This window comes from Caulobacter sp. GW821-FHT10E02, assembly GCF_059415225.1.
Window position 1 is genome coordinate 1,885,827 of record NZ_JBWKMV010000001.1, and the last position, 115,343, is coordinate 2,001,169.

Consider the following 115,343-nt stretch of genomic DNA (forward strand, 5'->3'; position numbering starts at 1 on the left):
GAACAGGTCGCTCTTTTGAAGAAGCCGGGTGATAGCCGCCTCCCCGCATCGATGCAAGCACCGAATTTCAAAAAAGCAGCCCGGCTTGTGGCCGGGCTGTTGAAAGTCAGTGATGTGGGTCGCCCTCAAAAAGAAGACGCCGTGAACCTCGGACCTTATGGTTAATCAGGCCTTAATTCTTAACGTCCTGGCCATTTGGTCGCAGGCGCCGCACCCGGTCAGCCGGGGCGCTTGGGGATTTCCAGACCGCGCTGCACGGCCGGACGGGCTAGGCCCGCTTCCAGCCAGCGCGGCACGTGCTTCAGCGACGCCCAGTCGACCAGTTCGCCCGCCCCGTAGAAGCCGATGAGGTTGCGCACCCAGCCCAGGGTGGCGATGTCGGCGATGGTGTACTCGTCGCCCATGATCCAGGCGCGGGTGGCCAGGCGATCTTCCAGCACGCCCAGCAGGCGCTTGCTCTCGGCGACGTAGCGGTCGCGCGGACGCTTGTCCTCGTAGTCCTTGCCGGCGAAACGGTGGAAGAAGCCCAGCTGGCCGAACATCGGGCCGATGGCGGCCATCTGGAACATCACCCACTGCAGGGTCTGGTAGCGGGCGGCCGGATCGGCGGGCAGGAACTTGCCGGTCTTCTCGGCCAGATAGACCAGGATCGCGCCGCTCTCGAACAGGCCCAGCGGCTGGCCGCCCGGACCGTCGGGATCGATGATCGCCGGGATCTTGCCGTTCGGGTTCAGCGACAGATATTCCGGACCCCAGGTCTCGTTGGCGCCGATGTCGATGGTGTGCGGCTCGTAGGCCAGGCCGGTTTCCTCCAGCATGATCGAGACCTTCACCCCGTTGGGCGTCGGCAGCGAATAGAGCTGGATCCGGTCGGGATGCTGGGCCGGCCAGCGCTGGGTGATCGGGAAGGCGGATAGATCCGACATCGGAAACCTCGTTGATCGCGCTCGTAACGGCGCCGGTTGCATTTGGGAAACCACCCTCCTGTTTTCCAGGGTCGGGGGTTTTCCAAAGCAGACCCAAAACGAGGCCGCGACGGTTCGGCCCATTTGATCCGGACGCGAACATCGCTATCCGAGAGGATGAGAAACGCTCGGGGGGGCGACACCTTCATGACCACCGCAGACGATCACTGGCCCACGACCCTGGAACGCGTGGTCGGCGCGCTCGAATTCGAACGCGCCCCCACCGGCGCGACGGTCGCCAAGCCGCGTGGCGACATCAGCCAGCTGCCGGCCCTGGTGAACCTGGCTGTCCATGCGGCCATCCAGCTGGACAAGCGCGTCGCCGCCTCGGACCCCGCCGCTCCGGTCGACCGCAAGGCTATCCTGGCGCGCAAGGACATGGCCCGCGCCGTCATGGACGGTCAGTCGTCGATGTTCGTCACCGGCTACGCCACGGCCTATCGCCTGGAGCTGGCCCGGATCCTGTGGGCGGGCATCGCCGACGCCCCGCGCCGGCGATTGGAAGAGATGGCGCGCCCCTGGGCGCCCTAAGAGCTTACCAGGCGCCGATGTTCGGCATCGAGACCCAAGGCTCGGCCGGCGGCAGGTGGCCTTCCTGCAGCAGCTCGATCGAGATGCCGTCGGGCGAGCGGACAAAGGCCATGTGGCCGTCGCGCGGCGGACGGTTGATCGTCACGCCCATGTCCATCAGGCGCTGGCAGGCGGCGTAGATGTCGTCGACGCGATAGGCCAGGTGGCCGAAATTGCGGGCGCCGCCGTAGTCCTCGTCATCCCAGTTATAGGTCAGCTCGACCATCGGGCCGTCGCGGTCCTCGGCCAGCTCGACATCGCCGGGAGCCGCCAGGAAGACCAGGGTGAAACGCCCCTTCTCGCTCTCCTTGCGGCGCATTTCGCGCAAGCCGAGACCCTCGCAGAAGAACCGCAGCGAAGCGTCCAGATCGCGGACGCGGACCATGCTGTGCTGATAGCGCAAGATGAAGCTCCTCAGATAAATCCCGCTCGGTATAGACACCGGTCCCAGACGGGGAAATCCACTAAACGGGCTCGCGCTCGCGGGTCTGGCGACGCCACAGGGCGGCATACTCGCCGCCGGCCTCCAGCAGCACCTCGTGGCGGCCGCGCTCGACGATCTTGCCCCGGCGCAGGACCAAGATCTCGTCGGCGTCGGCGATGGTCGACAGGCGGTGGGCCACGACCAGGGTCGTACGCCCCGCCCTGGCCTTGCGCAGGGTCGCCTGGATCGCCGCCTCGGTGCGGCTGTCCAGCGCGCTGGTGGCCTCGTCCAGGATCAGCACGCGCGGCTCGGCCAGCAGCGCCCGGGCGATGCCGACCCGTTGGCGCTCGCCGCCGGAGAGCTTCAGGCCGCGCTCGCCGACCTTGGTGTCCATGCCCTCGGGCAGGTTGCGGATGAACTCGCCCAGCTCGGCGGCCTCGGCGGCGGCCCAGACCTCGGCCTCGCTGGCGCCGGGACGGGCGAAGGCGATGTTGGCGGCCAGGGTGTCGTTGAACAAGGCGACGTCCTGCGGGACCAGCGCCACCGCGCGGCGCAGCGAGGCCTGCTTGAGGTCGCGCAGGTCATGGCCGTCCAGGGTCACGCGGCCCTCCTGCGGGTCGATCATCCGCAAGGCCAGGCGCACCAGGGTGGTCTTGCCCGCGCCCGAGGGACCGACGATAGCCACGGTGGTCCCTGGCGCGACCGTCAGGGAGACGTCCGACAGGCCTTCCGATCGCGCGCCATGCCGGAACGAGACGCCTTCGAAGGCCACCGCCCCGCCGCGCTGGTCGGCGCAAGGCGGCAGGTCGCGGGCGTCCGGGGCGTCGGCGACATCGGCGGTCTGGCGGCGCAGCTCCAGCATCGCCTCCATGTCGATCAGCGACTGGCGGATCTCGCGATAGGCGAAGCCCAGGATGTTCAACGGGGCATAGAGGTTGATCAGGATCAGCACGGCGGCGGTGACGTCGCCGGGCCCGATCTTGCCGGACGCGGCCTGCGCGCCGGCCAGAACGGCCATGCCGCCCAGGCCCAGGCTCATCACCGCCGACTGGACGATGTTGAGCAGGTTGAGCGAGTTGGTGGCCTTGATCTGGGCCTCGCCATAGACGTCCAGCGCCTTGCCATAGCCGGCCACGGCCCGCGTCTCGCCGCCGAACGACTTGACGGTCTCGTAGTTCAGCAAGGCGTCGACGGCCCGGCCCGCGGCCTCGGCGTCGGCCTCGTTCAGCACCCGGCGATGGCCGATCCGCCAGTCCGAGATGGCGAAAGTGGCGTAGCCGTAGACGCCGACCGTCAGCAGGGCCACGGCGGCGAACCGCCAGTCATAGGCCTTGGCCAGGACGATGGCGGCCATGACCAGCTCGATGGCGGTCGGGGCGACGTTGAAGACCAGGCCCCGCAGCAGGAAGTCCATCGACCGCGCGCCACGATCGATGGTCCGCGACAGGGCGCCGGTCCGCTTGGACTGGTGGAAGTCGATCGACAGCGACAGGGCGTGGGAGAAGGTCTCGACCGCCGCCCGGTTCTGGGCGGCCTGGGCCACCGGCGTGAACACCGCGTCGCGCGCCTGGGGCGCGGCGGCGGAGATGAAGCGGATCAAGGCCCAGCCCGCCGCCAGGCCGGCGAAGGCCCAGGTCACGGCGGTGACAGCGCTCTGCCCCGCCGACAGCTGGTTGACCGCCTTGCCCAGCATCAGCGGGGCCAGCACGCCCAGCGCCTTGCCGGCCAGGGTCAGCAGCAGGGCGACGGTGACCCGCCACTTCAGGCCGGGAGCCTCCGAGCGCAGCACCAGACTCACGAGGTCGCCCATGGCCCGCCAGAAGCGGACCGGCTGGTCGGCCTGCGCGATCGCGCCCGAGACAGCTGTGCGACCGGCCGAGGGCGGCCCGCCCATGCCCCTCACTGCGCGCTCCCGATCAGGTAGGTCGTCTGGATGCCGCCGCCGGGGGTCAGCCAGTCCACGCGCCAGCCGGCGGCCGTGCGGTCGGCGCGGACGGGACCGTAGACCAGAGGCGCGGCTCGCGAGACGGCCACGGCGATGGCGGTTTCGCCGCCCTCCCCGGCCGCCTGGATGTCGTGGACGCCCGGCGCCAACGCGTCGGTCAGCGAGATGTTGAATCGGCCCTCGTCATCGGTGCGGCCGCCGCCCCGGGTGACGCGGTCGACGCGGACATTCAGGCCCGCGCCGGGCGTCGCCACGCCGGAGACCACCGCTCCGCCCTCGCGGTCGACATCGATGGTCAGGATGCGCGGCGCGCTGGACTCGGGCGCCAGGCGACGCGCGCCCGCCCCGGCCCGCAGCAGCGCGACCTCGCCGCCGTCGGCGACCATCACATAGCCCTCGGCCTGGACGGTGCGGCCGTCCAGCGTCGACGACAGGCCGAACAGCCGCACGCCGGGCGCGTTGGGCACGGTGACGTTCCACTGACCCAGGCCATCGACCTTGGCCATCATCACCTCGCCCGTGGGCGAGCCCAGGCGCAGGTCGGCGTCCGGAGAGGCCTGACCCGAGATGACGATGCCGTTGGCGGCGTGGCGAGCGCTCAACAGGGTCGGCGGCCCCAGATAGCCGGCCTCGGCGCTGTCGGGCTTGGCGGCCGCCGAGGCGTTGGGCGTCGGCGCGCCGGGCTCGCAGGCGGCCAGCAGCACGGCGGCGAAGCCCATCGCGAGGACCGGCGGCTTGAAAGCCCTGGAGCGAATCCTGATCATTAGGCCTCAAATAGGAACGGGCGCGCGAAACCGCGCGCCTTTTTTGTGGAGTGGACGACGATGCCCAACGAGTCTAGCCGCCTGGGGTCCGTCTGCGTCTACTGCGGATCCTCCAACGACGCCGATCCCCGCTACATCGCCGACGCCTTCACGATCGGCGAGAGCTTCGCCCGCGCGAACCTGAAGCTGATCTATGGCGGCGGCGGCGTGGGCCTGATGGGCGCCACCGCGCGCGGCGCGCACTCGGCCGGCGGCGCGGTGCTGGGCATCATCCCGACCTTCCTGCGCGGCCGCGAGCAGCCGTTCGACGACGTCGAGACCGTGGTCGTCGACAACATGCACGAGCGCAAGATGATGATGTACGAGCGGGCGGATTCGTTCGTCGTGCTGCCCGGCGGCATAGGCACGCTGGAAGAGATCGTGGAATTGTTATCTTGGCGCCGTTTAGATCTTCACCAGAAGCCGATTGTGTTCCATAACCCCGGCGGTTTCTGGGACCCGTTCTTCGCGCTGATCCATCACACGATCGAAGCGCGCCTGACCCCGCCCACCCTGGTCGACGCCTGGCGCTCGGTCGAGCGGGCCGAGGACGTCACCCCCGCCCTGCTCGGCTGGGACGAAGAAATCTACCAATCGGGCGCGCCGGCCACGCTTCGGCCATTGACTTAGTTTTCAAAAGCAACGCACTATGCCCCTGAGTTCACCGTTCGTCGAACGGCGCGTGCTCATGCGTCGGAACTCCCATCCGGCGCGGGGATAGGAGACCAAGGATATGCGTACCGCTGTTTTCGCGGGCCTGACGGCTTGCGCCCTGATGTTCGCCGGTTCGGCCAACGCCGCCGACACCCAAAGCGCTTCCCTGAAGCTGAAGTCCGCCGCGACCACCGAGCAGTTCATCCACGAAGGCTCGGTCTGGCGCTGCAAGGACGACGCCTGCACGTCGCTGACCGTGCCGTCGCTGCCGATCGCCCGCGCCTGCCGCCGGATCGCGGGTCAGGTGGGCGAGTTGACCGCCTTCAACTACCGCGGCAAGTCGCTGGACGAAGCCGGCCTCGCCGACTGCAACACGGCCGCCAAGAAGAGCTGAGGCTCTTTCGGGGCTTAAAAAGCAAAGGCCTCCGCCAGCAGTGGCGGAGGCCTTTTTCTTGAGGGTGTGGGACCCTGACGCGGTTACTTCCGTCCGGACTTCGTGGACGGCGACTTGGGCGGCTTCGAGCTTGGCCGACCTCCCACCAGCATGCCGCCCATCAGGGCGAACGAGAACATGGCGTGGTTCATCTTCGATACATTCATGGCGGCGTCTCCCAGACATAGCCGTTAGGACCAGGAGACGCGCGCGGCTTACAGGGGCTCTCACCCTCCTAGTCGTCAGCGCGTCGACACCTAAGATGGCCCCAATAGCCGCGTTCGCAAGCGATTTTTGTCCGTATAAGGAGCATATCAGCCTGCGGACAAATCCGATCCGCGCACTTTCAATTCAATCCGTACACGCCTCTATTTTCGACCTCTGCCTTATGCGCAAAGCCTTTGCGGACAAGGGTTAACGCCAGACGGCGCTTCCAGCACGAGTCGAGGGTCACGATGGTCGCCGAACAAAAAAATCGCCCGCGTCGGCATGACGCAGGCGATTTCCTCTGGGTTCGGTCGATATTCCGTGGGCGTCACCGCCCCGGAGGTTACGCCGCAGCGTCGAACGACAGCGACTCGTAGCGCTTCAGGTGGTGATCGACCGAGCCGAACAGGCCCTCGATCAGGCTGGCGCGCTTGAAATAGTGGCCGATGGCCAGCTCGTCGGTCATGCCCATGCCGCCGTGGATCTGGATGGCGTTCTGGCCCACGAACTTGCAGGCCCGGCCGATGCGGACCTTCATGGCCGAGGCGGCCTTGGCGCGCTCGGCGGCGGCCTCGTCGACCTTGATGGTGGCCATGTAGGTCATCGACACCGACTGCTCGACCTCGATGAACATGTCGACCATCCGGTGCTGCAGCACCTGGAAGTTGGCGATCGAGGTGCCGAACTGCTTGCGCTGCTTGGCGTAGTCCAGCGTGCCTTCGTGCAGCTTGCGCAGCACGCCCACGGCCTCGGCGCCGACGGCCACGGTGGCCTCGTCGATCACCTGGTTCACGAGATTCAGGCCGTCTTCCGAGATCAGGGCGTCAGCCGGGACCGAGACGTTCTCGAAATAGACTTCCGAGGCGCGTCCGCCGTCGACGGTCGGGTAGTCGCGGGTGACGACGCCCGGCAGGCTCTTGTCGATCAGGAACACGCCCACGCCGCCGGCGTCGCGCTGGGCGCCGCCCGTGCGGGCCGTGACGATCAGGTGCGAGGCGAACGGCGCGCCGACCACCACGGCCTTGTGACCGTTCAGGACCCAGCCCGAGCCATCCTTCTTGGCCGTCGTCTTCAGATCCTGCCAGGTGTAGCGGCCCTGCGGTTCGGCATAGGCGAAGGCGACCGTGGTCGTGCCACCGACGATGCCCTCGATCACCGAGGCCGCGCCCGCATAACCCGAGTGCTTCATGAAGCCGCCGCCGATGACGACCGTGCCCAGATAGGGCTCGATGACCAGCGCCTTACCGAACTCCTCCATGATGATCATGTTGTCGATGGCGCCGCCGCCCAGGCCGCCCAGCTCCTCGCTGAACGAGGCGCCCAGGATGCCCAGCTCCTCGGCGAAGGCCTTCCAGTAGTCGGCGCGCCAGCCGGCGTCCGAGCTGACGATCTTGCGGCGGGTCTCGAAGTCGTACTTGTCCTGCAGGAAGCTCGCGACCGTGTCGCGGACCATCGACTGCTCTTCGGTGAAGTTGAAATCCATCCCTGGGTTTCCGTTCTTCTGTCGCCCAGCATCAAGGCTAGGTCGTTGAAATCATGAGAGAGCGAAGGTCCGGGCCGTTCGACGGCCCGGACAGAAGTCGCAAGTGCTAGAGCCCCAGCACCATCTTGGCGATGATGTTGCGCTGGATCTCGTTGGAGCCGCCGTAGATCGACGTCTTGCGGACGTTGAAATAGGTCGGCGCGGCGCGGTGGGCGAAGTCGGGGCCAATCGGATGGGCATTGTCGCCGTCCTTCGGGAAGCCGCGGAAGTACGGCGCGCCGTAGTGGCCAGCCGCTTCCAGCACGAGTTCGGTGATCCGTTGCTGGATCTCGGTGCCCTTGATCTTCAGGACGCTGGATTCCGGACCGGGACCCTTGCCGGCGGCTTCACCCGCCAGGGTGCGCAGCTCGGTATATTCCAGGGCGGTCAGGTCGATCTCCAGTTCGGCGACCTTGCGCTTGAACATCGGATCCTTGATCAGCGCGTCACCGTCGTCCGACAGCTCGACCGCGGCGATCTGGCGGATGCGCTCGATGCCGCGCTTGGAGCGCGCCACGCCGGCAATGCCGCTACGCTCGTGGGCCAGCAGGAACTTGGCGCAGGTCCAGCCCTTGTTCTCATCGTAGATGCGGTTCTCGACCGGCACCTTGACGTTCTCGAGCCAGACCTCGTTGACCTCGTGCTCACCGCCCAGGGTGATGATCGGACGCACGGTAACGCCCGGCGACTTCATGTCGATCAGCAGGAACGAGATGCCTTCCTGGATCTTGGCGGTCGGGTCGGTGCGGACCAGACAGAAGATCCAGTCGCCGTGCTGAGCCAGGGTGGTCCAGGTCTTCTGGCCGTTGACCAGGTAGTATTCCTTGCCGTCGTCGCCGGTGAAGCGCTCGGCCTTGGTCTTCAGGCTGGCCAGGTCGGACCCCGCGCCAGGCTCGCTGTAACCCTGCGACCACCAGATGTCGCCCGACAGGGTCGGCGGCAGGAAGCGTTCCTTCTGCTCGGGAGTCCCGAAGGTGTAGATCACCGGGCCGACCATGTTGATGCCGAACGGCAGGATCGGCACGCAGTCGGCGCGCGCGGTCTCTTCCGACCAGATGTAGCGCTGCACCGAGGTCCAGCCCGGACCGCCGAACTTCTCCGGCCAGGCGGGGGCGACCCAGCCCTTCTTGGCGAGGGTGCGGTGCCAGGAGAGGAAATCCTCCTTGGCCATCTCCTCGCCCTCTTCCTGCTTCTCCCGCAGGCCCGCCGGATAGTTCTCGGCGATGAAGGCGCGAACCTCGTCGCGGAAGGCGAGGTCCTCGGGCGAGAAGTCCAGATTCATGGCGGGCTCCCGTTCAATCGGCCCCTCTAAGGGAGGCCCTTATTGCGTTTCAGGCGCCACGATAGATGTCGAACGAACGTTTGGAAAGATGACGTTAGCGTCAACGGAAGCGAATGTTATCCGCGTTCACTTACACCACCCGAAATCCGCCTAGCGGACCTCGCAGGCCAGCTTGACGAGCGCCAGGGCCGAGGCGCCGCCAACCCCTTCCTCGTCCAGGGTATCGAGCGCCAGAAGCGGACGCTTGTCGAGGATTTCGAGCAGCCGAGCGTGGCCCTTGGCCGGGCTGACATGGGCGGCCAGGCAATGGTCGATGGCGGACGGCTCGACGGCGCGCAGCACGGCGGCGGCGGCGCAGGCGGCGTAGCCGTCCAGCAGCACCGGCACCTTCTGGACGCGGGCGGCCAGCAGCGCGCCGACCACAGCGGCGGTCTCGCGGCCGCCCAGCTGGCGCAGGATCTCCAGCGGGTCGTCGCCCATGCCCTCGGCCTTGGCGCGGGCGACGGCGGCGGCCACCGGCTCGGGATCATCGGACCAGTCCGAGGCCTCGCCGCCGAACAGGGCCAGACACACGGCGGCGGCCGTGCGGGCAGCCTCGGCGACGATGACGCCGGGAATCAGCAAGTCGGGCTGCTTGGCCAGGGCCTCCATGCCGAAGGCCATGGTGGCGGCGGCTTCCTTCTCGCTCATCGACGGCTTGTCGAAAGCGGGCGACGGCCGGTCGATGGCTAGGTCGAAGGCCTCCAGCCCCGCGCCCTGCACGCCTGCCAGGCGCGAGACGGTGGCCCCGCCCGAGGCGATGGCCTCCAGGCGGTCACGGGCATAGCCGCGCGGCCCGACTCCCTGGCGCGCGCCGGCATAGAGCGCCACCACCGGGCGATTGACGGTCGGCGGGGTCTTGCCGCTCCACGCGGTCAGCCAGGCGGAGATCTCGGCCAGGCGTCCGCCCTGCTCCAGCGTCGGAGACGGTCCCGGCGCGGGCGGCGAGACGGCGAGCTGGCGGATGTCGGCGAAGGGAGAAGCGGTCATGGGCGGGGACTTAAACCCGTCCGCGCTCAAAGCAACCCCTAGAGCCCACGCTTGCGCGCCGCCGCGCGAGCTACGATGTTCGGAACAATGAGCACGCCCACCGCCCCGCCCCGCCCGATCGTCACGCCCTGCGTGAAGGTCTGCGCGGTCGACGGCGCCAGCGGCTATTGCCTGGGCTGCCGCCGGACCCTGCCGGAGATCGCCGGCTGGGCGAAGCTCTCGGACGCAGAAAGGGCGGCCATCATGACCGCCCTCCCCGACCGTCCGGATCCGATGATCGCCCTGATGGCGGCCACCCAGACCCGGTCTTGAAGTCTTAGCGCGCGGCTTGAGCCGAGCCGATGTACGGCGCGCAGATCTGGTCGCGCTCGGCGATCAGCTTCAGCTTGCTGTTGCCGTCAGCCGAGTCCGCCTTCTTGCGAGCGTTGTTCATCTTGGTGACGGCCTCGATGCGGGTCGATTGCTTCTGCTCGGCGGCCGCGCCGCGCAGGAAGGCGTCGACGGCCGTGGTGTCCAGCTTGCCCAGGTTTTCCGAGGCGGCCAGGGCGCTGCAGCGCGAGGCTTCGACGAATTGCTTGTCGGACGCGCCGGCGTGAGCAACGCCAGCGATGGAGCCTGCGGCGACGAGCGCGATAAGGACGGTTTTCATGGCGTGATCCCTCTAAAGCCACTTGTTCTATGGCCGAGAGAGATACCGCTGAGCGAAAGCTTTCCGAAGTTAATTCCAAGACATGAAAAGCATTACGCAGACGTAATGTTTAATATTAAACTCCTGTAATGCGAACAACGTTCAGTACAGATCTATACTTGTTATGATATTGGTAACCATGACGTGAAAATCGCCTTGCCGATTCACGCCTTGAAAACGCCTGCCCGCTAATGATTTAGGCAACGGACGCAGAAGCGGCCGAGATGGCAGGGTGTCTTTATGTTGAGGTTCGCGGCGATAGCCTTCGTGGGGGCCCTCTCGGCGGTGGGCGCGGCCAAGGCCGTCGTCTCCCTCGACGATCTGCGCCGTCCGGAGCTGCGCGCCCCCTCGGCCGCGGCGGCCACGCTCGGCGGCGAAGGCGGCGCGGCCCAACTGACCAAGGACCGCGACGGCCACTTCTGGGCCCAGGGCAATGTCGACGGCAAGGCGGTGCGCTTCCTGGTCGACACCGGCGCCACCGCTGTCTCGCTCAGCATGGCCGACGCCCAGCGCCTGGGCATCGACACCAGCAAGCTGAACTACGACTACAACGTCATCACCGCCGACGGCCGCACCCGCGCCGCCTCGGTCAAGCTGGCCAGCGTCGCCATCGCCGGCGCCCGCGTGCGTGACGTCGACGCCTTGGTCATCGAGAAGGGCCTCGAGAACTCGCTGCTGGGCATGAGCTATCTGGGCCGCCTGTCGCGCTTCGAAGCGACGCCGACCTCACTGATCCTGCACCCATAAGAACTAGGCGGCCGGAACTTCCGACCGCTCTTCGCGCGCCGCCAAGGCCGCGCGCACGGCGTCCAGCGCCCGATCCACCACATCCAGGCCCGCGCCGGCCTTGACGCCCTCGACCGTCAGGATGCGCCGCCACGCCCGCGCGCCCGGCAGGCCGTGGAACAGACCCAGCATGTGCCGGCTCATGGCCGCCAGGTGCACGCCCGCCGCCAGCTCGCGCGCCAGATAGGGCTTGTAGCGCTCGACCGCCTCGAAGCTGTCGACATCGGCCACGTCCAGGCCGAACACCCGCCGGTCGACCTCTCCCAGCAGCCCGGCCTCGTGATAAGCCGCGCGGCCGAGCATCACTCCGTCGACACCCTGGGCCAGATGCTCCAGCGCCGCATCGATGCCGGGCACGCCGCCATTGATGGCGATGATCAGGTTCGGCCGCTCGCGCTTCAGCCGATAGACCAGTTCATAGTCCAGCGGCGGGATGTCCCGGTTCTCCTTGGGCGACAGGCCCTTCAGCCAGGCCTTGCGGGCGTGGACGACGAAGCTCTCGATCCCCGCCGCGGCGCTTCGATCGACCAGGGCGAACAGCGCCTCTTCCGGATCCTGGTCGTCGACCCCGATCCGGCACTTCACCGTCGCGGGAACCTTCACCGCATCCTTGATGGCGGCCATGCACTCGGCCACTAGGTCCGGCTCGCGCATCAGACAGGCCCCGAACCGGCCGCTCTGCACCCGATCCGACGGGCAGCCGACGTTCAGATTGACCTCGTCATAGCCATAGTCCTCGGCGATCCGCGCCGCCTGCGCCAGCTCCGCCGGATCCGACCCGCCCAGTTGCAGCGCCACCGGATGCTGCCCCGGGTCATAGCCCAGCAGCTTCTCCCGATCGCCATGCACCACCGCCCCGCTGGTCACCATCTCGGTATAGAGCAGCGCGCGAGACGACAGCACCCGATGCAGCGACCGGCAATGCCGATCGGTCCAGTCCATCATGGGGGCGATGGAAAATCTATGTGGTTGGAATTGTTTCATTTTTAGACTGAATTCAAAATCTTAGAACGTGTCCAATTTCGTCCTTTGCACGCCCTAGCACGACACTTTTCGCCGCCCTACGACTTTGTCACTGAACACGGCGAGCTTGTCGCCAGTTGCGGGCGTTGCCCCCTACCGGAATCCTGTGCTCGGCGGCGCCGATGATGGGGCAGATCAAATAAGTCCTATAGCACAGCTTGTGCTTCACCATCACGTCGCGCCAAAGTCATTGGTGGTCGCTCGCCTCGCCACACCTAAGGCTGTCGACAAAACGAGCCTCCGCCAGAGATCTAAGATTACGTGGAAAGCTTAGCCTTGCGAACTCTTCATATCTCGAAGCGCGGATCCCCCTCGTCAGTGACGAAATCTTTCTAGTCGGTCATTTCAGCCCCGAACGCGGGTAGCCCACCTTTGCGCCCCAGGGTATAGGGGCTTCACATCGCACCAATAGGACGCAAAAAGTGTATCGGATCGCCGAAGGATCTCTAACACTGGCCTCCGAGTGGCAGGATCAGAGCGTCAACGTGCTTTTGCCCATGGGCGCCAAGGCGCATGGCGCAAATCTTGTCATCGCGAGGGACCGCCTCCCGCTTGGCATGACCTTCCACGATTATGTCGCTCAGATGCGCCAGAACTTCATGGCGCAGTTGGCCGGATGCGAGATCTTCGCCGACACGACGGGTCAGGTCGACGGTCGCGAGGCCCAGCTCATGGAGCTCAGCTGGCGTAGCGACGGCAAGCCTATCCACCAGGTCATGGCGATGGTGCTGCATGAAGCCAACGCCGTACTCACCTTCACCGGATCGATCCCGGGCGGGCGCGATGAGGAAACGCGAAACGCGCTGATCTCGGCGATCATGTCGTTCACCTTCGCGCCGTGACCGACGCGTCCCCTATCGCCCACGACAAGCTACGCGAGCTTGGTGAGCGCACCGCCGCCACGAGCAACGCGAGCACCGTGTCGGCGATCGCGACGACGGGGCACGTCGCCTCCGCCGGCATCGTGGCCGCGGGGGCCTATTCGGCCTACAGTTCGGGCGGATTGACCGCGCTGAAATGCTTTGGCGGCCGGGTCGCCGCGCCGATCGCGGGGGCCATGGCGGGCGCATGGATCGCAGAGCAGGTCCACGCCGACGAAGGGGCGTTCTGGGTCGCGCAGCAATTTGGCGCCCAGCGCCTCGCGGGGCCCGGGAAGCAGGCCGCGCACGTCACGCACCAGATCGCGCATAGCAACGCCTTCGCGGGGCTGCTCGCCGGCATAGCCGCCGGTATCGTCGTCGGGGCCCTCGTCGCGGTGAGCGCCGCCGCGATCATCGGTACGGCCGGGATGGCCGCGCCGCTCGTGGGGGCGGCGGTCGCCTTCGGGGCCGGCGCGGCGGGCGGATTCGTCACCGCCGCGATCGCCGGGGCCGGCGCCAAGATGGCCACCCTGTCCGGCCCGATCGCCACCGGCTCTCTCAATGTGTTCTTCGAAGGCAAGCCCGCGGCGCGCGTCACCGACATAGCCGCCTGCACCAAGCATCCGTCGGTCCCCTCGCTGATCATCGAGGGCAGCAAGACCATCTACATCAACGGCCTGCCGATGGCGCGCATCGGCCACAAGCTGTCGTGCGATGCGGTCGTCCAACAAGGCTGCGACACCGTGCTCGGCGACGATACGACCGGCAGCTACGGAACCCCCGACGCCGAGCTGTCGATCGCGGAACAGCTGTTGCTCTCGGTGGCCGAGGTCGTGGGTATGCGGTCGGCCGTGCGCCAGGGCGGGTTGCTGGACGGCGGGCTGCGGCGGCTGTTCGGCGAGCCGGTCGATATCGTCACGGGCGACTATGCCGACCAGCGGACCGACTTCCACTATCCCGGCATCCTGCCCTTGCGATTGGAGCGGACCTATCCTGGGCGAATGCAAGTGGAGGGCATGCTCGGCCCGCGCTGGATCTGCAATTGGTCGCAGCGCGTGCTGCTCGACCAGAAGGCGGGCACGGCGCTGCTCGAGGATGCGGAAGGCCAGCGGCTGTTGTTCGCGATCGGAAACGGATTCCAGATCGACGCCCGCCACCTCAAGGCGCCCTACTATTGGCTGACCGGCACGCGCGCCCGGCTTCGCCTGTTCGACAGCCGCACCCAGCAGTTCCTGCTCTTCGCGCCCGCTGGCGACGCGGCGACCCTCGAACTGGAGGGGATCGAGGATCGCAACGGCAACCGCATCCTGTTCCATCGCGACGCCCAGGGGCGCCTGACGAAGATCCGGCATGCGGACGGCACGACGTTCAGCGTGCAAACGACGCCGCAGGGCTGGCTGAGGACGCTGTCGATGGAAGGCGAGCGCGAGCCGCTCGTCCGCTACGACTATGATGCGGATGGGCGCCTGCTGCGTGTGGCGGGCGCGTTCACCGGCGAATTCCACTATCGCTACACGCCCGAAGGGTGGCTGAACGGGTGGCGTGACAGCGGCCTGACCGAGGTGGAGATCGCCTACGATCTGGCGGGCCGGGTCGTCGGCACGCACACCGGCGAAGGGATGTTCAACGACCGCTTCCTCTATTTCCCGGAGGAGCGGCGCTCGCGCTATGTCGACGCCACCGGAGCGGTCACGAGCTTCCGCTACGACGACAACGGCCTGGTCGTCGAGGAGGAGGATCCGCTCGGCGCGCGCACGATCAGCGAATGGGACTCGCTCGAGCGATTGCAGCGCCGGATCGATCCCGCCGGCCGCGAGACGCGCTTCGCCTACGACGGCGACGGGCGCCTGATCGACGATACCGACTGGGCCGGACGCAGCACCCGCTGGGCCTACGACCGCTGGGGCGCGCTGGTAGGGTTCGAGGGGCCCGACGGCGCCGCCAGCTGGACCCGCGATGCGCGCGGCAACATCGTCGCGTGGAAGGAAGCGAGCGGCGCCTCTGGCCATGCGGAATATGACGAGCGCGGCGCGGTGGTCCATGAGCACCTTGCCGGCTTTGGCGCCACGCACTGGGAAAACGATGCGGCCGGCCGGCCCCTCGCCCGCCATGAACCTGGCGACCGGGTCACGCGCTACGAGTGGGATCGGATGGGCCGCCTGCTAGCGCTCACCGACCCTGCGGGACGGATCAGCAGTTGGGCGTATCAGCATTCGCCCGAGAATCCGCGCGGTTTGGTCAGTCACGCGCACACGCCGGATGCCGGGGAGACTCGCTTCGCCTATGATAGCGAAGGGCTGATCAAGGCTCGCATCCGCGGCGACGGGCAAACGGTCCGCTTCGTCCACGGCGCGTTCGACACGCTGCGCGAGATCATCGACCCGCTCGGGGCCACGACGCAGTTCGCCTATGACGGCGCCGGCCGCCTGGCGGCGATCACCGACGCTGTCGGACAGCAATGGCGGTTCCGATACGATCCCGCCGGGCGGCTCTCCGCCCAGCTCGACTGGGCGGGCCGCGAGACGCTCTATCACCGCGACGTCCTCGGCCGCATCCAGAGCAAGCGGATGCCGGACGGGGCGGAACAGCGTTTTGAGTGGGACTCGCGCGACCGCATCATGCGGGTGACCGCAGGCGAAGACGCCATCTCCTATCGGTATGACGATCAGGACAGGCTGGTCGGCGCCAGCACCTGGATCATGGCCGATGGTGCGCCGAGGCGGATCGCCGATGTCTCGCTCGCCTACGACGGCAAGGGCCGGCTCGCCCGCGAGGAGCAGAACGGGATCGCGGTCGCCTATCGCTATGACGAGGCGGGGCGTTGCGTGGGCCGCTCCAGCCCTAGCGGCGAGACGGCGCTGGCGTTCGACGAGGCAGGGCTGCTCACGCGCTACGAAAGCAACGGTCATGCGCTGCGCTTCGCCCACGATGCGAGCGGGTTCGAGACGCTGCGCGAGCTGGCCGCGATCGGTACGCCGACCGCCTTCCAGCTTCGCCAGCGCTACGATCTGGGCGGACGGTTGGCGGAGCAGCGCGCGGGCGGCGTCACCGTCTTCGCGGCTGGGCGGAAAGAGCCTGACGCCCTGGCGCGCCGCTACGAGTGGGATCGTCTCGGCCGCCTGGCGGGCGTCGCCGAGACCGGCTCGGCGGTGGGCGAAGGCGTGACACGCTATCATTACGACCTGCGCGACCAGGCCGTGGCGGTGGAGCGCGCTGGCGGCCGCGAGACCTATCGCTACGACGCCTTGATGAATCTCGCCGAGGGCCTGGCGGGCGAGCACCGCTATTGGCGCGACTGCGTGGTCGAGGCGGGCCCCAATCGGTTCCGCTACGACGCGCGTGGGCGCATGACCGAGCGTGTGCTCACGCAAGCCGGTTTCCGCCCGCGTCGCTGGCGCTACCGTTGGGACGGGTTCGACCGCCTCGTGGGGCTGGAGACGCCCGACGGCGCGCGCTGGCGCTACACTTACGACGCGTTCGGGCGGCGGGTGGGCAAGGCGCTGCTCGACGAGCCCAATCGGCGGGTCGACTATGTGTGGCAGGGTCAGGCCATCGCCGAGGCGTGGCATCGTGGCGGCGACGGACCTGCCCGCTCCAACGCGCTGCACATCGAACGCTGGCATTTCGAGCCGGATGGGGTGCGCCCGCTCGCCAAGGAACTGGTCGGCGCCGGAGACGACGGCGCACCCGCATGCGGCGATACGGAACTTCTGCCGATCGTCGCCGACCAGATCGGCTCCCCCCACGCGCTGTTCGATGCGGAAGGCGAACGCCTTTGGCGCGCCGAGCCGGAGCTATGGGGCCGCACGCGCACAGCCCGCACCCTGATGCGTGAACGGCGTGGCGAAGCCGGGCGCGAGACGGACGAAACGCCGTGCGCGCTGCGCTTCCCAGGCCAGTGGGAAGATGCCGAGAGCGGCCTGCACTACAATCTCAACCGCTACTACGACCCCGAAACCGGACAATATCTGTCGCCCGACCCGATCGGGGTGTTCGGTGGCCTGAGAACCCACGCCTACGTCAACGACCCGCTGACCCGCATCGATCCGTACGGGCTGGCCGACTTGCCGGGAACTGTCACCTATCCCCTTCATCCGACGCTGACGCCTCAGCCAGGCGCCCGGGGCACCGCCATCGACCGCGCCTGGAAACAGGAGCGCGCCCTTGTCCAGGAATCAGGGCGCGGTACGGTGAACTGGACCCCCGCTCAGCGGGCCGAATTGATTGAATCCGGCCAAGTGAAAGGCTTTACCGGTCACCACATCAACAATGTGGCGACAACGCCAGCCTGGAAAGGCGACCCTCGAAATATCCGCTTCCTAGCCAATGGGAAGGAGGGCTTGCCAAACGATCACTACTACGCTGACCAAGGGCATCGCGGTGATTGGCAAAACAATACCAAAGGACGCCTTATCGATCGTGTCGAAATGCTCCGGCGCTTCCGCGCCGGATGTCTCTAGGAAGAAGAAACAATGTCGTATGCTGACGCCCTCGACGCCTTTGTCCGCGCCGCCGGCGAAAATGATATCGCCGTCACCTTGGAAAGGCCTGAAGGCGACGTGGCGCGGTTTTGCGAAACAGTCTTCGGCCAGCACCTGGCTGCCGAGATTGCGCGACTGGGTTACCCGAAAAGGGTCGAGATGCCCTGGATCGTCGAGACTTTCTATCTTTACGGACTCGACGAACTGTCCGAGCGCCAGGGCGGATATCGGTTCAACGGGCGCACCGGCGCCCCGTCCACGGGCTGGGATCCTGATCGCTTTGTCATTGCTGATTGGGCGGCCGACCCCATCACGGTCGGGCCGGACGGTTCGGTCTGCTATTCCGTTCATGGCGTAGGGTCGTGGACCTACACCCGGATCGCCGCGGACCTCCCCGCCTTTCTCCATCTCCTGGCGACATGGATCCGCTATTTCGTGGCAGAGCACGGCGCTAGTCTCTACGATGAGAATAGTGAGGTGCCGGAAGAGATCCGCGCCGAAATCCGTCGCGACGTCCTTGGCGCCGTGCCAGAAGCCGATAAGGACGCCGTGCTCAGCTTCCTGCTTGCGGATTAGAGCATGATATCGATACGTCCGGTCTCGCCAGCCGCTTCTTGAACCGCTTCGGTTGAGCTTGATGTGGCTCCATGCGGCGACAATCGCAGCGGCTGACGCCTTGACCGCATCCCTCGAAGGGCAGCGCCTCTATGCGATCTGCCTTCAGACGGCGGATGACGGCATGAGCGTTGGCTTCTGCGCCAATACCGAAGAAGGGTATGCCGAGAAACGCGCCTCCGAGGCCGATATTGAGGACATGACTCCGGAGTACCTGGCGTATCTGCGCTGGACCCCTGCGGAGTGGCGGTACGAAATATTCGGCGACGACCATTTCGCGGACGTCAATAGCGACATGATCGCGGCGAGCCTCAATGGAGGCGAGGATTTCAGCGCCTATTTCGACCGCCTCATCGACGCGATGATCGATGCGCTCGACCATCTGCGGGCCGAGCGGGCGCAGGCGCTCGACGGCGTCACCCTATTCGTGACGATCTCCGACAGCGAAAAGGCCGAAGCGGTCGAGCAGCGGTCCGCCAATCGCCTGAATTCGCCAACGCTCGCCAGTCAATTCAAGCAACCGCTGGACCAGAACTAGGTCGTTCAGCCCCAACATACCTCCCGCCGCCCTACACTGCTCTAGGCCGCCAGATAACGGTCGGCGGCCGTGACCAGCTTGTCGCTGGCGACCGGACCCGAGATCAATGACGTCAGCCATGGATCGGCATTGCGGCCGGTGTCGCTGACCGGGATGATCAACTGGATGGAGCCGCCGGCGTAGGATCGCCGCGTGACGCGCCCGCCGCGATCCTGTTCGGCGGCCGACACCTTGGGCTGGAACTTGGTCGCGCCCCAACAGGCCGGAACGGCCTGACCGCGCGGCACGTCCATGAACCAGACCAGGCCCTTGTCGCCCCAGTCGTCGCAGACGGCCCATCTCTGGCTCACCTCCTTGACCAGGTGCTTGCCTGACGGGCCGGCGGACAGGATTTCCGCGACCTCGCTGCCGTAGAGCCAGAACCGGCCGAGGCGGCCGTTCGCGCCCCGGCTTGAGTCACTGAACCTGACCAGGCGGATGGGCCCGGCGATCGTGGTGAAACGGAAGAGCCCGCCTTCGAAGGACTGGGCTTCCTGGACGCTGATGTCGAAGGGACTCAAGGAGCACCTCTCTGAAGAAGCGACTTTGACGGATCAGGCCTTCAGGGTGACGTTGACCCCCTGGGACTTCAGTTGGCCGTTCATCCACTCCGCGACGGCGAGCGCGCAGGCGCGATCGCCGACGACGTCGGCCCAGGGCACGCCGCCTGCGGCCCCGTGCGTGCCGGTGAACTTCTTCTCTTCCAGGGTGCCGTGGCCGTCCAGCCAGCGACCGGTGTTGTAGAAATAAAATCGCGACTTCACCGGATTGCGGATCCAGAAGGCCACGCTTCTGGCCGTGCGCGCGTGGGCGACGAAGTCCACATTGTCGGGAATGGTCTGGGACAGGCCCAGTTCGCTGGTCTGCATGTCGACGGCGTCGAACAGGAACATCGCCTTGACGCGCTTGCCCTGCGCCTTGAGCCGCTTGGCGGCGATGATCGCCGTACAGCCTCCGCGGCTGTAGCCCACCAGCATGATCGGACCGGACCCGCCCTGCGCCGCGCCGACGGCGCGGTCGGCGATCTGCGACACCTCGCTACCCGTCAGCGAGGGGCCTCGAAAGTAAGTACTTCCAACAACTTGCCTGGCTATCTGGCTGGGGAAGGAGTTCCCCATCTCTTTCGCATACTCCTTGTCGTCGCTGGGCCCGGTTCCATCGATGATGACAATCATACTCTCTCTCGCTGGCCAGAGGTCGCGGAAGCCTAGCGTCAGCACTCAGCACACTCAATACAGATCAACCACCTTTTGTTGTATTTTGAAGAAACTTCATATTGATCAACCAGATGATGTCAGATCAGTTAAAGCAAAGCTTGCTGATGATTTCCATCAAATCTCTCGGAACCTTTTTTCGACTTACCCGTTTTGCGCGGCCCGCACGCCATCAATCCTGTCACGCTCCCTCCGGAATGCCGCCAAAGCTTGACCATTGAGAGAACGCCCTTCGTTGAGCTGGAAGCTCATGGGGTCGACCTGGGCGCCCTTGACGATGACTTCGTAGTGGAGGTGCGGTCCCGACGAGAGGCCGGTATTGCCGGAGAACGCGATCGGCTGGCCCTGGCGCACCGTCGCGCCGACGACGACGCCCGGCGCGAACCGCGACAGGTGGGCGTAGGCGGTTTCCAACTCGCCCTTGTGGCGGATGCGGACGAACTGGCCGTGCCCGCCGTGCGGACCGACGAAGTCGACCACCCCGTCACCCGACGCATAGACCGCGGTCCCAACAGGAACGGCGAAGTCCGTCCCCTTGTGCAGGCGGGTGTAGCCCAGCACCGGATGCAGGCGCGGTCCGAAGCTGGAGGTGATGCGCGCGCCATTCACCGGCGTCCGCATCAGTCCGCGCACGACGCTGACGCCGTTGCCGTCGAACCAGCTGGGCCGGACGTCGCCGGGCGGCTGGAAGGCGTAGAGGGCGCGGGACTTGGTCGCCGTCTGCAGCGAGACGTAGACGAGCCGCTCGCTGCCGGCCACCGCCCCCTCGCCATCGATCTGGCGCTCGAACGCGGCCTCGAAGATGTCGCCCGGCTTGATCTCGCGCTGGAAGTCGAAGTCGAAAGCGAACGCGGCGGCGAAGTCGTCGATCAGCGAGTCCCGCACACCCGCCGCCACGGCGGAGGAATAGAAGCTGTTGGCGTCCATCTCGCCCCGCACGACCTTGACCTCGATGGTCCGGTCGGATTTCAGCGACCTGGCCTCGGCCACCCCCGCACCGTCGCCGCGCAGCAGCAGGCCGGAGCCGTCGGCTCGCCGTAGCTCGACGTCCTCGACCACGCCCGGCTGGGCGGTGAGGAAGCGCAGCGTCACCCGCAACTGTCCCGGCGCCGCGTCCAGCTTCTCGTTGGCGACGAGGCCCAGCCTGATCGCCCGCTCCTGGTTCACCCCCTCGGCGACCAGGGCAGCGGCCAGGTCCTGGACGCGCGCGATCACGAAGGTCCGCCGCAGACCCTGCGACGCCGCCGGCGCGGCGACCGAAGGTTGAGGCCGCGCCGGCTTGACGGTCCCGCGCCACAGCAACCACCCCGCCCCGCCGACCACGATCAGCCCGACCGCGCCAATCATGACAAGTCCAAGACGCCTTATGGTCAAGCTTTTTACGGCCAAGCTTGATTGTTCCGGCGGCGATTCGGATTTCGGAGAAGTTTTCCTCACCCAGCGACGGGGATCGAAAGACGTCTCGTCTTCTGTCCGGCGATGCATCCGTTTCTCTTTGCTTGCGTTTCCCAAAGCATAGCTTCCTGGGGCGGGCGAACCAGAGCCTATATCTGGGAAATCCGACTTCCGTAGCTCTAGCGACTAGTGTTTAAGTGCAACCCCCAGGGGAACGAGGGAAGCGTATGCAGAGCGACAGCCGCGTCGCGTGGCGCGAAGGTCTTTTCCTTCGACAACAGCACTTCCAACAGCAGGATCGCTATCTGGAGGCGCTGATTACAGCCCGGGCCAGCGGCCTGCGTCCCTATCCCTGGGGCGTGTCGCAACTCAAGCTCAACGCGGACCTGGCCGCCTTGGGCAAGTTCGCGGTCGAGTCGATGTCGGGCGTGCTGCCGGACGGGTTGCCGTTCTCGATTCCCGGCGACCTGCCGCCGCCGCCGCCGCTCGACATCCCCGCCGACGCCCGGGACGTGGTCATCTACCTGACCCTGCCCGCCCGGCAGGCCGGCGCCGTCGAGTTCAAGGGCCGCGAGGAGCGCGACACCGGCGCCGTGCGCTACCTGGTCGACGAAGAGGACGTCACCGACGCCTTCTCCGAGGAACGCGGACAGGAGCCCATCGAGGTCGCGCGACCCAACCTCGCCTTCGGCGTCACCCAGGACCAGACCTATGGCCGCGTCCTGCTCGGCCTGGCGCGCATCCGCGAGGTCCACAACGGCGGGCTGGTGTTCGACGAGCGCTACATCCCACCGGCGCTGGACATCCAGGCCAGTCGCCGCCTGTCGGGCTTCCTCAGCGACATCATCGGCCGGGCGGCCCAGCGCATCGACGAACTGGCGCTGCGCGCGGTCGAGACCACCGACGGCGGCGCCGAGACGTTCGCCAGCTTCCTGCTGCTGCAGACGCTGAACCGCTGGACGCCGCAGTTGCGCCACCTGGCCGCCCTGCCCGGCGTGCATCCAGAACGCCTCTACGAGACCTTCCTGGGCATGGCCGGCGAGCTGGCCACCCTGACCCGTCCTGACCGCCGGGCGCCGCCGTTTCCCGACTACATCCACGAAAAGCTGCAGCCGACCTTCGAGCCGGTCTTCGAAGTCCTGCAATCGGCGCTCTCGGCGGTGTTCGACCGCTCGGCGATCCAGCTGCCGCTGCAGATGGCCGGCCTGGGCGCCTACACCTCACGGATCACCGACCATAACCTCTACAAGAACGGCTACTTCTATCTCGCCGTGAACGCCCGCGCGTCCCTGGACGACATCCGCGGCCGCTTTCCGTCCGTGGCCAAGATCGGCGCGGTCCAGAAGATGCGCGAGATCGTCGATTCAGCCCTGCCCGGCGTGCCGCTACGCCACACGCCGACGCCGCCGCCCCAGCTGCGGGTCATTCCGGGCTACGTCTATTTCGAGCTCGACCGCTCTGCTCCCGACTGGCGCGATTTCGCCAGCGCCGCGGCCCTGGGCTTGCACGTCGCCGGCGACTGGCCCGAGCTGAAACTTGAGCTCTGGTGCGTGAAGGGGAACGGCCGATGACCGGCGACGAAGACCCCGAGAACCCGAACAAGACCGTTTTCCGGCCATCGCCGTTGCAGAACCTGCGCGCGGCCGGCTCTCCGCCGTCGCCCGCGTTCAGCCCGAGCTATGCTGGGAACTTCTCGTCCCCATCCGCCCCGCTTCGGCGCCGCCAGACCGCCAGCGACGACGACATCCCCCTGCCCCCGCCGGCCGCCCGGGCGCGGAACCCGATGATGCTGGCGGCCGCGCCGGTGCTGTCGCTGATCATCGGCGTCCGGTCCGGACGCGTACGGATCGACCTGCCGGAACTGCACCGCAGCGCGTCCGCCGGCGTCGCAGCCTTCGACAAGGCGCTGCACGCGGCGAACTACGACGCCGAGACCCGGCAGCGCGCCCTGTACGCCGTCAGCGCCACGGTCGACGACGTCGCCCAGAACCTGCCCGGCCAGGCGGCCGACGGCGCCGAATGGGCGCGCCGCAGCCTGGTCGTCCAGGCCTTCAACGAGAACATCGGCGGGGACCGCTTCTGGCGTCTGCTGGAGGACATGCTGGCGCGTCCCGCCCAGTTCGCCGACCTGATCGAACTCTATCACGCCTGTCTCGCCGCCGGGTTCGAGGGCCGCTATCGCGTCTCGCCGGACGGCAAGCGGCAGCTTCACGAGATCATGGCCAGCGCCTATGCCGCCCTGGATCATACGCGCGGCCTGTCGCAGACGGAGCTGGCTCCGCGCTGGCGAGGTCATCCGACGCCCGCCGCCCGGGTGAGCTTCTGGGGCGTCCTGGCCCTGGCGGGCGCGATCGCCCTGGGCGTCCTGCTGGCGGCGTTCATCCTGTTCCGCGTCGTGCTGATGCAGACGGGGGAACCGTCCCTGGCCGCGCTGAAGGCCATCAATCCCGACCAGCCGCTACGCATGTCGCGACAAGCCGCCCCGCCGCCGACGCCGACCAGCACGCAGCTCGAGCGCATCCGCGCCTTCCTGGCCCCGGAGATCGCCCAACACCTGGTCGCCGTCGAGCAGGACAGCCAGTCCATCCGTGTCCGCACGACGATCGGCACGCTGTTCAAGTCGGGCTCCGACAAGCTGGAGCCGAACGCCGACAAGCTCTTCGCCAGGATCGGCATGGCCATCGAGCCCGAGCGCGGCGCGGTGCGCGTGGAAGGACATGCCGACACCGATCGGCTGGCCAGCATCACCTTCCCGGACAACTTCGCCCTGTCAAAGGCGCGCGCCGAAGCCGCCGCCCGCATCGTCCGCGGCCAGCTGAGTGACAAGGCGCGCGTCAGCACCGAGGGCTTCGGCGACAGCCAGCCGATCGCTCCCAACGCCACGGCGGCCGGCAAGGCGCTGAACCGCCGTGTCGAAGTCGTCATTCCGCGCGGTGAACAGGCGCCATGAAGCGTTTCCTTCTGAACTGGTGGCTGCTGACCGGCCTGGCCGCGATCCTCACCATCGTCCTGTTCGTCCTGGTCCTGCCGCTGCTGGCGCCGTTCCTGCGGCCCTGGTGGGTCCGGCTGTTGCTGGCCTTGGGCGTCGCCGCCGTCTGGGGCGTCTTCGCCACGCTGCGCATCCTGCACGCCCGGAAGGCGTCGGCCGCCATCGTCGCCGAGCTCTCCGCCCCCTCGCCAGGCGACGCCGAGGCCGAGGCGCTGTCGGGCCGCATGCGCACGGCCCTGGCCAAGCTGAAGACGGCGGCCAGCGGTCAGCGCGACTACCTCTACGCCCGGCCCTGGTACGTGATCATCGGACCGCCGGGCGCGGGCAAGACCACCGCCCTGCTGAAGTCGGGCGTGCGGTTCCCGTTCTCCGACTCCGCGCTTAAGGGCGCGGGCGGCACTCGCAACCTGGACTTCTGGTTCGCCGACGAGGCGGTGCTGGTGGACACCGCCGGCCGCTACACCACCCAGACCTCCGACGCCGCCGTCGATCAGAAGGGCTGGGAGAGCTTCCTCGGACTGCTGCGCCGGACCCGACCGCTGCAGCCGATCAACGGCGTGCTGGTGGCCATCGGCCTGGACGAGATCCTGCACGCCGATCGCGCGGGCCTGGACGACCACGCCGTGGCCGTGCGCCACCGCCTGGCCGAGCTGCGCCGCGTGCTGGAGGTCTCGGCGCCGGTCTATGTGCTGTTCACCAAGGCCGACCTGCTGGCGGGCTTCGGCGAGTTCTTCGAGGACCTGGACGTCGAAGGCCGCCGCGCCGTGCTCGGCGCCAGCCTGCCGCTGGACGGCGCCTACGACCTGGAAGGCCTGCTGACCGAGTTCGACGCCGTCGTCCAGGCCCTCTCCGACCGTGTCGCCAAGCGCCTGCAGGAGGAGACCGATCCGCATCGCCGCAGCCTGATCCTCGGCTTCCCGGCCCAGGTGGCGTCGCTTCGTACGCGTCTGGCCCGCTTCCTGGATGGCGCGCTGGTCGCCGAGCAGGACGCGCCGGCCAAGCTGCGCGGCTTCTATTTCACCAGCGGCGTCCAGGAAGGCGCGCCGCTGGACCGCATCCTCGGCGACGTCGCGGCCGTCTATGACGCCCCCGCCGCTTTGCGCGCCGGCCAGGCCGGACGGGCCTATTTCCTCAATCGCCTCCTCAAGGAGGTGATCTTCGCCGAGGCCGGGCTGGTGCAGGCCTCGCCCCACGCCCGCGCCCGCCGCCGCACGGCCCTGATCGGCGGGATCAGCGCCGTGGCCCTGGCTTCGGTGGCCATCCTGTCGCTATGGACCGTCAGCTTCGCGCGGAACCGCGACCTGCAGGATCGTCTGCTGTCGGGCGCGCAAAACATCAGCGCCGAGGTGCGCGGCACCGGCGTCGACCTCGTCGAGGTGCGCGAGGGCGACCCCGATCTCGAACAGGCCCTGTCCCTGATCCGGGCCCTGCGCCAGCTGCCGCGGGGCTACGGCGACCAGGCCAAGGGCGGTGCGCCCCTGATGTCGCGCTGGGGCCTCTTCCAGGGCGGGCACGCCAAGGCGGCCAGGCAGGCCTATCTCGACTCCCTGCAGCGCATCCTGCTGCCGCGCCTGCTTCTGCGCCTCGAGCGCTACATGCAGGAGCACGCCCGGGAGCCCCTCAAGGTCTACGAGCCACTGAAGGTCTATCTCATGCTGGGCGGGCTGGGCCCGCTGGACGCCAAGGCCGTCAAGGCGTGGGTGACCGAGGACTGGAGCGAGACCGTCCTGCCCGGCGACGATCGGGCCGAGGTGCGCGCCGAACTGGCCTCGCACCTGGACGCCATGCTGGCCGATCCGCAGCTGGGCCGCGTGTGGCCGGGGCGCGAAGCGCCGCTCGACGGGGCGCTGATCGAGTCGACGCGCGCGGCGATCCAGACCCTGTCCCTGGCCGACCGGGCCTACGCCATCCTTCGCCAGAAGGCCTCGGCCAGCGACCAGCCCGACTGGCGCGCCGACACCGTGCTGGCCAGCGGCGACCGGCAGGCCTTCCTGAACGGCGACTCGGTGCTGCAGGCCAGCGTGCCCTACTTCTTCACGCGGGCAGGCTTCGAGCGCGCCTACCAGCCGGGCCTGCAGACCGTCGCCGCGGACCTCGAGAAGGACCTCTGGGTCATGGGCGGGGACGCCAACAAGGCGGCGATCCGCGGCCAAATCACCCAGGTCCGGCCGGGCGTGGCCGCCCTCTACGCCAAGGAATACATCGCCGCCTGGGACGGTGTGGTGCAGGGCCTCAAGCCCGCCGACTACTTCTCCAACCCCGCCGCCCTCGGGGCCTTCACGCGCACGCCCTCGCCCCTGAAGGTGCTGCTGCTGGAGGTGCGCAAGAACACCACGTTCAGCAAGCCGCTGCCGATCCGCGCGCCCAGCAAGCTGAAGGCCGCCGCCAAGATCGTCGGCGGCGCGGTGCTGGAGACGGGCGGCGTCGACGCCGGCAAGACCATCACCGGCTACTTCCGTCCGCTGGCGGATTATGTCGGCGACGGCAAGGGCGCAGCGCCGATCGAGGAGTTCCTCGCCGCGGTGAAGCAGGCGGCCTCGGCGAACATGGCCGCGGGCGTGGCGGGCGGCGGTCTGGGCGGCGTCTCGGCGCAGGGCGAGCTGGCCTCGGCCCTGGGCCAGGTCGCCACCGCCGGCGTGGTCGCCCCTCCGCAACTGCAGGGCTTCGTCACCGAGGCCACGCGGACGGGCAAGGGCGCGGCCGTGTCATCGGCCCAGAACGCCATCGCCCAGGAATACGCCTCTGGCCTGGCCGGCGCGTGCCGCAGCGCCAGCGAGAACCGCTATCCCTTCTACGGCGCGGCGCGCAACGATGGCGCGACTGGCGAGATGCTGCAGGTCTTCGGCCTCAACGGCCAGTTCGACAGCCTGGTGCGTGACCGCCTCCAGCCGCTGCTGGTCACCTCGGGGCCGGTCTGGCGGTGGCGGAGCGAGGATCCGATCGCCGCCACGTTCGACCCGACCAGCGCCGAGCAGTTCCAGAAGGCGGCCCAGGTCCGCGACCTCATCACCTCGGGCCTGCCGCTCAAGGTCGAGGCGGCCGGCTTTGGCGGCGCGATCACCGCCGCGGAGTTCTCGGCGGCCGGGACCACCTATCGTTTCGAGCCCAGCACCGTCGGGGCCAAGCCGGTGATGTGGTCCATCTCCAGCCTGCCGGAAGCCCGCCTGGTGCTCTATTCCGGCGCCAAGGAGGTCCGGCGCTTCGAGGCCCAGGGGCCGTGGGCGTTGTTCCATCTGATGGACGCCGCCCAGAAGGAGAATGCGGGTCCGACGACGGTGAAGGCGACCTTCGGCCAGGGCGCGCAGTACTTCTCCCTCAAGGTCAGCCTGCCGTCGGACAAGAACCCGTTCGGACGCGGGGGCCTATGGTCGTTCCGATGCCCGGGGAAGCTGTGAGCGCCCCGCGCGTCTTCGCGTTCGGCAAGTTGCCGACGCACGGCGACTTCGTCTCGCGCGGCCTGGCGGCCGACGAGCGCGAGGCCTGGGACGCCTGGTCCAGCGCCGGCCTGGAGGCGGCGCGCGCGGCGCTGGGCGACGCGTTCGAGCGCCGGCACGACGCCGCGCCGCCCGTCCGCTTCGCCTTCGGCCCCGGCGGCTTCGGCCCCGGCTGGAGCACCGGGGCCCTGACCGCCTCGATCGACGCGGCGGGCCGGCGGTTCATCGTCGTCCTGGGCGTCCGCACCCAGGACGCGCCCTCGGCGCGCGAGCGACTGGCCGAGGCGGCCGAGGACGAGATCTACCGCGCGTTCGAGGCGGGCGCGGACATCGATGCGATGGTGGCCAAAGCGCAAGATGTCTTTCAAACTCTGGAATCAGAAGGCGAGCCGGATGCGCATGGACGCTTCTGGCGACCGGTCTCGCCCTTCGATATCTCCGCCGGCCAACCGCCCGCCGATCTGATCACCCGGGCCTTGACGATATAAGGAGCTGTCATGGACGACGGAAACCTGCGGTTCCGCGACGCGGTTCTCACCCACCCCGGCCGGGTGCGCAGCGACAACGAGGACAACGTCCTCGCGCGCCCCGACGAGGGCTTGTGGGTCGTGGCCGACGGCATGGGGGGCCATGCCAACGGCAAGTGGTCGTCGAGGACCATCGTCAACGCGCTTGAGGCCACAACCCTGCCCGCCGACTTCGACGCGGCGTCCGAGGCGGCCGCGGCGGCCGTGCACAAAGCCAACGAGCGGATCTGGCTGAAAGCCGGCGGCCAGCCCATGGGCTCGACCGTGGTGGTGCTGCTTCTGCGCGGCCAGCGCTTCGCGGTCTTCTGGGCGGGCGACAGCCGCTGCTACCTGCTGCGCGCCGGCAAGCTCTACCAGCTGACCGTCGACCATTCGCAGGTCCAGGAGATGGTCGCCGCCGGACGCCTGACGCCGGAGGAAGCTGAAAACCATCCCATGGCCCACGTGCTGTCGCGCGCCGTCGGCGTGGGACCGCGGCTGGAACTGGACGCTGTGTCGGACGAGGCTCGGATCGGCGACGTCTTCCTGGTCTGCAGCGACGGCCTGACCCGCGTGATCCCGGACGACGAGCTGGCGGCGATCCTGACCCGCGGCAATCCCGGCGCCATGGTCGACACCCTGGTCGCGACCTGCCTGGAGCGCGGCGCGCCGGACAATGTCAGCGTGGCGGTCGTGGCCTGCGACGAGACAACCTTGCTCGCCCTGGCCTAACTGCGGGAGGACGTCCTGGCCTTGGCCTTCATGTCGGCGGCGATCCGCTCATAGGCGTCGCGGAACTCCTTGGCGAAGACCTCCATGAAGGCTTCGTCCGATCCGCGCGTGACCCCCTCGAACTCCCGCTCATAGGCTTGCCATAGCGCGGCGTCGCGGGCGCTGGGCAGGATCTTGGCCAGCAGTCCCTTGTTCTCGGCGCGACCGCGGATCGCCGACGGGGAGAAGCGGTCCAGCGTCGCGGCCAGCGCGCCCTGCATGGCCGAAAGCGTCGCCATCTGATGGGCCTGAAGGTCGCGGAAGGCGTCCTCCACCGCCCGGTCGGAGGGCATGAAGCCGCGATCCGGCCTGTTCAGCATCTGGGCCAGAGCCCGATCGGCCGAGCGCGTGAACTTCAGCGGATTGTTGCCGTCGAACTCCAGGGCCGTACCCTGGGCGCCCAGTTGGGCCTTGGCTCGGGCGCGGGCCTCCAGCATGACGACCAGGCCGCCCATCAACCGCCGCAACAGCCCGCCGGCGGTCGCCAGCACCTGCTGCGGGGACTCGCGGAAGTCCTCGGGCTGCAGGCCCGCTCCGCCCAGGAAGGCGTTCCAATCGGAGCCGCCCGCGGACGAGGGCTGGGGGGCGCGCGGCGGAATCGGCGTCTCGGCGACAGGAGGCTGGACGGGCGTCGAGGGGGCGGTCGTCCCGTGGTCCCAACCGGGCGCCGGCGTGGCGACGGGAGACGGCGCGAAGCCGCGATCCCAATCCACCTCGTTGGTCACCGCCAGTCGGCCCCAGACGTCGTCGGCCGTCGGCGCGGCGGGCGCCCGTGGCTCGCTGGACCAGGCCGAGGGCGGCGGCGCCTGGGGCGCCTCGGCCGCCCAGGCGGAGACCGGCTGCGGCTCGGCCTGCACCCGCGGCGGCGCCCAGGCGCCCGAGGCGGCGCCCTGCCCCGTGATCGCGGCCCTGGGCGTGGGCTGGTCCCAGCGACCGGGATCGCCCACTACCTCGCGGCCGCCGTGACTGTCCCACCCGTTCCAGGCCAGGGGATCGCGCGCCAGGTCATTGGCCACGGCCTGGTTCAACCGGGCCTCGATCTCGTAGTGGCCGATCAGGATCACGTCACCGTCGTCGATGCGGTGCGGCGCCGAGAGTCGCGTGGTCGATCGGTTGACGAAAGTGCCGTTGGTGCTGCGGTCGACCAGCACGTAGCCGCTATCGCGATATTCGATCTCGCAATGCGAGGAAGAGATGTAGCTGCGCGGGTCCGGCAGACACCAGTCCATGTGCGGCGAGCGCCCGATCCGGGCCCCGTGGCGGTCCAGGGTGAGCTGCGCCGCCTCGCCGTTGTCGAGTCGATCCAGGGACTTGATGGTCAGGACAAGGGTCATTGAAGAGCGTCTTCGCTGCCGACGGCCAGAGCGTCGCCCAGCGCGAGGGCGGCGCGCAAGCCTTCCTGTCGACGACCGCTACGGGTCGCGGCCGTCAGCACCGCCCCGGCCGCGAAGGCGCCCAAGGCGTCCTTGGGCGCCGGCAGCGGTTCGAGGTCCGCCGGGGCCAACGATCCGCCCGAGAAGAACACCGCCAAGGCGCACATCCGCTGCGCGCTGACGCTGCCGGCGGCCTCCGCCGCATCATACGCCGCGCGTCGGCGACTGTCGTTGGGTTCGCGCAGCCACTGCTGCGCCGCGTCCAGGGCGGCGGCGTCGCGCGGCGCCAGATCCGGAGGCGAGAGTTCGCGCACGGTCCTGACGGCCCAGGCCACGACCTCGTAGCGCGGCAGGGCCTGGCCCAGGAACAGGACCGCATCGTCGTCCCGGCCTTCCTCGCGCAAGCGATCGAAGACGGCCTCCGGCGGGTCCTGGTCATGTTCCGACACGGGCCATTCCAGGATCGCGGTGACTTGGCCCGCCTCCGTCCAGCGAACCTGTTTCCAGCGTTTCATGCGGGTCCTAGTTGATCTTGACCATGCCGCCCGTGACCGTCGTCATGGTCGTTCCATTGACCTCGGTCTTCTTGCTCGTGACCCTCTGCACGACCTTGGCGTCGCTGACGATCGTCAGCGAATCCAGGGTGATGCTGGAAGGGTCCATCGTGATCGTGCTCTTGCCGACCTTCAGGGTGATGCTCGTGGCGGCGGTTATGGTCACCGCGCCCTTGTCGACCGTGACCGAATAGTCGCCCGACCGGACAGTCGTCGCATCATTCTTCTCGATCGTCGTCGTGCGCTTGCCCGCGCTGACCTCGTGGGTCTGGTCCCCGGTCTCCACGGTCGTGGTCTCGTTGCGTTTGACCGCCGTCACCCGGTCGCGCCCCACGCGCGTGGCGCGGTCGCGCTGGACGGTCAGCTTGTCGTCCAGCAGGACGTCGCGCACCATCTCGCGCTGGGCGTGGATGTAGATCTCCTCGGACCCGCCCTTGTCCTCCAGGCGGATCTCATTGAACCCGATGCTGTTGGCGGGCGGCGTCTTCTCGGCCCCGGCATAGTCGCCCAGGCGGCCGACGGTCTGGCTCTTCCACAGCGACCGGGTCTTCTGGACGGGCAGGTCATAGGCGTGCTTGCGCTGGCCGTTGTAGACGCGGCCGGTGATGATCGGACGGTCGGGATCGCCGTTCAGGAAATCGACGATCACCTCCTGACCGACGCGCGGATGGTCGACATTGCCGAAACCCTCGCCGGCGGCGTGGTGCGAAACGCGTATCCAGCACGAGGTCTTGCCCGGCTGGTCGGGAGAGCGGTCCCAGTGGAAACGGACCTTCACCCGGCCCCATTCATCGACATAGATCACCTCGCCGGGCGGTCCCGTGACGGTCGCGGTCTCTACCCCGGTGGACACCGGCTTGGCGGCCGTCAGCGGCGGGCGGAACAGGGTCTCGCCCGGGATGGCGATGACGTTGACGCGCCGCGCCTGGCGGTCATCGCCGCTGCGGTGACTTTCGGCCTCGATCACGTGGTTCAGGCCGGTGATCAGATATTCCTGATTGAAGCGATCGACCCCTGCCTCGGTCAGCGTGAACAGGCCGCCGCAAGCCAGGCCCAGCACGTCACCGCCGCCCGTGTAGAGCCGGCGCGGCGCACGGCTCGCGGCCAGGCGTGACTTGCCCCGCGCCTCGCCGTCGGCCTGCTCGGTAAAGTCGCCGAGGTACTCGTAGACCTCCAGGGCGTCGCCTGGATGCTGTTCGGCGCTGTTGGCCACGGCCTCGACCGGGCTCTGGGGCTTGGTGAAGTCGAAGCTTCTCAGGGTCACCTTGGCCTGGCTGGCCGAACTGACTCGCTCGTTCCAGTCCGACAGGGTGTCGGGCGTGGTCGCCTCGTCGCCCGACACGGGCAGGAAGCGGATGGTCTCATAGCCTGGCGCGGGCTGGTGCGCCGACTTGCCGTCGCAGAGCACCAGCTTGTGGGCCGCCTCCTCGTGCCGGAAATAGTAGTAGACACCCTCGTCCTCGAAGAGACGCGACAGGAAGTTGAAGTCGCTCTCCTTGTACTGGACGCAATACTCGCGAGGCTTGTAGGCGCCGGTGAGCTTGTCGAACTCGACATCCTTCATACCGGCGTCGGCGAACACCTGCTTGGCGATGTCGATGATGCTCTTGTCCTGGAAGATCCGGTAGTTCCGGTTCTGGTCGAGCAGGGCGAACCACGGCTTCACTGTCAAACGGTAGTGCGCGCCGCTGATGTCGACCTTGGTCAGGACGGCGTCCGTCAACAACCCATGGAAGTAGCGGACGTGATCCGTCTCGTCGCCGACGTCGAACGAGACCGGCTTGCCGACATGCGGCAGGAAGTCGATTTCGTCGATTGAAAATCCTTCCGCAATAATGGTGAACGGCTCACTCAAGCGCTCAAGGCACTCGAAACGCTCAAGATTAAGCTTAGCCGTACCAAGCGAGACAGATATGGCCGCCTGCCGATCCATTAATCGCTCCCGTTACTAAGCTTTACCATAAGCTGGCCAGAATTTCGCGACTAGGTGTAGCCGGTAAATATCAAATCTCAACCAGATGCACTTGCCAAACTCGTTTCTTTGGCCACACTTCGCGCCACCCGTCGACACCCTGACCTCTCAAGCCGAGGTTGAGGAATTCCGGGTTCGGAACAACGGCAGTGGCTTCGAACATGGCGCTTGATCTCGGTCGACTGTTGGCGCCGGTCTCCGACGAGGACCCCACCGGCCCCGACCTCGCCTACGACCCGGGGCGCTACGAGATCGAGCAGGCGTTTGAAACGGAGGTCTCGATCGACGCCTCGGGCGTCGAGAGCCAGCCGTCCGAGGTCGACTGGCGCACGATCGTCGACCGCATCGTCGAGCAGAGCGACCGCACCAAGGACCTGTGGCTGGCGGCCTATCTGTGTCGCGCCGGCGCCCGCGCCGGTGAGCTCGAGACAGTCGAGCTGGGCGCGCGCAACCTTTCGGGCCTGCTGGAGGCCTACTGGCCCAGCGTCCATCCAAGGCTCGAGGACTACGGCTTTCAGGGCCGCAAGGGCCCCTGCGACTCCCTGGTCAGCCAGGCGCAGTTCCTGGCGCCGCTGCGTAAGATCACCCTGATCAATCATCCACGCCTTGGCCGCTATTCGATCGACGACTTCGAACGGTTCCGCTTGAGAGGTGAAAGCGAGGAAGGCTACGGAATGTTCCGCGCCGCCCTCGAGGATTTGCACTACGAGGGCCTGGACGAGATCGTCGAGCGCCTGGATGCGATCGCGGACAACCTCCGGCGCGCCGATCTGGTGCTGACGTCCAACGCCGACGAGGCGGGCGGGACCAACTTCAAGGCCGCCTACGAGTCCCTGGGGCAGATGCGTCGCGCCATCCAGGCCTTCAGCCCCGAGCCCATCGCGCAAGAAGCCTCGGAACCACCCGTGCAGCCGCACGTTGCACCGTCAAGCTTTTCAAATGTCGCCGTTATGGCGGCGCGGATCGAGACCCGGGACGATGTCATCCGGGCCCTCGATGCGCTCAGCGACTACTACCAACGCAAGGAGCCGGGACACCCGATCCTGACCTTGATGCGCCGCGCGAGGGAATGGGTGGGTCAGGACTTCATGACGATCCTAGAAGATATCGCCCCCGGCAGCCTCGATGAGGCGCGCTCGGTTCTGCAATCGCGAAAGCAACGCGAACAGTCTTGAAAGATTATTAGAACATCGCTTGACATCTCAATGAGATCGAACAAGCCTTGAATATCCACGTAAGCTCTAATTACGGGTGACTTAATCATGGCGTCAAATAAAGGCGGGCAGCGGTTTATCAAAGAAAACCGCGCACCTCGTGTCCACATCGAATACGAGGTCGAAACCTTCGGCTCGCGCCAGAAGATTGAGTTGCCGTTCGTGGTCGGCGTGATGTCCGACCTGTCGGGCAAGTCCAACGTCGAGAAGAAGCCGATGGACAAGCGCGACTTCGTCGAATTCGACATGGACAACTTCGAACAGAAGATGGAGGCGATCGCCCCGCGCGCCGCCTTCACGGTCGACAACACCCTGACGGGCGAGGGCAAGATCGGCGTCGATCTGACCTTCAAGTCGATGGAGGACTTCTCGCCCGGTCAGGTGGCCAAGAACGTCCCGGCCCTGGCCAAGCTGCTCGAGGCCCGCCAGCAGCTCAACGACCTGATGCTCTACATGGACGGCAAGGACGGCGCCCAGGACCTGCTCGACAAGGTCCTGAAGGACGCCGAGCTGATGAAGGCCCTGGCCGCGGCCAAGCCGCCCGCCGAAGCCGACAAAGCCGCAGACAGCAACGCGTAAGGCCAGGGAGCCCCTCGATGGCAGAGACCCTTCAACAGACGGTCGCCCCGGTCGCCGACGAGACCGTCACGGTCGACGACTTCACCGCGCTGCTGCAGCGCGAGTTCAAGCCCAACACCGACGCCAAGCAGGCGCGGATCGAAGAGGCTGTCCGGACCCTGGCCCAGCAGGCGCTGGTCGACACCCAGGTCATCGGCGGCGACGTCTTCTCGACCGTCGACGCCCTGAAGGCGGCGATCGATCGCAAGCTGACCGAGCAGGTCAACAAGATCATCCACAACGCCGAGTTCCAGAGGCTCGAGTCCGCCTGGCGCGGCCTCTGGTACCTGGTCGGCAACACCCCCACGGGCAAGGACCTGAAGGTCCGCGTGCTAAACGTGTCGAAGGACGAGACCCGCAAGATGCTGCGGCAGTTCCGCGACGCGGCCTGGGACCAGAGCCCACTGTTCAAGAAGATCTACGAGGCCGAGTTCGGCCAGCTGGGCGGCCAGCCCTATGGCGCATTCATCTGCGACTACGCGTTCGATCACACCGCCCCCGACATTGAGGTGATGAAGGGCCTGGCCAAGATCGGCGCGGCGGCCCACGCCCCGTTCATCGCGGCGGCGGACTCCGAATTGCTGGGCATGCAGAGCTGGCAGGAGCTGGCCAATCCGCGTGACATCGCCAAGCAGTTCGACGCCACCGACTACATGGCGTGGCGCTCGTTCCGCAATTCGAACGACAGCCGCTACATGGCGCTGACCCTGCCCCGCTTCCTGGGTCGCCCCCTGTATGGCGCCAACAGCGAGCCGGTCGAGGAGTTCGCCTTCGAGGAGGACACCGACGGCGGCCAGCACGACAACTATCTGTGGCTGAACGCGTCCTATGCGCTGGGCGTGCGGATCACCGAGGCCTTCAAGACCTACGGCTGGTGCACACGCATCCGGGGCGTGGAGTCCGGCGGCACGGTCGAGGACCTGCCGACGGCGATGTTCCCGACCGACGACGGCGCGCTGGACGCCAAGTGCCCGACCGAGATCGCCATCTCGGACCGGCGCGAGGCCGAACTGTCCAAGGCCGGACTGATGGCCCTGGTGCACCGCAAGAACACCGACCAGGCCACCTTCATCGGCGCCCAGACCCTGCACGCCCCCAAGGCGTACGAGGACGCGGACGCCACGGCCAGCGCCAACCTGTCGGCCCGCCTGCCCTACATCTTCGCCAGCTGCCGCTTCGCCCACTACTTGAAGTGCATGGTGCGCGACTGGATCGGCAGCAGCCGCGAGGCCCCGGCCCTGACCAGCGACCTTCAGTCCTGGATCATGCAGTACGTGGACATGCAGCCCGACTTCTCGACCGAAGAAGACAAGGCCCGCAAGCCCCTGAAATCCGCCTCGGTGGATGTCATCCCCGACCCCGAGAACCCCGGCTACTACCGCGGTGTTTTCCGCATGGTGCCGCACTACCAACTCGAGGGGATGGACGTGTCGCTCAGCATGGTTTCGCGTCTCCCCAAGAGCGCGAACTAGTCATCAGTAATCATTTCTCGTGAGGAGAGCGCCTTATGGCCGTGGATATGTTCCTGAAACTTGAAGGCATCAGTGGCGAGTCCAAGGACAGCACCCACAAAGGAGAGATCGATATCCTGGCCTGGAGCTGGGGTCTGACGAACTCGGGCACCGCTCATGTCGGCGGCGGCGCTGGCGCCGGCAAGGTCAATGTCCAGGACCTCTCGTTCACGAAGTACGTCGACCTGTCGACGTCGCCGCTGCTCTTGGCGGCCGCCAATGGCAAACACATCAGCAAGGCCACCCTGGTGGTCCGCAAGGCCGGCGAGAACCCGCTGGAATACATCACCATCACCATGACCGACGTGCTGGTGACCTCGGTCTCGACCGGCGGCAGCGGCGGCGAGGATCGTCTCACCGAGAACGTCTCGCTGAACTTCGCCAAGGTCGAGGTCTCCTACAAGGAGCAGTCGCAGGCGGGTAAGGCCGCCGGCACCGGCGACTTCAAGTGGGATATCGCGGGTAACGTAAAGTTCTAAACGGCTCGCGCCGGTCCTCGGCGAGATCATGAAATCAATGACGATGAACGCCGACGACCTGCTGCGTGCCGGCGATCTGGACGGCGCGCGCAAGGCCCTTGTCGAAAGGGTCAAGCGCGCGCCGGACGATCAGCCGGCCCGTATGTTCCTGTTCCAATTCTTCTGCGTGCTCGGCGAGTGGGACAAAGCCCTGGCTCAGTTGAAGGCCCTGGCTCAACTCTCGCCCGAGGCCCAGATGCTGGTGGTCGCCTACAACACCGCGATCAAGGCAGAGCTCGAACGCGAAGAGGCTTTCGCCGGCCGCGCCCCACCCGCCTTGCTCGTCGGCGGCGAGGCGTGGACGAGCGACCTGGCGGCCGCGCTCGGCGCCGCCATTCAGGGTCGGAACGACGAGGCCGAGGCCGGGCGCGACCGCGCCTTCGACGCCGCGCCCGACACGCCCGGACATTTCAACGACCAGCCCTTCGACTGGATCGCCGACGCGGACCCGCGCTTTGGCCCGTCGTTCGAGGCCTTCGTCCACGGCCGCTGGGGGCTGATCCCCTTCGAGGCCGTCGCCCAGATCACCAGCGAGGGTCCCCAGGACCTGCGCGACCTTGTCTGGCTGCCCGTCGAGATCGAATTCAAGACCGGGCGATCGGTCGGCGCCCTGCTGCCGGCTCGCTATCCCGGGACACCTCACGAAGCGGACGCCAGCCTGCTGCTGTCGCGCGCCACCGATTGGCGAGACGGCCCGCTGGGCCTCCAGGCCGTGGGCCAGAAGCTGTGGTCGCTGGGCGGCGGCGACGAGGTCGGCGTCCTGGCCTTGCGTCGCCTGGTTTTCGCGTGATGGCGACCCGGATCAACCCCACCCTGTTCGACAAGCTGGTCGCCGACCTCGACATCGAAGGCGTGCGCGACGATCCCAAGATCGAGACCGGCCAGGTCAGCCGCGCGTCCACGCTGCGGCTCTATCCGATCATGAAGCTGGAGCGCTTCAACGAGTCCGCCTTGCGGGCGACGGTGCTGCGCGAACTGAACTGGATCCTCAACACCACCCACCTGGGTTCGGTCCAGAACCTCAAGGCCTATCCCGAAGTGGCGACCTCGGTGCTGAACTACGGCGTGCCGGACATGGCGGGCAAGCTGCTGCAACGCGGCGCGATCCAGGCCCGGGCCCGCGAGATCAAGGAAGGCATTCGCCGCTACGAGCCGCGCATCGCGCCGCGGCGACTGGAGGTGACGGCCGCCACCGCGGCCGCCAAGCCCAACGCGGTCACCTTCATCATCCGCGCCGACGTCACCAGCGCCGTGAAGGCCTTGCCGGTGGAGTTCAAGACGGACGTGGAGATCGACACCGGCTCGGCGACCCTGCGGGAGTAGCGCATGGATCCTCGACTGCTCAGGGCCTACAACGAAGAGCTGCTCTATCTCCGCGAGACGGCGAAGGAGTTCGGCGAGGAATACGAATCCGTCGCCGGTCGCCTGGGCCTGAACGCCCCGGCCGACACCGACCCCTATGTCGAGCGCCTGCTGGAAGGCGTCGCCTTCCTCGGGGCCCGGGTGAAGCTGAAGCTGCAGGACCAGTTCCCGGATTTCACCCAGCACCTGCTGAACGCCATCCAGCCGCACTACCTGGCGCCGACGCCGTCGATGTGCGTCGTGGCGCTGGAGCCGCGCGAGGGCGATCACGCGATCGCCGCGGGCTTCAAGGTGCCGCGGCTGACCGAGATGTCGGCCACGGGCCGCGACGATGCGGCCACGCCCGTGACCTTCCGCACCGGCCAGGACGTCACCCTGTGGCCCCTGCGGATCACCGAGGCCGAGTACCTGCCGACCCGCGCGGCCGTCTCGGCCTATGCCGGCGCGGCGGGCGTGCGGGCCGAGGCCGGGCTGCGCCTGAAGTTCGCCGGCCTGGGCGGCATCCCGCTGTCGGCCTTCGCGCCGGACTCCCTGCCGATCTATCTCGACGGCTCGGAACTGGTGCCGGGCGAGCTCTATCGACAGCTGATCGGCGACGCCGCGGCCATCGTCGCCCGTTCGGTGGATTCCGCCGCCGGCGCCAAGGCCTGGGTCAAGCTGCCGGTCGCCGAGCAGCATGGCTTCGAGGAGGAGTGCGCCCTGTTGCCCAACGGCCGTCGGTCGTTCCGGGGCTACCGGATCCTCTCCGAATATTTCGCCTGTCCCGAGCGCTTCCTGTTCGTGCGCCTGCGCGAGCTGGGCAGGGCCTTCGCCGGCTGCCAGGGCGAGTGCGAGGTCGTGATCCTATTCAACCGCTCGGCCAGCGCTCTCGCCGGGGCGGTGTCGCCGGCGAATTTCCGTCTCTTCGCCACCCCGGCCATCAATCTGTTCGAAAAGCAGATCGACCGCGTCGCGATCACCGAGTTCGACCACGAACATCAGTTGATCGCCGATCGCACCCGGCCGCTCGACTTCGAGATCTACCGCGTCCTGAACGTCACCGCCTATTCGCAGAAGAATGGCGACGCTCGTCCCGTCGCTCCGCTGCACGCCTTCGGCAGCCTGCTCTACGACTGGAGCGAGGCGCTGTTCTACGTCACGCGTCTTCGCCACCGTCGCCTGTCGACCAAGGAGCAGCGCCTGCGCCGCCGGGCCGACTATCTTGGCACCGAGACCTGGATAAGCTTGGTCGCGCCCGGCGAGCCCAAGCGCCTGGAAGGCGTCTACGAACTGGGCGTGCGAGCCCTGGTCACCAACCGTGAACTGGCCGAGAACCTCCGCGTCGGCGGGACGACTGACTTCAGGATCAGCGGCGTACCCGTCAAGGCCGCGACGATCGTTCGCCCGCCAACCAAGCCGCGCCCGCCGATGGGCATCAGCGATGGCGCCTGGCGGGTCATCGGCCACCTGACGCCGAACTACGCCGCCTTCGCGCTCGACAATGACGACGACCCGTCGGTGCTGCGCGACCATCTGGCGCTGTATGGCCGCACCGACGATCCGCACCTGCGTCGCCAAATCGACGGCGTGCTGGCGATCCGCTCCGAGCCCGTGACACGACGGGTCCCCGGCGCAGGCCGCGCCGCCTTCGCCCGCGGACAGCGCCTGCGCGTGAAGCTGGACGATGCGCCCTTCGAGAACGGGCGGATGTTCCTGTTCTCGGCGGTGCTGGAGCGCTTTCTCGGCGAGTTCGCCACCGTCAACGCCTTCACCGAAAGCGTCTTCGACAGCCCCCAGGAAGGAACCTTCGCGCAATGGCCCCCGAGAATGGGCGAACGTCGGAACATCTAGACTTTTTCCGCCGGGCGGCGGGACAGGCGCGGCGGTTCGGCCTGTTCGGGCTTCTGCGCGCGGCGGAGTCGCGCGCCGCGGACCTGCCGCGGATCGGCGACGCCCGCCTGCCGTCCCAGAACCTGGTCGACCTGGCCCAGACCCCGGCGCTGGGGTTCCCGGGATCGACGCTGGACAGCATCACGGTCAACGGCGGCCGCACCCGTGTCCAGGGCTACTGGTTCGGCCTGACCGGGCCGATGGGGCCGCTGCCCCTGCACATGACCGAGTTCGCGCACTATGAGCGCCGCTACGCCAAGAACCACCCGTTCGGCCGGTTCCTGGACGTCATCGCCGGTCGCATGCTGCAGTTCTTCTACCGCGCCTGGGCCGAGTCCAACCCGGCCGCCAATGCCGACCGTCCGCGCGATGATCGCTTCGCCGGCTATCTGGCGGCCCTGACCGGCGCCACCGACGGCGTGCGCGAGGACGCGGCGTTCCCGGCCCGCGCGCGTCTCTACTATGCGGGCCTTTACGCCTCGCGGCGCAGCGCGGCGGGGATCGAGGACGCGGTCGCCGACCTGGTGGGCTCGCCGGTCCGCCTGATCGAGTACCAGCCCCGCTGGCGCGACATCGAGGTCGCTGACCAGACGCGCCTCGGCGGCGCCTTCAGCCAGCTGGGCGGCGATGCGGTCTGCGGTCGCCGCGTCAGCACGGTCACCGACGCCTACCGCATCGCCGTCCACGTCGACACCTATCGCGACTACGAGGACCTGATGCCTGGCGGCCCGCGCTTCGCCGTCGTGGCCGAGGCGCTGGACTCGTTCGCCCCCTCCCACCTGGAGTGGGACCTGGAGGTCGAGGTCAGCGAGGCGGCGATGCGCCCGACCGCCTTGGACGGTCGCGCGCGTCTGGGCTGGACCAGCTGGATGAATCCGCCGCTCGGTCGCGGTCCCCGCGCGGAGACGCGCCTGGGCCCCAGCGCTCGTCGGATCGCCCGCAGCGCCCGAAACGCCGCCAAGAGCACCACAGTCACGAGAGGTGTCGCATGACCGAGATCAACCGCTCCGCGCTGTTCGGTCGCCTCAGCCCCACGGGCCTCAAGAGCATCGAGACGGCCACAGGCTTCTGCAAGCTTCGGGGCAATCCGTATGTCGAGCTGGCGCACTGGATCCACGTCCTGCTGCAGGATCCGCGCAACGACGTCGGGGCCATCCGCACCCGTTTCGGCCTGGACGAGGTCAAGCTGGTCCGCGACGTGGTCGCCGCCCTGGACGCCCTGCCCCGCGGCGCCACGGCGATCTCCGACTTCTCGCCGCAGATCGAGGAAGCGATCGAGAAGGGCTGGCTCTACGCCTCGCTGATGTTCCAGGCCGGCAAGGTCCGCACCGGCCACCTGGTGTTCGGGATGCTGAAGACCCCGACCCTGCGCAACGCCCTGTTCTCGATCTCGCCGGAGTTCCGCAAGATCGCCGCGGACGCCCTGGCCGACGGCTTCGACCAGGTCGTGGCCGGTTCCGCCGAGGTCGGCGGCGCGCCGATCGCCGAAGGCGTCGCCGAGATCGCGGGCGGCCCCGCCGATCCCTTCGCCGCCGGCGGCGAGACCCTGGCCAAGTACTCGGTCGACCTCACCGCCAAGGCCCGCTCGGGCGAGATCGACGCCATCGTCGGTCGCGACGCCGAGATTCGCCAGGTCATCGACATCCTGTTGCGCCGACGCCAGAACAACCCGATCCTCACGGGCGAAGCCGGCGTCGGCAAGACGGCCGTGGTCGAAGGCCTGGCTCGCCGCATCGTCGACGGCGACGTGCCGCCGGCCCTGAAGGACGTCACCCTGCGTGCGCTGGACCTCGGCCTGCTGCAGGCCGGCGCGGGCGTGAAGGGCGAGTTCGAGAAGCGGCTTCGCCAGGTGATCGACGAGGTGGAGTCCTCGCCCCGGCCGATCATCCTGTTCATCGACGAGGCGCACACCCTGATCGGGGCCGGCGGCCAGGCCGGCGCGGGCGACGCGGCCAACCTGCTCAAGCCCGCCCTGGCGCGCGGACGCCTCCGCACGATCGCGGCCACCACCTGGTCCGAGTACCGGCAGTATATCGAGAAGGACCCGGCGCTGACCCGCCGCTTCCAGACCGTCAGTGTCGGCGAGCCGGAGACGAGCGTCGCCGTCTCGATGCTGCGGTCGGTCGCGCCGGCCATGGAGAAGCACCATCAGGTCGTGATCCTGGACGAAGCCGTCGAGGCGGCCGTGAAGCTGTCGCAGCGCTACGTCCCGGCCCGCCAACTGCCCGACAAGGCCGTCAGCCTGCTCGACACCGCCGGCGCCCGCGTCGCGGTCTCGCAGCACGCGACGCCCGCCGCCGTCGAGAACCGTCGCCGCCGGGTTGAACTGCTGACCGTCGAGCTGGAGATCGCCACCCGCGAAGCCGAGGGCCACTACACCGGTGACGGCCGCGTGGGTCGGCTGCGGGAGGAGATCGCCGCCGCGCAGTCCGAACAAGACCTGATCGAGACCCAGTGGGCGGCTGAGAAGGACGCCATCGCCGCGCTGAAGGACGCACGCCAAGCGCTCGCCGAAGCCAAGGCCGCCAGCGCGCCCGACCTCGCCGACCGCAAGGCGGCGCTGGACTCGGCCCTGCGCGCGGTCACCGCCGTCCAGGGCGACAGTCCGATGGTCTTCGCCGAGGTCGACGCCGACGCCGTCGCGGCCGTGGTCGGCGACTGGACCGGCATCCCGGTGGGCCGGATGGTCAAGGACGAGATCGCCTCGGTCCTGACCCTGGCGGACCAGCTCAAGCGCCGGGTGGTCGGCCAGGATCACGCGATGGACGCCATCGCCAAGCGCATCCAGACCAGCCGCGCCAAGCTGGACAATCCCAACAAGCCGGTCGGCGTCTTCATGCTGGCCGGCCCCTCGGGCGTCGGCAAGACCGAGACCGCGCACGCCCTGGCCGAACTGCTCTATTCGGGCGACGACAGCCTGATCGTCATCAATATGAGCGAGTTCCAAGAGGCACACACGGTCTCGACCCTGAAGGGCGCGCCAGCCGGCTATGTCGGCTACGGGCAAGGCGGGGTCCTGACCGAGGCGGTGCGTCGCCGCCCCTACTCCGTGGTGCTGCTCGACGAGGTCGAGAAGGCCCACCCGGACGTCCACGAGATGTTCTTCCAGGTCTTCGACAAGGGCTACATGGACGACTCCGAGGGTCGCCATATCGACTTCAAGAACACCCTGATCCTGCTGACCTCCAATGTCGGCTCCGACCTGATCGCCTCGCTGTCGGAGGACGAGGAGATGAAGCCCGAAGCCGAGCCCCTGGCCCAGGCCCTGCGGCCGGAGCTGCTGAAGGTCTTCCCGCCCGCGCTGCTGGGCCGCCTGATCGTGCTGCCCTACTACCCGCTGTCGCCGGCCATGCTGGAGGGCATCGTCCGCCTGCAGCTCGACCGCATCAAGAAGCGGATCGCCGAGAACCACGACATCGTCTTCGCCTACGATCAGGCGGTCGCGGCGCTGATCGTTTCGCGCTGCACCGAGGTGGCGTCGGGCGGCCGGATGATCGACGCCATCCTGACCAACACCATGCTGCCCGAATTGTCGGTCGTCCTGCTGGAGCGGCAGATGGCCGGCGAAGAAATAGCGAAGATTACCGTCTCGGTTGAGAACTCAACCTTCACCTACGCGTTCGAACAGGTGGAAGCGTCACCGCAGAGCGACGCCACTCTGATCCAGGAAGCCGTGGCCTGAGTATGTCCGACGATCCCGCTGACGACGTGGCCTCGACCACCGGCTTCACCCAATCCTCGTTGGGCAAGCGCGGCGCGCGAAAAGCTGGACGCCAGGGCATCCTGCCGATCGGCTTCGTCCTGAACGGCATCTACGAGGTCAAGCGCTTCATCGCCCGGGGCGGCATGGGCGAGGTCTACGAGGGCGTCAACGTCAACGCCGACGAGCGCGTGGCGATCAAGGTCATCCTGCCCCATCTGGCCGCCGACCCGAAGGTCCAGGCTCTGTTCCGCAAGGAGGCCAAGACCCTCATCAGCCTGGCGCACCCGGCCCTGGTCCAATACCGCGTGCTGGCCCGCGAGCCGCGCAAGGACCTGCTCTACATCGTCACCGACTATATCGATGGCGCGCCCCTCACCAACCTGATCGGCAAGGGGCCGCCGCCCGCGACGGTGGAGCTGGTGCGGTTGACGCGACGCCTGGCCGAAGGGCTTGAGGCGGCCCACAGCCACGGCGCCATCCACCGGGACATCTCCCCGGAAAACATCCTGCTGCCCGACGGCGTGCTCAACCGCGCCAAGATCATCGACTTCGGCATCGCCAAGAGCATGGAGATCGGCGCCCAGACCGTGGTCGGCGACGGCTTCGCGGGCAAGCTGGGCTACGTCGCGCCCGAGCAGTTCGGGGATTTCGGCCGCCGCATCGGACCGTGGACAGACGTCTACAGCCTGGGCCTGGTGGCCTTGGCCCTGGCTGGCGGCAAGGCGCCGGACATGGGCGCGACCCTGGTCGACGCGATCGATCGCCGCCGGGCCGGGCCGGACCTCGACGCCGTGCCGGCGACCTTACGCCCGCTGTTCGGGCGGATGCTGAGCCCTGATCCCAGCAACCGCCCCCAGACCATGGCGGAGCTGATCGCGGCGCTCGACGCGCTGGACCTGTCGAACGAACCGTCGCCGGTGACGACGCCGACCTGGGTCTCGGCTCGCGACTCCCTGGCCTCCGACCTGGTCGACGAGGGCGAGCGCACAGTGGTGCATTTCGGCTCCGAGCCGCCGTCATGGTTTGGCGCCGAGCCCCGTGGACAGACCACGCCGCCGATCGCGGCCCGGACCGACCTCCCGCTCGAAACGCCGGAAGCCCCGCCCGAGGAACCGCCCCAGGGCCGCACGGTGTTCGCGCCGTCTCCGCTCCCCGAGCCGTCGAACGACGTGGCCGCGCCTCCCGAGCGCGCCGCCTTTTCGTCTCCGCCCATCGACGCCGCGGACGTCCAGCCGGCGATTGAGCACGAGGCGGAAGCTCCGCCCGTAGACGACGACGAACCAGCCCCGCGCGCGGCGACCTTCGATCATGACGACGAGACGTCCCCCGCCCCGCCGGCGATGGACTTCGCGTACGGAGCGGCCGCCGATGAGGTCAAGCCGCCGGCCCCGCCCCCCGAAGCGCCTTCGCGCGCCCGCGCCCGGCCAAGCCGCAAGCTGATCGCGGTCGGCGCCGTGGCGACGGTGGTCGTGGCCGGGGTCGGCGTCACCATCCTGGCCTCACAGCCGAAGGGACGCCTGCCGGCCCAACCCGCCTCGACGGCCCAGGCGCCGCCGGCGTCGGCTGGCGTCGTCCGCGCCGAGCAGGCCATCTCCGCCGCCCTACCCAGCATCCCGTGCTCATGGCTGAGCGTCGGACACGGCCAGGCCGGCGACGGCTCGACCAGCATCCTCGTCTCGGGCGCGGCCGGCGATCCGGCCGCCGTGAACCGCGCCGTGGCCTCGGCCGCTCGCAAAGCCGGCTCGGCGGGCCTGCAGATCGACTCCACCGGCCTCCTGACGGCCGACCAAGCCGCCTGCCCCCTGCTCGACGCGGCGCGTGGCGCGCGCGATCCCAAAGCCGTCGCCGCGCCCGCCGTCGTCGCCCTTCAGACCCGCTTCGAGATCGACCGGGGCATACAGGGCTGTCCCAAGGGCCTGTGGGCGCAGCCGATCATCAACATCGCGCCCGATCCGTCAAAGAACTACAGCCTGGTCGCCGTCCAACCCTCCGGTCGCCTGGAGCAGTTCGCCGCCAGCCGCGAACTGCTGGACAGGCTCGCCGCCCGCAACCCCAATCTCTATCAGGACCTGGGGAACGGCCGTCATCGCGTCTCGATGTGCCTGGGCGAGCCGGGCCTGGCCGGATTGCTGATGGTCGAGGGCGCGGGCCCCTTCGACCTCGGCCTCCGCCCGGGCGTCGCCGCAAAGCCGCCGCGGGACTTCGCCCAGCGCCTGGGCGAACTCGCCAAGTCTAGGGGCTGGACGATGCAGATGGCCTGGTTCCAGCTCGCCAATGACCAGCCGGACCAGCCGGATGTCCCGGCCGTGGATCCCGCCGCGCTGCGCGCCCAAAAGCTCGCCGAGGCCGCGCAGAAGGCCGCCGCCGCCGAGGCCGCCGCGAATGCCGCCGCGCCGGTGGTGGCCGCGCCGCCGCCAGAGCCCGAGAAGCTTCCCGCCGACCACGTGGCCTGTCGCCGCTTCGCCGGCGGCGCCTGGGAAGAACTGGGCTACGCGCCGAGAGCGGCCTGCGTCGAGAAAGTCTTCGCCGGACGCTGCGACGTTCAGACCGGCCGTTCCGGCGACATCGAACTGCGGCGCAGCGGCGACAACCTCCAGGCCAAGACGGGCAAGGGCTTCCGCAAATGGCAGACCGTCGGCAAGTCGGACTGCAAGGGGTAGCGCGGCGCGGATATCGGAGCGGCGGTCAGGCGCTTAGCGGTCTTTCGCTTGGCCGCCTGCCGATCCGCGCCAGGAACAGACTCCGGCCCGTCTCCAGAAAGCGGACGCCCGGAGACGAAACTAACACACGCCTGACGCCGGGCAGCCTGACCTATCCAGGCGCTTTCGGCGTCTCCCGCGGTCCTGCCGGCGCATGCTGCGGCAGGCGCGGGAGGCCGCCGATCATGCCGTCGGGACGCGCCTTGGCCAGCATGCGCTGATAGGCGGGACGCGCCTCGATCCTGACCTTCCAGGCGGCCACGTTCGGGAACTGCGACTCCTCGACCAGGTTCAGGCCGGTCGCGGCGTTGAGCGGGAACATCATCATGATGTCGGCGCCGGAGAAGGCCGCGCCGCCGAACCAGGGATGCTGAGCGAGGAAATTCTCGGCGAACTGCACGACGGCCTCGGAGTCGACCAGGCGCGAGCGCTGCTTGGGCGGCTGGGCCGTCCAGGCGCGGTAGTCGGAGAACAGGCGCGCCGCCAGGCTGCCCTCGGCGTAGTGCATCCACATCAGGTGGTCGGGATAGTCGCGGCTATCCAGGGCCGGCTGCAGGCGTCCCGGGGCGTGGCGGCCCAGGATCAGCTCGATGATCGCGCCGGACTCGACCAGCACCTGGTCGCCGTACTTCACGGTCGGCGCCATCGGCACCACGGGACTGAATTCGCGGATCAGGGCCATGGAACCGGCCAGATCGCCGCGCTTGAACTTGAGTTCGTAGGGGAAGCCCAGCTCTTCCATCAGCCAGACGATCCGTTCGGAGCGGCGGCCCTCCAGATGGTAGATTGTGATCGGCGGCAAAGGCGCGGCGGGCTTGGCGCTGGCCTTCGAGGCGATCAGCGGCGCGGCGGCCAGGCCGGCCAGAGCGCCCAGCGAGGCGCGGCGTCCCATGGACTGTTTCATTGGGCTCTCCCAGAGCGGTGATGCGAGTGAGGAAGGCGGGGCGAGACGTCTTCAGCCGCGTGGCTCGCGCTGGCCGTCCCGCCCCGTACGCGACGCCGGCAAGGGCGCCGCGTGAGCGGATGCTAGAAGGCGACGTCCAGGCTGATCCCGGCCCGACGCACGGAGTCCGGGCTGAAGTACTGAACGTAACCGCCCGGATTCAGAGCCGTAACCGGCGACGGCGTGATCTGGGCGGCGTAGCGCTTGTCCAGCAGGTTGCTGGCGTACAGCGCCACGCTCCAGGCCTTGTCCGGCGCCGAGACGCCGATGCGGCCGCCGAGCAGGCCATAGGCCTTCTGGATCGTCCCCGGGTCGCCGCTGATCGAGTAGTTGATGTCGCTCTGCCAGTTCCAGTTGGCCTGGAAGAAGCCGCGCAGACCAGGGCTCAAGGACCGCTCATAGACCGCGCTGACGCCGTAGACCCAGTCGGGCACGCCCGCCAGGCTCAGGCCCTTGGCGTTGAAGAAGCCGTCCAGCGAGGTGGGGGTGGCCGGCGGCGCGCTGCACGGCCCGCCCTGGGCGATCTTGGGCTGGCCGAAATAGCACTGCACACCGTTGAAGTCGGCGTAGCGGGCGTGGGTGTAGGCCAGACCCGCCGTGATGCTGAGGCCGCTCGCCGGCCGCGCCATCAGGTTTGCCTCGAAGCCCCGCGTCTTGATCTCGCCGGCATTGGTGATCCGCGAGGAATAGGTGGCGCTGGTCAGGTCGGAGACCTGGGCCTGGAAGTTCTTGACGGTGGTGCTGTAGACGTTGGCGTTGACGATCAGGCGGCGATCCAGGAACGCGGCCTTCATGCCGACCTCGTAGCTGGTCGGGATCTCCGGCTGCACGCGCTGGTCGGCCAGGCTGTTGGCGGCGCTCAGACCGCTGAAGCCGGGGCCCTTGTAGCCCCGCGACACCGTCGCATAGGCCATGATGTCGTCGCTGAAGTTGTAGCGCGGTCCGATCCGCCACGAGGTGTTGGTGTTCTCGACCTCCTGGTGCAGGTCCAGCGTGACCGAGCCGGGGATGTAGACCGCGCCGGGCGTCGGGGCGCGGTGATAGTCCAGGGTGAGCTCGTCGCGGGTGATCCGGACGCCGGCGATCAGATCGAGCTTGGGCGTGATGTGCAGGCCGACCTGGCCGAAGCCCGCGAAGCTGGTCGAGTTGATGTCGTTATAGGTCGAGGTCTCGAAGATCGTGCCCAGTGGCGCGCCGGGAATGACCGGCACGACCACGCCATTGGTCGCGGGCGTGATCCAGCTCAGTTGCCCCCGCTGGCGGATCAGCGACGAGGCCTTGGAGTGGTAGAGATAGAGGCCGGCGACATAGTCGAACCGCTCGCCGATCGGCGAGGTCAGGCGCAGTTCCTGGCTGAGCCAGTCGGTCTTCCCTGCCCCGCCGTTGATGTCGACATAGCTGACCGGCGTCAGGTCGCCGTCATAGAAAGCCTCGCGCTTGACCGAGCGATAGGCGCTGATCGAGGTCAGGGTCAGGTCGCCCAGCCCGTAGTCGACCTGCAGCGTGCCGCCCTGGGCGGTCGACTTGCCCTGCGAGGGACCGTTGGCGGCGACCTGCAGGTTGTTCGGGCCGGCGACGATGCCGTAGCGGGCGTTGGTCACCGCCGGCGCATAGCCGGGCGTGACCTTGCGCCAGGTCGACGAGCAGCAGAACGCGTCGTTGTCGGTGCGGTCGGCCGAGAAATAGACGGTCAGGTCGTCGCTCGGTCGCCACAGCGCCTTCAGGGTCAGGGTGCTGACGTCCTGGGGATCGGTGAAGACGTTGTCCTTGGCGACGTTGCGGATCAGGCCGTCGCGCTGGTTGTGCGTGGCCACCAGGCGCAGGGCCAGGGTGTCGCTGACCGCCAGATTGCCGATCGCCTGCAGGACCTGCTCGCCTCGCTCGCCGTACTGCAGGTGCAGCTCGCCGCTGTTCTCGTTCAGCTTGGGCCGATTGGTGATGAAGTGGACCAGGCCCGCAGAGGCGTTCTTGCCGAACAGCATGCCCTGTGGCCCGCGCAGGATCTCGACCCGCTCGATATCCGCCAGGGTGGCCAGGCTGGCGGGATCGGCCAGCACTACACCATCGACGACCGTGGAGATGCTCTGCTCGATGCCGGCCGAGAAGCTGCTGGTGCCGACCCCGCGGATCGTCAGGCCCGAGGCGCTGCTGCTGAGGCTCTGCTTGAAGCGGACGCTGGGGTCGATCAGCGACAGCTGCTGGGGCTGGGTGATGTTCATCGAGGCCAGCGCCTCGCCGCGCACGGCGGTGATGGCCAGCGGCACGTCCTGGACGTTTTCGGCCCGCTTCTGGGCGGTGACCATGATCTCGTCGACGATGACGACGGGGCTGGCGGCGCGCGAGGCGTCGTCCTCGGCCAGGGCGCTGCCGGCGGCAAGCATCATGGCGACGCCGACCGACGCCCCCATCAGAAGATCCGTCCTCAAGACTCGCGGCGGGCGGGGTTGGAAGGGCATGGCGCATTCCTCCTTGAGCCGCTGTGCGGCTTCTTTTTGTGATCTGTCGGGCGCACGCCCTCGCCGCCCGCCGGGAGGCGGTCGTGGAAGGCGGGGCGAACCGTGAAGCTCGCCAGGGTGTGGATCAGCGTCCGGGCCCGAGACGCTTAAGTAACGCTATCGTCACTTAACGAACCTGACAACCGCTTTTGAACGATTGTTCGTCAGGCCGTCGCGCTGGGCCTTTGGGTGACGCGTTCGAGCCAGGCGCGGACATGGCCGCAGTCCTCGGGGATGGCGACGCCGATCATCCGTCCGAAGTCCACTGTGGTCAGGGCGACGATGTCGGCCATGCTGTAGGCTTCGCCGGCGATGAAGACCTTGTCGGCCAGTTCGCTATCCAGCCAGCGGTAGATTCGGTCGGCATGCGCCCGGTTGGACTCGCCGAAGTCCTTGTACTGGGTCAGCAGGCCGGCGGTCAGCGGATGGGTGTGCCGCCAGATGTGGGCGATCGGCGCCATCAACTGGAACTCGATGCGGCGGATCCACATGTCGATGGTCGCCTGCTCCAGGGCGGTCTCGCCAAACAGCGGCGATTGCGGATGCAGGCCCTCGAAATAGCGGCAGATGCTGACGCTCTCGCTCAGGAACGTACCGTCATCCAGCTCCAGGACCGGCACCTGGCCCAGCGAATTCTTCTCCAGGAAGCCGGCGGCCTTGTGGGCGCGCTCGCCCAGCGGCACGCGCTCGTGCTCCAGGGTCAGGCCCTTCTCGGCCAGGAAGATGCGGACCCGGCGCGGATTGGGCGCGGGATTGTCTTCGCCATAGAGCTTCACGTAGTCGCCTCCCCTTCGGCTTTACGCCGTGCGAGGTCTGAACGCCCCGCAGTTAAGTAACGGTATCGTCACTTAACTGCGGAAGCAACCGTTCAGGCGGTCTTGGCGGGGCGAGGCTCGCCGTACTTCTTGGCCAGGGCCTTGGCGCCGGCGACCACCGCCAGGGTGATCGCGTCGATCATGGCCTCGTCATCGCCATCGCGGGCGTCCAGCGCCCCCGCCGTTCCGGCGACCATGAACCAGGCATATTGCTTGGCCTGTCGCGCGGGCAGGCCGAAGGCCTTCTGCAGGCCCAGCGCCCAGGCGTCGGCGTCGGCCTTGCGGTTGGCGCGCGCCCGCTCCGCCAGGGGACCGCAGTCCCTGACCAGGCGCAGGAACAGCTCGCCGCGCTCGTCGGCGCGACGGCACCAGTATTTCAGAGCCCCGCGCACCCACTCTTCGAAGGTCGAGGCCGGGCCGACTTCCGTCGCCAGGCGCTCGACATAGATTTGGGTCTCGCGGTCGAACAGCGCGGTCAGCAGGTCGTCGCGATCGCTGAAATAGCGGTAGCCCAGCGCCTTGGTGACACCCGTGAGCGCGGCGACACCATCCATGGTGACGGCCGCGACGCCCTGCTCGATGACGATCTGCGCCGCCGCATCCAGGAAGCGTTCGCGTCGTTCCGCCCCCTTCAAACGTGTCTGGGTCATGCCCGCATCGAAACTCCGACCATCCCCCTTTTTGACGTAAGCGGGCTCGAAGTAGCAAGGGCGGGTCTCAGTGTCGCGCCAGCCATTGCGCTGGCGTGATATTAAGCTGACAACGCGCGCCCATCTCCAGTTGGATTTCCGTGATGAAGCGCTTGTTGCTGCTGGCCAGCCTGTTCCTGGCGCTTCCAGCGCATGCCCAGTCCGACGCGGATGGGGTGACGGCCTTCCTGAAGGCGAAGATGCGCCAGGAGCGGATTCCAGCGCTGCAGGTCGCCGTCATCCGCCACGGCAAGATCGTCAAGAACGCGGCCTATGGCGTCGCGAACGTCGACAACGGCGTGCCCGCGTCCACCGAAAGCGTCTTCTCGATCAATTCCTGCACCAAGGCGTTCACGGGCGTCGCGATCATGCAGCTGGCCGAAGCGGGCAAGCTTCAGGTCGATGATCCGATCTCGAATTATCTCGACGATCTGCCGCCGGCCTGGCGCTCGGTGACCATCAAGCAGGTCCTCGCCCATGTTTCCGGCCTGCCGAACATCATCGACAGCCATGAAGACCTGATCGGCGACGGCAGCGAGGCGTCGGCCTGGGCCGCGGTCAAGACGCTCCCGCTGGAATTCAAGGCGGGCGAGCGCTTCCGCTACAACCAGACCGGCTACGTCATCCTGGGCAAGATCATCGACAAGCTGAGCGGCCAGCCCTTCGCCCAGTTCATCGAAGAGCGGCAGTTCAAGCCGGCCGGCATGACCCACACGCGGTTCGGCGATTCCTCCGACGTCATCGCGCACTCGGCCGGCGGCTATTCCTACCTCCGGAACGTCGACGGCGTGTGGACCAAGGGCGACCGCCTCTCGGCGATCCACGTTTCCTTCTCCCCCTATTTCCGGACGGCGGCGGGGATCCTGTCGACCTCCACCGACCTGGCCAACTGGCTGATCGCGCTGCAGTCGGGCAAGCTGCTCAAGGACAAGGCCAGCCTGGAGACGTTGTGGACCTCGGTCGTCCTGAACGACGGCACGACGGGCGGCATGAGTCCATTGCTCAACGGATCGGGTCTGGGCTGGCCCGTGACGACCCGCGCGGAGCATCCGGCGGCGGGACCGATCGGCGGCATGCGGTCGACCTTCTTCGTCTATCCGAAGGACGATCTGTCGGTCATCGTCCTGACCAACCTGCAGGGCGCCAATCCCGAGAATTTCGTCGACGAGGTCGCCGCCTACTACATTCCCGACATGCACGAATCCAATGGGTTCGGCCTGTCGCCGACACTTAAGGTCCTGCGCGGCGAATTGCTGCGACAGGGGTTCGACAAGGCCCCGCAGGTCGTGGCCGACCTGAGGGCGCGAAATCCGTCGTTCCAGCTGAAGGAAGAGGAGCTGAACGCCTGGGGTTACAAGCTTCTGGAGCAGAATCAGCCTGGCCAGGCGCTGGCGATCCTGAGACTGAACGCGGCGCTCTTCGTCGACAGCTGGAACGCCTATGACAGCCTGGCCGAGGTCCTCGAGGACACCGGGGACCGCTCGGGCGCGATCGAGAACTACAATCGCTCGCTGCGGCTCAATCCGAAAAACAGCAACGCGACCGATCACCTTCGCAAGCTAAGGGCGGTCTAGGGAGGCGACGGCTGGCTACACGCAGCGTGAGCCGCCATGGCGTGCCGCCGGAAGCCGCCATCCTGAGCTCCAGACCGTTCGGGTTCTCATCACCCGGCCCCGCGCTTGAAAACCCGAGCAGCCTCCTGCAAAGACAATCTTCAGTAGAGACCCGCGTAGCATCCAAGCGCCGCCGGTCGTGAGGACTGTATGGTGTCTTATCCGTTGGAGCCCGGTGACGTCGCGTCGCGGATCAATGCGCACCTCGACGCTCTCAGCGCCCGTTTCGTCGCACGCCGCGTGGTCCTTGAGGTCGTCCTGCTGGGGCTCATGACCCGCGAGCACGTGCTGCTCATCGGCCCGCCAGGTACAGGAAAGTCCGCCGTCGTCGAGGCGATCGCCGACTCCGTGGCCGCCCAGTGCTTTGAATATCTGATCGGTCGCTTCACCGAACCCTCGGAGATCTTCGGATCGCTCGACCTCAACGCGCTCAAGGACGGCCATGTGCGGCCGGTCACCGAGGGGATGCTGCCCGAAGCGCAGATCGCGTTCCTGGATGAGATCTTCCTGGGCTCGACGGCGATCCTCAACAGCCTTCTGAAAATCCTCAACGAGCGCACCTACCGGCGCGGGCGGTTCAGCATGCAGACCCCGCTGCTGTCGTGTGTGGCCGCTTCCAACGCCCTGCCGGAGGATCCAGCCCTGGCGGCCTTCGCCGACCGTTTCCTGATGACCCTGTTCGTCGACCCGGTGGGCGAGCACGAACTGCCCGATCTCCTGCGCGCGGGCTGGGATCAGCCCGCCCGAGGGGCGTCGCCCGCCTTGAGCCTGGCGACGATCGCGCAGCTGCATGAGGCCACGCTCGCGGTGGACCTGGAGCCGATCCGTGAGACCTACGCCCATCTGGTGCGCAAGATCCGCCTGCTGGGCGCATCGTTGTCCGACCGCAAGATCGTCAAGGGCCAGAAGCTGATCGCCGCGGCGGCCGTGCTGCGCGGGGCGACGGCCGCGGGCCCAGAAGACCTCTGGCCGATCATTTTCCTGGTGCAGTCCAAGGACGAGCAGGACCAGGCCCGCGACCTTCTGCAGGCCGAACTCAGGGCCAGCCAGAATCCGGTGCTGGGCGATAGCGTCGCCCGGGCGACGCAGGGCCGGACGGCTCATGCCACCGCGCTCGCCACCCAGGCCGAAACCCTGCTCAACGACCCGCCCCTGCCCGAGGCGGAGACCGCGCGCGAGATTTGGCTCGTCCGGCTCGAGACGTTGCTTACCCGCATCGATGCGGCCTTCGATAAGGACGCCCTGCCCTCCGCGCTGAAAGCGGTCCGTGCGCGGCTCCAGACCGCGCTGACCGGCCAATCCCAGGGAGCGGCTCCGGCCGTCAAGGCCGGGGCGGACTGATGCGTTGGCGGCGCGGCGAACCCCTGCAGAGCGTGGGCGCCCTCATCCTGATCGATGTGGACGCCAAGGCGCGGCTCCAGAACGCCTTGCTCCACAAGTCACGGCTCTTTCGCGCCTTGCCCTGCGCTTGGGGCGAGGGCTGGGTGGTGCTCTTTGCCGCGCCGGTCGGCGACCTGGACGAGCCGGTGCTGCCGCGTCTGCCAGGCTCGATCGCCCTCTACGAGGCAGCCGAGGGATGGTGGCTGCCCGTCGGCGTCGAACTTGAGGCCCCTGTCCACGTGCACGCCGCGCTCTGGGCCTCGCTGACCGAACGGTCCGCCGCCGCGCCGCCAGCGGTCGTGGCGCCGCGACTGGCTTCGAGCGAGCCCTCGACGCATGAGGCCGATGTCTTCCTGATCCGCGACCTTCAGCCGATCGAGGCTCTGGCCTTGGACGCGGGGCGCCCATGAGCGGGTCAACGTCCGAGACGAAAGACGGGCCGACCCCCGACGCCTATGTGGCGTTCGCGCCTCTGTTCGAGCGGCTGTCGGCGCCGCTTGTCACCGTGCTCAAGGGGCTGCTCGATCAGTGCGAGGCGCTCGTCGCGGAGGTGTCCTCGCCACAGCCCGCGCCACGCGGCCAGGTGGAGGGTCTGGGCGGGATTGGCCGACGCGGTGAGATCGATCGAGCCGCGCCGAGCGAACTTCTGCTGCGCACGGAAGCGCCGCTGGAGTTCCTTCGACGGCTCGCCGAGGGCGAAACGCTCTATCACGAGACGCTCTATGCCGATCCGGGACGGCGGCCTGTATTCCGGGCGGTGGTCTCGGTGGGGCCAGGCGCGTTGGGTCACGGCCGCTTCGTGAGCCTGGCGGCCTTGTTGCTGCTGTCCCGGCTCGCGGCGGCGCAGGGCGCGGACTTCTACTGGTGCTTCCTGCCGCGCACCGAGGGGCCGGTCTGGTTCGACGCCGTATCGCTCAACAACGTCAAGCGCCTGTTGCGCGCGGCCAGCCATCGCGAACCGTCGAACGAGGACGTGACGGCGGCCGGCGTGCTCTGGGAGCAGCTCTTCGCGCAGGTGTCGCAGGCTGCCGCGACCGAGCGGCTGGACTGGGTCATCGGCGCGCGCCCGCGGTTGGCGGGGGAAACCACCATCGCCGGCCAGGGCGCCAACGGCCTGATCTTCGCCATCGCGCCGCCGTCGGGCGACCAGCCGCGCACGGTTGAACTCAGCCTGCGCCGCCTGGGGCGCGAACGTCGTCGCGTCGCGCTGACCTTGCCCGATGACACCGTCTGCGTCGGAGCCCTGCGCAACCCGTTCCGCCCCCCGCCAGCGCAGGTCGCGCCCCGTGGGTCCGCCGCGCGAGCGCAGGACCCCCAAGGGTGGGCGCCGCGCTATCTCGTCAATGCCGCCTCTGACCAGAAGCTGCTGCGATTGGCCGACGGGCTCTTGCTGCTGCAGTTCGACGACGACCAGCAGGTCGCCCAGAGCCTCTTCATTCCCCTCGACAAGACCGTGCGCCTGGCCGGGATCCGGCTCTATCGCGAGGGGTTCATGCTCGTGGTCCAGACGGGTGAAGGCGGCGCCGGACAATTGGCGCTCGGTAGCTATCAACTGGATCCCAAGGGCCCGCCGCGCCTGACCTTCCGCCGTCTGGCCAAGGCGCCGTCCGCCCATCTTTTCAGTCAGCAATCGCCCTATGCCCTGCCGAGCCTGACGCACACGGCGGGCGTGCGGATCTATTCGTCGTCGGGCATGGCCTACCAACTGGCCTTCGGGCCCGACGAAACTATGACGTTCGAGCCGCTCTACAAGGGGCCCAGCATCATCGCATCAAGCGGCGTTTACGAGGTTCTTCGCATCCAGGGGCGCGAGACAGGCCGCATAGAGGTGGTGCGCCCCACGGGGCATCCGTTGCACAGCTTCGAGGAAGGCGTCCATTCCCTGCAGCCATCGGCGCTGCGCGGGCTGATCTACAGCCACAACACCTCCAGCCTCGCCTACAGCCTGGCGCCCAACCGCTGGCGGTTCGCCTCGTTCAAGGACGGCATAAACGAGGACGAGGACCAGCTGGTCCTCGCGCCGCATGAGGTTCTGCTGTCGGGCAAGGCCCGCGGCGCGACGATCAGCGCGCGCCTGTGGTCGGACGCGCGGTGCGGGGGCGATGGCGAGGTGCGCGGCGTCCGGATCGTGCGCGGCGAGCGCGCCACGACCGGGGCGGTGCTCAAGCTGGGGCGGGCCGCGTTCGAGACGGTGGCGGTGAATATCGGCGACGACGGCATGGTGTGGGCCGTCTCGACGAACAAGGCCGGCGAGCCGGGAACGCTGACCGCCTATCGCAAGCAAAAGAGCGGCGGGGGCTACACGTCGACACACTACAACCTCGATCGCCTTCGTCAGAAGGCGCGGCGCCTGGACATGGGTCGCCTGCATGGCTGAACGCCCACATGCGGTCGCGCGCGGCCGGCAATCCGCGCCCGACCGGTTCCCCAGCCTGCCGACCCTGCCGCCCGGCGCGCTTTGCGACGGGCTGATCTTCATCTCGGAAGCGGCCGAGCCCGCCCCGGACCTACGTCCGCTCCGTGAGGTGCTGGCCGCCCTCTGGCGAGGACGCCTGAGCGCCGAACCTGATGCGCCGCACGTGCTCGTGGCCGCCTTCACCAATCCGCGCCTTGCCGATGCGACCACCGAGCCTGGCCTGCCGCTGCGCGGGACGGCGACGGGCGTCCTGGCGAGCTTCGCCGATCAAGAGCCCGCAGGCGCCCAGTTCGGATCGAACGCCGTCGGATGGCGACGGGCGCAGGTATGGTGGCATGGCCGGCGCTACGAACTGGCGTTGGATCGGTTGCAGAGCCAATCGCTGGTGTCCCTATGGGATGCGCCACGACTGACGATCCACGCGTCAGGGACCGCACCGGTGGCGAGCCCCGACAACGCCCATGGCCACGAAGGGAAGCTCCCGGGCGAGACCGGTCTATCCAGGGTGGCCCATGCCGCGATCGGGCTGCGGCGCGAAGGTCGTGACGCCGTCGGCGACGTCGAGGCGCGCCTTCAGGCCATTGATGCGCGTACGCGGCTGCCAGCGATCTTCAGGCAGATGATGACCAGGCGCGTCTCGACAAAGGGCGACGAGGGCGAACCTGGAGTCTTTGAGAACCTGCAGGGCTGGCTGCGCTGGCACACCCCTTTGGGCGCGGGCCTGAGGGGCAAGTTCGCGGACCGTCTGGCCACGGTGGAGCGACTGCTGTCCAAGGGCGATCTCGACACGGCCTTGCGGCTCGCCTTGGCGCTGGGCGGAAGCAAGCCGGGCGCGGACCGCGCGCGCTATCCCAACGGGCTTCCAGGCCTGCGCGCATCCCTCGACCTGGCGTTCAGGCCGGGTGGCGGCGTGGCGCGGATCTTCGGCGCGGCGACTTATGACAACCTGCGTGGCCGCTATGCCGAGCTAGCCAAGACCCTCGAAGCGCGTGGCGACGTCAGGCGTGCGGCCTATGTCCATTCAAAGCTGCTGGACGATCATCTGCAGGCGGTGCTGACCCTCGAGCGCGGAGGGCTTCATGGCGAGGGCGCCAAGCTGGCGATGGCGGCTGAGCTCGAGCCGACCGTGACCATTCGCCTGCTGTTCAAGGCCGACGAGCACGCCGCCGCCCTTGGTCTGGCCAAGCGCTCGGGGTGCTTTGACCAACTGGCCGAGGACAGCCGACAAGCCGAGCCGGCTTTCCACGCCTTCGTGATCGACGCCTGGACCCAAGCCCTGATCGCGACAAGCCAGCCTCTGCGCGCCCTGCAGGTCTCCGATCGCCTGGCCGGGGCTCAGGATGCGCCCGACGAACTGCTCGCCGCACGGCGGGGCTGGCTGGCGCTGGCCGCCACGCTCGCCGAACCGATCTATCCCGAGCCAGAACTGCTCGCGCGGGTACTGCTGGCGGGGCCGCAGGACGACGCCCGTCTCCGCACGCTCCGGGAAGGTTTCGACGCGGCGATGCGCGGCGAAGGGCCGAAGTCCGGGGCGATCCTGGCCGAGGTCTTGCGCCCTTTGACGCGGCTGGCCGAACCTGACCGCCGCGATCAGGCCGTGTTCTGGCGAGAGACGGCCAAACCCGTTCTGGAGGCCTATGCGCTGGCGCTGATCGCCTTGGCGCCCGAACGGCTCGGCTCCGGTGAAATCGACGCTCTGCGCGCCTTACTCGACAAGGCGGTCCTGCCCGTCCTGGCGTTCGACCTGAGCAAGCTTGCAAAGCTCCACGGCCGATCGACGCCCAAGGCGCGGGAGTGGCAGGTCCCCGTGGCCAGGAGCACTCAGCCGGCGGTCCGGATCGCCTGCCTACTGGGGACAGGGCAGGTCCTGGCCTGGCGTGAAAACCGGCTACTGCAGCTCTTCGACCGCCATGGAGGCGTGGTCTGGCAACAGAATCTGGCCGATGTCGTCGCGCTCGTTCCGATCGACACGGGTTCTGATGTCATCGTCATCCAGGAAACGAGGGATGGCGCGCAACAGCTGACGCGTCTGGCTACCCCTACTCAGCGGCTTTATCCCATCGGCAAGGTCCGTCTGACCGCGCATCACGATGTCACGTCCGAAGGTCAGTGGCTGGTGCAGATCGATGGCGAGATCGGCGCGCTCGATCTGGTGAAGCTCTGCCTGCCCGTCCCGGAAATCATGTTCCTGTGGTCGGCGCGCGTCACGGAGCGTGTAAAGGCGCTCGCTTTCGGGCACCTGCCCGGCCGTCCGCAATGGTTGACCCGTGACGTCAGCGAGAGCCGTCGCGGCGTGCTGGAACACTGGACGATGAGCCGGTCGGGCAAGCTGGAGACCATCCTTTGCATCCCGTGGCGGGCCGATCAGTCGATACGCGACCCTGCCAATTGGTTCTGGGCGCCGACGACGCATGGCGTTCCCATCAAGACCGCGGATCTACGCCGCGAAGCGCTTTGGGCTTCCAGCTGGACCTCCAAGACCGAACGTATCGCGATCGAATACGCCGACCGACGAGAGCGCCTCGGGCTCGAAGGCCTCGACCGGTTCCAGGCCTGCGACCTTGGCCGGCCGTATGTCTGGTCCGAAATTGGCGACACAGCTCGAACCGTGGCCTGCGAGGCCGATGGCGCTAAGCCCTACTTCACCTTCCTGCACGTGGACCAAACGCCCCTGGTCTGCCTGGCTAGGTCCACGGGCGCGGCTTCGCCCAAGGGAAGCGCACGCGCCAACCCCGGACGGCTGGTGTTCGCCGATGACAGCGGCCGACTGCTTCTCCTGGATAGAGAGACGCTCAACGTGGATGTTTTTTAGGACGCCGCTCCAGGACGGCGCCGCAACCGACCTGCGCCAGGCCCGCCCGCAGGCGAGTGTGCGCCACAATGCCTTCACACGAAGAATGGAAGAGGAACGGAAAAGAATGGCAATTGCGTGTGCAATTTCCGCACACGATACAATATAAGTTATTGATTTTATTCTTGATAAATACAACCCATCATCGCGCGACGGAAAATCTATGCGGTTGGAATTTCCGCATTCTTACAGAGTTATCAACAGGCTCGTTCATCCAAGGACGTATCGGCTTCCGGGCCGGGCATCGCTGGCCGCGCGTATAGAGCACACTTGCCATTCCATTCGCCCTTGGGCTAGCGCAGGGGCATGCCGCTGTTCTCTGATATCTGGCGCGTCGGCGTCCTCGAATGCTCCATCCAGGACATCGCCCAGGCGGGCGGCCTGCATCAGGCCAAGGTCCGGTGGCTGCCGGAGGAGCCCAGCTACACGTTCCTGGCCGACCCGTTCGGCCTGTGGCGCGACGGGCGGCTGCATCTGTTCGCCGAGGCCTATGACTATCGCACGCGGCACGGGATCATCGATCATCTCGAGCTCGACGCCGACTATCGCACCGTCCGCCGCAGCACGGTGATCCGCGAGCCTTGGCACCTCTCCTACCCCGTGGTGTTCGAGGCCGAGGGCGAGATCTGGATGACGCCGGAGGCCTTCCGGTCCGGAACCTTCACGCTCTATCGGGCCAAACAGTTCCCGGACGTCTGGGAGCCGGTCACGACGATCGCCTTCGACACCCCGGCCATCGATCCGACCTTCTTCCAGTGGGAAGGCCGCTGGTGGTGCGCCTATTCGCCGGACGGCACGCAAGCTGACAAGCAGGGTAAGCTGCACCTGGCCTATGCCGACCGCCTGCAAGGCCCCTGGACGCCGCACCCCGGCAATCCCGTGCGCATCGACCTGGCCAGCAGCCGACCAGGCGGCACGCCCTTTGTGCATGAGGGCCGCCTGCACCTGCCGGTCCAGGACTGTACGCGCACCTATGGCGGCGACCTGCGCCTGCTGTCGCTGAACGTCCTGACCCCGGACCGCTTCGAGGCCGAGGCGACGCCGATCCTCAAGGGTCCCGCCGACGCCGGCCGCTATACCGGCGGACGCCACACCCTGGCCGCCTGCGGGCCGGTGACCCTGTTCGACGCCAAGTGGGTCAAGGCCTCGCCGCACGGCCTGGCGATCGATATCGCCCGCAAGCTCCGCGCCCGTCGACCGAAGCGCTCCGCATAGGGATTTCCTCCTGCGGCGAGACGCCGCAGGGAACCTTTTTAAACAATCAGTACGGCCTCGCCCGATCGGCGGCGTCAGACTGATATGCGGATCTGTTTCCTCTTCAATCACGACCAAGTCCATCAGGTGGCGCACAGCCTGCCGATCGCCCTGGCGATGCTGGACGCAAATCTCGACGCCGAGATCGTCATCGCCACGTCGAACGCGCGGTTGACGGCCGAGGTCACCCGATTGAGCGGAGGCCGGCCGGGCCTGCCTGTCGTCGAGCTGGGCCTGACGCGCAAATCCAGCCAGCTGGCCCACCAGATGCTGGAGCGCCTGGTCCCGGCCGGGAAGCTGCTGTTCTACCGCGACAACCTCGACTTCTTCCGCTCGGTCGACGTGTTGGTGGTGGCCGAGAAGACCTCGCTGATCCTCAAGACCAAGTTCGGCCTGGATCACCTGAAGATCGTCCACACCCGTCACGGCGCGGGCGATCGGGCCGTCGGCTTCGATCCCGCCAGCGCCCTGTTCGACCACGTCCTGGTGTCGGGTCCGAAGATCCGCGAGCGCCTGGTCAGCGACACCGGCGTGAAGCCGGAAGCCATCTCGGTGGTCGGCTATCCGAAGTTCGACCTGGCCTCGGCCACGCCAGTGCGGCCGCTGCCGAACGACGGCCGGCCGCTGGTGCTCTACAACCCGCACGTCTCGCCGCACCTGTCGTCGTGGTTCACGGCCGGCCGTCAGGTGCTGGACTGGTTCGTCGACCATCCCGAATACCAGCTGATCTTCGCCCCGCACGTGATGCTGTTCGAGCGTCCGTTCACGATCAGCATCGACAAGCTGCGCATCGACCGACCCGGCCGCATGGAGGCGCGTCACCTGAACGCGCCGAACATCCACATCGACCTGGGCAGCCGCGCCTCGACGACCATGGCCTACACCCAGGCCGCCGATATCTATCTCGGCGACGCCAGCAGCCAGGTCTACGAGTTCCTGCTGCGCTCGCGGCCCTGCATTTTCCTGAACCCGCAGGGTCACGACTGGCAGGACGACAAGAACTTCGGCCACTGGAACCTGGGCCGGGTGATCAATGGCGTCGACCAGCTGGGCAGCGCACTGGAGACGGCCTCGGCCGACCACGCCGCCGGCTATCGCCACGTCCAGCGCGAGCAGTTCGAGAATAGCTTCGACCTGACCGAGGAGCCCTCGGCCAAGCGCGCCGCCCGCGCCGTGGCGACCTTCGCCGGCCTCACCGCGCCGCTGCTGCAACCGATCGCCGAGTTCGCCCGTGTCGCCTACGGCTGAGGATCGCGGCGCGCTGCGCGGCATCTTCGGCAATACGCTGCGTCTCCTGAGCGGCAAGGCCGGGGCCGGGATCATCAGCCTCGCCTATATCGCGCTGGCGGCGCACGTCCTGGGTCCGACCGAGTACGGGGTCCTGGTGCTGGTCCACACCTATGCGCTGGCCGTCGGCGGGATCATCGAGTTCCCCGGCTGGCACGCGGTGGTGCGCTACGGCGCCCAGGCCTTGCTGGCGGGCGACGAGCAGCGCCTGGCGCGCCTGCTGAAGTTCGCCGCCGCGCTGGAGTTGGCCTGCGGCGTGGTCGCCGTGGTGGTCGCCGCGCTGCTAGCGCCTTGGATCGGCGCCAAGCTGGGCTGGTCGCCGCGCGCCATCGAACTCAGCCTGCCCTACAGCCTGGCGGTGCTGGCCACGGTGCGAGCGACCGCCGCCGGCTACCTGCAGGTGACCGGGCGCTTCGGCCTGCTGGGCGCCCATAGCCTGGTCCCGCCGATCGTGCGCCTGATCGGCGCCGTCGTCGCCTGGGCCGGCGGCTGGGGCCTGGTCGGCTTCCTCTGGGCCTGGCTGGCCGCCGCCGTGCTGGAGTGGGCGGTGATGTGGGCCATGGCCTTCGCCACCATGCCGCGCTCGCTGCGCAAGCTGACGGTGAGCGCCGACCTGCGCGGCGTGCGAGCCGAGAATCCCGGCATCGTCCGCTTCATGCTGGGCGCCAATGCCGACGTGACCTTCGCCGAGCTGGCCGCGCGCGTGACGCCGCTGGCCATCGGCTGGCTGGGCGGCCCCGCCGCCGCCGGCCTCTTCGCCATCGCCCAGAGGGCCACGACCGTCATCGCCCAGCCGGCCCAGAGCCTGGGCCAGGCGGCCTATGCCGAACTCGCCAAGCTGGCGGCCAAGGGCCAGACCGGTCTCGTCATCTCCACGATCGCCCGGACCAGCGGCGTGACCATGGCCATCGCCATTCCCGTGTGCCTGCTCTTCGGGCTTTTCGGCGACACCTTCGCCAGGCTGATGGGCGGCGACGGCTTCGCCGCAGCCGGCGGCCTGATGCTGTGGCTGGCCATTGCCCGGACCATCCTGCTGTGCGCCCCGCCGCTCAGCGCCGCCCTGACGGCCCTGGGGCGTCCCAGCCTGTCGGCGAGCATGAACCTGGCCGGCAGCCTGGGCCTCGTCGCCATGCTGGCCATCGCCCTGCCGGCTTCGGGACAGGCCGCCATCGGTCCTTGCGTTGTCGCCCAGGCGGTGCTGACCATGGCCCTGCTGGTCGCGGCCCTGGCCGCCCAGGCCCGTCCGGCCGCGAGCACGACGCGGACCGCCTGACATGCGTATCGCCTATGTGATCAATTCCGTCGAAGGCGGCGGCGCCCAATCCCCCGTCCCCGCCATCGCCCAGGTGCTGCGCGACAACGGCGCCGAGGTGGCGGTCTTCGCCCTCAGCCGCCGCGACGGTCGCGGCGCGATCGCCATGGAGGCCGCCGGCCTGGACGTGCGCGTCTGTCCGGCCAGCGAGAAGCAGCAGCTCACCGCCCTGCGCTGGCTGCGCGCCGAGCTGAAGGCCTGGAAACCCGACGTCGTCTGGACCTCCCTGACCCGCGCCACCCTGATGGGCCAGATCGTCGGCGGCTGGCTAGGCAAGCCGGTGGTCAGCTGGCAGCACGCCGCCTTTCTCAAGCCCGCCAACCGCGCCCTGCTGCGCTGGCGGCGCTCGGCCTCGGACCTGTGGATCGGCGATTCCGAGAGCGTCACGGCCCTAACCGCCGAGCGGATCGCGCCCGATCCGGACAAGCTGGTCTGCTGGCCGATCTTCTCGATGAAGGCCGACGCGCCCCAGGCCGCGCCCTGGCGTCCGGGCGAAACCTTGCGGCTGGGCGCGCTGGGTCGCCTGCATCCTGTGAAGGGCTACGACGTTCTGCTCGACGCCCTGGCTCTGCTGAAGGCTCAGGGCTTCGCCCCGCCCGCGCCGTTCGAAGTGCTGATCGCCGGCGACGGCGCAGAGCTGGAGCGGCTAGAGGCCCAGCGCGCTGAGGCGGGGCTCGACAATGTCCGCTTCACGGGCTTCTGCCAGGACCCGCCGAGCTTCCTGGCGACCTTGCACCTCTATCTTCAGCCGTCGCGCTCGGAAGGCCTGTGCGTCGCCGCCCACGAGGCCATGCAGGCGGGCCTGCCGGTGCTGGCCTCGGCGGTAGGCGAGCTGCCCTACAGCATCGTCCCCGGCGAGACGGGCTTCCTGGCGCCGCCGCGCGATCCGGCCGCCCTGGCCGCCGTCCTGACCGAGGCGCTGTCCCATCCCGAACGCCTGGCGGCCATGGGCCAGGCCGCTCGCGTCCGCACCCAGGAACGCTTCGGCGCCGAACAGTTCGCGGCGCGCGGCGCGGCCATCGTCCAGCGCCTGAAGCGCGCGGCGGCCTGACGTGAAGATCCTCGTCGTCCTGCACGACCTGCCGCTGGGGGGCACCGAGCGCGTGGCCCTGCGCCTGACCGAGGCCTGGGCCAAGGCGGGGCACGAGGTGACCCTGCTGTGCGGCGCGGCGACGGGCGCCCAGGCCAGCCTGGTGTCGCCGGCCGTCGAGCTGGTCGAGTGCGTCCCGCCCATCCCCCGCGGCTTCGGCTCGCGGCTCCGCCTGGGCCAGGCCGTGGCCGAGCATCTGCGCCGCCAGCCCGCCGACGTCCTGTTCGTGCCGGGCAATTTCCACTGGTCGATCAGCCGCTCCGTGGCCCAACGGCTGGGCGCCAAGCGGCCGGCCATCGTCGCCCAAGTCAGTTCGCCGATCTTCAAGCACGGCCGCAGCGGCTTCAAGCAGTGGACGTTCGAGGCCGGCGCGCGTCGCCGGCTGCGCGACGCCGACGCCCTGGTGACGCTGTCGCCGCAGACCATCCCGGAAGCCGACCGGCTGCTGGGCCGTCGCATCGCCACCGCCATCCCCCTGCCCGCCCTCGAGGACGATGTCCGCCCGAACGGCGCGGCCAAGGGCAAGCTGATCGTCGCCGCCGGCCGCCTGGCGCCGGAGAAGGGCTATGACGTCGCCCTGAAGGCCTTCGCCAAGGTCCAGGACCCGGAAGCGCGCCTGGCCTTCGTCGGCGACGGCCCCCTGCGGGCCGAGCTGGAGGCGCTGGCCGAGAGCCTCGGAGTCCGCGACCGCGTCGAGTTCGTCGGCTACGCGCCCGACATCGGGCTGTGGCTCGATCGCGCCCGCCTGCTGCTGCTGAGCTCCTGGCACGAAGGCTTCGGCGCGGTCATCGTCGAGGCCCTGGGCCGTGGCCGCCCCGTGGTCGCCACCGCCTGCACGCCCGCGATCCGGGACCTGCTCTGGACACCGGCGCACGGCCGCGCCGTCAAGCCGGGCGACATCGACGGCCTGGCCTCGGCGCTCCAGGCCGAACTCGAAGGCGACGCGCCCAATCCCGAAGCGCTGGCCGACGCCGTCGCGGCCTATCGGGTCACGCCGGTCGCGATCGCCTATCTCGACCTGTTCCAGAGCCTTTATCGGCCTAGGTGACGACCCAGGAAGTCACGCATGTGGGCGGCGATCTCACCTACATGCGTCTCTAGGGCGAAATGGCCGGTATCCAAGAAATGCACCTCGGCCTCGGGCAGGTCGCGGCGGAAGGCTTCCGCCCCCGCCGGCAGGAAGAACGGATCGTTCTTGCCCCAGACGGCCAGCAGCGGCGGCTGGCGCTCGCGGAAATACTGGTGGATGCGGGGATAGAGCGCGACGTTGCTGGCGTAGTCGGCGATCAGGCCCAGCTGGATGTCGTCGTTGCCGGGCCGCGACATCAGGGCGTAGTCCAGCCAATAGGTCTCCGGCGCCACCTGGGTCTCGTCGGGCGCGCCTTGGGTGTACTGCCAGCGCGTGACCTCCAGGGTCAGCATGCTGCGCATCGCCTCGCGGTTGGCCGGCGACGGGTCGGCCCAGTAGGCGCGGGTCGGCGCCCAACCGTCGCTCATCCCCTCCTCGTAGGCGTTGCCGTTCTGCGAGACGATGGCGGTGATGGCGTCGGGCCGCGCCAGGGCCAGCCGCAGGCCGACCGGCGCGCCGTAGTCGAAGATGTAGATCGCGTAGCGCGCCAGCCCGATGGCGTCGGTGAAGGCGGCCATGGTCTCGGCCAGCCGCGCGAAGCTGTACTCGAAACCCTCCGGCGCAGTCGTGAAGCCGAAGCCCGGTAGATCCGGCGCGATCACGTGATAGCGGTCGGCCAGGCGCGGGATCACGTCGCGGAACTGGTGCGACGAGGTCGGAAAGCCGTGCAGCAACAGGATCGTCGGCCGGCTCGGATCACCCGCCTCGCGGTAGAAAACCGAGACCTCCCCAACCTCGGCGCGGCGCAGGACGATCTCGGGGAGGACATGATCTTGCGACATCGGGAGCTCCTGCTTCGGGAGTTTGAACCCTGCCCCGTGCGCAGCTCCGGCGACAGTAAAGCGCGGTCAAGCGTCGTAGCCCGCCCGAATATCTTGCAACTGTCACGCGCCTGACATCGACCACGACTAGCGACGGCCAACCCGATGCAGGACGGCCAAGCCTTGTCGCACCTTCGCCCCATCGACCAATGGTTCATGGACCAGATCCTGCCGCTCGAGCCGATGCTGCTGGCCTCGGCGCGTCGGCTGGTGAACGATCCGGACGCCGCGCGGGACCTGGTGCAGGAAGCCTTTGCGCGCCTGCTGACCGTCGACGGCTGGGCCCAGATCGACGCACCTCATCCCTACCTGCTGCGCATGATGCGCAACCTGGCCTTCGAGAAGCTGCGTCGCGCCAAGATCGCCCGCTTCGAACAGCTGACCCTGGCCGAGGACTTCGACGTTGTCGACGAGAGCCCCGACGCCTTCCGCGTGGTGTCCGGCCGCGAGCAGCTGGCCCGCCTGGACGCCGCGCTGAAGAGCCTGCCCGAGCGCTGCCGCAGCGTCTTCGTCCTGCGCCGTATCGAGGAGCGCTCGCCGCGCGAGGTCGCCAAGCAGCTGGGCGTCAGCCCCTCGACCCTGGAAAAGCGCCTGGCGCGCGCCCACTACCTGGTCGCCAAGGCGCTGGCGGCAGCGCCTGCCCAACCGCTCAACGAGCGCCCCGCGCAGTCCGACGAAAGCCGTCGGCAAAATAAATCGCTCAAGCGCTCATAAAATGTGGTGGGGTTCGCGTGCCCAACCATCTTCCTAAGATAGGCGGATGAAAGGGCGACCCTGGGCGTGATCGGCAAACAGCGTGCATCTGGCGATTCCGGAGACGATCCGGTGCTGCGCGCGGCCGCGCAGTGGCTTGCCCGCGCCGATCTTGGGACCCTGGACGAGGAAGCCTTCGAGCGCTGGCGCGCCGAGGACCCTCGCCACGCCCTGGCCTTCATCCGCGTCTCCGACGCCGCCCGACGCGCCGCCTCGGACGGCGCCGAGGCCCCCGCCGTGGTCCGCTCGCGCAAGACCGCCCCGACGCGCCGGGGCGCCATCGCGGCGGGCCTGGCCCTCTTCACGCTGGGCGGCGGCGCGCTGGTCGCCGGCAAGGTCAACGCCCGCGACCGCGCCTCGACCCCGGTGGGCGGCATGCGCCGCGTGGACCTGGCCGACACTGGCGCGCTCACGCTGAACACCGACAGCGCCGTGTCGTGGAAATCCGGCCATGACGGCCTGCGTCTCTGGCTCGAGCGCGGCGAGATCGCGCTGGACATCGTGGCGAGCGGTCCAAGCGTCCAGCTCAAGGGCGGCCCTGTCGGCGCAAGTCTTGGACCGGGCCGCTACAACGCTCGCCTGCGCGAGGGTCTGCTGGACCTGGTCGTCCTCAAGGGCGAGGCCAGCGCCGAGGGCGTCACGGCCAGCGCGGACGGCTCGCCCGTTCACGGCCCCGTCGCCCTGGCCCTGACGCCCGAGCGTCCCCTGGCGCGGCCGCTGTCCGAGCAGGACGTCGCCGCGACCCTGGCCTGGCGCAGCGGCGAGATCCTGTTCGTGGACGAGCCCCTGTCGAGCGCCGTCGAGGAATATAATCGCCACCTGACGCGCAAGATCGTCCTGGCCGACCCGCAGCTGGGCGGCCTGCGCGTCGGCGGCCGGTTCGTGGCCGATGATCCCAGTGCGTTCCTGCGGGCCCTGGAAGCCACGATGAACGTCCGCGTGACGCCGTCGCAGCAGGCCATGCTGCTGTCGCGAAAAATTTCTTGAGCCGATTTGGAGGCGTTCCCGCCGCCGATCATCCTTGGAGATGAGGGGGCGCGACGAGCGCCTGGCCAGAGGATTTCAAAGCCATGAACCGTGGTGCTCACGCACGCACGCCGCTTTTCGCGGCGCTCTTTGTCACGTCCGCGATCGTGATGGCGCCCGCCGTCAGCGTCGCCGCCGAACGCGCCTTCGACATCAAGGCCCAGCCGATGGGCGAGGCGCTGAACCAGTTCGCGCGCCAGGCCGGCGTGCAGATCTTCTTCCCCGGTGAAGCCGCCGCGGGCCGTCGCTCGCCCGCCGTTCGGGGCACGATGGAGCCGCGCGCGGCCCTGACCCAGCTGATCGCCGGCTCCAGCCTCAGCATCGTCGGCGATGACGGCAAGATGATCATGCTGCAGGCTGGTCCCGCCAGGGACGACGCTCGGCTCGCCAGCGACGCGGCCACGGCCCTGGAGGAGATCATCGTCACCAGCGGCCCGCGCGCCGGCGACCTGAAGCGCAACAGCGACACGGTGGTCAACACCATCACCCAGCTGGAAATCCAGCGCCTGCCCAACCTCGACGTCTCCGACGTGCTGGCGCGCCTGCCGGGCGTGCGTCGCAACGAGACCCAGAGCGGCGAGAACCGCTACGTCCAGATCCGCGGCCTAAACAACGCCGCCGCCTCGCAGTCGATCGACGGGGTGCTGCTGACCGACTACGTCAACGGCTCGCGCGCCACCTCGACCGAGCTCCTGTCGGCCAACTTCATCAAGAACGTCACCGTCACCTCGACGGTGACCCCGGACCTGGACGAGAACGCCAACTCCGCCCACGTGGCCCTGACCACGATCAGCGGTCTGGACAATGACGGCCAGCACGTCGCCGACTTCCGCGCCTATGTCGGCGCCAACAACCGCGACGACGGCGTCATGGACACCCGCCGACCGGTGCGTCTGGCCGGTTCGTGGAAGGGTGGCCTAGATGCGGCCGGCAAGTGGGGCCTGGCCGTGGGCGCCAGCCTCGACCGCCTCGGCTCGCGCCAGGACGCCCTCTCGGTCGCCAGCTTCAGCGCGATCAATGGGATCCAGGTCCCCAACGGCGCCCTGACCAAGGGCGAGACCTACAGCGCCAGCCAGCGGGTCTCCGCCATGGCGCGCCTGGACTACAAGCCCAGCGAAGCGCTGTCGCTGTTCGGCGAGTACTTCTATCTGGAACACGACTTCCGCACGGAGCAGCGCACCTCGACGGTCACCGTGGCCGCCGCCGGCGCCGGCAACCCGACGGCCAGTGCCGGCCAGTTCAACGCCGGTTCGTCGACCTACGGCTTCAACGCCGGCCATCCCAAGCTGATGGACCACATCGTCCAGTTGGGCGGCGACTATGCGATCAGCGACAAGGACAGCCTGTCGGTCCGCCTGGGCGTGACCTACAACCGCGTGCTGTCCGGCTCGATCGCCACCAGCGGCTTCGTGCTGGCGTCCGGCGCCCTGACCACGCCCGTCGGCTACACGACCGACCATGACGAGCTGACCCTGACGCCGGGCTCCAGCGCCCTGACCGGCAACCCCGCCAACTACCGGCTGAACTCGAAGGTCACGGTCGGCGACACGTTGAGCCGCGACCAGAACTACTTCGCCCGCATCGACTACGCCCACAACATGGACCTGGCCGACAAGGGCCTGGGCTTCAAGGCCGGCGCCCAGCTGAAGACGCTGGACCGCAGCAACGTCCAGCGCGGCTACGCCCGCGTCCTGCCGACCAGCGGCGTGCTGCTGTCGGAGGTCACGAACGCCTCGAGCGTGACCCTCTTCCAGCCCGTGGACTGGAATCTCGACACCTTCCTGAACCTGGTGAACACGCGTGGCGCGCCCTCGCCGGACGCCAATCGCCTCTACGCGGCCGATCCCGCCGACAGCTACGGCCAGAACTTCAACGGCGGCGAGACGATCGGCCTGGGCTACGGCATCGTCTCGTACGGCTGGGACCGCGCCCGCCTGTCGGCCGGCGTCCGCGCCGCCCACACCCATCGCGAACTGGATCAGTACGAGCCCGACACCGTGGGCAAGTATATCCAAGGCCACTACGAGCAGAACTACTGGCACGTGCTGCCCAGCGCCTACGGCTCGTACGACGTAACCTCGAACCTGAAGCTGCGCGGCGCCTTCACCAAGACGCTGGAGCGGCCGGCGATCAACAGCGCCTCGCGCCGCCTGATCACCAGCTACGACGTGCCGGTCACGCGCTCGATCAGCTACAGCAACCCCTATCTGATGCCGATCCGCTCGACCAATTTCGACGTCTCGGCCGAGTACTATTACGGCAAGAGCGCCTATCTCTCGTTCGGTGGCTTCGCCAAGGACCTGCGCGACATCTCGGCCAGCAGCAGCAGCCAGTCGGTCGGCCCCGACGGCATCCGCGAGGTGATCACCTACACCAGCAACGTCCGTGAGGTGAACGGCAAGAAGGTCTACGGCAAGGTCCGCGGCCTGGAGGCCGTGTGGTCCGATCCGCAGCTGCCCTGGATTCCCGAGCGCTTCGGCAATCTGGGCCTGACCCTGTCCTATGACTACCTGGTCTACCAGGTCACGGCGATCAACGGCGGCGGCGGCACGCCGCCCAGCGACACCCGTCTGGTCGACGCCGCGCCACGGCACTTCTTCAACGCCACCCTGGCCTACAACAAGGGTCCGTTCGCGGCGAACCTGTACCTACAGGAACAGTCGTCGGTCCCGAGCCTCAGCTACAACCCGGCCAACGACCGGCGCACCAAGTACGACTCCCTGCTGGACCTGCAGGCCAGCTGGCAGGTCAGCCGCAACCTGCGGGTCATGGTTGAGGGCCGCAACCTGCTCGATCAGGACATCACCGACCGCTACGGCGTGACCAACTACGGCCCGGCCTACCAGATCAAGAACAACGGCCGCACGGTCTGGCTGGGTTTCCAGTTGACCACCTTCTAGTTCCCCGACGACTACGGGGCCGGCTCAAACCGGCCCCGCCTTTTTGCCTGGAAGACCTGATGATCCGAGATCGCGTCCTGGCCGCATCGGCGGCCTTCTTGCTTTTGACCGGCGCGGCCGCCGCCCAGCCCGTCACGGCGATCGAGCGCGCCCGGCTCGTCGATGTCCTGCCGCTGGATGGCGAGCTCTTCCACGTCCAGGGCATGGATCTGGACGCCCAGCACATCTGGGTCACGTCCGTCGATACGCGCGAACACAAGGGCTACATCCACCAGTTCGACCGGCGCAGCGGCAAGTTCCAGCGCCGGCTAGAGATCACCGACGGCGTCCGCTACCACCCCGGCGGCATGGCCATGCACGGCGGCAAGATCTGGGTCCCGATGGCGGAGTACAAGGCCAATAGCTCGGCCGTCCTGGTCGAGATCGACAAGCACACCCTGACCGTCCGGAGACGGATCAAGGTCGCCGATCACCTGGGCTGCGTGGCGGCATCCGGGCGCGGCCTTGTCGCCGGCAACTGGGACAGCCGGCTGCTCTACGTGTTCGACCGGCAAGGCCGGCAGGTCCGGGTGATCAACAACCCCTCCCCGACCCGCTATCAGGACATCAAGTTCGAGCGCGGTCGCCTGGTCGGGTCCGGCGCGCTGGGCCCCAAGGCCGGGGCCATCGACTGGTTCGCCTGGCCGTCAATGAAGCTGGTCGACAGCCGTGCGGCCGGCGCTACCGACCGGGGCATCCGATACACGGAGGAAGGCATGGCCTTGAAAGGCAATGACCTCTATCTCGTGCCCGAGGATGGCCCCAGCCGGATGTTCCGATTTAAGCTGACCAGCCGCTAGACGCTGGCCCGGGCCACGGCCTGGGCCTTCTGGAAGCTTTCCATCACCGCGGCGTAGTTGGGCGCCGCCATGCCGTAGAGCTTGGCCAGCTCGGCGGCCTCCGGACGCGCCCAGGTGCGATGCAGTTCGCTTAGCAGCGCGTTGGTCGAGGTCGGCTTGACCCCGCCCTGCACGAAGCGCGCGAGGCTGGTGCGCGAGGCCATCTCGCTGGGATCGCCCGAGGCGTCGATGATCGCATAGACCTCATAGCCGGCCGCCACCGCGTCCAAAGCCGGGAACATCACGCAGACGCTGGTCCAGACGCCGGCCATGATCAGGGTCTTGCGGCCGGTCGCCTCGACCTGGGCGACAAAGTCGCCGTTGTCCCAGGCATTCACCTCGCCCTTGCGGGGCACATAGACGGCGTGGGGCGCCTGCTCGTGGATTTCCGGCATCAGCGGACCGTTCGAGCCGTTCGGCTCCGAGGCGGTCGTGATCACCGGGAGGTTCAGCAGCGTCGCCAGCCGGGCGACCATTTCGACATTGCGCCGCAGGTCCGCCACCGGGATATCCTTGACGGTCTGGAACAGGCCCGCCTGGTGATCCAGCAGCAGGATCACCGCATCGGCGGGATCGATCAGGGCCGCGCCGCCACCGGTGGGCAGGACGCTCGATTTCGGGTTCGGCGACGTCGTCATCGGATATTCCTTGAATTTGCCTTGCACCGTTCGGCGCCCAGGTAGGCGCTCCGTGCAAATGGACATTTCACCGCCTGCGCCGCGCAGGCCAGTAAAGTCCGGTAAATTCCAGAACACGACATTCAGTCTTGTCCAATGATCTCGCGCTTTGGATTGAAGTTCATTCGCGATTTTCATCGATTGAAAGATTCAGACAGCGACCTTGACCGCGCTTTACCAGACATAACCCCACGAAATTCTCCGAGGGACTATTCCTTTGGTCAGCGCCCAAACCGGGCTCGGCCATCCCTTGGAGAACAGACATGAAGCGCGCCCTAGTTGGAATGATCGCGGCTCTCGCCGCCACCACGTCGGTCGGCGCGGCCCTCGCCGCCGAGAAGCCGGTGTCCATCGTCCTCGTGCACGGGGCCTTCGTCGACGCGTCGGGCTGGCGTCCGGTCTACGAGCTGCTCTCGAAGAAGGGCTACGAAGTCCTGGTCGTCCAGAACCCGACCATCACGCTGGAAGGTGACGCAACCGCTACCCGGGAAGCCATCGCCCAGGCCCGGCACCCGGTCATCCTGGTCGGCCACTCCTACGGCGGCGCGGTGATCACCGAGGCCGGCGGCGATCCCAAGGTCAAGAGCCTGGTCTATCTGGCCGCCTTCGCGCCCGACGCCGGCGAGTCCGTTCTGCAACTGGCCAGCACGCCGGTCCCCGGCGAGCCGTCCGCGCCCCTGCTGCCGCCCAAGGACGGCTTCCTCCAGGTCGATCCGGCCAAGTTCCCGGCGGCCTTCGCCGCCGACGTCGATCCGGCGACCACCCGTTTCATGGCCGTCTCCCAGGTCCCGTGGGGCCTCGGCGCCGTGGGCGCCAAGATCACCGCGCCGGCCTGGAAGGCCAAGCCCAGCTACTACCTGCTGACGACGCAGGACCTGATGATCCCGCCCACCGCCCAGCGCGCCATGGCGACGCGGGCCAAGGCCAAGCTGGTCGAAATGCAGAGCAGCCACGCGGTCATGCTCTCCAAGCCCGGCGCCGTCGCCGACTTCATCGCGATGGCGGCCGACGCCAGCCAGTAGGCCCGCCGCCTGACGAACTCGCCACGCGTCCCGTCGTGGCGAGACCCCCTCCCTCCCCGAAAAACCAAGGAAATACCCATGACTCGACTGCTCACGTCCGTGGCCCTGGCCGCCGTCTTCCTGGCGGCCGCGCCCCACGCCCAGGCCGCCCCGGCCCCGAAGGCCGCCGTCACGCGCCTCGCGCCACCGGTCATCCACTACCGGACCGCCACAGTCGATGGCGTGAAGGTGTTCTATCGCGAGGCTGGTCCGGCCGACGGCCCTGTCGTGCTGCTGCTGCACGGCTTCCCGACCTCGTCGCACATGTTCCGCAACCTGATCCCGCTGCTGGCCGACAAGTACCGGGTCATCGCGCCCGACTATCCGGGCTATGGCCAGAGCGACGCGCCGGACCACACCAAGTTCGCCTACACCTTCGCCAACCAGGCCGACATCATCGACAAGCTGGTCACCCAGATCGGCGCCAAGCACTACACGATGTACGTGATGGATTACGGCGCCCCGATCGGCTACCGCCTGGCCCTGAAGCACCCCGAGCGCGTCAGCGGCCTGATCGTCCAGAACGGCAACGCCTACAACGAAGGCCTGCAATCGCCGTTCTGGGATCCGATCAAGGTCTACTGGAAGGACCGCTCGCAGAAGAACCGCGACGCCCTGAACGGCCTGGTCACGCTGGACATCACCAAGTTCCAGTACACGGACGGCATGGGCGACGTCGCCCGCATCAGCCCCGACAACTGGGTCCACGACCAGGCGCTGCTGGACCGTCCGGGCAATCGCGACGTCCAGCTGGACATGCTCGGCGACTATGGCTCGAACGTGCCGTTCTATCCGGACTTCCAGAAGTTCTTCCGGGACAACCAGCCTCCGACGCTGATCGTCTGGGGCAAGAACGACAAGATCTTCCCCGAGGAAGGCGCTCATCCGTATCTGCGCGACCTGCCCAAGGCCGAGATCCACATCCTCGACAGCGGCCACTTCGCGCTGGAGGATCGCCTGAATGAGATGGCGCCGCTGATCCGCGACTTCCTGGATCGCAAGGTCGCCAAGTAGGCTTCAGGCTTGAGCCTATAGTGTCCGCGACGCTCAGTGCGTCGCGGACATCATGCGTTGAGGTTGAATGTGTTGGGACTGGGCGAACACGCCCTCGATCCAGGCCTCATCCCGCGCGGTCAGTTCGATGCACAGGACCCGGCGCGACGCCGCCGACGCCTCGCCGGGCAGGTCGATGACCGCCGAACGCATGGTCTGGGTCAGCAGCGTGACGAGATCCTGAAGACGCCCTTCCAGCGGCCCCGGTTGCACCTCGCCGAGCGGCAGCGGCGGCAGGGCCGTCGACGCCTCGCCGGTCTGGACGGGCGCGATGAAGCGATAGCCCCGGCCGGTCACGGTGGCGATGTACCTGGCCGACTCCGCGTCGTCGTCGAGCGCGCGACGCAAGGCGGCGATGTGGACCTTGAGGTTGCCTTCGACCACCGTCGTGGTGGGCCAGGCCTCTTCCAGCAGTTCCTGCTTGCTGAGCACTTCGCCGGGACGCTGGACGAAGGCGGCCAGCAGGTCCAGGGCCCGACACCCGATGCGAACGGCCTGGCCGTTCTTCAGCAACAGCTGGCGGCGCGGGATGAACACGAACTCTCCGAAGGCGTAGGTGACGGCGTGGGTCATGAGCACCCTCCTCTGATTGCGTTCGGGAGGTATGGCGGTGGCCGTCGGAGAGCTTCAATTCGTCCATGGTCGCGCCGCGATCCCCGCAAGACGCGCTGCACCCGACCTTCGTCTAGCCGGACTTCGCGCCCTTCGTGGCGCCGGCTCCTCGCCTCCGTTTCTCAGGGTCCGACTAGCCTATCGTCGAACGCCGCTAGACCTTCGTGAGGTGGCAGCCACGCCTGGGCCGCGCTAGCTTGAGATCACGCAGACAGCCGAAAGATCAGACCCTGGAACACCGCGACAACGAGCGCCGTCTGCAACACATGATCGACGCCTTGCGCGACAGCGAGGCGGCGCTGCGGGAAAGCGAGCGGCAACTCCAGCAGATCGTGGACTCGATCCCCGGCCTGACCTGGCGCGCCGACGCGCAAGGCAGCATCACCTACTGGAGCCAGAGCTTCATCGACTATGCGGGCGCCACGCTCGAGGAGATCATCGGCTACGGCTTCATGAACTACCTCCACCCGGAAGATCGCGACCACGTGATGGCGACCTGGGTCGGCATCCTGCAATCGGGCAAGCCCGGCGAGTCCGAGACGCGCATACGTCGGGCCGACGGGCAGTACCGGTGGTTCCTGTGGCGAGTCAGTCCATTCTTCGACGGCGACGGCAAGCTCACCCAATGGTTCGGCATCAATGTCGATATCGAGAACCGCAAGCGGGCCGAAGAGGACCTGCGCCAAAGCCAGAACGAGCTGGCCCACGTGACGCGCATGACCACCATGGGCGAGCTGGCGGTGTCGATCGCCCACGAGGTCAACCAGCCGCTGATGGCGGTCGTCACCAACGCCGGAGCCAGCCTGCGCTGGCTGAACGGCGACACACCGGACATCCCCATGGCGCGCCAGGCCCTCGAACGCATCGTGCGGGACGGCCACCGGGCGGGCGACATCATCACCAGCCTGCGAAACTTGGCGCGTAAGTCCGCGCCGCGCCTGGACCCACTGGCCCTGGACCAGGTCATCCCGGTGGTGCTCGACCTTTTGCGAGGCGAGCTCCAGCGCCACGGCGTCGTCGCCAAGGCCCAGCTGGGCGGGGCCATCACCATCCAGGGCGACAGCACCCAGCTCCAGCAGGTCGTCCTGAACCTGATCATGAACGCGGTCGAGGCGATGGCCGGTACCGACGCCAGCGCGCGACGCCTGACCGTGCGCGCCCAGGCCCGCGACGGCGAAGCGATCGTCAGCGTGACCGACACCGGGCCGGGCCTCGGGACCGACGACCCCGACAAGCTGTTCAAGGCCTTCTTCAGCACCAAGGCCGAGGGCATCGGCATGGGCCTGTCCATCTGCCGCTCGATCATCGAGGCCCATGGCGGTCGGATCTGGGCGACCAACAACGGGACGCGCGGCAGCGTCTTCAGCTTCACCCTGCCCCTGGCGGAAGGAACCGGCGCCGATGTCTCCAGTCTCTAAGGACGGCCAGGCCATCGTCGCCGTCGTCGATGACGACGAAAGCATCCGCGAGGCGCTGGGCGGGCTCTTCCAGTCTGTGGGTCTGGCGACCGAGCTCTACGGATCGGTGCAGGACTTCCTCGACGCCGGATCGCTGGCCCGCGCGGGCTGCATCGTCCTGGACATTCGCCTGCCGGGCCGCAGCGGCCTGGAGTTCCAGGAGGCCCTGGCCCGCAGCGGCGCGAACCAGTCGGTGGTGCTGATCAGCGGCCATGTCGACGTGCAGATGGCGGTCCGGGCGATGAAGGCCGGCGCCATCGACGTGCTGCCCAAGCCGGTGCGCGAGCAGGATCTGCTGGAAGCGGTCAACAAGGCCTTGGCCGCCGACCAGCAGCGTCGCGCCGACGCCACGCGCGATCAGGCCCTGCGCGAGCGTTACGAGACGCTCTCCGAGCGTGAGCGGCAGGTCTTCGCCCTGGTGGCGACCGGCCTGCTAAACAAGCAGATCGCCGACCGCGCCGCCATCACCGAAGCGACCGTCAAGCTGCACCGCAGCCAGGTCATGAAGAAGATGGAGGCCGCGTCCCTGCCGGAGCTGGTGCGCATGGCCGACCGTCTCGCCAAGGCCGAAGCGGGCCCGGCCCTTTAGGCCGAACCCGCCGCGACACCTCAGGCCTCGTTCATGAAGCCGCGCAGCAGGGCGTTATACTGCGCGGGCTTCTCGTTCATCGTCAGGTGCGAGCACCCGGTCATCACCGCCAGGCGCGAACCGGCTATCCCGTCACGCAGGGTCTGGTGGCAGTCGAGCGTGACCTCGTCGAACTCGCCGGTGGTGATCAGGGTCTTCTGGGTGATGGCCTTGAGGTCCTTGCGGCGATCCCAGTCCTTGATCTTGCCGACGATGGTGAACTCGTTGGGACCGTTGAGCACGCGGTAGGCGGGCGACTTGCCCAGCGATTCCAGGGTCGCCAGCACCTCGGGGCTGGGCGGCACGCGCAGCACGAAGGTGTCGTAGAACTTCTGGACCAGTTCGGCATATTCCGGCGTACCCGTCTTGCCGGCCTTCTCCAGCGCATGGATCTTGCCGCCCCAGCCGTCCGGCATGGTGGCGAACAGGCGCTCGAACCCGGCCATCGCCTGCGGGATGCTGGCCATGGCGCCGCTCAGGATCAGGCGCTCCACGCCCTTGCCGCGCCCCTGGCAGAGATACTCGACCGCCAGCAGCGCGCCCCACGAGTGGCCCAGCAGCACGACCCGGTCCAGGCCCAGGGCGGCGCGGACGGCGTCCAGTTCATCGGTCGAGCGCTGGATCGTGTAGACGCTGTCGTCCTCCGGCGCGTCCGCTTTGCCGCAGCCCAGCTGGTCGTAGAAGATCACCGGGCGCTCGTCGGCCAGGGCCTGTAGCGGCAGCAGGTAGTTGTGCGACGAACCCGGCCCACCGTGCAGCGTCAGCAACGGCGTCTTGCCGCCCGAACCGAACTTCCGCCAATAGACCTTGCCGCCCGGGACCGTGGCGTAGCCCTCGGACTGGGGCGCGGCGGCGAAGGCCGTGCTGGCCGAGGCGGCGAGCGCCGCGCCTAGGCCTGATTGCAAGGCGCCCCGGCGGGTCCAGCTGCTGGTGGTCATGGTCGATACTCCTGAGATTTACTGAAATGCTGCCCAAGCCGGGACAGCGGTCTAGCCCGCGCCGATGACGGTCACGAGTAAGGTTGCGGAAACTCAAGGTTTCCAAGCTCGCGCCCTTAGTGCAACTCGCGGGGCGCCGATGCCTGACGCCGCCATCGCGCAGGCGAGCAGCCCATCAGATTGCTGAAGGTGCGCGTGAAGTGCGACTGATCGGAGAAGCCGCAGACCAGGGCGATGTGACTCAGCTTCCCGGCGTCGGCCAGCATGAGATCCTGCGCGCGCTCGATGCGCCGGGCGGCCACGAACCGCGAGAAGGTGACCCCGAACGAGCGCCGGAATCGCCGCGAGAAATAGCCGGGGCTGAGCCTTGCATGGCCGGCCGCGACGGTCAGCGACACATGGTCGTGCAGGTCGGCGTCGACATAGTCGCGCACCCGCTTGGTTTGCCACGGGAGCAAGCCTTCCCAGCGCCCTTCCCGCGCACCTTCGGCGCGCCGCCCCAGGCCCAGCCCGAGACCAACGCCCAGGCCGAAGACATCCGCGCTCAGCTCGTCGAAATCGCGCGCCGAGGGCATGAACACCGCCAGGTCCGGGGCGTTCGCCGGCGTGAGCATGAAGCCTTCCGCCGCTATTTTCTGGGACTGGTGCATGGGCCGTCTCCGCTGTGATGAGTTCCCCAGCAGACTAGGAGAGACGCGCCCGATCGTGGCGTTAAGTGGCGTAAAGCGGCGTCAAGTTCGGCGTTCGAGCGGCGCTGGTCCATAGAGAATCTATTTTCCTACCAAGTCGATCTGGATTGCGCTGGCGGGGCGTTGACGCGCTTTCTGTCAGCATGGCTTCGCCCGATCCGACAGCGCCCGCCGACAGCGACCTGCCCGCCTCCGTGCGGCCGGTGCTGTTCTGCGGTTCGGTGCTGATGCTGGACCTGCTGCGGACCTATTCCAAGGCGCTGGCGCTGGACGCGGAGTCGATCTGGATCCTGCTCTACGTCACCCAGCAGTCGATGCAGCCGTTCCTGCTGGACCCCGACCAGGCCCGCGCCTGGAGCGCCGCGCCGGTCGTGGCCGACGAGGTCCGGGGCTGGGTCAGCCGCCGCGCGGTGGCCGAAGGCACGGGCCTGCCGCGCGAGACGGTCCGGCGCAAGATGGCCGTCCTGTGCCGCGACGGCCTGCTGGTCGAGGACGAGTTCGGCCGCATCCGCGTGCGTAGCGACGGTTGGGAAGCGGAGTATCTGAAAGACTTCGCCAACCAGATCTCGACCGCCGTCGATCGCTACGAGCGCCGCATGGCGATGATCGGCGACTTCATCAACCACGCCTGAGCAATCACCCGCCCCTTCGCACGGATAGATTTCTCGTATGCTCGTGCTCGCCGACCCATTTCAGGTCGGACTTTAGAAATTACGCTTACCCACACCAGTTTTACGGATTTGCCGGCCCGACAATTCAAAGCCTATCCATGAAATAGGTTTTAGAGGTCGAATGCGGACACGCAGATCGGCCCGATGTCGGGGATCTCATGTCGGTCATTCGTTCCAGCCACTCGCTCCTGCCCTTGCTGACCGCCGCCGCGGCGCTGGGGCTGGCCCTGCCCGCCTCGGCCAAGGACGCCGCCTCCGCGCCGCTGGTGGCCGCACCGGCCGCCGACGCCGCCGACGGTGCGGCCGTCGAGCAGGTGCTGATCACCGCCCGCCGTCGCGAGGAGAAGCTGCAGGACACACCGATCACGGTCTCGGCCGTCTCCGGCCAGGTCCTCAAGACCGAGCGCCTGGAGCGGGTGGCCGACTACGCCGCCAAGATCGCCGGCTTCAACGCCCTGCAGCAGAACACCCGCGTCTCGACCCTGACCATCCGGGGCGTCGGCGGCAACGCCAACAGCGACGGTTCGGAAGCCGGGGTCGGCCTGATCGTCGACGGCGTGTTCTTCACCCACCCGGGCTTCTCGTGGCTGGACTTCGTCGACCTCGACCACATCGAGCTGGCGCGCGGTCCGCAGGGCACGCTGCTGGGCAAGAACACCACCCTGGGCGCTCTGATCGTCACGACCAAGGCCCCGTCCTTCACGCCGGAAGCGACGATCACCGCCACGGCCGCCAGCCGCGACCGCTACCAGCTGCGCGCCAATGTCTCGGGTCCGCTGATCGAGGACAAGCTGGCCGCCCGCCTGACGCTATACGGCGACACCGGCGGCGGCTGGATCAAGAACAAGCACGACGGCAAGGACTATCTGGACAACCACCGCTGGGCGGCGCGCGGCCAGCTGCTGTTCACGCCCAACTCGGTCTTCACCGACCGCCTGATCGTCGAGCACTACGACACCCAGGAATACAACAACTACTACCCGGCCATCGCCGACCCGCTGACCTACGCCAACGGCACGCCCCGCAACGGCTGGGCGCGCAAGCTGGCCACGGCCTTCGGCTACACGCCGTCCTACGACATCGAGGACGCCAATGTGGACACCCAGGAGCGGCTGGTGTCGCGCACCGACGGCGTCTCCAACCAGGCCGATTTTAAGATAGGCGACTATCAGCTGACCTCGATCAGCGCCTGGCGACGCCTCTATTTCCGCCCCTACAACGACAGCGACGGCACGCCCTTCCCGATCTTCCGCGCCGGCTACGACGTCGATGTCGACCAGTACTCGCAGGAACTGCGCCTGGCCTCGCCGACCGGCGGCGCCGTCGACTGGCAGACCGGCGTCTTCCTGCTGAAGCAGAAGGTCACCAGCAACTTCCGCACCCTGTTCTACAGCGGGGCCTCGGCCTTCTTCCTGTCGCCCGCCCTGCCCGGCGTGATCCTGGACGGGCTCGAGACCGACCAGCTGGGCCAGTCCGACACCTCCAGCGCCGCCGTGTTCGGCCAGGGGACCTGGCATATCAGCGACAAGGCCGCCCTGACCGCTGGCGCGCGCTACACCCACGAGAAGCGCGAGGCGTCCAACACCAGCTTCGCCCTGGGCGGCGCGCCACTGACCGGCGCCCTGGCTCCCTTCGCCGTCTACCGCGCGGCCGTCACCGGCGCGCCGTTCAGCGTGGTCGGCGAACACAAGGGCGGCTCGCTCTCGTGGCTGATCAACCCCTCCTACAAGATCACCGACGACATCCTGGCCTATGGCAGCGTCTCGTACGGCGAGAAGTCCGGCGCGGCCAATCTGGGCGCCAAGCCGGGCGACGCGATCATCATCGGCCCGGAGAAGTCGACCGACTACGAGTTTGGCCTGAAGACCGCCTGGCGGGACGGCCGCGCGACGCTGAACGCCAACATCTACCGCAACACCATCACCGGCTATCAGGCCACGCTCAGCGACCCGACCGCCACCACGGTCCGCTCGTACCTGGCCAATGTCGGCAAGGTCCGCCTGAAGGGGATCGAGGTCGAGGGCGTGGCCCAGGTCACCTCGACCTTGAACCTGTCGTTCAGCACCGCCTGGGGCGAGTCGATCTACGTCTCGTACCGCAACGCCCCGCCGCCGCCCGAGCTGACCTATGCCGGCGCGCCGGTCGCGGTCGACCTGTCGGGCAAGCAGGTGCCGTTCGCGCCCAACTGGACCGGCCAGGTCAGCGCCCGCTGGGAGCAGCCGCTGTCGAACGGCTGGACCACCTTCGCCTACGCTAACGAGGCCTGGAAGAGCCGCACCTACCTGCATCCGCTGTCGTCGTACGGCCGCCAGGACGGCTACGGCCTGACCAATGCGGGCCTGGGCTTCCGCACCCAGGACGACCGGCTGTCGGTCACGGTCTGGGCCCGCAACCTGTTCGACAAGCGCTACGCCGCCGCCTTCGGCGCCGCCTCGGCCGTCACCCCGTACATCGCCATCCTGGGCGAGCCTCGCACCGTCGGCGTCACCCTCGCCGCCAAGCCGTTCTGAGGAGCGCGAGGATGAGCACCCAACGCCAGATCCGCCTCGGCGCCTTCCTGATGGGGGTCGGCCACCACCTGGCCGCCTGGCGCGCGCCGGGCGTCAACCCCGCCGACCTGCACGCCTTCGAGCACTACAAGCGCCTGACCCTGTCGGCCGAGGCGGCCGGGTTCGACGCGGTGTTCTTCGCCGACAATGTCGCCCTGGCCGGTGGCGCGGGTTCGGGCGTCGCGCCCAACCCCTACTATTTCGAGCCGCTCAGCCTGCTATCGGCCCTGGCGCCGTTGACCTCGCGGATCGGCCTGATCGCCACCGTCTCGGCCACCTATCTGCCGCCCTATCACCTGGCGCGGAAGTTCGCCTCGCTGGACCACATCAGCGGCGGCCGAGCGGGCTGGAATCTGGTCACGTCCGGCAGCGACGCCGAGGCCCGCAACTTCGGCCTTGAGCACCAGCTGGCCCACGCCGAGCGCTACGCCCAGGCCGAGGAATATGTCGAGGTCGTCAAGGGCCTGTGGGACACCTGGGACGACGACGCCTTCGTCTTCGACCAAGCCAACCAGAAGGCTTTCGACCCGGCCAAGGTCCGGGCGCTGGACCATGTCGGCCGCCACTTCTCGGTCCAAGGGCCGTTGCAGTCGGCTCGGCCGGTACAGGGCTGGCCGGTCATCGTCCAGGCCGGCTCGTCCGGCGCGGGCCAAGCCCTGGCGGCCATGACCGCCGAGGTGGTGTTCACCGCCCAGCAGACCCTGGAGGAGGCCCAAGCCTTCGCCTATGGCCTGAAGGCCCAGGCGGCCGGCTTCGGGCGGCGGCCGGACGAGATCCTGGTCATGCCGGGCGTCATGCCCTTCGTCGCCGAGACGGAAGCCCAGGCCCAAGCCCAATACGACAAGCTCCAGGCGCTCGTCGATTCGCGCCTGGGCCTGGGCCTGCTCTCGGCCATGGCCGGCGCCGACCTCTCGAAGTTCCCGCTCGACGAGCCCCTGCCTGAGCTGCCGCCCACCGAAGGCTGGCAGAGCCGCCAGAAGCTGTTCGTCGACCTCTCGCGCCGCGAGGGCCTGACCTTGCGCGAGTTGGTCGGTCGGGTCGCCGCCGCGCGCGGTCACCACGTGGTGGTCGGCGACGCGGTCCAGGTCGCCGACCGGCTGCAAGCCTGGTTCGAGGCCGGCGCCGCCGATGGCTTCAACATCCTGCCGCCGACCCTGCCGGACGGCCTGGACGCCTTCAACCGCCTGGTCATTCCCGAGCTGCGCCGCCGCGGCCTGTTCCGCGAGGCCTACGAGGGCTCGACCCTGCGCGAGCACCTGGGCCTCAAGCGCCCGGTCCGCCGCCCCGCGCCGGTCGCCGCCAACCCCGTTCTGCAAGCGTCCTGAGTAAAGGAACCGCCATGTCCGCCGAAGCCTCTTCCGAAGCCGGCAAAGGTCCCAGCTGGCTGCGTCTTTCGATCTTCGCCAGCCTGGCCATCCCGCTAGCCGGCGCCGGCCTGCCGCTGGCCGTCTACCTGCCGCCCTACTACGCCCAGGAGCTGGGCCTGGGCCTGACCACGGTCGGGGCGATCTTCATGCTGACCCAGGTCTGGGGCGCGATCACCGACCCGGTGATCGGGGCGCTGTCGGACCGGACCCGCACGCGCTTCGGCCGTCGCAAGCCCTGGATCGCCGCCGGCACGCCGCTGCTGGTCCTGGCCACGGCGGCGATCTTCCTGCCGCACCTGTTCGGCGTGGCGAAACCTGGCGCGGCCTGGCTGGCCAGCTGGCTGACGGCCTTCTACCTGGCCTGGGCGGCCGTGCAGATCCCGGTCTCGGCCTGGGCCGGCGAGATTTCCGGCCAGTACCACGCGCGCAGCAAGGTCCAGACCTTCTTCCACGTGACCACCGCGCTGGGCCTGCTGCTGGTGTTGATCCTGCCGGCGCTGCTCGACCGCATCGGCGCTCGCGACGGCGCGCCGGCCGACGGGGCCCAGAAGGTGGCGACCATGGGCGGCTTCATCTTGCTGACCCTGATCCCGTCGATCCTGGCCGCCCTGGCCTTCGTGCCCGAACCCGCCAGCCCGCCACGTTCCGCCGACGCCAAGCCGTCCCGCGCCGCGATCCTGGCCGTGCTGCGCGACCGCCTGCTGGTCAAGGTGCTGGCCTCCGACTTCGCCGTCACCCTGGCCCAGCTGACCCGCAGTTCGCTGTTCGTGTTCTTCGTCTCGGCCTATGTCGGCCGACCCGACCTCGCGGCCGGTCTCTTCCTGCTGCAGTTCGTGTTCGGGGTGTTCGCCGGGCCGATCTGGCTGGCCATCGGCTATCGCCTGGGCAAGCACCGCACCGCCATCGCCGGCGAGCTGACCCAGGTGGCGATCAATCTGGGCCTGCTGTTTGTCGCCCCCGGCGCCCTGCCGCTGCTGCTGAGCCTGACCATCGCCCAGGGCCTGGCCCAGGGTTCGGGCAACCTGATGCTGCGGGCCATGGTCTCCGACGTCGCCGACAAGCAGCGGCTGGAGACCGGCGAGGACCGCACCGGCCTGCTGTTCTCGATCTTCAGCCTGACCAGCAAGGCCGCCACGGCCGTGGCCGTCGGCGTCGCCCTGCCCCTGGTCGGCTTCCTCGGCTTCAAGCCCGGCGTCGTCAACACACCCGAGGCCCTGCTGTCGCTGAAGCTGGTTTTCGCCCTGGGCCCGGCCATCGCCCACGCCTTCTCGGCCCTGCTGCTGGGCGGCTTCGACCTCGACGAGGCCCGCCACAGCGAAATCCGCACCGCGCTGGACGCCCGCGCGACGCCCCTCGCCGCCGAATAACCCCTTCACCTCCGCTCAACCGCAAAGGACCTTCCCATGAGCGCCGACGGACACCTGCCCCTGAACATCGACACCGACCTTGGCCTGGAGATCCGCCGCGTCGGCGGCCGCATCGGCGCCGAAGTCGTCGGTGTGAACCTCTCGGCCGACCTGCCGGGCGACACCCTGCAGGCGATCGAGAAGGCCCTGCTGCGCCACAAGGTGCTGTTCTTCCGCGACCAGCATCATCTGGACGACCAGGGCCAAGAGGCCTTCGCCCAGCGCCTGGGCGAGCCGCAGGCCCACCCGACCGTGCCGGTCCGCGAGGGCACCAAGTACCTGCTGGAGCTCAATTCCGAGCACGGCGGCCGCGCCAACAGCTGGCACACCGACGTCACCTTCGTGCCGGCCTATCCCAAGGCCTCGATCCTGCGGGCCGTCGTCTCGCCCGAATACGGCGGCGACACCGTCTGGGCCAACACAGCCGAAGCCTATAACCGCCTGCCCGAGCCGCTGAAGACCCTGGCCGACGGCCTGTGGGCGATCCACACCAACGCCTACGACTACGCCGCCAGCCGTCCCGACGTCAGCAACGAGGCGCTGGAGAAGTACCGCGCCGTGTTCGCCGCCACCGTCTACGAGACCGAGCACCCGCTGGTGCGCGTCCACCCCGAGACCGGCGAGCGCGTCCTGATCCTGGGCCACTTCGTCAAGGCGCTGAAGGGCCTGTCGACCGCCGATAGCCGCCGCCTGTTCGACAGCCTGCAGGAACAGGTCATCAAGCTGGAGAACACGGTCCGCTGGCGCTGGCGCGTGGGCGACGTAGCCATCTGGGACAACCGGGCCACCCAGCACTACGCGGTCGACGACTATGGCGACCAGCGCCGCGTCATGCGCCGCGTGACCCTGGCCGGCGACACCCCGGTCTCGATCGACGGCCGCTCCAGCCGCCTGATCACGCCCGTCCAGGCCTAGGGACTACGCCGCCGCCGGCCGCTCTAGCCGGCGGCGGCTCTTAGGTTTTCTGGAGGCGACGTGAGAAGGAAACGTTCTGACCGCGCGCGAGCTTGCCGCAATGTAGGGCTCGAAGTCGCCGCCACGTCCGGTGTCGACGAGACCCCGGACACGCACGTGGACCTCAGCAACTGGGAAACCGACGGGCCGCCCGCCTGGGCGCGCAAGCCGCTGGCCTGGACGGCGTGCCTGATCGACGCCCTGCCGCTGACGATCGCGGTGCTGGCGTTCTTCCAATGGCAGGTCGGACCGGCCTCCGTGATCCTCGGCGCCGGCCTCTATCTCGTGATCGTCGCCCTGCTGGCCGTCGCGCTGCGTCCCTGGAAGGCCGTAGCGCCGGATCGGCGCTAGAAGATCGCCGTCGGCGCCGCCGAGGCCACGTCGCTGCGCGAGCCGACGAAGGCCAGTAGCGCGCCGACCTTGGGCAGTTCACACTCGAAGAAGAACCGGCAGGCCCGCAGCTTGCCCTCGACCAGGTCGTGGTCGTCCAGACCCGAAGCGACCGTCGCCTGATCCAGCCAGAGCCAGGCCACCACGACATGGCCGAACGCCTGGAGGAAGGCCGTGGCGTTGTCGAGCGGACGCTCGCCGCCCCGCAGGACCTCGATCGTTTCGGTCACCGCGCGCCAGGCGCTGGCCAGGGCTTCGGCGTGGGTCTCCAAACCCGGAACCGCCCTCGCCGCCTCCACGCTCCTACCGATCGACTGCTCCAGCACCGGCAGGCCGGCCCCGTCCGCCAGGATCTTGCGGCCGACCAGGTCCATGCCCTGGATGCCGGTCGTGCCCTCGTGGATCGGGTTCAGGCGGTTGTCGCGCCACAGCTGCTCGACGTCGAAGTCGCGGGTGTAGCCGTAGCCGCCGTGGATCTGGATGGCGATGTCGTTGGCGGCCAGGCCGTATTCCGACGGCCAGGTCTTCGCGACGGGGGTCAGCAGGCCCAGCAGGACGGCGGCCTCGGCGCTGTCGTCCTGGATGTCGACCAGCCTGGCGCAATAGAGGCACAGGGCCAGGGCGCCTTCGACATAGGCCTTCTGTTGCAGCAGCATCCGGCGCACGTCGGGGTGCTCGATGATCGCCACCGGCGGACCGCCGCGCTGGCCGGCCGGACGGCCTTGCAGCCGCTCGCGGGCATAGGCCACCGACAGGCGATAGCCGCGATAGCCCATGGCCGCCGCGCCCATGCCGACGCCGATCCGGGCCTCGTTCATCATCAGGAACATCTGGCGCAGGCCCTGCCCCGGCGCGCCGACGATCCAGCCGGTCGCCCCGCTCGCCTCGCCGAAGTTCAGCAGGCAGTTGGCCGTGCCGCGATAGCCCATCTTGTGATTGAGGCCCGCCACGCTGACGTCGTTGCGCGAGCCGTCCGGCAGGACCTTCGGCACGATGAACAGCGAGATGCCGGCCGTGCCCTCGGGCAGGGTCCCGTCGGCGTTCGGCACCTTGGCCAGCACCAGGTGGACGATGTTGTCGCTGACGTCCTGGTCGCCGCCCGAGATCCACATCTTGTTGCCGGCCAGGCGGTAGCGGGCGCCGAACCTGTCCTCGCCATCGGGCGTGGCCTTGGTGCGCACGTCGGCCAGGCTGGAGCCGGCCTGCGGCTCGGACAGGCACATGGTCCCGAACCAGCGGCCCTCGATCTGTGGCTTGGCGAAGGTCTCGACCTGCGTCGCCGAGCCGAAGGTGGCGATCAGCCGGGCGTTGGCCACGGTCAGCATCGGATAGGCGGCCGTGGCGGTGTTGGCGGCGGCGAAGAAGGCGAACGAGGCCGCGCAGACCAGGTAAGGCAGGCCGAGGCCACCCTGCTCCTCGGTGAAGCCGGCCGAGAACAGCCCCAGCTCCGCATATTGGGCCAGGGCGTCGTGGATCGGCGGACAGACGCGGACCTGGCCGTCCTCCAGCCGCGGCTCCTCGACGTCGCTGCGCTTGTAGTGGGTCAGGAACTGGTCGGTCGCCAGCTGCTCCGACAGGTCGAGGATGGCGTCGACGGTCTCGCGGTCGACCAGGTCCCCGGCCTTCAGCCAGGCATGCAGCAGGAAGTCGACGTCGCGGCGGTCCAGCAGGGTGGTCATCAGATGATCGTCGCGCCGCCGTCGATCACCAGGATCTGGCCGGTCATGTGGCCGCCGGCGTCCGAGGCCAGCAGCAGGGCCGGCCCCATCAGGTCGGTGTCGCCGCCCAGCTTGCCCAGCGGCGTGTCGCGCAGCATCCGCTCGCTGTGCTCGCCGATGGTGGCGGCGGTCATCTTCGACGGAAAGTAGCCCGGTGCCACGGCGTTGACGCGGATGTTCTTCGGCCCCCACTCGGCGGCCAGGGCCCGGGTCATGTTGACCACCGCGCCCTTGGCGGTGTTGTAGGCGATCGTGCCCAGCTGGTCGGGATGGTGACCCATCAGCCCCTCGATCGAGGCGACATTGACCACCGCGCCTTTGCCCTGTTTCAGGAACGCCTCGCGCGCCACCGCCTGGGTCAGCAGGAACAGGCCCGTGACATTGAGGTCTATGACCTTGTTCCAGCCCTCGATCGGATAGTCCTCGGCCGGCGCGCCCCAGACTGTGCCAGCGTTGTTGACCAGGATGTCGATGCGGCCGAACCGGGCCAGCACCCGCTCGGTCAGGGCCGTTGCGGCGTCGGCCGCGCCGAGATCGGCGGCGAAGCCCTCGGCCTGGATTCCCTTGGCGGACAGCTCGGCGACGGCGGCGTCCAGTTCCCCCTGCTTGCGAGCCACCAGGGCCAGGGTCGCGCCATATTCGCCCAGCGCGCTGGCGATCTGCAGGCCGAGGCCACGCGAGCCGCCGGTGACGATCGCCACCCGCCCGGTCAGGTCGAAGAGGCCGTTCAGGGTCTTGCTCATTTGCCGCCTTCCGGTTGGCAGATCGCCTTGAAGCCCGCGGCCATGAAGGTGGCCATGTGCTGGCGGATCGACTCGAAGTCGTTGGACGAGCACAGGCCGTGGGACAGGTCATCCAGGCGGCCGGTGCGGGCCATGTTGTGCGTCATGGCGCCCGAGACGAAGTGGTAGCCCCAGAAGATCGTCGCCTCGTCGCAGTCGGGCATCGCCTTCTTCAAGAGGTCGATCAGGGCCAGGACGACGGGGTTGAAGTACTTGCCCATCTTCTCCGCGCCCCAGCCGGCGGCGCTGTTGGCCTGGGCGCTGATCTGGCCGAAGGCCAGCCACTGCTCGGTGTCGTGGATCTGGACGTTGAGGTCGGTATCTATCCAGGCATGCAGCGCCCCCTCGACCGTGACCTTGTCGCCCACGGCCTCGGCGTAGCGCCGCATGGCGTCGAGACGGTTCTGCGCCGAGACCGGCGCGCGGCGCGCCCACACGGCCTCGAACAGGCTCTCCTTGCCGTTGAAGTGGTAGTGGATCAGCGTCGAGCTAACGCCGATCCGCGCGGCTACGTCCTTCAAGGTCACGCCGTGATAGCCAAACTCGGCGAACAGCTGCTCGGCGGCGTCCAGGATTCGCTCGATCGACTGCTCGCGGGCGCGCGCCTTGTGCTTGCCCGGACGCGGAGTCTTCGACTCTTGCATGTGATCGGTGTCGCTCATCGAGCCTCTGGTTGCCGGTTCGTGTCCGGGGCGTCAACGCTCACCGCGGGGAAGGCCGAGAAGCCGATGTCCAGCCGCCAGGGTTTGCCCTGGGCGCGGCGCTCGGCGACCAGGCCTTGCGCCCAGCCGAAGGCGGCCGGTTGCAGGTCGCGCTTGGCGGTCGGCCGTTGGTCGATGTCGAGGTAGCCGCGCTCCTGGGCTGAGAAGCGCGGCCACGCCGTCTCGCCGGGCGCCGTCGGAACGCCGGTACGGACGAACGAGACCCAGTAGTTCAGCATCGCGTCCGACAGCGCGGTCTCCTCGGCGCTCGGCGGCGGCTTGGGCCAATTGGGTCCCAACGCCGCGCCCTCGCCCACCTGGCCGAAGACATAGGGGATCTCGCTGGCGTGGAAGGCCACCAGGTCGCGGGCCTTCTGGGCTGGGGTGCTGTGGCGGAAATAGTAGAGGTAGCTCCCCTGCCCGATCGCCGCCTGCTGCTGGACAAGGTACTGCGCGGCGAAGCCGTAGAGCCCGTCGCGGATCGAGGCCATGACGTCGGCCTTCGGGTCCGCGCCCGGATAGACGGCGAGATAAGCGTCTGCCTTGGCCCCGAAGCGCTTCTTCACATCGGCGACATAGGCCTCCGAGGTCGCCGGAGCCTTCGGCATCAGGAACATCAGCGAGCGGATCTCGCCCTCGTTGAAGCCGGCCAGGACCTGGGCCTTGGCCTGCTCGCCGCGCGCGAAGGTGTCGGCCAGCTGGCGCTCCAGCACCACGCCGTCGATCACCGGCTCGGGCTGCCAGCCGGTGGCCACGCCGGCCATGAACAGCTTGACGATGTTGGCCGAGCGCAGCTGGTCGGCGGTCTTGGCGCCGGCCTTGTCGCCCAGGGCGACACCGGCGGCCTCGGCCGAGGGCAGGCCCAGGGTCTCGTCGCGCAGGGCGCGATAGGCCGGCATGTAGCCGCTCTCGACGATGGCCTTGTTGAACAGGCCCTTGGCCTGCGGGCTGGCCAGCAGGGCGATGGCGCTCAAGCCCCCGGCGGACTCGCCGGCGATGGTCACCTGGTCCGGATCGCCGCCGAACGCCGCGATATTGTCGCGCACCCACTTCAGCGCCGCGATCTGGTCGAGCAGGCCGTAGTTACCGGAGATGCGCCCCGGCGACTCCGCGCTCAGCGCCGGGTGGGCGAAGTAGCCCAGCAAGCCCAGGCGATAGTTGATCGAGACCAGCACGATCCCCTGCTTGGCCAGCTTGGTCCCGTCATAAAGCGGCTCCGAGCTGGAGCCGCCCATCAGCGCCCCGCCGTGGATCCAGACCATGACCGGCAGCTTCTTTGCTGAGTTCTGGGCGCCGGTCGGCGCCCAGACGTTCAGGGTCAGGCAGTCCTCGCTCACCGAAGTCATGCCGCCAGCGTACAGGCCCTTCGGGTCCTGCGGCGGCTGGAGGCAGGCATGGCCGAACGCCTTGGCGTCGCGCACGCCCTTCCAGCCCTCCGCCGGGACCGGCGCGCGCCAGCGTAGCGGGCCGACCGGCGGCTGGGCGTACGGCACGCCCTTGTAGGCCGCGACGCCGTCCGCCTGAACGCCTTGCAGGGCGCCCTGGCGGATCGAGACTTGCTGCGCCTGGACCGGCGCCGCCACGAGGGCGACGACGGCCAGGCTCAGAGAGGCCCAAAGACGACTTACAGGGGGACGGGTCACAGATTGTAGCCCAGGCGGACGCCGAACGTGCGCGGCCGCAGGATGGCGAAGCGGCTGTACACGAAGGCTTCCGGATGGATGTAGGTCGTGGCCCCGCTGTTGCCGAGGTTCTCGCCATAGAGGGTCACGGTGGTCCGGCCAAAGCGCGCGCCGGTCTGCAGGTTCACGTAAGTGTAGCTATCGGTGTTGCCGTAGAGCGGGCTGACAACCCCGGCCTTGCCCGGCGTATTGGGGAAGCCGTTGGGGAACGAGCCCACGTGCTGGATCTGGAAGCTGGTGAAGCCCTGAGTCTGGCCCTTCAGCGCGTAGCTGAACGTCCCGTAGAACGAGCCCTGCACGTGCGGCGAGGCCAGGCGAGCATTATCCACCGCGCCCGAGATCGTCGCTTCCTGCGTCGAGAGCTCGGTGACCTTGGCCCGGTTCAGCGAGCCGTTGACGCCCAGCAGCACGCCCTTGACCGGCGTGAAGCTGATCTCAGCCTCGACGCCCTTGGACGCCGCACGGCCGACATTGGTGGCGAACTGGATCGAGTCCGACTGGCGGTTGGCCTGCACCTGGATGTTCTTCCAGTCGATATAGTAGGCCGCCAGGGCCGCGGTCATCCGGCCGTCCAGGAAGCGGCCCTTCAGGCCGATCTCGTAGTTGGTCAGGTTGTCCGAGCCCGCGCCCGCCGGGATGATCAGGTCGCTGGGATTGACCGTGCTGACGCTGCCGGCGCGGCCGTTATAGACGGGCGTACGATAGCCGGTGGAGACCGTGGCGTAGGTCGTCAGGTCCCGCGAGGGCTTGTAGGTCAGGCTGACCTTCCACGACGCCTTTTCGGCCGAGGGGTACTTGGTGGTCGACGTCCCATTCGGCGTGAGGGCCAGCGGCCCGGAGATCCCCAGCAGCGCATAGGTGAAATAGGCCGAGTTGAAGCCGGCATAGGTGTCGACCGTGCCGCCGTACTTGCCGTAGCGGATGCCGCCCGTGGCCGTCAGCTTGTCGTTCAGGTGATAGGTCAGCTCGCCGAAGCCGGCCAGCTCGTAGGTCTTGGTGTCACTGCCGAACTTGGCGAACACGGTGCCCGGCAGGCCGGTGATGCCCCGCGCCGACAGGAAGGCGGCGGTGGAGCGGTCCTCGCCGTTCAGATCGAGCTCGCGGTGCAGGTAGAAGCCGCCCGCCACCCAGTCGAACTTGCCGCCCGGATCGGAGGCGATGCGCGTCTCCTGGACGAAGGTCTTCGTCACCGCGCTGTCGAACAGGTAGAACGGCACCGCCAGGTTGAAGGTGCCGCCCAGGTCGACATTGAACAGGCCGTCGGCGTTCGAATAGGTCGACGAGCTGGTCAGCTTCGCGCCGTCGAACTGGTATTCCAGCGTGCCGTTGAAGATCGAGGTCTTGGTCGTGTACTGGTCCGGCACCGTGCTGTAGCGCTTGCGCTCGCCCAGCGACGGCGAGGAGAGCGACGAGTCCTTGGGATCGCTGTCCTCGTACGAGCCCAGCAGGCGGACGCTGAGTTTGTCGTTCGGTTGCCACAGCAGGATGGCGCGACCGCCCCAGTCCTTCAGCTTGTTGGCGTTCTTGATCCCGGTGCCGACGTTGTCGATGTAGCCGTCTTCGTTGCGGTAGAAGCCGACCACCCGCAGGGCCAGCTCGTCCTTGACCAGCGGCAGGTTGACCATGCCGTTGAAGCGGCGGCGCACGCCCTCGCCGTCCGGTGTGTAGCCCAGGTCGACCAGGGCCGAGCTGTCATAGCCGGTCAGGTCCGGGCTCTTGGTCAGCACCCGCAGGGCGCCCGACAGCGAGCCGGAGCCGAACAGCGTGCCCTGCGGCCCGCGCAGGAACTCCACGCGCTGGACGTCATAGAGGTTGGGATCCAGCGTCACGGTGTTGCCGATCGTGGTGAGCGGCAGTTCGTCGATATAGACGGTGGTGGTGGTCTGCAGGCTCGCGCCCCAGCCGTTGGTCGAGATGCCGCGGACCGTGAAGCGGACATTGTTGCCGCTGGCCTGGTTCAGCACCACGCCGGGCGTCTCGCGGGCGATGCCGTCATAACTGACGATGCCCTTCTTGGTCAGTTCGGCTTGCGAAAAGGCCGTGACGCTGAGTGGCACGTCCTGCAGGCGCTCGCTACGGCGGGTGGCGGTGACGACGACCTCGGTCAGCTCCTCGGCGGCCTGGGTCTTGGACTTGGCCGACTCGGTCTGCGCCAAAGCGGGCGCGGCGATCGTCAGCGCGAGCGCCGACACGGTGTAGGCGATACGTTTCATGGTTCCCTCCCTGTCGCCGGCCGCGCCTTTTTGGCGCTGTTCCGCGAACGGTGGTCACCCTCTCATCACACTGACACGTGAGTCAATATTGACTTACTCGGCAGTCAGTATTCTTCGTCCGACGACGTTCTGGAATTCGCGCCTGCCCATCCCCACTTCATGCAACGAATGGGCCCTCAAGGGCCACGCTATGAAAGGGTTTGAGCCGATGAGCACCGAAACCGCCATCCTCGCCGGAGGCTGCTTCTGGGGCGTGCAGGACCTGCTGCGCCGCTATCCCGGGATCCTGAAGACCCGAGTCGGCTATTCGGGCGGCGACGTCCCCAACGCCACCTACCGCAACCACGGCGACCACGCCGAGGCCATCGAGATCGAGTTCGATCCGGCGGTAATCAGCTATCGCCAGATCCTGGAGTACTTCTTCCAGATCCACGATCCGAGCACGCGCAACCGCCAGGGCAACGACATCGGCCGCAGCTATCGCTCGGCGATCTTCTACGCCTCGGAAGAGCAGCACCGCGTGGCGCTGGACACCATCGCCGATGTCGACGCCTCGGGCCTGTGGCCCGGCAAGGTGGTGACCGAGGTCGAACCGGCCGGCGACTTCTGGGAAGCCGAGCCTGAGCACCAGGACTATCTGGAACGGATTCCAAACGGTTACACCTGCCACTTCATCCGTCCAGGCTGGCGCCTACCGGCGCGCGCGACGGCTTAGTTCGTCAACGGTCGCGGGCGGAGGCTATCCGGCCTTCGCTCGCGCCGCGTCCAGGCGGCCCATGGCGTAGAAGATCAGCCCGGCGGTCACCAGCAGCACCGCGGCCAGGGCCAGCATCGGCGCCAGGTTGCTGCCCGTAGCGTCGCGCACCATCGGCACCAGGTTCTGGGCGATGAACCCACCCAGATTGCCGATGGCGTTGATCGCCGCGATACCGGCCGCTGCTCTCGGCCCGCTGAGGAAGCTGGGCGGCAGGCTCCAGAACACCGGCTGGGCGGCGAAGATGGCCGGCGCCGCGATGCACAGCATGGCGAACTTCAGCACGGGTCCGGGCAGCACCACACTGAGGACCAGACATGCCGCGCCGATCAGGACCGGCCCAGCGATGTGCCAGGCGCTGGCCCCGTGCTTGGCGGCATGGCGCGGCACCCACCACAGCGCGACGGCGACCAGCAGCCAGGGGATGACATTGATCAGGCCGTTGGTCGTGTTGGACACCCCGAACGACTTGACGATGGTCGGCAGCCAGTAGCTCAGCCCGTAGGCGCCCAGCGGCATGCCGATATAGAGCCCTGCCAGCAGCAGCACGCGTGGATCGAAGATCGCCTTCCAGGCGCCGCGATGGTCATCGGGGACCCCGCCCCGCTCGGCGTTCAGCACGCCGGCAAGCCACGTCTTCTGTTCGTCGGGCAGCCAGGTCGCTTCGCCTGGGCCGTTGGGCAGTTTCCACAGCACATAGGGCGTCAGCAGCACGGCCGGCGCGCCGGTGGCCAGGAACACCCACTGCCAACCGGCCAGGCCCATCAGGCCGTCCAGATCCAGCAGCAGCCCGCCCAGAACCGCTCCGACGGCGTTGGCGATCGCGCTGGCGATCATGAACAGACCCACCATCCGCGCCCGGTGCGACTGCGGGTACCAGAGCGTCAGGACGTACAGCACACCGGGGAAGAAGCCCGCCTCGGTGACGCCCAGCAGGAAGCGCAGGACGTAGAACATTGTGGCGTTCTGGGTGAAGCCCAGCGCCAGGGTGACCAGGCCCCAGGTGAACATGATCCGCGCGAACCACACCCGCGCGCCGACCTTGGCCAGGATCAGGTTCGACGGCGCCTCGAACAGGAAGTAGCCGATGAAAAACAGAGACGCGCCAAGGCCATAGGCGGCTTCGCTGAGGCCCAGCGCCTGGACCATGTCCAGCTTGGCGTAGGAGACGTTCTGCCGGTCGATATAGGCGATCAGGTACATCAGGCAGAACAGCGGCATCAGCCGCGCGGTGACCCGCCGGACGGTGGCGACTTCCAGGGCCGGAGACGGGTCAGACATTCAATAGCCTCTCATCAACGCGTCGGGGTGGAGCGGTGGAGTCCCGCTGGACCAGGGCGTGGTCCAGCACGTGGTCGGCGGCCGAGGGCTCGGCCGAGCGCAGGGCGCGCAGCAGCCGGTCCAGCGCCACGGCCGCCATCTGCCGAACGGGCTGGCGGATGGTGGTCAACGGCGGCCACAGGGTGGTGGCGACGGTCGTGTCATCGAACCCGACCACGGTCAGGTCGCCCGGCACGTCCAGGTGGCGGCGGTGGGCGACAGACACGGCCGCGGCGGCCATGTCGTCGTTGCTGGCGAAGATCGCGGTGGGCCGCTGGTCGTTGTCGAGCAGCGCCGCCGCGGCCCGCAGGCCGGAGTCGTAGGTGAACGCGCCCTGGGCCAGGACCAGCTCGGCCCCCGGCTGCGTCGCGATCGCCGCGCGCGCGCCCTCCAGGCGCTCGGCGCTGGCGGTCTGGTTGGGATTGCCGGTGATGAAGCCGATCCGGCGATGGCCGAGGTCCAGCAGATGCCGTGTCATGGCTTGGCTGGCCCGGCGGTCGTCGATCCGGACATTGATCGCGTCGGTGGTCGGTTGCGCGGCGGCGACCACGGCGACGGGCAGACGGGCCGCGCGCAGGGCGTCCAGCACGGCGCCGGATTCGCCCAGCGGCGGCGCCAGGACGACGCCATGGGCGCCGCCGTTCAGCAGCGGCTGCAGGTCCTGAAGCGAAGGCGCCAGGCCGTTCTTGCCCCTCACGAGGATGAGGCGGGCCCCGGCGCTGGTGGCCTCTTCGAACACGCCGACCAGGAAGTCGCTCATGAAGGCGGCGCTGGGATTGGAATAGACGACGCCGATCCGCAGCTCGCCGGCCATGACCAAGTTGCGGGCGGCCAGGTTGGGCTGGAAGTTCAGATCGCGGATGGCGTCCAGCACCGCCTGGCGGGTGTCGTCGCGGACCCTGGCGGCGCCGTCGTTGATGACGCGCGACACGGTCATGCGCGAGACGCCCGCCCGCTGGGCGACGTCGGCCATGGTGGCGTCGCGGACGCGGTCCGGCCGGTTCAACGGATCACCAGGATGGTCATTCGAACGCGATCCTCCCGCGCCCACAGGCCACAGCCCGGAGCGCAAAGAAAGACGCCCGAGCCACGGTGCGGCGCTTGGCCGACCGGACCCGGGCGAGGCCGCCCCAGGGGAAGGAAAGGCGGAGGAAGCAGGACTAGAAGCTGTAGCGCAGGCCCACGTGGTAGAAGCGGCCCAGCAGGTCATAGAGCGCCGGGTTGGCGTCCAGGCCCGTATTGGTCTGCGGCGACGGCGTGGGATCGCGGTTCAGCAGGTTGTCGACCTTGCCGTAGAGCTGCAGGCCGTTGCCGAACTTGTACGAGGCGCTGATGTCGACATAGGTCGCGCCGCTCATGTGGTTGTAGTCGATGGTCGGGTTGCTGCCGGTCGAGACCGGGCAGCTGCCGACCTTGCACTCGATGTAATCGGTGGTCGTGCCGCCGAACCGGCCATCGCTGAACCAACGCTCCTGGACGCTGAAGGCGAACTTGTCGTTGTCCCAGGACTGGATGGCCAGGAACTTCCAATCCGGCGTGGCGCCGGAGTTCTGGCCGGCCGAGTCGACGGCGACCGCGCCGGGGATGCCTGGGTTGGTGACGAACTTGTGCGTGTTCGTCGCCAGGCCGCGCACCGTGAAGCGGCCCGGAACGCTGGGCAGCTCGAAGCGGTAGCTGCTCTCGATGTCGAAGCCGCTGGTCTTGATCGAGGCCAGGTTGAACGTCTGCGAGTTCACGAACGCCGACGGCGGGTTGAGATTGAAGGCGCCGCAGAACTGGGTGAGGCCCGCATAGCAGAAGTTGACGATCTGCTGGGCGCCCAGGCTGGAGATGCCGCCGTTGAGGACGATGTTGTACCAGTCGACCGAAACGCTGAAGCCCGGCAGCCATTGCGGGTTCGACAGAACCGCGCCGATGGTCACGTTCTTGGCGATTTCCGGCTTCAGGTTCGGGTTGCCGACCACGTTCTGCAGGACCGTCAGCGAACCGCCGGCCGGCTGGCCGGCTGGGGGCGCGCCATTCGAAGGGACGGTGAAGTTCGGCAGCGTGGTCGTCACCGGCGCGGCGAACAGTTCCGACAGGTTCGGCGCGCGGACGTCACGCGAGGTGACGGCCCGCAGGCGGACGCCGTCGATCGGCGTGTCCCAGGTGGCCCCGACCTTCCAAGTGTAGACGGTGCCCGAGGTGCTGTAGTCGGTCCAGCGGCCGGCCATGTTGAGGTTGGCCCGACCCGCGGCTTCCGAATTGACCAGCGGGATGTTCACTTCGGCATAGGCTTCCTTCACCGAGTACTCGCCGGCGCCGGAGTGGTAGTTGCCCGCGAACCAGTTGGCGCCCGACGCGGTCAGGACCGGATCGGCCGGGTAGTCGGCGGTGTTGGGCGAGTCGGTGTTGCCATCGCCATAGGGGTCGCCTTGGACGTGGTACTGCTCCTTGCGCCACTCGCCGCCGAACGCCAGGGACACCGGCCCGGCCCAGAGCGAGAAGGGCTCGCCGCTGAAGTTGATGCTGGCGACGTCCTGCTTCTGCACCGAGTGCTGGTACGGGCCGTTCTTGGGCGTGATGTAGGCCAGGGCCGCATCGCTGGGCGGCTTGCCGCCGAAGATGTTGATCGGCACGCAGCCGTTGGCGCGGGCGACCGGGTCGGCGCAGACGATCTGCCCGTTCACCGTGGTCGCCTGGACGGCCGCGCGGTAGCGCGGCGTCAGCAGGATGTCGTTGACGTGGATGTTCGTCGTGTTCTGGCCGTGGGTGAAGTAGGCGTCGTAGTGCCAGTCCTTGCCCAGGGCGTTGAACTTGCCGTTCGCGCCGATCACGCCGCGATACTGGGTCCGCGTCGGGTGGACCGAGATGTTGCGCGGCAGCAGGGCGTTGCTGGTGCCGAAGGTGAAGGTCGTGATGTTGTTGGCGGCGCAGGCCGCCACGATCGACGCCGGCAGGTAGGGGTTCGAGCACGACATCGTCAGGCCGGTGGTGGCCGCGCCCGGGTTGGGCTGGTTGCTGCTCTTCACCTGGGCGGCGTTGAAGGTGGCGTAGATTTCGTTGTTGGCGTCCAGGTCGTAGCCGATGCGGCCGTAGGTGCCCATCCGTTTGATCCGGGACTGCAGCGAGGTGCCGACGCCGACATTGCCCGACAGATCGCCGCCGACGCAGAAGCCGCCGTTCGTGTAGCAGCCGCTGACCGCGCCGTTGGCCGCCTTGGACGGCACACCGCCGCCGCCATACTGGAACTGGAACGGGTTGCCGTTGATGTCGAAGGCCGTGCCCTGCAGCGGACCCGCGCTGATCAGGCCGTACTTGGTGTACTGGTAGGCTTGGGCGTGCTCGCGATAGAGGTACTGGGGCGAGCCGTCATTGGTGACGCCGCGGTTGACCAGGGTGGCGGTCGTGTACCAGTCGCGGCTGCCCGGCGCGTCCTCGCCGAAGCCGCCCGCCGGGACGCCCTCTTCCCAGTCGTATTCGCCGCTGACCTGCACGTGCAGGCGGTCGTTCAGGAAGTTCTTGCCGGCCGCGACCTGGGCCAGCCACTGGTGGTTGTCGCCATAGGTCGTGACGCCGGTCAGGACGTTGGCCTTGAAGCCCTCGAACTTCTTGTTGGTGACGAAGTTGACCACGCCGCCGACCGCGTCCGAGCCGTAGGAGGCCGAGGCGCCGCCGGTGACCACGTCGACCCGTTGGACCAGCAGCTGCGGGAACAGGCTGATGTCGGGGACGCCGGTGACGTTGGCCGGCACGACCCGCTGGCCGTCCAGCAGGGTCAGGGTGCGAATGGTGCCAAGGCCCCGCAGCGAGAACGAGCTCAGGCCCTGCTGGCCGCTCGAGGTGCTGAACGTGCCCGTGGTCGCGCCGCTGGAACCTTGCAGCGAGGGCAGCTGGGTGATGGCGGTGAAGATGTTCGGCTGGGCGGCGCGTTCCAGTTCCGCCTGGCCCAGCACCTGGGTCGGGGTCGGGGCGGTGAAGCCCTCGGACCGGATCCGCGTACCCGTGACGACGATTTCCGACAGCGCTGTTTCGCTGGACGGCTCAGCGGCCGGGGCCGTCTGCGCCTGGGCCGCTCCGGCTGTCATGACGATCGCGACCGCGCTGGTCGCGAGCAAGGCGCTCATCATAGGGGACCGTCCCCGCGCGCTACCGACAACGCTCATCCTACACCCTCCCAATTTTTCATTGAGACCATCGTTCGATGATCTGAGGGAGACTGTGTCAGACGATGGGAGCGCTAACTATACGACCATGGTCGTATGCCTCCGCAGACTGGGGACGCGCACAAAGGAAAGCGGCCCGGACGCGACGCGCCCGGGCCCGAAAAGCGTTCGTGTTCAGCGGCCTAGCGCGGACGGACCGCGTAGAGCGCGTGGTGGCTCAAGACGTACAGGGTCTGCCCATCGGTCCCGCCGAACAGCAGTTGCAACGGCCGCTCGGGCGTATCGATGCGGCCCAGTTCCTTGCCGTCCGGCGCGTAGACGAACACCTGGCCGTTGGCGACATAGACCCGCCCCCGCCCGTCCGTCGCGACACTCTCGCCGCCCCGATCGGCGAAGGGCTTCAGGTCGGTGACCGCCCCGCCCTTCCCCACGACGCCGCTATAGGTCTTGTTCTCCGAACTGTTGGTCAGGAACACCCGTTGGCCGGGCTTCACGGCGGTGAAGCCGTACGTGTCCAGCGAGTCGGAGAAGCGCAGGCCGCGATAGTCCGGCGGCCCCTGCTGGAAGACGCGATAGGCCGGCAGGACCAGGCTGCCGTCCGGCGAGACATATTCCTTCGGCTTGGCCAGCGCCATGTCGCGGACGAAGAGCTCGGCCAGGGTCGGATACTGGTAGGTCTCCGGATCGATCTGGTCCTTGAACTCGCCGTTGTTCCACCAGTTGACCGGCAGCACCGTCGCCGCGCTGGCGTGGTCAGCGGCCGGGGTCGCGGCGATCAGCGTCACTTGGTCGTCCGGACTGCCGGGCTTGAAGCTGTAGACCGAACCGTTGCGGCCGTCCGATGACAGCACCAGCAGGTTGCCCGAAGCGTCGACCGCCAGGTTGATCGGATCGAGCGTATTGTCGCGCACGATCGACAGCTTACGCGCGTCCGACCAGCTGTAGATGCGCTGGTGCTTGCGGTCGGCGAAGTAGAGGGTTCCGCTCGCATCGACAGCCCCGCCGCCCAGCGAGAAGAAGCCGTCGGCCAGCTTCTCGACCTTGGCTCCGGCGATGGTCGCCGGCGCGACCGGCGGCGGGTTGGCCTTCAGGTCCAGCACCGCGAACTGGCGCTCGCGCACCTCCAAACCGCTGGTGACGTCCAGGATCGCGTTCTCGTACGGATACTTGGTCAGGCGCGTGAAGGTCGCGCAGCCGTTCTCGTCGCAGGTGCCCAGGCCGCTCTCGCCATTGACCGCCACGTTGCGGAACCGGATGTCCTGCGAGTTGTAGACCCGCACCGCGGCCGCTGCCGGCTTGCGCGTCCGGGTGACGCGATAGCCGTGATAGTTGGCCAGCAGAATGTTCCTGGAGTCGCGGATTTCCAGCGAGACGGTGTCCTCGCCCTCCCCGGCCTCCTCCTCGGTCTGCGGAGCCAGAAACTCCCAGTTGGCGACGCGGTTCAGGGTGATCTCGGTGCGCACATGGTGCTCGACCGACGCCTGGTAGACGTGGCCGGGCGTTTCCGTGTCGGAGACGTAGATGCCAGTGTAGGCGTAGGTGTTGGGGCTCCAGACGTTCGAGAACGTCCCGCCGCCGCCATTGGTCACCCACAGGCTGGGATACTGCCCCGCCCAGCGCTTGGCCGGATCGGCGTCGGCGGTGCCGTTGGCGTTGTAGGGGATGACCCGCGTGCCATCGAACAGGTTGGTGCCGTGGCCGCCCTGGAACTTGACGTCATTGACCATCGAGGTCGCGCCGGCGGTCCACAGCAGGGCCGTCGCGCGCGGGTTGGCGCCGTCGGTATAGAGCCCCAGGCCAAAGACGATGTTGTCCCCGCCCTTGGCCGACTCCACCAGCGCCTTGGGCGCGCCGACGCCTTGATAGGCCGGCGTGGCGTGGGGCAACACGATTTGGGTCAGGCTGGGGTGCAGGCCGATCAGCACCGTGTCGGACTTGAGCTTCAGGGTGTCGGTGACCCGGTAGAAGCCGGTTGGGAAGTAGACCACCCGGTGACTGTCGATCGCCTTCTGGATGGCGGCGGTGTCATCGGTCGTGTTGTCGCCCTTGGCCCCCAGCGTGCGGACATTGGCCCAGTCCGCCGTCGCCGGCAGGGCCCTGATCGCGGGCGCGTTGGGCTTGGGCAGCGCGCTCAGCGGCTCGGCCTGGAAGGTTGTCTTGTATTCGCCCATCTGGCCTTGCGCCGGGACAGTCAGGCCGTGGTTGAAGGCCGACACGCGATAGGTCTTGCCCTTGCCGGCCGTGGTCTTACCGCTGTCGCGGAAGCGAGCGAACACCGGGGTGTTGGACGCCACGGCGTTCTCGAAGCCGACCTGGGTGTAGACATTGGCCTCGTTGGAGATGACGACGCCGGCCTTGGAGACGTTCTCGAAGCGGACGTCCTTGCCCCAAAGCCAGTCGCCGTAGCCCTTGTCGATCTCGATGCCGACGGGCGTGTCCTTCATCGCCACATTGACCAGGGTGAGGCCGGCTTCATGCTCGCGGATGGCCGCGTCGCGCTGGCCCTCGAAGGTCGAGTCGAGCAGCACGAAGCCCCAGGCCGGCGACGGCTTCTCGGCCAGGATGCCGTAGCGCCCGCCCTTGAAGTGCAGGTCCTCGGCCTCGTTGGCGACGTGGTAGAGGCCCGCCAGACCCGAGCCGATGTCGAAGTCCATGTGGGTCAGCACGGCGTGCTGGGCGGCGTGGAAACGGATCGCCGTGGCGGCCGGATTGCCCTTGCCGATCTTGAAGTCGATGTTGCTCATCGCGCTGTAGAAGGTGCCCGGATTGGCGTCCGGCACGGTCTTGTCGAACGGCACGCTGCCGGGCGGCGGGAAGGCCACCGGACGGCCCGCAGGATCGCGCTTGGCCCCGGCGAAGATCACCATGTTGGCCACGCCCTTCTGGAAGCCCGGCGTGGCGTCCGGCAGCTCGATCAGCGGCCGCGTGGCGCCGACGCCGAACACCCGCACGCCGGGCCACAGGAACAGGGTCTTGGTGATCCGGTAGCGGCCCGAGGGCAGGAAGACGAGACCACCGCCCGGCTTGGCCGCCGCCGCGTCGATCGCCGCCTGGATGGCCGCGCCGTCGTCGGTCTTCCCGTCGCCCTTGGCCTTGACCACGATGGCGGCCGGGTCGTCCGGGACCGTGGCCAGGACAGAGGGCCCGGCCCACGCCGGACCACCCGCCAAGCCCAGCGCGATCGAAGCCGCGCCCATCGCCAACCAATGCTTCATGACAAACTTCCCCACCCTACGGATTCACAGCGTAGAGCGAATGATGGGTCAGGACGAACAGCGTCTTGCCGCCCTCCCCGCCGAAGATCAGTTGCAGCGGCCGCTCGGGCACGTCGATCCGGCCGACCTGCTTGCCGTCGGCGCCGTACTGGAAGATCTGGCCGTTGGCGACGAACACCCGGCCCTGGCCGTCGACCGCGACGCTCTCGCCGCCGCGATCGGCGACGACCTTGAGGTCGGTCAGCGTGCCGCCGGGACCGACCTGGCCGCTATAGGTCTTGTTCTCCGAGCCGTTGGTGAAGACCAGCCGCTCGCCGATCGCGCCGGCGATCAGGCCGTTGGTCTGCAGGCTGTCGGCCCAGCGCCAGCCGACATGGTCCGGCGGCCCTTGCTGCCAGACGCGGAAGGCGGGCAGCGACACGCTGCCGTCGGGCGAGACATATTCCTGGGTCTTGGGCGTGCCGACATCGCGGGCGAACATCTGCGCCAAGGTCGTGAACTCGCCCTTGGCCGGATCGTACTGGTCCTTGAACTCGCCGTTGTTCCACCAGTTGACCGGCAGCAGCGTTTTGGTCCCGGCGCGCTGCGCCACGGACGTCGGTGCGATCATGGTCATCTGGTCCTTTGGACCGTTCGGGTCGATCGAATAGACGGATGCCTGCGGGCCGTAGGATGACACCACCAGCAGGTTGCCCGAGCGGTCGATCGCCAGGTTGGTCGGGTCCAGCGAGCTGTCGCGGACGATCTCCAGACCCTTGGCGGCCGTCCAGCGATAAATCCGCTGGAAGCGCTTCTCGATGAAGTACAGCGCGCCGTCCGCGCCCACCGTCCCGCCCGAGATCGACCAGAAGCCGGTCTCCAGCTTCTTCACGTTCGGGCTGGCCGGCGGCGGAGCCGGCTGGTCGTTCTTGACGTCCAGCACCGCGAACTCGCGCTCGCGCACCTCCAGCTTGCGGGTCTTGTCCTGGATGGCGTTCTCGAACGGATACTTGCTGGCTCGAAGATAGGTGCCGCAGCCGATGGTGTCGCACAGGGCCACGCCGCTCTCGGCGTTGATGTGGACATTGCGGAAGCGGATGTCGGTCGAGTTGAACAGCTTCACCGCCGTCTCGGCCGGGTGGTACGAGCGCGTCACCCGATAGCCGTGATAGTTGGCGAACAGGATGTTCTTGGAGTTGCGGATCTCCAGCGACACCGCGTCGGGGCCGTCGCCGACCTCCTGCTCGGTCTGGGGCGCCAGGAATTCCCAGTTCTCGACATTGTCGAGCACGAACTCGTTGCGCACATGGTGCTCGACCGAGACCTCGTAGATGAAGCCCGGGGTCTTGGTGTCGCTGATGTAGAAGCCGGCCGAGGCGAAGGTGTTGGGGCTCCAGACATTGGCGAAGGTGCCGCCGCCGCCGTCGGTCACCCAGATGCTGGGGTACTGAGCGTCCCAGCGACCGTCGGCCACCGGATCGCCGCTGCGGGCCTGGGCCGCGCCCAGCGGCTTGCCGTCGGCGGTGGGTGTGCCGCCGCCGCCCATGATCTTGACGTCGGTGACCAGCGACTTCTCGCCCGACCGCCACAGCAGCGCCGAGGCGCGCGGGTTGATGCGGCCGGTGAACAGCCCGATGCCGGACAGGATGTTGTCGCCGCCCTTCGGCGTTTCCAGGATCGGCTTCACCGCCCCGACGCCGGCGTGGCGGGAATTGCCGTCCGGGATGACCAGCTGGGTCAGGGCCGGATGCAGGCCGATCAGCACCGTGTCGGCCTTCAGCTTCAGCGTGTCGCTGACCATGTAGAAGCCGATCGGCAGGTACAGCACGCGGTGGCTGTCGATGGCCTTCTGCAGGGCGGCGGTGTCGTCGGTCGTGCCGTCGCCCTTGACGCCCAGCGTCTTGACGTTGGTCCACTCACCGATCGGCGGCGTGGCCCGCAGCGCCGGCGCGCCCGCCTTAGGCAGCGCCTTCAGCGGCGCGATGTCCGAGATCGTCTTGTACTCGCCCACATGGCCCAGGCCCGGCAGCGTCAGGCCGTAGGTGAAGTTCTCCACCCGATAGGCCTTGCCCTTGCCGTCCACGGTCTTGCCGCTCTCACGGAAGCGGGCGAACACCGGGGTGTTGGAGGCCACGGCGTTGTCGAAGCCGACCTGGGTGAAGACGTTGTCCTCGGCCGAGATGACGACGCCGGCCTTCGAGACGTTCTCGAAGCGGACGTTCTTGCCCCACAGGCTGTCGCTGTAGCCCTTGTCGATCTCGATGCCGACGGGCGTGTTCTTGATCGCCACATTGACCAAGGTCAGGTCGACCTCGTGCTCGCGGATCGCCGCGTCGCGCTGACCGTCGAAGGTGGAGTCCAGCAGCGTGAACTGCCAGGCGGGCGAGGTCTTCTCGGTGACGATGCCGTAGCGGCCGCCGTGGAAGTGGACGTCCTCCATGATGTTGCCGGCCTGGTAGACGCCGGCGAAGGCCGAGCCCAGGCGGAAGTCCATGTGGCTGAGGAAGGCGTGCTGGGCCATGCGGAAGCGCACGCCGGCAGCCGCCGGATTGCCCTCGCCGATCTCGATGTCGACATTGGCCATCGACGAATAGAAGGTGCCGGAATTGGCGTCGCGGACCTTCGTGGTCGCGGGCCGCACGGTCGGGACCGGCACGGGGATATCGCCGACCTGGTACTGGTCGCCGCCGGTGAACACGACCATCGTGCCCACGCCCTCCTGGAAGCCCGGCGTGTTGGTGCCCAGCACGAAGGTCGGACGGGTCTTGCCGACGCCGAACACCCGCACGCCCGGCGGCACCAGGATGCTGCGGGTCAGGCGGTAGCGGCCCGAGGGCAGGAAGACTAGGCCATGGCCCGTACCGTCGCGGGCGGCGTCGATGGCCTTCTGCACGGCGTCGGTGTCGTCGGCCTTGCCGTCGCCCACGCCCTTGACGGTGATCGCGCGAGGATCGTCCGGGGCCTTGGGCAGGAAGGATTCCGACGCGGCGGCCATCGCCGCTCCGGAGCACGAGGCCATCAAGACCGCCGACAACAGGATCGCTCTCATGCCACTCCCCAAATCTACTTTGGGAACAGTGATAAGGCCGCGCGCGTCCGCGACCACCGCGACCATGGTCGTAGTTACGGCCCGGCGACGCACCGCTAGAACCCCAATTCCCATTCGCCTCGAAGCCGAGGATCCCGCTTGCCGTCGTCGCGCCTCGCTCCTTCTGAAGGCCTCGCCGTGATCGTCATGGGCGTGAGCGGCTGCGGGAAGTCGACGCTGGGCGCGCTGCTGGCCGGCGCGCTGGACTGCCCCTTCCTGGAGGGGGACGACTTCCACGATGCGCGGGCGGTGGCCAAGATGCGGGCGGGCCAGCCCCTGGTCGACGACGACCGCTGGCCGTGGCTGGACCGGCTGGGCGCGGCCATCGGCGAGGCTTTGAATACGCAAGGCCGAGTTGTGGCGGCTTGCTCGGCGCTGAAGCGCGGCTATCGCGAGCGGCTGCGCGAGGCGATCGGCGGTTCCGTCGATTTCGTCCTGCTGGACGCCAGCGCCGACGAGCTGCAACGCCGCCTCAGCCAGCGCGCGGACCACTACATGCCGGTCAGCCTGCTCACCAGCCAGCTGGCCACGCTGGAGTTGCCGCACGCCGACGAGGCCATCGTCACCCTCGACGCGGCCCTGCCGCCCGAACAGCTGAGCGTGCTGGTCCAGGAACAGCTCGACGCCCGGATCCGGACGATCGGCGCCGCCGCGTCCCTAGGGCATCAACCGCTTCCGCCCGCGTGAAAGATGCCAGCGCATGGCCAGGGCCGCGCCGTCGCCGTCCTGGGCCCGGATCGCGTCCACGATCATCTCGTGCTCGCTCATCATCTCGGCGATCGCTTCCGGCGGCCGCGAGCGCGAGATGTCGACGCCGGCCCGCATGATGCGGTCGACATCGGCCTCCAGCGCCTCGAAGGCGACCAGGAAGGCCGGATTGGCGGTGGCCAGCACGATCTGGCGATGCAGCTCCATGTCCTCGACGTGGGCCGGGGCGCTGGACATCAGGGCCGTGCGCAACGCCGACAGCGCCGCGTCGATGGCGACCATCTCCTCGGCCGAGCGCCGCACCGCCGCCAGCCGCGCGGCCTCGGACTCGAGCACGAAACGCACCTCGTAGCTGCCCATGGTCGAGGGCAGTTCGGACAGCGGCATGTAGGCGCCCAGCTTGTCGGACGGCCGGTTCTTGATGAACGAGCCCGCCCCGCGCCGGGCCTCGGTGATGCTGTCGGCGGCCAGGCGCACCAGGGCCTCGCGCACGACGGTGCGGGACATGCCGAACATCTCGGCCAGGCGCGCTTCCGACGGCAGCCGGTCGCCGATCTCCAGGCCGTCGCTGTTGATCATCTCGACGATGCCCGTATAGGCCCGGTCGGCAAGGCGCCCCTCGCTCATCGCTCTCCCCTTCGCTGACGCCACCATCGGGCCATTCGCGTCGCGAGGCCAACCCCTGCGCGTCATAGCGCCGAAACCTGTATGACAGATTTCGAGGATATGGCGATACGGGCGCGATGTTCACGCTCACATCGCCAAAACCTCTTGAACTTGTCTAACAGATAACGCAAACATCTGAAATCAGCGAACCGGACCAGCCGACTCAGAGCGGCAGCCATCACGATCCGGTCGCCGCACCTCCGAAGACGGGGGCGCAGGGAAGAGATAGAGGGGTTCACGCATGACCACGATGGACGTCCGCGACGCCGGCCAGCACACGGAAACGATGCTCGGCGCGCTCACGCCGACCCAGATGAAGGTGCTGGAAGGCGTCAATCTGGGCCTGCTCAACAAGCAGATCGCCCACGACCTCGGCATCGCCGAAGCCACGGTCAAGGCGCACATGACCGCACTGATGCGCAAGCTGAACGTCCATAACCGCACCCAGGCCGCGATCGCCGCCCAGTCCCTGACCCAGGCCGCTCGCGCCGCCAGTCGCTAGGGCCGCGCGCCGCGCGAACGGGCGCGGCGACGCTGAAACTGTCATGAAAGCCGGCTAGCAGCGCCAAAGCGGGGCTGATGGTCCAAGCGCGCTTGCCGCGCCGCCGATCATCGCCTCTCTATCCGCCGTCTGGAAAGTCGCGCCCGAGCCATGCCTGCGATCACACCCGAACGGTCCCGATGGTTCGCGCGGCACGTCCTGCCGCACGAGCACATCCTGCGCGCCTGGCTGAACCGCCGGCTCGCGCCCGGCCTGGACGCCGACGACGTCATCCAGGAGGCCTATACGATCCTGGTCTCCAAGGAGAGCGTCGAGGATATCCAGAACCCCAAGGCCTACCTGTTCCAGGTCGCCTATTCGCTGCTGGTCCGCCACGTGCAGCGCAGCCGCATCGTCTCGATCCGCGCCGTCGCCGACCTGGAACGCCTCGACCTGGCGGCCGAGATGGCCTCGCCCGAACAGATCCTGATCGACCGCGACGAGCTGCACCGGCTGGCCGAGGCCATCGCCGAGATGCCGGACAAGACCCAGGAGGCCTTCATCCTGCGCCGCGTCGAGGGCCTGTCCCAGCGGGAGATCGCCGCGCGCATGGGGGTGTCGGAGAACACCGTCGAAAAGCATATCGTCAAGGGCATCCGCCTGTTGATCGATCGCTTTGGACGTGGCGGAAAACGCGCGCTCGGCGCATCTAGGAATGACGACACGGGATTGAAGGGTCTTGATGGCAGAGCGAGAGACAAGTCGGGCGGTTGACGACGCGGCGGCCGCCTGGGCCGGACGCCTCGATCGCGGCCCCTTGTCGCCAGCGGAAGACGCCGCGCTCGAGGCCTGGCTTTCCGGCGATCCGCGCAGGCTTGGGGCTCTGGCTCGCGCCCAGGCGCTGTACGACGGCACTGACGCCGCGCGCGCTTTGGGTCCTGAATTCGATCCCACCGCCTTCACGACCAAGCCCCCTGCTCGACCGTCGCGCCGGAACCTGATCGGCTGGGGCGGCGGTGCGATCGCCGCGGGCCTGGTCGCCGGCGTCGGCGCGCTGGGCGTGTCGACCTACGCCTCGCGCGCCTATGCGTCCCAGCGCGGCGAGGTGCGGCTTATCCCGCTCGACGACGGCTCGGCCATCACGCTGAACACCGACAGCAAGGTCCGCGTCCGCCGGCGCACGGTCGAGCTCCTGCGCGGCGAGGCCCTGTTCGAGGTGGCCAAGGGCGAGCAGCCGTTCATCGTCTCGGCCGACACCCTGTCGGTCATGGCGACCACCGCCGCCTTCGTCGTCAAGGCGATCGCCGGCGAGCCGGTCTCGGTGGTGGTGCGCGAGGGCCAGGTCAGCGTCACCGATCGGGGCCAACGCACCCAGGTCGCCGCCAACCAGCAGATCGCCCTCTCCACTGAAAAAGCCAAGGTCGAGGCCGTCGCGCCGGCGGCCCTGTCGCGGCAACTGGCTTGGCGCGAGGGCAAGATCGCCTTCGAGGGCGAGACCATGGCGCAGGCGGCCCGCGAGTTCGCCCGCTACAGCGACACGCAGCTGATCATCGACGACCCGGCCCTGGCCCAGGAGCCGGTCAGCGGCCTGTTCGCGGCCAACGACCCGGTCAGCTTCGCGCGCTCGGCCTCGCAGGCCTTCGGCGTGCGCCTGGATATCGAGGGCCGCACGGTCCGTCTCAGCCGGCCTTCCGCGTAAAAGTTCCGTGACACATGGCGGAGACGTCGCCGCGACGTCTCTTGGCCTCGGAAATCGCGCCGCGACTGGCGCGCGAGAGGGGCGACATGGCTTTGAACAAGACGAAAGCGATCCTGGTCGGCGGCGTAGCCGCCCTGGCGCTGTGCATCGGCGGCTCGGCATCGGCCCAGCAGCGGACCTTCAAGGTGCCCGCGCAGGACGCGGTCAGCGCCATCCCGCTGTTCGCCCGCCAGGCCGGCGTGCAGATCTTCGCCCCGGCCGCCCAGCTGAAGGGCGTGCGCACCGTGGCCATCGAAGGCGAGATGGACCTGCATGAGGCGCTGAGGAAGCTGATCGCCGGCACGGGCCTGGAAGTCGCCGCCGACGACGGCCGCATCATCACCCTGCGCATCGCCCGCCCGGCCGCCGCCGACGTCGCCGCCGAGCCGACCGCGCTGGACACCATTATCGTCACCGCCCAGAAGCGCGAGGAAGCCGCCCAGGGGGTGCCGATCTCGCTGACCGCCTTTTCCGGCCGCGCGGTCGAGACCTACCGCCTGGAAAGCCTGCGCGACATCTCGCGCCTGACGCCGGGCCTGCTGGTCTCGGCGTTCAGCCAGTCCAGCCCGACCATCGCCATTCGCGGCGCGACCAACACCTTCACCCAGATCGGCGCCAACAAGCCGGTCGCCGTGGTGATCGACGACCTGTTCATCCCCCGCAACAGCGCCGCGACCTTCGAGCTCTACGGCCTGAACTCGGTGCAGGTGCTGAAAGGCCCGCAAGGCACGCTGTTCGGCCGCAACGTCACCGGCGGCGCCATCGTGCTGGACACCGGCAAGCCGGCCTTCGGCGACACCGCCGGTTCGGTGCGGATCGGCGGCGGCGACTATGACCTCAAGCAGGTCGATGGCCGCGTCGACATCCCCGTGGGCCAGGATGTGGCCCTGCGCCTGGCCGGCTCGCTGAAGCAGCATGACGGCTATGGCAAGGACCGCCTGACGGGCCGCGAGCAGGACGACCTCGACAGCCGCAGCCTCCGCGCCCAGGCCCGTCTGCGCGCCAATGACGATGTCGAGGTGCTGCTGGGCGCCGACTACGCCGAGGACCACAACGGCGGCCGCACCCTGTCGTCCAAGGCCGCCGGTTCGGACGGCGACCGCCGCACCTCGGAGCTGGGCTACGTCCAGGGTTTCGGCCGCAACCAGTGGGGCGCCTCGGGGCGGGTCTATTGGGACGCGCCGGTCGGCCAGGTGACCTCGGTCACCGGCTATCGCTGGTCGCAGTCGGGCGAGGACTATTCGGGCACCGGCGCCAGCTACGCCTTCCTGACCGGGACCAACACCCAGAGCGTCAACCGCGACGTCGACGATGTCGGCCTGTTCTCGCAGGAGGTCCGCTGGGCCAGCCCGAAATGGGAGCGCGGCGACCTGGTGGCCGGCGTCTATTTCGCCGACGAGGACGCCAAGCGCCAGCTCCGCACGCGCGGCCTAGCAGCCGTCACCGGCGTCGCCTCCTCCGACGTCCTGACCGACCAGGCCGTGAAGACCAAGAGCTACGCCGCCTTCGTCGACGGCACGGTGCACCTGCCGGCCGCCTTCGACCTGACCGTCGGCGCGCGCTACACCCACGACGAGAAGACCGCCGACCTGGTCCGCACCGACTTCATCCGCCCGGCCACCGGCAGCTTCACCGCCCGGGGCCTGAAGGCCGACTGGAGCGAGGTCACGCCCCGCGCCGTGCTCTCCTGGACGCCGAGCGACGACCTCAAGGTCTATGGCAGCGTCACGCGCGGCTACACGGCCGGCGGCTTCAACACCGACGCGGCGGTGATCACCGCTCTGGCCCAGCCGTTCGAGCCCGAGACCGTCACCAACTACGAGCTGGGCGTGAAGTCCCAGTGGCTGGCCGACACCTTGCGGATCAACGCCTCGGTCTTCCACATGGACTACAAGGACAAGCAGGAGCTCTTCTTCAACAACCTGACCCGGGTGCTGACCATCACCAACGCCGGCCAGGCCACGGTGAAGGGCGCGGAGCTGGAGGTGACCTGGCGCCCCGTTCCGTGGCTGAACCTGATGGCCAATTACGGCCTCCTGGACACCGTCTACGACGATTTCGTCATCCCGGGCGGTGCGGTGAACACCGGCAATCCGCTGGGCTCGTCGCCGAAGAACAAGGGCGCTCTGGCCGCCGACGTCCGCATCCCGCTGGCCGGCAAGGGCTACCTGACCGGCGCGCTGAGCTGGGCCTATACCGACGGCTACTACACCGGCGCGACCAAGGACCCGAACCTGCACATCGACAGCTACGCCCTGACCAACCTGTCGCTGGGCTATGAGAGCCAGGACGGCCGCTGGGCGCTGACCGCCTGGGCCAAGAACCTGGGCGATGTCGACTACCTGCTGACCCCGTCCACCCAAGGCGTGCTGGCAGAGTATCTGGGCGAGCCGCGCACGGTCGGCGTCATGCTGTCGGCGAAGTTCTGATGCCGGCGGTCGTGACCCGGCGGGAGCTGCTGCTCGGCGCCGCGGCGCTGGGCGCGGCCGCCCCCCTTCCCGACGAAGACATCGTCGGCCAGCCGCTGCGCCCCTGGCGGCGTGGCGGCGTGGACATCCACCACATCGCCACCGGCAAGGGCGACTCGACGCTGATCATCGGGCCGGACGGCTCCAGCCTGATGATCGACGCCGGCGCCTCGACCACGCCGCCGCCGGCCAGCCTGGACGCCCGCCCCAGCGCCGACCGTCGGCCCGGCGAGTGGATCGGCCGCTACGCCCGCCGGCATCTGGCCGCCACGGGCGAGCGCAAGCTCGACGCCTTCCTGGTCAGCCACCTGCATCCGGACCACATCGACGGCCTGTACGACGTCGCCGCCCTGTTGCGGATCGGCGTCCTGGTCGATCGCGCCTATCCCGACTACGCCTATCCCACCGCCTCGGACGCGCCGTTCGCCAAGGCCTATGTCGCCTTCGTCCGCGAGCGGGTCCGGACCGGCGGCCGGGTCGAGCGCTTCCGCGTGGGCGCGGCCGACCAGCTGAAACTCCCCGGCGCCGAGGTCCGCAACCTGGCGGCCAATGGCGAGGTCTGGACCGGGCGCGGGACCGAGACCCGCCGCCTGTTTCCGGCCGACATGCCGGCCGCCGACATCCCCGACGAGAACGCCTGCTCGGTCGCCCTCCGCCTACGCTATGGCGCGTTCGGCTATTTCGCGGCGGGCGACCTGACCAGCAACAGCTTCGACGGGACCCTGCCCTGGCGCGATGTCGAGACGCCGGCCGCCCAGGCCGCCGGCCCGGTCGATGTCGCCGTCGCCGCCCACCATGGCATGTTCGACGCCACCGGGGCCGATGTCGTGCGGGCGCTAAAGCCTCGCGCCTGGATCATCTCCGCTTGGCACGTCGCCCATCCCAGCTCCGACGTCCTGGAACGGATGCTGAGCCAGCGCCTCTATCCCGGTCCGCGCGACGTCTTCGCCACCGGCCTCTCACCGGCCAACGAGCTGGCCCACAAGTGGCTGACCGACCGCCTGGCGTCACGCGGCGGCCATGTCGTCGTCCGCGTCGCGCCGGGCGGCGCCAGCTACCGCGTGGTGGTCACCGACAATCGCGACGAAGGCGACCGGGTGATCTCGCAGTCAGGTCCCTGGCCGGCGTGAATTGCGCGCCGCCAGGCCCGCGTCGCGCAGCCGGTCGCGGATGAACAGGCCGGCGGAGACGGCCGGGGTCGGGGCCAGCACGGCGTCCAGCGTGTGCTGGCCAAGGCCCGTCAGCGACATCGCCTGGCTGGACAGCGCATCGAACACCTTCTCGCCCAGCTGCCGCTCCAGATAGCCGACATAGTTCTCGCCGCGACGCCGGCGCAGGTCGGCGGCCACCGCCTTCAGGCTGGGCATGCGCTGGGTCACCAGCGACACGGCCAGCGTGGCCCGGGCGCTCTGGATCGAGGTCAGGTAGAACTCCGGCATCGTGTCGGCCGCGATCGTGCCCGAGGCGCTGCGCACGCGGGCGACGACGTCGTCCAACCCCGCCCGCAGCAGGTCCTCCTGTCGGGGGAAGTGATAGGCCAGGGTCGAGTTGGCCAGGCCCGCGCGGGCGGCGATGGCCCGGTGGGTCACCGCGTCGGCGCCCTCGGCGATGATCAGTTCGGAGATGTAGCCCACGGCGCCAGCCTGCCACTCGGTCATCGGCGCATTGGCCGGCTGATCGTCGAGCAGCTCGCCCAGCGCCGCGCTGAAGATGGCGAACTCGCGCAGATCCCGCGCCCCATCGGCCGGGACCAGCCCGCAGCACAGGCGGCGCAGGTTCAGCCGGCGCAGCCAGCGATAGGCGGCCATGTCGCCCAGGGCCAGGCCATAGCCCGCCTCGCCGACGCTGTAGGCGTGCAGGATCTCGCCCGCCTCGGCCAGGTCCAGCCCTTGCGTCGCGTCGGTCCAGAAGGCCAGCCGGCGCGCCGACCAGGCCGCGACGCTCTCGGCGATCTCGGGCCGGGTCGCGGCGGCCAGCAGCAGTTCGCAATAGAACCGCGCGCGGGCGGCCTCGGGACCGGCCAGGTCGGACATCACTGCCTCGGCGATCTCGACCATCCGCTCACCGTCGCGCACGTCCAGCGCCCGGATCCGCGCCAGCCAGCCATCGAGGAAGACGCCCTCCTCCGCCACCGCCGCCTCGACCAGCAGGGTCAGCAGCTCGTCCTTGCTGCCATAGCGGCGGATCAGGGCCGGGGCCGTCGTGCCCAACTGCTCGGCCAGGGGGCGCAGGCTCAGCCCTTTGAGGCCATCGGCGTCGACCAGCCGCAGGGCCGCTTGGAGAACCGGCTGCAGGTCGGCGGGCTTGCTGTCCATGGCGTCACTCAGGCGTCGGTAGAGCGTCGCACAATAGTTTCGAGAACAGCATTATCCACTGAAAAGATAGATGACTAAGTCCGTACATTCGTACCAAGACTGTCACACATCGGCGCTAGACGATCCGCCCTCGATTCAATGCCGGGCGCGCGCCGCCCCTCTCGACTACCAGCCCCGCAAGGCCGATGTCCACAGGGGCGGCGCGCTCGAGGCTCAGGCGTCGCGCCAGCCGCCGCCCAGCGCCCGGAACGAGCGCACCGCAGCGCGGGCGGCCTCGGTGTCGGCCTGGGCGCGGGCGTCGCGGGCCGCCAGCAGGCGGGCGTCGGCGTCCAGCACCTCGATCAAACTGACCGCGCCGGCCTTGTAGGCCAGCTCCGACGCCGAACGAGCCTTGGACAGCGACTGCTCGCCACCGACCAGGATCCGCGCCTCATCCTCGCGCTTGACCAGGCTGGAGAAGGCGTCCTCGACATCGGCCGTGGCCCGCAGCACCGACTGCTGGTAGGCGGCCAGGCTCTCGGCGTTGCGGCCCTTGGCGACCTTGATCTCGGCATTGACGCGGCCGAAGTCGAACAGCCGCCAGCGCAGACCCAGCACGCCCTGGGCCTGATTGGCCGAGCCCGTGAACAACGAGCCGGTGGCCGTCGAGGCCGTGCCGACCAGGCCGGTCAGCGAGAACTTGGGATAGTATTCGGAGACC

The 115,343-nt window shown here is 68.3% G+C and carries 93 protein-coding genes (1 of these 93 only partly in view); 55 read left to right on the top strand and 38 right to left on the bottom strand.

The genetic code is table 11. The features are described from left to right. Positions 1 to 218 precede the first annotated feature (218 nt). Entirely contained in the window at positions 219 to 926 is a 708-nt protein-coding gene (locus tag AC07NI_RS08360) for a glutathione S-transferase N-terminal domain-containing protein (protein WP_494617743.1), read from the bottom strand. 186 nt (positions 927 to 1,112) lie between these two features. Here AC07NI_RS08360 and AC07NI_RS08365 point away from each other — a divergent pair, with 186 nt between their 5' ends. After that, the gene (locus AC07NI_RS08365; RefSeq protein ID WP_494617744.1) at positions 1,113 to 1,496 is read left to right on the top strand and encodes a hypothetical protein; all 384 of its coding nucleotides are present in this window, start codon (positions 1,113 to 1,115) and stop codon (positions 1,494 to 1,496) included. A 4-nt stretch (positions 1,497 to 1,500) separates the two neighbouring features. Here AC07NI_RS08365 and AC07NI_RS08370 read toward each other — a convergent pair whose 3' ends face one another. From AC07NI_RS08370 to AC07NI_RS08380, 3 genes are all read right to left on the bottom strand, one after another. Further along, positions 1,501 to 1,938 (bottom strand): VOC family protein, encoded by a 438-nt coding sequence (locus tag AC07NI_RS08370; RefSeq protein WP_494617745.1) that lies wholly within the window; start codon positions 1,936 to 1,938, stop codon positions 1,501 to 1,503. 61 nt (positions 1,939 to 1,999) lie between these two features. After that, positions 2,000 to 3,928, bottom strand: a complete 1,929-nt coding sequence (locus tag AC07NI_RS08375; protein ID WP_494618315.1) for an ABCB family ABC transporter ATP-binding protein/permease — start codon at positions 3,926 to 3,928, stop codon at positions 2,000 to 2,002. Further along, positions 3,859 to 4,668, bottom strand: coding sequence for a hypothetical protein (locus AC07NI_RS08380; protein WP_494617746.1), 810 nt, complete (start codon positions 4,666 to 4,668; stop codon positions 3,859 to 3,861). Before AC07NI_RS08380 ends, AC07NI_RS08375 begins: the two co-directional genes overlap by 70 nt. A gap of 60 nt (positions 4,669 to 4,728) precedes the next feature. On the opposite strand from AC07NI_RS08380, the gene AC07NI_RS08385 reads away from it, so the two are divergent. Together AC07NI_RS08385 and AC07NI_RS08390 are read left to right on the top strand one after the other, a co-directional pair. After that, complete coding sequence (locus AC07NI_RS08385; RefSeq protein WP_494617747.1) at positions 4,729 to 5,337, top strand: LOG family protein; 609 nt, start codon at positions 4,729 to 4,731, stop codon at positions 5,335 to 5,337. Positions 5,338 to 5,440: 103 nt separating this feature from the next. Next, positions 5,441 to 5,755: a CC_3452 family protein gene (locus AC07NI_RS08390; RefSeq protein WP_494617748.1), complete on the top strand. Its 315-nt coding sequence runs from the start codon at positions 5,441 to 5,443 to the stop codon at positions 5,753 to 5,755. Between the two features lie 83 nt (positions 5,756 to 5,838). Here AC07NI_RS08390 and AC07NI_RS08395 read toward each other — a convergent pair whose 3' ends face one another. The 4 genes from AC07NI_RS08395 to AC07NI_RS08410 form a co-directional block, all read right to left on the bottom strand. Further along, complete coding sequence (locus AC07NI_RS08395) at positions 5,839 to 5,976, bottom strand: hypothetical protein (RefSeq protein WP_143324462.1); 138 nt, start codon at positions 5,974 to 5,976, stop codon at positions 5,839 to 5,841. Between the two features lie 368 nt (positions 5,977 to 6,344). Further along, positions 6,345 to 7,484, bottom strand: a complete 1,140-nt coding sequence (locus tag AC07NI_RS08400; RefSeq protein WP_494617749.1) for an acyl-CoA dehydrogenase family protein — start codon at positions 7,482 to 7,484, stop codon at positions 6,345 to 6,347. 106 nt (positions 7,485 to 7,590) lie between these two features. Further along, complete coding sequence (locus tag AC07NI_RS08405; RefSeq protein WP_494617750.1) at positions 7,591 to 8,805, bottom strand: acyl-CoA dehydrogenase family protein; 1,215 nt, start codon at positions 8,803 to 8,805, stop codon at positions 7,591 to 7,593. A 150-nt stretch (positions 8,806 to 8,955) separates the two neighbouring features. Beyond that, a complete protein-coding gene (locus tag AC07NI_RS08410) occupies positions 8,956 to 9,834 on the bottom strand; it encodes a nicotinate-nucleotide--dimethylbenzimidazole phosphoribosyltransferase (protein ID WP_494617751.1) in 879 nt (292 codons plus the stop codon). 87 nt (positions 9,835 to 9,921) lie between these two features. On the opposite strand from AC07NI_RS08410, the gene AC07NI_RS08415 reads away from it, so the two are divergent. After that, positions 9,922 to 10,146 (top strand): DUF1289 domain-containing protein, encoded by a 225-nt coding sequence (locus tag AC07NI_RS08415; RefSeq protein WP_494617752.1) that lies wholly within the window; start codon positions 9,922 to 9,924, stop codon positions 10,144 to 10,146. A gap of 4 nt (positions 10,147 to 10,150) precedes the next feature. On the opposite strand, the gene AC07NI_RS08420 is transcribed toward AC07NI_RS08415, so the two are convergent. After that, positions 10,151 to 10,483, bottom strand: a complete 333-nt coding sequence (locus AC07NI_RS08420) for a hypothetical protein (RefSeq protein ID WP_494617753.1) — start codon at positions 10,481 to 10,483, stop codon at positions 10,151 to 10,153. 279 nt (positions 10,484 to 10,762) lie between these two features. On the opposite strand from AC07NI_RS08420, the gene AC07NI_RS08425 reads away from it, so the two are divergent. Beyond that, positions 10,763 to 11,269: a TIGR02281 family clan AA aspartic protease gene (locus AC07NI_RS08425; protein WP_494617754.1), complete on the top strand. Its 507-nt coding sequence runs from the start codon at positions 10,763 to 10,765 to the stop codon at positions 11,267 to 11,269. Positions 11,270 to 11,272: 3 nt separating this feature from the next. Here AC07NI_RS08425 and dusA read toward each other — a convergent pair whose 3' ends face one another. Next, positions 11,273 to 12,292, bottom strand: coding sequence for a tRNA dihydrouridine(20/20a) synthase DusA (gene dusA, locus AC07NI_RS08430; protein ID WP_494617755.1), 1,020 nt, complete (start codon positions 12,290 to 12,292; stop codon positions 11,273 to 11,275). Positions 12,293 to 12,753: 461 nt separating this feature from the next. Here dusA and AC07NI_RS08435 point away from each other — a divergent pair, with 461 nt between their 5' ends. The 4 genes from AC07NI_RS08435 (at position 12,754) to AC07NI_RS08450 (ending at position 18,825) form a co-directional block, all read left to right on the top strand. After that, on the top strand, positions 12,754 to 13,173 hold the full coding sequence (locus tag AC07NI_RS08435; RefSeq protein WP_492809976.1) for a DUF1795 domain-containing protein: 420 nt from the start codon (positions 12,754 to 12,756) through the stop codon (positions 13,171 to 13,173). Continuing rightward, positions 13,170 to 17,651 (top strand): RHS repeat-associated core domain-containing protein, encoded by a 4,482-nt coding sequence (locus AC07NI_RS08440; RefSeq protein WP_494617756.1) that lies wholly within the window; start codon positions 13,170 to 13,172, stop codon positions 17,649 to 17,651. The genes AC07NI_RS08435 and AC07NI_RS08440 overlap by 4 nt, the downstream gene beginning before the upstream one ends. Before the next feature lie 12 nt (positions 17,652 to 17,663). Next, the gene (locus AC07NI_RS08445) at positions 17,664 to 18,248 is read left to right on the top strand and encodes a hypothetical protein (protein WP_494617757.1); all 585 of its coding nucleotides are present in this window, start codon (positions 17,664 to 17,666) and stop codon (positions 18,246 to 18,248) included. A gap of 61 nt (positions 18,249 to 18,309) precedes the next feature. Then, positions 18,310 to 18,825 carry a DUF4303 domain-containing protein gene (locus AC07NI_RS08450; protein WP_494618317.1) on the top strand — a complete coding sequence of 172 codons (516 nt, stop codon included), beginning with the start codon at positions 18,310 to 18,312 and terminating at the stop codon, positions 18,823 to 18,825. A gap of 41 nt (positions 18,826 to 18,866) precedes the next feature. Here AC07NI_RS08450 and AC07NI_RS08455 read toward each other — a convergent pair whose 3' ends face one another. The 3 genes from AC07NI_RS08455 to AC07NI_RS08465 form a co-directional block, all read right to left on the bottom strand. After that, on the bottom strand, positions 18,867 to 19,385 hold the full coding sequence (locus AC07NI_RS08455; protein WP_494617758.1) for a hypothetical protein: 519 nt from the start codon (positions 19,383 to 19,385) through the stop codon (positions 18,867 to 18,869). A gap of 33 nt (positions 19,386 to 19,418) precedes the next feature. Continuing rightward, a complete protein-coding gene (locus AC07NI_RS08460) occupies positions 19,419 to 19,898 on the bottom strand; it encodes a thioesterase domain-containing protein (RefSeq protein WP_494617759.1) in 480 nt (159 codons plus the stop codon). Positions 19,899 to 20,222: 324 nt separating this feature from the next. Further along, positions 20,223 to 21,425 (bottom strand): peptidoglycan DD-metalloendopeptidase family protein, encoded by a 1,203-nt coding sequence (locus tag AC07NI_RS08465; RefSeq protein ID WP_494617760.1) that lies wholly within the window; start codon positions 21,423 to 21,425, stop codon positions 20,223 to 20,225. 275 nt (positions 21,426 to 21,700) lie between these two features. Here AC07NI_RS08465 and tssK point away from each other — a divergent pair, with 275 nt between their 5' ends. Genes tssK through AC07NI_RS08490 form a run of 5 tightly spaced genes read left to right on the top strand, consistent with a single transcriptional unit; the run spans position 21,701 to position 29,134 of the window. After that, a complete protein-coding gene (gene tssK, locus AC07NI_RS08470; RefSeq protein WP_494617761.1) occupies positions 21,701 to 23,044 on the top strand; it encodes a type VI secretion system baseplate subunit TssK in 1,344 nt (447 codons plus the stop codon). After that, positions 23,041 to 24,423, top strand: a complete 1,383-nt coding sequence (gene icmH / locus AC07NI_RS08475; RefSeq protein ID WP_494617762.1) for a type IVB secretion system protein IcmH/DotU — start codon at positions 23,041 to 23,043, stop codon at positions 24,421 to 24,423. The genes tssK and icmH overlap by 4 nt, the downstream gene beginning before the upstream one ends. After that, a complete protein-coding gene (gene tssM / locus AC07NI_RS08480) occupies positions 24,420 to 27,857 on the top strand; it encodes a type VI secretion system membrane subunit TssM (RefSeq protein WP_494617763.1) in 3,438 nt (1,145 codons plus the stop codon). Before icmH ends, tssM begins: the two co-directional genes overlap by 4 nt. Beyond that, entirely contained in the window at positions 27,854 to 28,384 is a 531-nt protein-coding gene (tagF, locus tag AC07NI_RS08485; RefSeq protein WP_494617764.1) for a type VI secretion system-associated protein TagF, read from the top strand. The genes tssM and tagF overlap by 4 nt, the downstream gene beginning before the upstream one ends. Positions 28,385 to 28,393: 9 nt before the next feature. Further along, positions 28,394 to 29,134 (top strand): PP2C family protein-serine/threonine phosphatase, encoded by a 741-nt coding sequence (locus AC07NI_RS08490; protein ID WP_494617765.1) that lies wholly within the window; start codon positions 28,394 to 28,396, stop codon positions 29,132 to 29,134. Here AC07NI_RS08490 and tagH read toward each other — a convergent pair. From tagH to AC07NI_RS08505, 3 genes are read right to left on the bottom strand one after another with little or no spacing between them, the layout of a single operon-like run. Beyond that, positions 29,131 to 30,507: a type VI secretion system-associated FHA domain protein TagH gene (gene tagH / locus AC07NI_RS08495; protein WP_494617766.1), complete on the bottom strand. Its 1,377-nt coding sequence runs from the start codon at positions 30,505 to 30,507 to the stop codon at positions 29,131 to 29,133. The genes AC07NI_RS08490 and tagH overlap by 4 nt on opposite strands. After that, positions 30,504 to 31,061, bottom strand: coding sequence for a DUF6931 family protein (locus AC07NI_RS08500; RefSeq protein WP_494617767.1), 558 nt, complete (start codon positions 31,059 to 31,061; stop codon positions 30,504 to 30,506). The genes tagH and AC07NI_RS08500 overlap by 4 nt, the downstream gene beginning before the upstream one ends. Positions 31,062 to 31,068: 7 nt before the next feature. Continuing rightward, positions 31,069 to 33,033 (bottom strand): type VI secretion system Vgr family protein, encoded by a 1,965-nt coding sequence (locus AC07NI_RS08505; RefSeq protein ID WP_494617768.1) that lies wholly within the window; start codon positions 33,031 to 33,033, stop codon positions 31,069 to 31,071. A gap of 200 nt (positions 33,034 to 33,233) precedes the next feature. Between AC07NI_RS08505 and AC07NI_RS08510 the strand changes: the two genes are divergently transcribed. The 10 genes from AC07NI_RS08510 (at position 33,234) to AC07NI_RS08555 (ending at position 46,527) form a co-directional block, all read left to right on the top strand. Beyond that, the gene (locus tag AC07NI_RS08510; protein ID WP_494617769.1) at positions 33,234 to 34,247 is read left to right on the top strand and encodes a type VI secretion system protein TssA; all 1,014 of its coding nucleotides are present in this window, start codon (positions 33,234 to 33,236) and stop codon (positions 34,245 to 34,247) included. An 87-nt stretch (positions 34,248 to 34,334) separates the two neighbouring features. Beyond that, on the top strand, positions 34,335 to 34,865 hold the full coding sequence (gene tssB, locus AC07NI_RS08515) for a type VI secretion system contractile sheath small subunit (RefSeq protein ID WP_494617770.1): 531 nt from the start codon (positions 34,335 to 34,337) through the stop codon (positions 34,863 to 34,865). A gap of 17 nt (positions 34,866 to 34,882) precedes the next feature. Continuing rightward, positions 34,883 to 36,376: a type VI secretion system contractile sheath large subunit gene (gene tssC / locus AC07NI_RS08520; RefSeq protein ID WP_494617771.1), complete on the top strand. Its 1,494-nt coding sequence runs from the start codon at positions 34,883 to 34,885 to the stop codon at positions 36,374 to 36,376. A gap of 35 nt (positions 36,377 to 36,411) precedes the next feature. Further along, positions 36,412 to 36,894, top strand: coding sequence for an Hcp family type VI secretion system effector (locus AC07NI_RS08525; RefSeq protein WP_494617772.1), 483 nt, complete (start codon positions 36,412 to 36,414; stop codon positions 36,892 to 36,894). A gap of 28 nt (positions 36,895 to 36,922) precedes the next feature. Further along, entirely contained in the window at positions 36,923 to 37,723 is an 801-nt protein-coding gene (locus tag AC07NI_RS08530) for a type VI secretion system accessory protein TagJ (RefSeq protein ID WP_494617773.1), read from the top strand. Then, positions 37,723 to 38,256 carry a type VI secretion system baseplate subunit TssE gene (tssE, locus tag AC07NI_RS08535; RefSeq protein ID WP_494617774.1) on the top strand — a complete coding sequence of 178 codons (534 nt, stop codon included), beginning with the start codon at positions 37,723 to 37,725 and terminating at the stop codon, positions 38,254 to 38,256. The genes AC07NI_RS08530 and tssE overlap by 1 nt, the downstream gene beginning before the upstream one ends. Positions 38,257 to 38,259: 3 nt before the next feature. Further along, entirely contained in the window at positions 38,260 to 40,125 is a 1,866-nt protein-coding gene (tssF, locus tag AC07NI_RS08540; protein WP_494617775.1) for a type VI secretion system baseplate subunit TssF, read from the top strand. Then, on the top strand, positions 40,089 to 41,156 hold the full coding sequence (tssG, locus tag AC07NI_RS08545) for a type VI secretion system baseplate subunit TssG (protein ID WP_494617776.1): 1,068 nt from the start codon (positions 40,089 to 40,091) through the stop codon (positions 41,154 to 41,156). Before tssF ends, tssG begins: the two co-directional genes overlap by 37 nt. Beyond that, complete coding sequence (gene tssH, locus AC07NI_RS08550) at positions 41,153 to 43,846, top strand: type VI secretion system ATPase TssH (protein ID WP_494617777.1); 2,694 nt, start codon at positions 41,153 to 41,155, stop codon at positions 43,844 to 43,846. The genes tssG and tssH overlap by 4 nt, the downstream gene beginning before the upstream one ends. A gap of 2 nt (positions 43,847 to 43,848) precedes the next feature. After that, positions 43,849 to 46,527 carry a protein kinase domain-containing protein gene (locus tag AC07NI_RS08555; RefSeq protein WP_494617778.1) on the top strand — a complete coding sequence of 893 codons (2,679 nt, stop codon included), beginning with the start codon at positions 43,849 to 43,851 and terminating at the stop codon, positions 46,525 to 46,527. A 151-nt stretch (positions 46,528 to 46,678) separates the two neighbouring features. Here the strand turns inward: AC07NI_RS08555 and AC07NI_RS08560 are convergent, their stop codons facing one another. The 4 genes from AC07NI_RS08560 to AC07NI_RS08575 all read right to left on the bottom strand — a co-directional run bounded on the left by AC07NI_RS08560 (position 46,679) and on the right by AC07NI_RS08575 (position 51,469). Continuing rightward, positions 46,679 to 47,470, bottom strand: coding sequence for a glutathione S-transferase family protein (locus AC07NI_RS08560; protein WP_494617779.1), 792 nt, complete (start codon positions 47,468 to 47,470; stop codon positions 46,679 to 46,681). 122 nt (positions 47,471 to 47,592) lie between these two features. Next, positions 47,593 to 49,917, bottom strand: a complete 2,325-nt coding sequence (locus tag AC07NI_RS08565) for a TonB-dependent receptor (protein ID WP_494617780.1) — start codon at positions 49,915 to 49,917, stop codon at positions 47,593 to 47,595. A 251-nt stretch (positions 49,918 to 50,168) separates the two neighbouring features. Then, positions 50,169 to 50,780: a glutathione S-transferase family protein gene (locus AC07NI_RS08570; RefSeq protein WP_494617781.1), complete on the bottom strand. Its 612-nt coding sequence runs from the start codon at positions 50,778 to 50,780 to the stop codon at positions 50,169 to 50,171. 92 nt (positions 50,781 to 50,872) lie between these two features. Beyond that, positions 50,873 to 51,469 carry a TetR/AcrR family transcriptional regulator gene (locus AC07NI_RS08575; RefSeq protein WP_494617782.1) on the bottom strand — a complete coding sequence of 199 codons (597 nt, stop codon included), beginning with the start codon at positions 51,467 to 51,469 and terminating at the stop codon, positions 50,873 to 50,875. Positions 51,470 to 51,612: 143 nt separating this feature from the next. Between AC07NI_RS08575 and AC07NI_RS08580 the strand changes: the two genes are divergently transcribed. The 10 genes from AC07NI_RS08580 to AC07NI_RS08625 all read left to right on the top strand — a co-directional run bounded on the left by AC07NI_RS08580 (position 51,613) and on the right by AC07NI_RS08625 (position 65,759). Next, a complete protein-coding gene (locus AC07NI_RS08580) occupies positions 51,613 to 53,082 on the top strand; it encodes a serine hydrolase (RefSeq protein WP_494617783.1) in 1,470 nt (489 codons plus the stop codon). A gap of 189 nt (positions 53,083 to 53,271) precedes the next feature. Beyond that, complete coding sequence (locus tag AC07NI_RS08585) at positions 53,272 to 54,462, top strand: AAA family ATPase (protein ID WP_494617784.1); 1,191 nt, start codon at positions 53,272 to 53,274, stop codon at positions 54,460 to 54,462. Continuing rightward, positions 54,462 to 54,911 carry a hypothetical protein gene (locus tag AC07NI_RS08590; RefSeq protein WP_494617785.1) on the top strand — a complete coding sequence of 150 codons (450 nt, stop codon included), beginning with the start codon at positions 54,462 to 54,464 and terminating at the stop codon, positions 54,909 to 54,911. Before AC07NI_RS08585 ends, AC07NI_RS08590 begins: the two co-directional genes overlap by 1 nt. After that, the gene (locus AC07NI_RS08595; protein WP_494617786.1) at positions 54,908 to 56,878 is read left to right on the top strand and encodes a hypothetical protein; all 1,971 of its coding nucleotides are present in this window, start codon (positions 54,908 to 54,910) and stop codon (positions 56,876 to 56,878) included. The genes AC07NI_RS08590 and AC07NI_RS08595 overlap by 4 nt, the downstream gene beginning before the upstream one ends. Then, entirely contained in the window at positions 56,871 to 59,729 is a 2,859-nt protein-coding gene (locus tag AC07NI_RS08600; RefSeq protein ID WP_494617787.1) for a hypothetical protein, read from the top strand. Before AC07NI_RS08595 ends, AC07NI_RS08600 begins: the two co-directional genes overlap by 8 nt. 345 nt (positions 59,730 to 60,074) lie before the next feature. Then, positions 60,075 to 60,983 carry a glucosamine inositolphosphorylceramide transferase family protein gene (locus AC07NI_RS08605; protein ID WP_494617788.1) on the top strand — a complete coding sequence of 303 codons (909 nt, stop codon included), beginning with the start codon at positions 60,075 to 60,077 and terminating at the stop codon, positions 60,981 to 60,983. 84 nt (positions 60,984 to 61,067) lie between these two features. Continuing rightward, entirely contained in the window at positions 61,068 to 62,270 is a 1,203-nt protein-coding gene (locus tag AC07NI_RS08610) for a CDP-glycerol glycerophosphotransferase family protein (RefSeq protein ID WP_494617789.1), read from the top strand. Further along, positions 62,254 to 63,582, top strand: coding sequence for a lipopolysaccharide biosynthesis protein (locus AC07NI_RS08615; RefSeq protein WP_494617790.1), 1,329 nt, complete (start codon positions 62,254 to 62,256; stop codon positions 63,580 to 63,582). Before AC07NI_RS08610 ends, AC07NI_RS08615 begins: the two co-directional genes overlap by 17 nt. 1 nt (position 63,583) lies before the next feature. Then, the gene (locus AC07NI_RS08620; RefSeq protein WP_494617791.1) at positions 63,584 to 64,672 is read left to right on the top strand and encodes a glycosyltransferase; all 1,089 of its coding nucleotides are present in this window, start codon (positions 63,584 to 63,586) and stop codon (positions 64,670 to 64,672) included. A gap of 1 nt (position 64,673) precedes the next feature. After that, the gene (locus AC07NI_RS08625) at positions 64,674 to 65,759 is read left to right on the top strand and encodes a glycosyltransferase (protein ID WP_494617792.1); all 1,086 of its coding nucleotides are present in this window, start codon (positions 64,674 to 64,676) and stop codon (positions 65,757 to 65,759) included. Here AC07NI_RS08625 and AC07NI_RS08630 read toward each other — a convergent pair. After that, a complete protein-coding gene (locus AC07NI_RS08630; protein WP_494617793.1) occupies positions 65,744 to 66,622 on the bottom strand; it encodes an alpha/beta fold hydrolase in 879 nt (292 codons plus the stop codon). The genes AC07NI_RS08625 and AC07NI_RS08630 overlap by 16 nt on opposite strands. Positions 66,623 to 66,784: 162 nt before the next feature. Here AC07NI_RS08630 and AC07NI_RS08635 point away from each other — a divergent pair, with 162 nt between their 5' ends. The 4 genes from AC07NI_RS08635 (at position 66,785) to AC07NI_RS08650 (ending at position 72,179) form a co-directional block, all read left to right on the top strand. After that, on the top strand, positions 66,785 to 67,375 hold the full coding sequence (locus AC07NI_RS08635) for an RNA polymerase sigma factor (protein ID WP_494617794.1): 591 nt from the start codon (positions 66,785 to 66,787) through the stop codon (positions 67,373 to 67,375). A gap of 66 nt (positions 67,376 to 67,441) precedes the next feature. Next, positions 67,442 to 68,401, top strand: coding sequence for a DUF4880 domain-containing protein (locus tag AC07NI_RS08640; protein WP_494617795.1), 960 nt, complete (start codon positions 67,442 to 67,444; stop codon positions 68,399 to 68,401). A 149-nt stretch (positions 68,402 to 68,550) separates the two neighbouring features. After that, on the top strand, positions 68,551 to 71,340 hold the full coding sequence (locus AC07NI_RS08645) for a TonB-dependent receptor (protein ID WP_494617796.1): 2,790 nt from the start codon (positions 68,551 to 68,553) through the stop codon (positions 71,338 to 71,340). A gap of 59 nt (positions 71,341 to 71,399) precedes the next feature. Beyond that, the gene (locus tag AC07NI_RS08650) at positions 71,400 to 72,179 is read left to right on the top strand and encodes a DUF6454 family protein (RefSeq protein WP_494617797.1); all 780 of its coding nucleotides are present in this window, start codon (positions 71,400 to 71,402) and stop codon (positions 72,177 to 72,179) included. Here the strand turns inward: AC07NI_RS08650 and AC07NI_RS08655 are convergent. Next, complete coding sequence (locus AC07NI_RS08655) at positions 72,176 to 72,856, bottom strand: isochorismatase family protein (protein WP_494617798.1); 681 nt, start codon at positions 72,854 to 72,856, stop codon at positions 72,176 to 72,178. The genes AC07NI_RS08650 and AC07NI_RS08655 overlap by 4 nt on opposite strands. A gap of 302 nt (positions 72,857 to 73,158) precedes the next feature. On the opposite strand from AC07NI_RS08655, the gene AC07NI_RS08660 reads away from it, so the two are divergent. Both AC07NI_RS08660 and AC07NI_RS08665 read left to right on the top strand, forming a co-directional pair. After that, entirely contained in the window at positions 73,159 to 73,917 is a 759-nt protein-coding gene (locus tag AC07NI_RS08660) for an alpha/beta hydrolase (protein ID WP_494617799.1), read from the top strand. A gap of 78 nt (positions 73,918 to 73,995) precedes the next feature. Next, positions 73,996 to 74,970, top strand: a complete 975-nt coding sequence (locus tag AC07NI_RS08665) for an alpha/beta fold hydrolase (RefSeq protein WP_494617800.1) — start codon at positions 73,996 to 73,998, stop codon at positions 74,968 to 74,970. 33 nt (positions 74,971 to 75,003) lie between these two features. Here the strand turns inward: AC07NI_RS08665 and AC07NI_RS08670 are convergent, their stop codons facing one another. Beyond that, the gene (locus AC07NI_RS08670) at positions 75,004 to 75,582 is read right to left on the bottom strand and encodes a winged helix-turn-helix domain-containing protein (protein WP_494617801.1); all 579 of its coding nucleotides are present in this window, start codon (positions 75,580 to 75,582) and stop codon (positions 75,004 to 75,006) included. Between the two features lie 305 nt (positions 75,583 to 75,887). On the opposite strand from AC07NI_RS08670, the gene AC07NI_RS08675 reads away from it, so the two are divergent. Both AC07NI_RS08675 and AC07NI_RS08680 read left to right on the top strand, forming a co-directional pair. Beyond that, positions 75,888 to 77,039, top strand: coding sequence for a sensor histidine kinase (locus tag AC07NI_RS08675; protein ID WP_494617802.1), 1,152 nt, complete (start codon positions 75,888 to 75,890; stop codon positions 77,037 to 77,039). Next, positions 77,023 to 77,667 carry a response regulator transcription factor gene (locus AC07NI_RS08680; protein WP_494617803.1) on the top strand — a complete coding sequence of 215 codons (645 nt, stop codon included), beginning with the start codon at positions 77,023 to 77,025 and terminating at the stop codon, positions 77,665 to 77,667. Before AC07NI_RS08675 ends, AC07NI_RS08680 begins: the two co-directional genes overlap by 17 nt. Before the next feature lie 20 nt (positions 77,668 to 77,687). Here the strand turns inward: AC07NI_RS08680 and AC07NI_RS08685 are convergent, their stop codons facing one another. Together AC07NI_RS08685 and AC07NI_RS08690 are read right to left on the bottom strand one after the other, a co-directional pair. Then, positions 77,688 to 78,644: a proline iminopeptidase-family hydrolase gene (locus AC07NI_RS08685; RefSeq protein ID WP_494617804.1), complete on the bottom strand. Its 957-nt coding sequence runs from the start codon at positions 78,642 to 78,644 to the stop codon at positions 77,688 to 77,690. A gap of 116 nt (positions 78,645 to 78,760) precedes the next feature. Next, a complete protein-coding gene (locus tag AC07NI_RS08690; RefSeq protein WP_494617805.1) occupies positions 78,761 to 79,294 on the bottom strand; it encodes a helix-turn-helix transcriptional regulator in 534 nt (177 codons plus the stop codon). Positions 79,295 to 79,476: 182 nt separating this feature from the next. On the opposite strand from AC07NI_RS08690, the gene AC07NI_RS08695 reads away from it, so the two are divergent. From AC07NI_RS08695 to AC07NI_RS08720, 6 genes are all read left to right on the top strand, one after another. Further along, a complete protein-coding gene (locus AC07NI_RS08695; RefSeq protein WP_494617806.1) occupies positions 79,477 to 79,965 on the top strand; it encodes a hypothetical protein in 489 nt (162 codons plus the stop codon). Between the two features lie 197 nt (positions 79,966 to 80,162). Then, on the top strand, positions 80,163 to 82,514 hold the full coding sequence (locus AC07NI_RS08700; protein ID WP_494617807.1) for a TonB-dependent receptor: 2,352 nt from the start codon (positions 80,163 to 80,165) through the stop codon (positions 82,512 to 82,514). Between the two features lie 11 nt (positions 82,515 to 82,525). Further along, positions 82,526 to 83,878: an LLM class flavin-dependent oxidoreductase gene (locus AC07NI_RS08705; RefSeq protein WP_494617808.1), complete on the top strand. Its 1,353-nt coding sequence runs from the start codon at positions 82,526 to 82,528 to the stop codon at positions 83,876 to 83,878. A gap of 14 nt (positions 83,879 to 83,892) precedes the next feature. Then, positions 83,893 to 85,287, top strand: coding sequence for an MFS transporter (locus AC07NI_RS08710; RefSeq protein WP_494617809.1), 1,395 nt, complete (start codon positions 83,893 to 83,895; stop codon positions 85,285 to 85,287). A 36-nt stretch (positions 85,288 to 85,323) separates the two neighbouring features. Beyond that, complete coding sequence (locus AC07NI_RS08715) at positions 85,324 to 86,241, top strand: TauD/TfdA dioxygenase family protein (protein WP_494617810.1); 918 nt, start codon at positions 85,324 to 85,326, stop codon at positions 86,239 to 86,241. A gap of 156 nt (positions 86,242 to 86,397) precedes the next feature. Continuing rightward, on the top strand, positions 86,398 to 86,631 hold the full coding sequence (locus AC07NI_RS08720) for a hypothetical protein (RefSeq protein ID WP_494617811.1): 234 nt from the start codon (positions 86,398 to 86,400) through the stop codon (positions 86,629 to 86,631). Here the strand turns inward: AC07NI_RS08720 and AC07NI_RS08725 are convergent. The 5 genes from AC07NI_RS08725 to AC07NI_RS08745 are packed head-to-tail and all read right to left on the bottom strand — an operon-like array spanning position 86,628 to position 93,766. Beyond that, on the bottom strand, positions 86,628 to 88,349 hold the full coding sequence (locus tag AC07NI_RS08725; RefSeq protein WP_494617812.1) for an acyl-CoA dehydrogenase family protein: 1,722 nt from the start codon (positions 88,347 to 88,349) through the stop codon (positions 86,628 to 86,630). The genes AC07NI_RS08720 and AC07NI_RS08725 overlap by 4 nt on opposite strands. After that, complete coding sequence (locus AC07NI_RS08730; protein WP_494617813.1) at positions 88,349 to 89,131, bottom strand: SDR family oxidoreductase; 783 nt, start codon at positions 89,129 to 89,131, stop codon at positions 88,349 to 88,351. Before AC07NI_RS08730 ends, AC07NI_RS08725 begins: the two co-directional genes overlap by 1 nt. Further along, on the bottom strand, positions 89,128 to 89,832 hold the full coding sequence (locus AC07NI_RS08735) for a TetR/AcrR family transcriptional regulator (protein WP_494617814.1): 705 nt from the start codon (positions 89,830 to 89,832) through the stop codon (positions 89,128 to 89,130). Before AC07NI_RS08735 ends, AC07NI_RS08730 begins: the two co-directional genes overlap by 4 nt. After that, entirely contained in the window at positions 89,829 to 91,514 is a 1,686-nt protein-coding gene (locus AC07NI_RS08740) for a carboxylesterase/lipase family protein (protein WP_494617815.1), read from the bottom strand. The genes AC07NI_RS08735 and AC07NI_RS08740 overlap by 4 nt, the downstream gene beginning before the upstream one ends. Next, positions 91,511 to 93,766, bottom strand: coding sequence for a TonB-dependent receptor (locus AC07NI_RS08745; protein ID WP_494617816.1), 2,256 nt, complete (start codon positions 93,764 to 93,766; stop codon positions 91,511 to 91,513). Before AC07NI_RS08745 ends, AC07NI_RS08740 begins: the two co-directional genes overlap by 4 nt. A gap of 208 nt (positions 93,767 to 93,974) precedes the next feature. On the opposite strand from AC07NI_RS08745, the gene msrA reads away from it, so the two are divergent. Continuing rightward, the gene (gene msrA, locus AC07NI_RS08750) at positions 93,975 to 94,481 is read left to right on the top strand and encodes a peptide-methionine (S)-S-oxide reductase MsrA (protein WP_494617817.1); all 507 of its coding nucleotides are present in this window, start codon (positions 93,975 to 93,977) and stop codon (positions 94,479 to 94,481) included. A 24-nt stretch (positions 94,482 to 94,505) separates the two neighbouring features. On the opposite strand, the gene AC07NI_RS08755 is transcribed toward msrA, so the two are convergent. The 5 genes from AC07NI_RS08755 to AC07NI_RS08775 form a co-directional block, all read right to left on the bottom strand. Beyond that, on the bottom strand, positions 94,506 to 95,801 hold the full coding sequence (locus AC07NI_RS08755) for an MFS transporter (protein ID WP_494617818.1): 1,296 nt from the start codon (positions 95,799 to 95,801) through the stop codon (positions 94,506 to 94,508). Further along, positions 95,794 to 96,846: a LacI family DNA-binding transcriptional regulator gene (locus AC07NI_RS08760; protein WP_494617819.1), complete on the bottom strand. Its 1,053-nt coding sequence runs from the start codon at positions 96,844 to 96,846 to the stop codon at positions 95,794 to 95,796. Before AC07NI_RS08760 ends, AC07NI_RS08755 begins: the two co-directional genes overlap by 8 nt. Positions 96,847 to 97,000: 154 nt before the next feature. Further along, a complete protein-coding gene (locus AC07NI_RS08765) occupies positions 97,001 to 99,946 on the bottom strand; it encodes a TonB-dependent receptor plug domain-containing protein (protein ID WP_494617820.1) in 2,946 nt (981 codons plus the stop codon). Between the two features lie 221 nt (positions 99,947 to 100,167). Beyond that, on the bottom strand, positions 100,168 to 103,200 hold the full coding sequence (locus AC07NI_RS08770) for a glycosyl hydrolase family 28-related protein (protein WP_494617821.1): 3,033 nt from the start codon (positions 103,198 to 103,200) through the stop codon (positions 100,168 to 100,170). A 16-nt stretch (positions 103,201 to 103,216) separates the two neighbouring features. Then, entirely contained in the window at positions 103,217 to 106,228 is a 3,012-nt protein-coding gene (locus AC07NI_RS08775; protein ID WP_494617822.1) for a glycosyl hydrolase family 28-related protein, read from the bottom strand. 138 nt (positions 106,229 to 106,366) lie between these two features. Between AC07NI_RS08775 and AC07NI_RS08780 the strand changes: the two genes are divergently transcribed. After that, on the top strand, positions 106,367 to 106,954 hold the full coding sequence (locus tag AC07NI_RS08780; RefSeq protein ID WP_494617823.1) for a gluconokinase: 588 nt from the start codon (positions 106,367 to 106,369) through the stop codon (positions 106,952 to 106,954). Here AC07NI_RS08780 and AC07NI_RS08785 read toward each other — a convergent pair. Continuing rightward, positions 106,925 to 107,602, bottom strand: a complete 678-nt coding sequence (locus AC07NI_RS08785; protein WP_494617824.1) for a FadR/GntR family transcriptional regulator — start codon at positions 107,600 to 107,602, stop codon at positions 106,925 to 106,927. The two genes, AC07NI_RS08780 and AC07NI_RS08785, sit on opposite strands and share 30 nt — an antisense overlap. A gap of 280 nt (positions 107,603 to 107,882) precedes the next feature. Between AC07NI_RS08785 and AC07NI_RS08790 the strand changes: the two genes are divergently transcribed. From AC07NI_RS08790 to AC07NI_RS08810, 5 genes are all read left to right on the top strand, one after another. Further along, entirely contained in the window at positions 107,883 to 108,143 is a 261-nt protein-coding gene (locus AC07NI_RS08790) for a response regulator transcription factor (RefSeq protein WP_494617825.1), read from the top strand. Positions 108,144 to 108,293: 150 nt separating this feature from the next. Further along, entirely contained in the window at positions 108,294 to 108,896 is a 603-nt protein-coding gene (locus AC07NI_RS08795; protein ID WP_494617826.1) for an RNA polymerase sigma factor, read from the top strand. Beyond that, on the top strand, positions 108,865 to 109,821 hold the full coding sequence (locus AC07NI_RS08800) for a FecR family protein (RefSeq protein WP_494617827.1): 957 nt from the start codon (positions 108,865 to 108,867) through the stop codon (positions 109,819 to 109,821). The genes AC07NI_RS08795 and AC07NI_RS08800 overlap by 32 nt, the downstream gene beginning before the upstream one ends. Positions 109,822 to 109,907: 86 nt before the next feature. Beyond that, positions 109,908 to 112,289, top strand: coding sequence for a TonB-dependent receptor (locus AC07NI_RS08805; protein ID WP_494617828.1), 2,382 nt, complete (start codon positions 109,908 to 109,910; stop codon positions 112,287 to 112,289). Beyond that, positions 112,289 to 113,458, top strand: a complete 1,170-nt coding sequence (locus AC07NI_RS08810) for a ComEC/Rec2 family competence protein (protein WP_494617829.1) — start codon at positions 112,289 to 112,291, stop codon at positions 113,456 to 113,458. Before AC07NI_RS08805 ends, AC07NI_RS08810 begins: the two co-directional genes overlap by 1 nt. On the opposite strand, the gene AC07NI_RS08815 is transcribed toward AC07NI_RS08810, so the two are convergent. Together AC07NI_RS08815 and AC07NI_RS08820 are read right to left on the bottom strand one after the other, a co-directional pair. Beyond that, positions 113,438 to 114,643, bottom strand: coding sequence for a TetR family transcriptional regulator (locus AC07NI_RS08815; protein ID WP_494617830.1), 1,206 nt, complete (start codon positions 114,641 to 114,643; stop codon positions 113,438 to 113,440). The two genes, AC07NI_RS08810 and AC07NI_RS08815, sit on opposite strands and share 21 nt — an antisense overlap. Before the next feature lie 213 nt (positions 114,644 to 114,856). After that, a protein-coding gene (locus tag AC07NI_RS08820) for an efflux transporter outer membrane subunit (protein ID WP_494617831.1) crosses the window boundary here: on the bottom strand, positions 114,857 to 115,343 show its 3' end. It continues 953 nt past the right edge of the window; the window shows 487 of its 1,440 coding nt (coding positions 954-1,440); the start codon falls outside the window, past its right edge; it ends in the stop codon at positions 114,857 to 114,859.

Coding starts and splice junctions, on each gene's coding strand:
- AC07NI_RS08360 (WP_494617743.1), bottom strand. CDS start 926: ATGTCGGATCTATCCGCCTTCCCGATCACCCAGCGCTGGCCGGCCCAG.
- AC07NI_RS08365 (WP_494617744.1), top strand. CDS start 1,113: ATGACCACCGCAGACGATCACTGGCCCACGACCCTGGAACGCGTGGTC.
- AC07NI_RS08380 (WP_494617746.1), bottom strand. CDS start 4,668: ATGATCAGGATTCGCTCCAGGGCTTTCAAGCCGCCGGTCCTCGCGATG.
- AC07NI_RS08385 (WP_494617747.1), top strand. CDS start 4,729: ATGCCCAACGAGTCTAGCCGCCTGGGGTCCGTCTGCGTCTACTGCGGA.
- AC07NI_RS08390 (WP_494617748.1), top strand. CDS start 5,441: ATGCGTACCGCTGTTTTCGCGGGCCTGACGGCTTGCGCCCTGATGTTC.
- AC07NI_RS08400 (WP_494617749.1), bottom strand. CDS start 7,484: ATGGATTTCAACTTCACCGAAGAGCAGTCGATGGTCCGCGACACGGTC.
- AC07NI_RS08405 (WP_494617750.1), bottom strand. CDS start 8,805: ATGAATCTGGACTTCTCGCCCGAGGACCTCGCCTTCCGCGACGAGGTT.
- AC07NI_RS08410 (WP_494617751.1), bottom strand. CDS start 9,834: ATGACCGCTTCTCCCTTCGCCGACATCCGCCAGCTCGCCGTCTCGCCG.
- AC07NI_RS08415 (WP_494617752.1), top strand. CDS start 9,922: ATGAGCACGCCCACCGCCCCGCCCCGCCCGATCGTCACGCCCTGCGTG.
- AC07NI_RS08420 (WP_494617753.1), bottom strand. CDS start 10,483: ATGAAAACCGTCCTTATCGCGCTCGTCGCCGCAGGCTCCATCGCTGGC.
- AC07NI_RS08425 (WP_494617754.1), top strand. CDS start 10,763: ATGTTGAGGTTCGCGGCGATAGCCTTCGTGGGGGCCCTCTCGGCGGTG.
- dusA (WP_494617755.1), bottom strand. CDS start 12,292: ATGAAACAATTCCAACCACATAGATTTTCCATCGCCCCCATGATGGAC.
- AC07NI_RS08445 (WP_494617757.1), top strand. CDS start 17,664: ATGTCGTATGCTGACGCCCTCGACGCCTTTGTCCGCGCCGCCGGCGAA.
- AC07NI_RS08450 (WP_494618317.1), top strand. CDS start 18,310: ATGTGGCTCCATGCGGCGACAATCGCAGCGGCTGACGCCTTGACCGCA.
- AC07NI_RS08465 (WP_494617760.1), bottom strand. CDS start 21,425: ATGATTGGCGCGGTCGGGCTGATCGTGGTCGGCGGGGCGGGGTGGTTG.
- tssK (WP_494617761.1), top strand. CDS start 21,701: ATGCAGAGCGACAGCCGCGTCGCGTGGCGCGAAGGTCTTTTCCTTCGA.
- icmH (WP_494617762.1), top strand. CDS start 23,041: ATGACCGGCGACGAAGACCCCGAGAACCCGAACAAGACCGTTTTCCGG.
- tssM (WP_494617763.1), top strand. CDS start 24,420: ATGAAGCGTTTCCTTCTGAACTGGTGGCTGCTGACCGGCCTGGCCGCG.
- AC07NI_RS08490 (WP_494617765.1), top strand. CDS start 28,394: ATGGACGACGGAAACCTGCGGTTCCGCGACGCGGTTCTCACCCACCCC.
- tagH (WP_494617766.1), bottom strand. CDS start 30,507: ATGACCCTTGTCCTGACCATCAAGTCCCTGGATCGACTCGACAACGGC.
- AC07NI_RS08500 (WP_494617767.1), bottom strand. CDS start 31,061: ATGAAACGCTGGAAACAGGTTCGCTGGACGGAGGCGGGCCAAGTCACC.
- AC07NI_RS08505 (WP_494617768.1), bottom strand. CDS start 33,033: ATGGATCGGCAGGCGGCCATATCTGTCTCGCTTGGTACGGCTAAGCTT.
- AC07NI_RS08510 (WP_494617769.1), top strand. CDS start 33,234: ATGGCGCTTGATCTCGGTCGACTGTTGGCGCCGGTCTCCGACGAGGAC.
- tssB (WP_494617770.1), top strand. CDS start 34,335: ATGGCGTCAAATAAAGGCGGGCAGCGGTTTATCAAAGAAAACCGCGCA.
- tssC (WP_494617771.1), top strand. CDS start 34,883: ATGGCAGAGACCCTTCAACAGACGGTCGCCCCGGTCGCCGACGAGACC.
- AC07NI_RS08525 (WP_494617772.1), top strand. CDS start 36,412: ATGGCCGTGGATATGTTCCTGAAACTTGAAGGCATCAGTGGCGAGTCC.
- AC07NI_RS08530 (WP_494617773.1), top strand. CDS start 36,923: ATGAAATCAATGACGATGAACGCCGACGACCTGCTGCGTGCCGGCGAT.
- tssE (WP_494617774.1), top strand. CDS start 37,723: ATGGCGACCCGGATCAACCCCACCCTGTTCGACAAGCTGGTCGCCGAC.
- tssF (WP_494617775.1), top strand. CDS start 38,260: ATGGATCCTCGACTGCTCAGGGCCTACAACGAAGAGCTGCTCTATCTC.
- tssG (WP_494617776.1), top strand. CDS start 40,089: ATGGCCCCCGAGAATGGGCGAACGTCGGAACATCTAGACTTTTTCCGC.
- tssH (WP_494617777.1), top strand. CDS start 41,153: ATGACCGAGATCAACCGCTCCGCGCTGTTCGGTCGCCTCAGCCCCACG.
- AC07NI_RS08555 (WP_494617778.1), top strand. CDS start 43,849: ATGTCCGACGATCCCGCTGACGACGTGGCCTCGACCACCGGCTTCACC.
- AC07NI_RS08560 (WP_494617779.1), bottom strand. CDS start 47,470: ATGAAACAGTCCATGGGACGCCGCGCCTCGCTGGGCGCTCTGGCCGGC.
- AC07NI_RS08565 (WP_494617780.1), bottom strand. CDS start 49,917: ATGGGGGCGTCGGTCGGCGTCGCCATGATGCTTGCCGCCGGCAGCGCC.
- AC07NI_RS08575 (WP_494617782.1), bottom strand. CDS start 51,469: ATGACCCAGACACGTTTGAAGGGGGCGGAACGACGCGAACGCTTCCTG.
- AC07NI_RS08580 (WP_494617783.1), top strand. CDS start 51,613: ATGAAGCGCTTGTTGCTGCTGGCCAGCCTGTTCCTGGCGCTTCCAGCG.
- AC07NI_RS08585 (WP_494617784.1), top strand. CDS start 53,272: ATGGTGTCTTATCCGTTGGAGCCCGGTGACGTCGCGTCGCGGATCAAT.
- AC07NI_RS08590 (WP_494617785.1), top strand. CDS start 54,462: ATGCGTTGGCGGCGCGGCGAACCCCTGCAGAGCGTGGGCGCCCTCATC.
- AC07NI_RS08595 (WP_494617786.1), top strand. CDS start 54,908: ATGAGCGGGTCAACGTCCGAGACGAAAGACGGGCCGACCCCCGACGCC.
- AC07NI_RS08600 (WP_494617787.1), top strand. CDS start 56,871: ATGGCTGAACGCCCACATGCGGTCGCGCGCGGCCGGCAATCCGCGCCC.
- AC07NI_RS08605 (WP_494617788.1), top strand. CDS start 60,075: ATGCCGCTGTTCTCTGATATCTGGCGCGTCGGCGTCCTCGAATGCTCC.
- AC07NI_RS08610 (WP_494617789.1), top strand. CDS start 61,068: ATGCGGATCTGTTTCCTCTTCAATCACGACCAAGTCCATCAGGTGGCG.
- AC07NI_RS08620 (WP_494617791.1), top strand. CDS start 63,584: ATGCGTATCGCCTATGTGATCAATTCCGTCGAAGGCGGCGGCGCCCAA.
- AC07NI_RS08630 (WP_494617793.1), bottom strand. CDS start 66,622: ATGTCGCAAGATCATGTCCTCCCCGAGATCGTCCTGCGCCGCGCCGAG.
- AC07NI_RS08645 (WP_494617796.1), top strand. CDS start 68,551: ATGGCGCCCGCCGTCAGCGTCGCCGCCGAACGCGCCTTCGACATCAAG.
- AC07NI_RS08650 (WP_494617797.1), top strand. CDS start 71,400: ATGATCCGAGATCGCGTCCTGGCCGCATCGGCGGCCTTCTTGCTTTTG.
- AC07NI_RS08655 (WP_494617798.1), bottom strand. CDS start 72,856: ATGACGACGTCGCCGAACCCGAAATCGAGCGTCCTGCCCACCGGTGGC.
- AC07NI_RS08660 (WP_494617799.1), top strand. CDS start 73,159: ATGAAGCGCGCCCTAGTTGGAATGATCGCGGCTCTCGCCGCCACCACG.
- AC07NI_RS08665 (WP_494617800.1), top strand. CDS start 73,996: ATGACTCGACTGCTCACGTCCGTGGCCCTGGCCGCCGTCTTCCTGGCG.
- AC07NI_RS08670 (WP_494617801.1), bottom strand. CDS start 75,582: ATGACCCACGCCGTCACCTACGCCTTCGGAGAGTTCGTGTTCATCCCG.
- AC07NI_RS08675 (WP_494617802.1), top strand. CDS start 75,888: ATGATCGACGCCTTGCGCGACAGCGAGGCGGCGCTGCGGGAAAGCGAG.
- AC07NI_RS08680 (WP_494617803.1), top strand. CDS start 77,023: ATGTCTCCAGTCTCTAAGGACGGCCAGGCCATCGTCGCCGTCGTCGAT.
- AC07NI_RS08685 (WP_494617804.1), bottom strand. CDS start 78,644: ATGACCACCAGCAGCTGGACCCGCCGGGGCGCCTTGCAATCAGGCCTA.
- AC07NI_RS08690 (WP_494617805.1), bottom strand. CDS start 79,294: ATGCACCAGTCCCAGAAAATAGCGGCGGAAGGCTTCATGCTCACGCCG.
- AC07NI_RS08695 (WP_494617806.1), top strand. CDS start 79,477: ATGGCTTCGCCCGATCCGACAGCGCCCGCCGACAGCGACCTGCCCGCC.
- AC07NI_RS08700 (WP_494617807.1), top strand. CDS start 80,163: ATGTCGGTCATTCGTTCCAGCCACTCGCTCCTGCCCTTGCTGACCGCC.
- AC07NI_RS08705 (WP_494617808.1), top strand. CDS start 82,526: ATGAGCACCCAACGCCAGATCCGCCTCGGCGCCTTCCTGATGGGGGTC.
- AC07NI_RS08710 (WP_494617809.1), top strand. CDS start 83,893: ATGTCCGCCGAAGCCTCTTCCGAAGCCGGCAAAGGTCCCAGCTGGCTG.
- AC07NI_RS08715 (WP_494617810.1), top strand. CDS start 85,324: ATGAGCGCCGACGGACACCTGCCCCTGAACATCGACACCGACCTTGGC.
- AC07NI_RS08725 (WP_494617812.1), bottom strand. CDS start 88,349: ATGACCACCCTGCTGGACCGCCGCGACGTCGACTTCCTGCTGCATGCC.
- AC07NI_RS08730 (WP_494617813.1), bottom strand. CDS start 89,131: ATGAGCAAGACCCTGAACGGCCTCTTCGACCTGACCGGGCGGGTGGCG.
- AC07NI_RS08735 (WP_494617814.1), bottom strand. CDS start 89,832: ATGAGCGACACCGATCACATGCAAGAGTCGAAGACTCCGCGTCCGGGC.
- AC07NI_RS08745 (WP_494617816.1), bottom strand. CDS start 93,766: ATGAAACGTATCGCCTACACCGTGTCGGCGCTCGCGCTGACGATCGCC.
- msrA (WP_494617817.1), top strand. CDS start 93,975: ATGAGCACCGAAACCGCCATCCTCGCCGGAGGCTGCTTCTGGGGCGTG.
- AC07NI_RS08755 (WP_494617818.1), bottom strand. CDS start 95,801: ATGTCTGACCCGTCTCCGGCCCTGGAAGTCGCCACCGTCCGGCGGGTC.
- AC07NI_RS08765 (WP_494617820.1), bottom strand. CDS start 99,946: ATGAGCGCCTTGCTCGCGACCAGCGCGGTCGCGATCGTCATGACAGCC.
- AC07NI_RS08770 (WP_494617821.1), bottom strand. CDS start 103,200: ATGAAGCATTGGTTGGCGATGGGCGCGGCTTCGATCGCGCTGGGCTTG.
- AC07NI_RS08775 (WP_494617822.1), bottom strand. CDS start 106,228: ATGAGAGCGATCCTGTTGTCGGCGGTCTTGATGGCCTCGTGCTCCGGA.
- AC07NI_RS08785 (WP_494617824.1), bottom strand. CDS start 107,602: ATGAGCGAGGGGCGCCTTGCCGACCGGGCCTATACGGGCATCGTCGAG.
- AC07NI_RS08790 (WP_494617825.1), top strand. CDS start 107,883: ATGACCACGATGGACGTCCGCGACGCCGGCCAGCACACGGAAACGATG.
- AC07NI_RS08795 (WP_494617826.1), top strand. CDS start 108,294: ATGCCTGCGATCACACCCGAACGGTCCCGATGGTTCGCGCGGCACGTC.
- AC07NI_RS08800 (WP_494617827.1), top strand. CDS start 108,865: ATGGCAGAGCGAGAGACAAGTCGGGCGGTTGACGACGCGGCGGCCGCC.
- AC07NI_RS08805 (WP_494617828.1), top strand. CDS start 109,908: ATGGCTTTGAACAAGACGAAAGCGATCCTGGTCGGCGGCGTAGCCGCC.
- AC07NI_RS08810 (WP_494617829.1), top strand. CDS start 112,289: ATGCCGGCGGTCGTGACCCGGCGGGAGCTGCTGCTCGGCGCCGCGGCG.
- AC07NI_RS08815 (WP_494617830.1), bottom strand. CDS start 114,643: ATGGACAGCAAGCCCGCCGACCTGCAGCCGGTTCTCCAAGCGGCCCTG.